Origin of the sequence: Wolbachia endosymbiont (group B) of Eupithecia inturbata, from assembly GCF_964030915.1 — a bacterium.
Lineage (GTDB): Bacteria > Pseudomonadota > Alphaproteobacteria > Rickettsiales > Anaplasmataceae > Wolbachia.
On sequence record NZ_OZ034987.1, the window covers coordinates 1,325,318 to 1,440,660 of the forward strand.

The 115,343-nt window shown below is 34.3% G+C and carries 115 protein-coding genes, 3 tRNA genes, 2 rRNA genes and 9 pseudogenes (1 of these 129 cut by a window edge); 45 read left to right on the forward strand and 84 right to left on the reverse strand.

What is annotated here, in order from left to right:
• The 3 genes in view from ACQH21_RS06345 to ACQH21_RS06355 are tightly spaced (at most 52 nt apart) and all read right to left on the reverse strand, a layout consistent with a single transcriptional unit that may run on beyond the window.
• A protein-coding gene (locus tag ACQH21_RS06345; protein ID WP_265028102.1) for an AAA family ATPase crosses the window boundary here: on the reverse strand, nucleotides 1-375 show its beginning. 432 nt of this gene lie to the left of the window's left edge; the window shows 375 of its 807 coding nt (coding positions 1-375); the start codon lies at nucleotides 373-375; its stop codon lies off the left edge, out of view.
• A gap of 23 nt (nucleotides 376-398) precedes the next feature.
• A complete protein-coding gene (locus ACQH21_RS06350; RefSeq protein ID WP_265028103.1) occupies nucleotides 399-1,208 on the reverse strand; it encodes an ATP-binding protein in 810 nt (269 codons plus the stop codon).
• 52 nt (nucleotides 1,209-1,260) lie between these two features.
• On the reverse strand, nucleotides 1,261-1,755 hold the full coding sequence (locus tag ACQH21_RS06355; RefSeq protein ID WP_265028104.1) for an RNA polymerase sigma factor: 495 nt from the start codon (nucleotides 1,753-1,755) through the stop codon (nucleotides 1,261-1,263).
• 230 nt (nucleotides 1,756-1,985) lie between these two features.
• Here ACQH21_RS06355 and ACQH21_RS06360 point away from each other — a divergent pair, with 230 nt between their 5' ends.
• On the forward strand, nucleotides 1,986-4,112 hold the full coding sequence (locus ACQH21_RS06360; RefSeq protein ID WP_265028105.1) for an AAA family ATPase: 2,127 nt from the start codon (nucleotides 1,986-1,988) through the stop codon (nucleotides 4,110-4,112).
• Between the two features lie 1,110 nt (nucleotides 4,113-5,222).
• Here ACQH21_RS06360 and rhuM (ACQH21_RS06365) read toward each other — a convergent pair.
• The 3 genes and pseudogenes from rhuM (ACQH21_RS06365) to ACQH21_RS06375 all read right to left on the reverse strand — a co-directional run bounded on the left by rhuM (ACQH21_RS06365) (nucleotide 5,223) and on the right by ACQH21_RS06375 (nucleotide 6,111).
• Nucleotides 5,223-5,558, reverse strand: coding sequence for a RhuM family protein (gene rhuM / locus ACQH21_RS06365; protein WP_319803734.1), 336 nt, complete (start codon nucleotides 5,556-5,558; stop codon nucleotides 5,223-5,225).
• Nucleotides 5,559-5,566: 8 nt separating this feature from the next.
• Nucleotides 5,567-5,888, reverse strand: a pseudogene (rhuM, locus tag ACQH21_RS06370) (RhuM family protein).
• Nucleotides 5,830-6,111, reverse strand: coding sequence for a hypothetical protein (locus tag ACQH21_RS06375; RefSeq protein ID WP_264376457.1), 282 nt, complete (start codon nucleotides 6,109-6,111; stop codon nucleotides 5,830-5,832). The pseudogene rhuM (ACQH21_RS06370) and the gene ACQH21_RS06375 overlap by 59 nt, the downstream one beginning before the upstream one ends.
• Before the next feature lie 626 nt (nucleotides 6,112-6,737).
• On the opposite strand from ACQH21_RS06375, the gene ACQH21_RS06380 reads away from it, so the two are divergent.
• The 23 genes from ACQH21_RS06380 (at nucleotide 6,738) to ACQH21_RS06490 (ending at nucleotide 25,150) form a co-directional block, all read left to right on the forward strand.
• Complete coding sequence (locus ACQH21_RS06380; RefSeq protein ID WP_264376456.1) at nucleotides 6,738-7,205, forward strand: crossover junction endodeoxyribonuclease RuvC; 468 nt, start codon at nucleotides 6,738-6,740, stop codon at nucleotides 7,203-7,205.
• Nucleotides 7,206-7,314: 109 nt separating this feature from the next.
• A complete protein-coding gene (locus tag ACQH21_RS06385) occupies nucleotides 7,315-8,535 on the forward strand; it encodes a DNA modification methylase (RefSeq protein WP_425384101.1) in 1,221 nt (406 codons plus the stop codon).
• 15 nt (nucleotides 8,536-8,550) lie between these two features.
• Nucleotides 8,551-9,030, forward strand: coding sequence for a hypothetical protein (locus tag ACQH21_RS06390; protein ID WP_019236285.1), 480 nt, complete (start codon nucleotides 8,551-8,553; stop codon nucleotides 9,028-9,030).
• 3 nt (nucleotides 9,031-9,033) lie between these two features.
• The gene (locus ACQH21_RS06395; RefSeq protein ID WP_425384102.1) at nucleotides 9,034-10,506 is read left to right on the forward strand and encodes an ankyrin repeat domain-containing protein; all 1,473 of its coding nucleotides are present in this window, start codon (nucleotides 9,034-9,036) and stop codon (nucleotides 10,504-10,506) included.
• Entirely contained in the window at nucleotides 10,503-12,329 is a 1,827-nt protein-coding gene (locus ACQH21_RS06400; RefSeq protein WP_264377321.1) for a phage terminase large subunit family protein, read from the forward strand. Before ACQH21_RS06395 ends, ACQH21_RS06400 begins: the two co-directional genes overlap by 4 nt.
• Nucleotides 12,322-12,546, forward strand: a complete 225-nt coding sequence (locus ACQH21_RS06405; RefSeq protein ID WP_007302777.1) for a gpW family head-tail joining protein — start codon at nucleotides 12,322-12,324, stop codon at nucleotides 12,544-12,546. Before ACQH21_RS06400 ends, ACQH21_RS06405 begins: the two co-directional genes overlap by 8 nt.
• Before the next feature lie 26 nt (nucleotides 12,547-12,572).
• A complete protein-coding gene (locus tag ACQH21_RS06410; protein ID WP_096097252.1) occupies nucleotides 12,573-13,604 on the forward strand; it encodes a PDDEXK nuclease domain-containing protein in 1,032 nt (343 codons plus the stop codon).
• Nucleotides 13,604-15,016: a phage portal protein gene (locus ACQH21_RS06415; RefSeq protein WP_264685591.1), complete on the forward strand. Its 1,413-nt coding sequence runs from the start codon at nucleotides 13,604-13,606 to the stop codon at nucleotides 15,014-15,016. The genes ACQH21_RS06410 and ACQH21_RS06415 overlap by 1 nt, the downstream gene beginning before the upstream one ends.
• A complete protein-coding gene (locus ACQH21_RS06420; RefSeq protein ID WP_264377323.1) occupies nucleotides 15,016-16,041 on the forward strand; it encodes a S49 family peptidase in 1,026 nt (341 codons plus the stop codon). Before ACQH21_RS06415 ends, ACQH21_RS06420 begins: the two co-directional genes overlap by 1 nt.
• Before the next feature lie 69 nt (nucleotides 16,042-16,110).
• Complete coding sequence (locus ACQH21_RS06425; RefSeq protein WP_264377324.1) at nucleotides 16,111-16,470, forward strand: head decoration protein; 360 nt, start codon at nucleotides 16,111-16,113, stop codon at nucleotides 16,468-16,470.
• 44 nt (nucleotides 16,471-16,514) lie between these two features.
• Nucleotides 16,515-17,519: a major capsid protein gene (locus tag ACQH21_RS06430; RefSeq protein ID WP_265028121.1), complete on the forward strand. Its 1,005-nt coding sequence runs from the start codon at nucleotides 16,515-16,517 to the stop codon at nucleotides 17,517-17,519.
• A 74-nt stretch (nucleotides 17,520-17,593) separates the two neighbouring features.
• Nucleotides 17,594-17,899, forward strand: coding sequence for a head-tail joining protein (locus ACQH21_RS06435; protein WP_214303342.1), 306 nt, complete (start codon nucleotides 17,594-17,596; stop codon nucleotides 17,897-17,899).
• Nucleotide 17,900: 1 nt separating this feature from the next.
• Nucleotides 17,901-18,401: a phage tail protein gene (locus ACQH21_RS06440; protein ID WP_425384103.1), complete on the forward strand. Its 501-nt coding sequence runs from the start codon at nucleotides 17,901-17,903 to the stop codon at nucleotides 18,399-18,401.
• The gene (locus tag ACQH21_RS06445) at nucleotides 18,401-18,877 is read left to right on the forward strand and encodes a hypothetical protein (protein WP_041581447.1); all 477 of its coding nucleotides are present in this window, start codon (nucleotides 18,401-18,403) and stop codon (nucleotides 18,875-18,877) included. Before ACQH21_RS06440 ends, ACQH21_RS06445 begins: the two co-directional genes overlap by 1 nt.
• Nucleotides 18,864-19,328 (forward strand): phage baseplate assembly protein V, encoded by a 465-nt coding sequence (locus ACQH21_RS06450; protein ID WP_264685667.1) that lies wholly within the window; start codon nucleotides 18,864-18,866, stop codon nucleotides 19,326-19,328. Before ACQH21_RS06445 ends, ACQH21_RS06450 begins: the two co-directional genes overlap by 14 nt.
• A gap of 3 nt (nucleotides 19,329-19,331) precedes the next feature.
• Nucleotides 19,332-19,586, forward strand: coding sequence for a PAAR domain-containing protein (locus ACQH21_RS06455; RefSeq protein ID WP_015587734.1), 255 nt, complete (start codon nucleotides 19,332-19,334; stop codon nucleotides 19,584-19,586).
• A complete protein-coding gene (locus ACQH21_RS06460; RefSeq protein WP_264377328.1) occupies nucleotides 19,583-19,918 on the forward strand; it encodes a GPW/gp25 family protein in 336 nt (111 codons plus the stop codon). The genes ACQH21_RS06455 and ACQH21_RS06460 overlap by 4 nt, the downstream gene beginning before the upstream one ends.
• 2 nt (nucleotides 19,919-19,920) lie before the next feature.
• Nucleotides 19,921-20,721: a baseplate assembly protein gene (locus ACQH21_RS06465; RefSeq protein WP_425384104.1), complete on the forward strand. Its 801-nt coding sequence runs from the start codon at nucleotides 19,921-19,923 to the stop codon at nucleotides 20,719-20,721.
• Nucleotides 20,721-21,881 carry a phage tail protein gene (locus ACQH21_RS06470; protein WP_019236496.1) on the forward strand — a complete coding sequence of 387 codons (1,161 nt, stop codon included), beginning with the start codon at nucleotides 20,721-20,723 and terminating at the stop codon, nucleotides 21,879-21,881. Before ACQH21_RS06465 ends, ACQH21_RS06470 begins: the two co-directional genes overlap by 1 nt.
• A gap of 168 nt (nucleotides 21,882-22,049) precedes the next feature.
• Nucleotides 22,050-22,745: an ankyrin repeat domain-containing protein gene (locus ACQH21_RS06475; RefSeq protein WP_265028112.1), complete on the forward strand. Its 696-nt coding sequence runs from the start codon at nucleotides 22,050-22,052 to the stop codon at nucleotides 22,743-22,745.
• Nucleotides 22,746-22,770: 25 nt separating this feature from the next.
• On the forward strand, nucleotides 22,771-23,220 hold the full coding sequence (locus tag ACQH21_RS06480; protein WP_265028113.1) for an ankyrin repeat domain-containing protein: 450 nt from the start codon (nucleotides 22,771-22,773) through the stop codon (nucleotides 23,218-23,220).
• Nucleotides 23,221-23,224: 4 nt separating this feature from the next.
• Nucleotides 23,225-23,656 carry a DUF2924 domain-containing protein gene (locus tag ACQH21_RS06485; protein WP_264687084.1) on the forward strand — a complete coding sequence of 144 codons (432 nt, stop codon included), beginning with the start codon at nucleotides 23,225-23,227 and terminating at the stop codon, nucleotides 23,654-23,656.
• A 9-nt stretch (nucleotides 23,657-23,665) separates the two neighbouring features.
• Entirely contained in the window at nucleotides 23,666-25,150 is a 1,485-nt protein-coding gene (locus tag ACQH21_RS06490) for a recombinase family protein (protein ID WP_265028114.1), read from the forward strand.
• Between the two features lie 466 nt (nucleotides 25,151-25,616).
• On the opposite strand, the gene ACQH21_RS06495 is transcribed toward ACQH21_RS06490, so the two are convergent.
• The 8 genes and pseudogenes from ACQH21_RS06495 to ACQH21_RS06530 form a co-directional block, all read right to left on the reverse strand.
• Nucleotides 25,617-27,566, reverse strand: a complete 1,950-nt coding sequence (locus tag ACQH21_RS06495) for an ankyrin repeat domain-containing protein (RefSeq protein WP_425384105.1) — start codon at nucleotides 27,564-27,566, stop codon at nucleotides 25,617-25,619.
• A gap of 650 nt (nucleotides 27,567-28,216) precedes the next feature.
• Nucleotides 28,217-29,380: a hypothetical protein gene (locus ACQH21_RS06500; protein WP_265028116.1), complete on the reverse strand. Its 1,164-nt coding sequence runs from the start codon at nucleotides 29,378-29,380 to the stop codon at nucleotides 28,217-28,219.
• A 5-nt stretch (nucleotides 29,381-29,385) separates the two neighbouring features.
• Nucleotides 29,386-30,247, reverse strand: a protein-coding gene (locus tag ACQH21_RS06505) for an IS630 family transposase (RefSeq protein ID WP_265028085.1) whose coding sequence is annotated in 2 segments (ribosomal slippage) — nucleotides 29,386-29,923 and nucleotides 29,922-30,247 — 864 coding nt in all. Because the reading frame shifts where the segments join, the coding sequence is not laid out codon by codon here.
• Nucleotides 30,248-30,304: 57 nt separating this feature from the next.
• Nucleotides 30,305-30,727, reverse strand: a complete 423-nt coding sequence (locus tag ACQH21_RS06510; protein WP_425384106.1) for a hypothetical protein — start codon at nucleotides 30,725-30,727, stop codon at nucleotides 30,305-30,307.
• The gene (locus ACQH21_RS06515; protein ID WP_425384107.1) at nucleotides 30,699-31,589 is read right to left on the reverse strand and encodes a hypothetical protein; all 891 of its coding nucleotides are present in this window, start codon (nucleotides 31,587-31,589) and stop codon (nucleotides 30,699-30,701) included. Before ACQH21_RS06515 ends, ACQH21_RS06510 begins: the two co-directional genes overlap by 29 nt.
• 8 nt (nucleotides 31,590-31,597) lie before the next feature.
• Complete coding sequence (locus tag ACQH21_RS06520; RefSeq protein ID WP_425384108.1) at nucleotides 31,598-33,070, reverse strand: hypothetical protein; 1,473 nt, start codon at nucleotides 33,068-33,070, stop codon at nucleotides 31,598-31,600.
• 350 nt (nucleotides 33,071-33,420) lie between these two features.
• Nucleotides 33,421-34,247 (reverse strand): annotated as a pseudogene (locus ACQH21_RS06525) (transposase family protein).
• Nucleotides 34,248-34,532: 285 nt separating this feature from the next.
• Nucleotides 34,533-34,679 (reverse strand): annotated as a pseudogene (locus ACQH21_RS06530) (Rpn family recombination-promoting nuclease/putative transposase); the annotation flags it as partial.
• Nucleotides 34,680-34,879: 200 nt separating this feature from the next.
• On the opposite strand from ACQH21_RS06530, the gene ACQH21_RS06535 reads away from it, so the two are divergent.
• Nucleotides 34,880-35,857 (forward strand): IS110 family transposase, encoded by a 978-nt coding sequence (locus ACQH21_RS06535; RefSeq protein WP_425384109.1) that lies wholly within the window; start codon nucleotides 34,880-34,882, stop codon nucleotides 35,855-35,857.
• Here ACQH21_RS06535 and ACQH21_RS06540 read toward each other — a convergent pair.
• The 6 genes and pseudogenes from ACQH21_RS06540 to ACQH21_RS06565 form a co-directional block, all read right to left on the reverse strand.
• Nucleotides 35,837-37,067, reverse strand: a pseudogene (locus tag ACQH21_RS06540) (IS256 family transposase). The gene ACQH21_RS06535 and the pseudogene ACQH21_RS06540 overlap by 21 nt on opposite strands.
• Before the next feature lie 444 nt (nucleotides 37,068-37,511).
• The gene (ubiA, locus tag ACQH21_RS06545; protein ID WP_425384110.1) at nucleotides 37,512-38,399 is read right to left on the reverse strand and encodes a 4-hydroxybenzoate octaprenyltransferase; all 888 of its coding nucleotides are present in this window, start codon (nucleotides 38,397-38,399) and stop codon (nucleotides 37,512-37,514) included.
• 3 nt (nucleotides 38,400-38,402) lie between these two features.
• Nucleotides 38,403-38,753, reverse strand: a complete 351-nt coding sequence (locus ACQH21_RS06550) for a ribosome-binding factor A (RefSeq protein ID WP_264374680.1) — start codon at nucleotides 38,751-38,753, stop codon at nucleotides 38,403-38,405.
• 9 nt (nucleotides 38,754-38,762) lie between these two features.
• On the reverse strand, nucleotides 38,763-41,084 hold the full coding sequence (gene infB, locus ACQH21_RS06555) for a translation initiation factor IF-2 (protein ID WP_425384111.1): 2,322 nt from the start codon (nucleotides 41,082-41,084) through the stop codon (nucleotides 38,763-38,765).
• 7 nt (nucleotides 41,085-41,091) lie between these two features.
• Nucleotides 41,092-42,645, reverse strand: coding sequence for a transcription termination factor NusA (gene nusA, locus ACQH21_RS06560; RefSeq protein ID WP_010407241.1), 1,554 nt, complete (start codon nucleotides 42,643-42,645; stop codon nucleotides 41,092-41,094).
• A gap of 87 nt (nucleotides 42,646-42,732) precedes the next feature.
• Entirely contained in the window at nucleotides 42,733-45,807 is a 3,075-nt protein-coding gene (locus ACQH21_RS06565) for an efflux RND transporter permease subunit (RefSeq protein WP_425384549.1), read from the reverse strand.
• A 161-nt stretch (nucleotides 45,808-45,968) separates the two neighbouring features.
• Between ACQH21_RS06565 and ACQH21_RS06570 the strand changes: the two genes are divergently transcribed.
• Entirely contained in the window at nucleotides 45,969-46,619 is a 651-nt protein-coding gene (locus ACQH21_RS06570; protein WP_425384112.1) for a hypothetical protein, read from the forward strand.
• Nucleotides 46,620-46,622: 3 nt separating this feature from the next.
• On the opposite strand, the gene ACQH21_RS06575 is transcribed toward ACQH21_RS06570, so the two are convergent.
• On the reverse strand, nucleotides 46,623-47,360 hold the full coding sequence (locus tag ACQH21_RS06575; RefSeq protein ID WP_007302792.1) for a glutamine synthetase: 738 nt from the start codon (nucleotides 47,358-47,360) through the stop codon (nucleotides 46,623-46,625).
• Nucleotides 47,361-47,686: 326 nt separating this feature from the next.
• Between ACQH21_RS06575 and dnaA the strand changes: the two genes are divergently transcribed.
• Nucleotides 47,687-49,069, forward strand: coding sequence for a chromosomal replication initiator protein DnaA (dnaA, locus tag ACQH21_RS06580; protein ID WP_012481713.1), 1,383 nt, complete (start codon nucleotides 47,687-47,689; stop codon nucleotides 49,067-49,069).
• A gap of 157 nt (nucleotides 49,070-49,226) precedes the next feature.
• Nucleotides 49,227-50,102 carry a protein translocase subunit SecF gene (gene secF / locus ACQH21_RS06585; protein WP_425384113.1) on the forward strand — a complete coding sequence of 292 codons (876 nt, stop codon included), beginning with the start codon at nucleotides 49,227-49,229 and terminating at the stop codon, nucleotides 50,100-50,102.
• Nucleotides 50,103-50,107: 5 nt separating this feature from the next.
• Here secF and ACQH21_RS06590 read toward each other — a convergent pair whose 3' ends face one another.
• A complete protein-coding gene (locus tag ACQH21_RS06590) occupies nucleotides 50,108-50,632 on the reverse strand; it encodes a TIGR02281 family clan AA aspartic protease (RefSeq protein ID WP_010401102.1) in 525 nt (174 codons plus the stop codon).
• A 113-nt stretch (nucleotides 50,633-50,745) separates the two neighbouring features.
• Between ACQH21_RS06590 and yidC the strand changes: the two genes are divergently transcribed.
• Genes yidC through nusB form a run of 3 tightly spaced genes read left to right on the forward strand, consistent with a single transcriptional unit; the run spans nucleotide 50,746 to nucleotide 53,343 of the window.
• A complete protein-coding gene (yidC, locus tag ACQH21_RS06595; protein ID WP_007302796.1) occupies nucleotides 50,746-52,455 on the forward strand; it encodes a membrane protein insertase YidC in 1,710 nt (569 codons plus the stop codon).
• Complete coding sequence (locus ACQH21_RS06600; protein ID WP_007302797.1) at nucleotides 52,433-52,861, forward strand: 6,7-dimethyl-8-ribityllumazine synthase; 429 nt, start codon at nucleotides 52,433-52,435, stop codon at nucleotides 52,859-52,861. The genes yidC and ACQH21_RS06600 overlap by 23 nt, the downstream gene beginning before the upstream one ends.
• Nucleotides 52,861-53,343 (forward strand): transcription antitermination factor NusB, encoded by a 483-nt coding sequence (gene nusB, locus ACQH21_RS06605; protein WP_064085381.1) that lies wholly within the window; start codon nucleotides 52,861-52,863, stop codon nucleotides 53,341-53,343. The genes ACQH21_RS06600 and nusB overlap by 1 nt, the downstream gene beginning before the upstream one ends.
• Here nusB and ACQH21_RS06610 read toward each other — a convergent pair.
• Nucleotides 53,326-53,454, reverse strand: a complete 129-nt coding sequence (locus ACQH21_RS06610; protein ID WP_425384114.1) for a hypothetical protein — start codon at nucleotides 53,452-53,454, stop codon at nucleotides 53,326-53,328. The genes nusB and ACQH21_RS06610 overlap by 18 nt on opposite strands.
• 338 nt (nucleotides 53,455-53,792) lie before the next feature.
• Here ACQH21_RS06610 and ACQH21_RS06615 point away from each other — a divergent pair.
• Nucleotides 53,793-55,023: pseudogene (locus ACQH21_RS06615) on the forward strand (IS256 family transposase).
• A gap of 160 nt (nucleotides 55,024-55,183) precedes the next feature.
• On the opposite strand, the gene ACQH21_RS06620 reads toward ACQH21_RS06615, so the two are convergent.
• The 3 genes from ACQH21_RS06620 to ppdK all read right to left on the reverse strand — a co-directional run bounded on the left by ACQH21_RS06620 (nucleotide 55,184) and on the right by ppdK (nucleotide 60,685).
• Nucleotides 55,184-56,218 carry an efflux RND transporter periplasmic adaptor subunit gene (locus tag ACQH21_RS06620; RefSeq protein WP_264375907.1) on the reverse strand — a complete coding sequence of 345 codons (1,035 nt, stop codon included), beginning with the start codon at nucleotides 56,216-56,218 and terminating at the stop codon, nucleotides 55,184-55,186.
• 257 nt (nucleotides 56,219-56,475) lie between these two features.
• Complete coding sequence (locus ACQH21_RS06625) at nucleotides 56,476-57,846, reverse strand: hypothetical protein (protein ID WP_264375908.1); 1,371 nt, start codon at nucleotides 57,844-57,846, stop codon at nucleotides 56,476-56,478.
• Between the two features lie 184 nt (nucleotides 57,847-58,030).
• Entirely contained in the window at nucleotides 58,031-60,685 is a 2,655-nt protein-coding gene (gene ppdK, locus ACQH21_RS06630; protein WP_425384115.1) for a pyruvate, phosphate dikinase, read from the reverse strand.
• A gap of 547 nt (nucleotides 60,686-61,232) precedes the next feature.
• On the opposite strand from ppdK, the gene fabG reads away from it, so the two are divergent.
• A complete protein-coding gene (gene fabG / locus ACQH21_RS06635; protein WP_264375910.1) occupies nucleotides 61,233-61,967 on the forward strand; it encodes a 3-oxoacyl-[acyl-carrier-protein] reductase in 735 nt (244 codons plus the stop codon).
• A 93-nt stretch (nucleotides 61,968-62,060) separates the two neighbouring features.
• Nucleotides 62,061-62,396 carry a TrbC/VirB2 family protein gene (locus tag ACQH21_RS06640; protein WP_265041683.1) on the forward strand — a complete coding sequence of 112 codons (336 nt, stop codon included), beginning with the start codon at nucleotides 62,061-62,063 and terminating at the stop codon, nucleotides 62,394-62,396.
• A gap of 1 nt (nucleotide 62,397) precedes the next feature.
• Here the strand turns inward: ACQH21_RS06640 and ACQH21_RS06645 are convergent, their stop codons facing one another.
• The 36 genes from ACQH21_RS06645 to carA form a co-directional block, all read right to left on the reverse strand.
• Nucleotides 62,398-63,687, reverse strand: coding sequence for a M48 family metalloprotease (locus ACQH21_RS06645; RefSeq protein ID WP_425384116.1), 1,290 nt, complete (start codon nucleotides 63,685-63,687; stop codon nucleotides 62,398-62,400).
• Between the two features lie 71 nt (nucleotides 63,688-63,758).
• Complete coding sequence (gene ribB / locus ACQH21_RS06650) at nucleotides 63,759-64,403, reverse strand: 3,4-dihydroxy-2-butanone-4-phosphate synthase (RefSeq protein WP_007302560.1); 645 nt, start codon at nucleotides 64,401-64,403, stop codon at nucleotides 63,759-63,761.
• A gap of 3 nt (nucleotides 64,404-64,406) precedes the next feature.
• On the reverse strand, nucleotides 64,407-64,901 hold the full coding sequence (greA, locus tag ACQH21_RS06655; RefSeq protein WP_007302559.1) for a transcription elongation factor GreA: 495 nt from the start codon (nucleotides 64,899-64,901) through the stop codon (nucleotides 64,407-64,409).
• A 9-nt stretch (nucleotides 64,902-64,910) separates the two neighbouring features.
• Nucleotides 64,911-66,452 carry a F0F1 ATP synthase subunit alpha gene (atpA, locus tag ACQH21_RS06660; protein WP_007302558.1) on the reverse strand — a complete coding sequence of 514 codons (1,542 nt, stop codon included), beginning with the start codon at nucleotides 66,450-66,452 and terminating at the stop codon, nucleotides 64,911-64,913.
• The gene (atpH, locus tag ACQH21_RS06665) at nucleotides 66,449-66,997 is read right to left on the reverse strand and encodes an ATP synthase F1 subunit delta (protein WP_064085599.1); all 549 of its coding nucleotides are present in this window, start codon (nucleotides 66,995-66,997) and stop codon (nucleotides 66,449-66,451) included. Before atpH ends, atpA begins: the two co-directional genes overlap by 4 nt.
• Nucleotides 66,998-67,035: 38 nt before the next feature.
• On the reverse strand, nucleotides 67,036-67,389 hold the full coding sequence (locus ACQH21_RS06670; protein ID WP_010404733.1) for a YraN family protein: 354 nt from the start codon (nucleotides 67,387-67,389) through the stop codon (nucleotides 67,036-67,038).
• A gap of 11 nt (nucleotides 67,390-67,400) precedes the next feature.
• Nucleotides 67,401-67,829, reverse strand: a complete 429-nt coding sequence (gene rplQ, locus ACQH21_RS06675) for a 50S ribosomal protein L17 (RefSeq protein WP_010404731.1) — start codon at nucleotides 67,827-67,829, stop codon at nucleotides 67,401-67,403.
• 7 nt (nucleotides 67,830-67,836) lie between these two features.
• Nucleotides 67,837-68,904: a DNA-directed RNA polymerase subunit alpha gene (locus ACQH21_RS06680; RefSeq protein WP_264375913.1), complete on the reverse strand. Its 1,068-nt coding sequence runs from the start codon at nucleotides 68,902-68,904 to the stop codon at nucleotides 67,837-67,839.
• 20 nt (nucleotides 68,905-68,924) lie between these two features.
• Nucleotides 68,925-69,311, reverse strand: coding sequence for a 30S ribosomal protein S11 (gene rpsK / locus ACQH21_RS06685; protein ID WP_425384117.1), 387 nt, complete (start codon nucleotides 69,309-69,311; stop codon nucleotides 68,925-68,927).
• A 24-nt stretch (nucleotides 69,312-69,335) separates the two neighbouring features.
• Complete coding sequence (gene rpsM / locus ACQH21_RS06690) at nucleotides 69,336-69,704, reverse strand: 30S ribosomal protein S13 (RefSeq protein WP_425384118.1); 369 nt, start codon at nucleotides 69,702-69,704, stop codon at nucleotides 69,336-69,338.
• A 59-nt stretch (nucleotides 69,705-69,763) separates the two neighbouring features.
• Nucleotides 69,764-70,405, reverse strand: coding sequence for an adenylate kinase family protein (locus ACQH21_RS06695; protein WP_052265056.1), 642 nt, complete (start codon nucleotides 70,403-70,405; stop codon nucleotides 69,764-69,766).
• On the reverse strand, nucleotides 70,402-71,730 hold the full coding sequence (gene secY / locus ACQH21_RS06700) for a preprotein translocase subunit SecY (protein WP_010404717.1): 1,329 nt from the start codon (nucleotides 71,728-71,730) through the stop codon (nucleotides 70,402-70,404). The genes ACQH21_RS06695 and secY overlap by 4 nt, the downstream gene beginning before the upstream one ends.
• A gap of 3 nt (nucleotides 71,731-71,733) precedes the next feature.
• Nucleotides 71,734-72,204: a 50S ribosomal protein L15 gene (rplO, locus tag ACQH21_RS06705; RefSeq protein ID WP_006012263.1), complete on the reverse strand. Its 471-nt coding sequence runs from the start codon at nucleotides 72,202-72,204 to the stop codon at nucleotides 71,734-71,736.
• A 3-nt stretch (nucleotides 72,205-72,207) separates the two neighbouring features.
• On the reverse strand, nucleotides 72,208-72,720 hold the full coding sequence (rpsE, locus tag ACQH21_RS06710; protein WP_010404712.1) for a 30S ribosomal protein S5: 513 nt from the start codon (nucleotides 72,718-72,720) through the stop codon (nucleotides 72,208-72,210).
• A 12-nt stretch (nucleotides 72,721-72,732) separates the two neighbouring features.
• Nucleotides 72,733-73,104 carry a 50S ribosomal protein L18 gene (gene rplR, locus ACQH21_RS06715; protein ID WP_052265059.1) on the reverse strand — a complete coding sequence of 124 codons (372 nt, stop codon included), beginning with the start codon at nucleotides 73,102-73,104 and terminating at the stop codon, nucleotides 72,733-72,735.
• A gap of 5 nt (nucleotides 73,105-73,109) precedes the next feature.
• Complete coding sequence (gene rplF, locus ACQH21_RS06720) at nucleotides 73,110-73,655, reverse strand: 50S ribosomal protein L6 (RefSeq protein WP_010404706.1); 546 nt, start codon at nucleotides 73,653-73,655, stop codon at nucleotides 73,110-73,112.
• Between the two features lie 16 nt (nucleotides 73,656-73,671).
• Nucleotides 73,672-74,067, reverse strand: a complete 396-nt coding sequence (gene rpsH / locus ACQH21_RS06725) for a 30S ribosomal protein S8 (protein WP_425384119.1) — start codon at nucleotides 74,065-74,067, stop codon at nucleotides 73,672-73,674.
• A gap of 22 nt (nucleotides 74,068-74,089) precedes the next feature.
• Nucleotides 74,090-74,398 (reverse strand): 30S ribosomal protein S14, encoded by a 309-nt coding sequence (gene rpsN / locus ACQH21_RS06730; protein WP_007302545.1) that lies wholly within the window; start codon nucleotides 74,396-74,398, stop codon nucleotides 74,090-74,092.
• Nucleotides 74,399-74,410: 12 nt separating this feature from the next.
• Nucleotides 74,411-74,947, reverse strand: a complete 537-nt coding sequence (rplE, locus tag ACQH21_RS06735; protein WP_010404703.1) for a 50S ribosomal protein L5 — start codon at nucleotides 74,945-74,947, stop codon at nucleotides 74,411-74,413.
• Nucleotides 74,948-74,953: 6 nt separating this feature from the next.
• Complete coding sequence (gene rplX / locus ACQH21_RS06740) at nucleotides 74,954-75,271, reverse strand: 50S ribosomal protein L24 (protein WP_010404700.1); 318 nt, start codon at nucleotides 75,269-75,271, stop codon at nucleotides 74,954-74,956.
• The gene (gene rplN, locus ACQH21_RS06745; RefSeq protein ID WP_007302542.1) at nucleotides 75,271-75,630 is read right to left on the reverse strand and encodes a 50S ribosomal protein L14; all 360 of its coding nucleotides are present in this window, start codon (nucleotides 75,628-75,630) and stop codon (nucleotides 75,271-75,273) included. The genes rplX and rplN overlap by 1 nt, the downstream gene beginning before the upstream one ends.
• Before the next feature lie 18 nt (nucleotides 75,631-75,648).
• Nucleotides 75,649-75,879: a 30S ribosomal protein S17 gene (gene rpsQ / locus ACQH21_RS06750; RefSeq protein ID WP_010404696.1), complete on the reverse strand. Its 231-nt coding sequence runs from the start codon at nucleotides 75,877-75,879 to the stop codon at nucleotides 75,649-75,651.
• On the reverse strand, nucleotides 75,872-76,075 hold the full coding sequence (rpmC, locus tag ACQH21_RS06755) for a 50S ribosomal protein L29 (RefSeq protein WP_007302540.1): 204 nt from the start codon (nucleotides 76,073-76,075) through the stop codon (nucleotides 75,872-75,874). The genes rpsQ and rpmC overlap by 8 nt, the downstream gene beginning before the upstream one ends.
• Before the next feature lie 11 nt (nucleotides 76,076-76,086).
• The gene (gene rplP, locus ACQH21_RS06760) at nucleotides 76,087-76,500 is read right to left on the reverse strand and encodes a 50S ribosomal protein L16 (RefSeq protein WP_006012233.1); all 414 of its coding nucleotides are present in this window, start codon (nucleotides 76,498-76,500) and stop codon (nucleotides 76,087-76,089) included.
• Nucleotides 76,501-76,511: 11 nt separating this feature from the next.
• Entirely contained in the window at nucleotides 76,512-77,132 is a 621-nt protein-coding gene (gene rpsC, locus ACQH21_RS06765) for a 30S ribosomal protein S3 (RefSeq protein ID WP_425384120.1), read from the reverse strand.
• A 39-nt stretch (nucleotides 77,133-77,171) separates the two neighbouring features.
• A complete protein-coding gene (gene rplV / locus ACQH21_RS06770) occupies nucleotides 77,172-77,522 on the reverse strand; it encodes a 50S ribosomal protein L22 (protein ID WP_007302537.1) in 351 nt (116 codons plus the stop codon).
• A 9-nt stretch (nucleotides 77,523-77,531) separates the two neighbouring features.
• Nucleotides 77,532-77,816: a 30S ribosomal protein S19 gene (rpsS, locus tag ACQH21_RS06775; RefSeq protein ID WP_010404687.1), complete on the reverse strand. Its 285-nt coding sequence runs from the start codon at nucleotides 77,814-77,816 to the stop codon at nucleotides 77,532-77,534.
• Nucleotides 77,817-77,819: 3 nt separating this feature from the next.
• Nucleotides 77,820-78,644, reverse strand: coding sequence for a 50S ribosomal protein L2 (gene rplB, locus ACQH21_RS06780; RefSeq protein WP_139686901.1), 825 nt, complete (start codon nucleotides 78,642-78,644; stop codon nucleotides 77,820-77,822).
• Between the two features lies 1 nt (nucleotide 78,645).
• Nucleotides 78,646-78,933: a 50S ribosomal protein L23 gene (locus tag ACQH21_RS06785; RefSeq protein WP_010404680.1), complete on the reverse strand. Its 288-nt coding sequence runs from the start codon at nucleotides 78,931-78,933 to the stop codon at nucleotides 78,646-78,648.
• On the reverse strand, nucleotides 78,930-79,544 hold the full coding sequence (gene rplD, locus ACQH21_RS06790) for a 50S ribosomal protein L4 (RefSeq protein WP_006012216.1): 615 nt from the start codon (nucleotides 79,542-79,544) through the stop codon (nucleotides 78,930-78,932). Before rplD ends, ACQH21_RS06785 begins: the two co-directional genes overlap by 4 nt.
• A gap of 2 nt (nucleotides 79,545-79,546) precedes the next feature.
• Nucleotides 79,547-80,269, reverse strand: coding sequence for a 50S ribosomal protein L3 (rplC, locus tag ACQH21_RS06795; protein ID WP_029237662.1), 723 nt, complete (start codon nucleotides 80,267-80,269; stop codon nucleotides 79,547-79,549).
• Between the two features lie 9 nt (nucleotides 80,270-80,278).
• Complete coding sequence (gene rpsJ, locus ACQH21_RS06800) at nucleotides 80,279-80,599, reverse strand: 30S ribosomal protein S10 (protein WP_012482004.1); 321 nt, start codon at nucleotides 80,597-80,599, stop codon at nucleotides 80,279-80,281.
• Between the two features lie 14 nt (nucleotides 80,600-80,613).
• A complete protein-coding gene (gene tuf / locus ACQH21_RS06805; protein ID WP_425384121.1) occupies nucleotides 80,614-81,786 on the reverse strand; it encodes an elongation factor Tu in 1,173 nt (390 codons plus the stop codon).
• 77 nt (nucleotides 81,787-81,863) lie between these two features.
• Nucleotides 81,864-81,934 (reverse strand) — tRNA-Gly (locus tag ACQH21_RS06810).
• Nucleotides 81,935-81,938: 4 nt separating this feature from the next.
• Nucleotides 81,939-82,020 (reverse strand) — tRNA-Tyr (locus tag ACQH21_RS06815).
• 109 nt (nucleotides 82,021-82,129) lie between these two features.
• The gene (carA, locus tag ACQH21_RS06820) at nucleotides 82,130-83,218 is read right to left on the reverse strand and encodes a glutamine-hydrolyzing carbamoyl-phosphate synthase small subunit (RefSeq protein ID WP_425384122.1); all 1,089 of its coding nucleotides are present in this window, start codon (nucleotides 83,216-83,218) and stop codon (nucleotides 82,130-82,132) included.
• A gap of 202 nt (nucleotides 83,219-83,420) precedes the next feature.
• Between carA and ACQH21_RS06825 the strand changes: the two genes are divergently transcribed.
• Complete coding sequence (locus tag ACQH21_RS06825; protein ID WP_374699762.1) at nucleotides 83,421-84,137, forward strand: SDR family NAD(P)-dependent oxidoreductase; 717 nt, start codon at nucleotides 83,421-83,423, stop codon at nucleotides 84,135-84,137.
• Between the two features lie 132 nt (nucleotides 84,138-84,269).
• The gene (locus ACQH21_RS06830; RefSeq protein ID WP_010407187.1) at nucleotides 84,270-84,737 is read left to right on the forward strand and encodes a hypothetical protein; all 468 of its coding nucleotides are present in this window, start codon (nucleotides 84,270-84,272) and stop codon (nucleotides 84,735-84,737) included.
• Between the two features lie 774 nt (nucleotides 84,738-85,511).
• Here ACQH21_RS06830 and fsa read toward each other — a convergent pair.
• Complete coding sequence (fsa, locus tag ACQH21_RS06835; protein WP_007302527.1) at nucleotides 85,512-86,156, reverse strand: fructose-6-phosphate aldolase; 645 nt, start codon at nucleotides 86,154-86,156, stop codon at nucleotides 85,512-85,514.
• A gap of 409 nt (nucleotides 86,157-86,565) precedes the next feature.
• Between fsa and ACQH21_RS06840 the strand changes: the two genes are divergently transcribed.
• Nucleotides 86,566-89,259 carry a hypothetical protein gene (locus ACQH21_RS06840; protein ID WP_425384123.1) on the forward strand — a complete coding sequence of 898 codons (2,694 nt, stop codon included), beginning with the start codon at nucleotides 86,566-86,568 and terminating at the stop codon, nucleotides 89,257-89,259.
• A gap of 369 nt (nucleotides 89,260-89,628) precedes the next feature.
• Here ACQH21_RS06840 and ACQH21_RS06845 read toward each other — a convergent pair whose 3' ends face one another.
• From ACQH21_RS06845 to pstC, 3 genes are all read right to left on the reverse strand, one after another.
• A complete protein-coding gene (locus tag ACQH21_RS06845; RefSeq protein ID WP_012482002.1) occupies nucleotides 89,629-89,970 on the reverse strand; it encodes a F0F1 ATP synthase subunit epsilon in 342 nt (113 codons plus the stop codon).
• A 5-nt stretch (nucleotides 89,971-89,975) separates the two neighbouring features.
• The gene (gene atpD, locus ACQH21_RS06850; RefSeq protein ID WP_425384550.1) at nucleotides 89,976-91,412 is read right to left on the reverse strand and encodes a F0F1 ATP synthase subunit beta; all 1,437 of its coding nucleotides are present in this window, start codon (nucleotides 91,410-91,412) and stop codon (nucleotides 89,976-89,978) included.
• Nucleotides 91,413-91,506: 94 nt separating this feature from the next.
• A complete protein-coding gene (gene pstC / locus ACQH21_RS06855) occupies nucleotides 91,507-92,595 on the reverse strand; it encodes a phosphate ABC transporter permease subunit PstC (protein ID WP_425384124.1) in 1,089 nt (362 codons plus the stop codon).
• Between the two features lie 107 nt (nucleotides 92,596-92,702).
• Between pstC and rpmH the strand changes: the two genes are divergently transcribed.
• From rpmH to ACQH21_RS06870, 3 genes are all read left to right on the forward strand, one after another.
• Complete coding sequence (gene rpmH / locus ACQH21_RS06860; RefSeq protein WP_010404613.1) at nucleotides 92,703-92,837, forward strand: 50S ribosomal protein L34; 135 nt, start codon at nucleotides 92,703-92,705, stop codon at nucleotides 92,835-92,837.
• A complete protein-coding gene (gene rnpA / locus ACQH21_RS06865) occupies nucleotides 92,821-93,198 on the forward strand; it encodes a ribonuclease P protein component (protein ID WP_080589533.1) in 378 nt (125 codons plus the stop codon). The genes rpmH and rnpA overlap by 17 nt, the downstream gene beginning before the upstream one ends.
• Nucleotides 93,199-93,271: 73 nt before the next feature.
• Nucleotides 93,272-93,481 carry a hypothetical protein gene (locus ACQH21_RS06870; protein WP_264686664.1) on the forward strand — a complete coding sequence of 70 codons (210 nt, stop codon included), beginning with the start codon at nucleotides 93,272-93,274 and terminating at the stop codon, nucleotides 93,479-93,481.
• Between the two features lie 32 nt (nucleotides 93,482-93,513).
• On the opposite strand, the pseudogene ACQH21_RS06875 reads toward ACQH21_RS06870, so the two are convergent.
• From ACQH21_RS06875 to ACQH21_RS06885, 3 genes and pseudogenes are all read right to left on the reverse strand, one after another.
• Nucleotides 93,514-94,316, reverse strand: a pseudogene (locus ACQH21_RS06875) (IS66 family transposase); the annotation flags it as partial.
• Between the two features lie 81 nt (nucleotides 94,317-94,397).
• Nucleotides 94,398-94,504: ribosomal RNA gene (gene rrf / locus ACQH21_RS06880) — 5S ribosomal RNA — on the reverse strand.
• A 67-nt stretch (nucleotides 94,505-94,571) separates the two neighbouring features.
• Nucleotides 94,572-97,336: ribosomal RNA gene (locus ACQH21_RS06885) — 23S ribosomal RNA — on the reverse strand.
• 331 nt (nucleotides 97,337-97,667) lie between these two features.
• Here ACQH21_RS06885 and ACQH21_RS06890 point away from each other — a divergent pair.
• The 3 genes from ACQH21_RS06890 to ruvX are packed head-to-tail and all read left to right on the forward strand — an operon-like array spanning nucleotide 97,668 to nucleotide 101,096.
• Complete coding sequence (locus ACQH21_RS06890) at nucleotides 97,668-98,738, forward strand: class I SAM-dependent DNA methyltransferase (RefSeq protein ID WP_264375925.1); 1,071 nt, start codon at nucleotides 97,668-97,670, stop codon at nucleotides 98,736-98,738.
• Between the two features lie 48 nt (nucleotides 98,739-98,786).
• Nucleotides 98,787-100,571 (forward strand): ribonucleoside-diphosphate reductase subunit alpha, encoded by a 1,785-nt coding sequence (locus ACQH21_RS06895; protein WP_425384125.1) that lies wholly within the window; start codon nucleotides 98,787-98,789, stop codon nucleotides 100,569-100,571.
• A gap of 57 nt (nucleotides 100,572-100,628) precedes the next feature.
• A complete protein-coding gene (gene ruvX, locus ACQH21_RS06900) occupies nucleotides 100,629-101,096 on the forward strand; it encodes a Holliday junction resolvase RuvX (protein WP_425384126.1) in 468 nt (155 codons plus the stop codon).
• A gap of 25 nt (nucleotides 101,097-101,121) precedes the next feature.
• Here ruvX and ruvC read toward each other — a convergent pair whose 3' ends face one another.
• The 11 genes and pseudogenes from ruvC to ACQH21_RS06955 form a co-directional block, all read right to left on the reverse strand.
• Complete coding sequence (gene ruvC, locus ACQH21_RS06905) at nucleotides 101,122-101,610, reverse strand: crossover junction endodeoxyribonuclease RuvC (RefSeq protein ID WP_264336920.1); 489 nt, start codon at nucleotides 101,608-101,610, stop codon at nucleotides 101,122-101,124.
• Nucleotides 101,611-102,438, reverse strand: coding sequence for a cytochrome c oxidase subunit 3 (locus ACQH21_RS06910; RefSeq protein WP_425384127.1), 828 nt, complete (start codon nucleotides 102,436-102,438; stop codon nucleotides 101,611-101,613).
• 47 nt (nucleotides 102,439-102,485) lie between these two features.
• The gene (locus ACQH21_RS06915) at nucleotides 102,486-103,145 is read right to left on the reverse strand and encodes a TenA family protein (RefSeq protein WP_425384128.1); all 660 of its coding nucleotides are present in this window, start codon (nucleotides 103,143-103,145) and stop codon (nucleotides 102,486-102,488) included.
• A 15-nt stretch (nucleotides 103,146-103,160) separates the two neighbouring features.
• Nucleotides 103,161-103,862: a TenA family protein gene (locus ACQH21_RS06920; RefSeq protein WP_265041705.1), complete on the reverse strand. Its 702-nt coding sequence runs from the start codon at nucleotides 103,860-103,862 to the stop codon at nucleotides 103,161-103,163.
• Nucleotides 103,820-105,016, reverse strand: coding sequence for a methionine adenosyltransferase (gene metK / locus ACQH21_RS06925; RefSeq protein ID WP_425384129.1), 1,197 nt, complete (start codon nucleotides 105,014-105,016; stop codon nucleotides 103,820-103,822). The genes ACQH21_RS06920 and metK overlap by 43 nt, the downstream gene beginning before the upstream one ends.
• Nucleotides 105,017-105,055: 39 nt before the next feature.
• Nucleotides 105,056-105,132: transfer RNA gene (locus tag ACQH21_RS06930), tRNA-Ile, on the reverse strand.
• A gap of 8 nt (nucleotides 105,133-105,140) precedes the next feature.
• Entirely contained in the window at nucleotides 105,141-105,410 is a 270-nt protein-coding gene (rpmA, locus tag ACQH21_RS06935; RefSeq protein ID WP_006012184.1) for a 50S ribosomal protein L27, read from the reverse strand.
• A 10-nt stretch (nucleotides 105,411-105,420) separates the two neighbouring features.
• Nucleotides 105,421-105,723 (reverse strand): 50S ribosomal protein L21, encoded by a 303-nt coding sequence (gene rplU, locus ACQH21_RS06940; RefSeq protein ID WP_007302510.1) that lies wholly within the window; start codon nucleotides 105,721-105,723, stop codon nucleotides 105,421-105,423.
• Nucleotides 105,724-106,008: 285 nt separating this feature from the next.
• Entirely contained in the window at nucleotides 106,009-106,146 is a 138-nt protein-coding gene (locus ACQH21_RS06945) for a hypothetical protein (RefSeq protein ID WP_425384559.1), read from the reverse strand.
• A 30-nt stretch (nucleotides 106,147-106,176) separates the two neighbouring features.
• A pseudogene (locus ACQH21_RS06950) lies at nucleotides 106,177-106,260 on the reverse strand (hypothetical protein); the annotation flags it as partial.
• Nucleotides 106,247-107,911: a recombinase family protein gene (locus ACQH21_RS06955; RefSeq protein WP_425384130.1), complete on the reverse strand. Its 1,665-nt coding sequence runs from the start codon at nucleotides 107,909-107,911 to the stop codon at nucleotides 106,247-106,249. The gene ACQH21_RS06955 and the pseudogene ACQH21_RS06950, both read right to left, overlap by 14 nt.
• Before the next feature lie 313 nt (nucleotides 107,912-108,224).
• Between ACQH21_RS06955 and ACQH21_RS06960 the strand changes: the two genes are divergently transcribed.
• The gene (locus tag ACQH21_RS06960; protein ID WP_425384003.1) at nucleotides 108,225-109,421 is read left to right on the forward strand and encodes a hypothetical protein; all 1,197 of its coding nucleotides are present in this window, start codon (nucleotides 108,225-108,227) and stop codon (nucleotides 109,419-109,421) included.
• On the forward strand, nucleotides 109,387-110,496 hold the full coding sequence (locus tag ACQH21_RS06965) for a hypothetical protein (RefSeq protein WP_425384131.1): 1,110 nt from the start codon (nucleotides 109,387-109,389) through the stop codon (nucleotides 110,494-110,496). Before ACQH21_RS06960 ends, ACQH21_RS06965 begins: the two co-directional genes overlap by 35 nt.
• Nucleotides 110,497-110,508: 12 nt before the next feature.
• Here the strand turns inward: ACQH21_RS06965 and ACQH21_RS06970 are convergent, their stop codons facing one another.
• From ACQH21_RS06970 to ACQH21_RS06985, 4 genes and pseudogenes are all read right to left on the reverse strand, one after another.
• Nucleotides 110,509-112,515, reverse strand: a complete 2,007-nt coding sequence (locus ACQH21_RS06970) for an AAA family ATPase (protein ID WP_425384132.1) — start codon at nucleotides 112,513-112,515, stop codon at nucleotides 110,509-110,511.
• A 15-nt stretch (nucleotides 112,516-112,530) separates the two neighbouring features.
• A complete protein-coding gene (locus ACQH21_RS06975; protein ID WP_425384133.1) occupies nucleotides 112,531-113,574 on the reverse strand; it encodes an AAA family ATPase in 1,044 nt (347 codons plus the stop codon).
• A gap of 179 nt (nucleotides 113,575-113,753) precedes the next feature.
• Nucleotides 113,754-114,134: pseudogene (locus tag ACQH21_RS06980) on the reverse strand (hypothetical protein); the annotation flags it as partial.
• A 44-nt stretch (nucleotides 114,135-114,178) separates the two neighbouring features.
• Nucleotides 114,179-115,332, reverse strand: a pseudogene (locus ACQH21_RS06985) (IS3 family transposase).
• Nucleotides 115,333-115,343 lie beyond the last annotated feature (11 nt).

Genomic DNA, 115,343 nt, shown 5'->3' on the forward strand with positions numbered 1-115,343 from the left:
ACTAAGCGATAATTGCACTCTTGGCGTGATAATTAAGTTATTGGCAGCTATATCCAAAAGTTCCTTATCAAGTTGAAGCTGTTGCAAACGTTCCTTCATATAGTCATACTCAATTTCAGTTTGCATGTAGAAGATCTTCAAAGGTCTACTTGGCATCATACCAAGAAATGATCTACCAGCAGCCATGTAGACAAGCCAAGAGATCAAAAAGTCACTTTTGCCGATTTTAGGAGGGCCACCCAGTACCAATAAGCCTCTTTTTGTTAAAATTCTTGGTGAGATTATATCTTCTGGTATAGGCGATTGATCATTCAAGTATTCTTTCACACTGAAAAAGGGAATTTTTTGACCGATATTGAAAAAGCTTTGTTCCATAATAATTATTCTCCAATTTTTAATTAAATAATAGGAGCCAAGGTTTTGGCTTTAATTTTCGCAAGTAATTTACCCAAATGAGGTTCTTCAACCATATTCAGGCAGCCACTGCGATCTTTAGCAGGGTATCCCCAAGTATTAATAGTCTGACAGACAAATGAACGTCTCTCTGTACCATCATCTTTCTTGATTCCAACCATACTGATTACTTCGTCAACTATCCCAGGAATTTCACTTGCGGTTTTAGCACCTTCACATTGAGGTAGCCAAGTTGGACGATTGCAGTCATCGAGATATTGACCTAATGTGCCAACTATGATGATGTCTTTGTCTCTGATATGTTGAAACTGATTGAGCCAGGCCATCATTTCTTGCGCAAGTAATCCATAGGCAGCTCTTTTGTCTTCTTTTCCCGATCTATCAGAAAAACACTCAGGTTGCATTCTTGCCCATAAAAGACATAAACGTGATGCAACAGTTATACTATCAATGAAAATACATCGATATTTAGAAACTTCAGAAAGAAGATCTTTGTACTTGCCAGATACATGCTCATAGTGTCTTTGACTATATGCTTGATCAGGTTTTAATGCAGGATTAGGACCACCAATTAGGCAAGCAATGTCTCTGGCCTCATTCCAAGTGCGAATCTCAGTTGAATCTCCTTTCCAGTCTTGTACAGCTAGAAGTCCTGCTTCAAAATCAAGGCAAAGTGTTGTTGATTCATCGAGAGTTTTGAGTAAGCTAGTTTTACCAATTCCATAAGGGCCAAAGATTACTATCTTCACACCTGTGACCATTTTTGCTCTTTCTTCGCTGTTTATTATTTTCATGTTTTTACCTATATGCACTCATATATAAATTCACCAAATTTCAAAAAACTGTTCAATTTTTCTTATGCTTTTTTCCGTAAACAGGTGCAAATTTAGATCGCATTTTCTTGAAAATGTTGTACAAAGTAGTCCGTGACATATTGTGCATGTCTGCAACTTCAGCAATGCTGTGGTGTTTTAGTTGTTCACATAAAACCTGCCACTTCTTTGGTAACTTTGAAATAATTTGCTCAACATCAATACGTAGTATCGATTCATCTTCAAAACAGTAACTTTCCTGTTGCACATTATTTTCAAGTTTAGGAGTAGTACGTGAGTGTTTACGGACTAGATTATTAATACGATTTTTAACAACTTGCTTAGCAAAAGTTGAAAGACTGCCCTTAGTCTTATCATACTGATTTATGCATGAAAGAAACTCACAGAAGAGGTCTTGTTCTATGTCTTCAATATCTTGATCAGTAAGCGACTTATAACATTTTGCGTAAAATTTTATTAAATTAACAACTTTAGGATCAATACCTGAATAAGAGTTTCTAGATTTCATAAGATGTATCCTTAAATGAAAGACTTAAGGATGAAACTTTCTTAGTAAATATTGTAGGACATGAAAAAAATACCTCAGACAATCGTGAGTTTTTTACCCTCTGAAAACCTGGAATCTTTTTTCAAACCTCAGACACTCAAAACTTTGATCAGACAATGCACCTACGAACTGAACAGTTTTTGTAAATCCGGTGAATATATAGAACAAGACTCCGAATTTAAAGGTTAATTATGAGTGTTTCATACAATGTTCCAGAGATTAAAGCACAACTATTGTTGAATTTAAGATCTTGTCTTTCTTACCTTTTCCCCAATGGGACCTTTCATGGTGATGAATTTCGAATAGGTGATGTGCATGGTAACAAAGGACAAAGTTTAAGAGTAGAACTAAGTGGCAGTAGAGCAGGATTATGGAATGATTTTGCAACTGGAGAAGGTGGTGACATTATCGACCTTTGGGCAGCTGTGCATAGAAAGAATGCAAGGACAGAGTTTCCTGAGGTAATGGCTTCAATAAGTGAATGGCTCGGAAATAATAAAAAATACAGAGAATATGTTGATGAAGACTTCGAGAAATTTATTACCCAAAGTTGGAATTATTATGATGAAAATGGTCAGGTGATTGTAAAAGTTTATCGTTCTGATCCTCCTGGAAAGAAAAAAGTATACAAGCCTTTTGATATCAAACAATCTAAGTTTGCATCACCAGAAATAAGGCCTCTATATAATATTCCAGAAATCTTAAAGTCTGATAAAATTGTTCTGGTGGAAGGGGAAAAATGTGCAGAAGCGCTGATAGAGAAGGGAATAACTGCAACAACAGCGATGTCTGGAGCAAATGCACCTATTGAGAAAACTGATTGGACTCCACTTAAAGGTAAACACATTATTATATGGCCAGATAATGATGAAGCAGGTAAGAAATATGCTAAAAATGCTGAAAAAAAGCTTTTAGAAATCGGAGTTGAATCACTTGTTGTTCTTAATATTCCACAAAATAAAACAAAAGGCTGGGATGCTGCAGATTGTGTAGAGGAAGGTATAGATGTCAAAGAGTTTTTAACTTCAACTCCATGTATAAATTTACCTGCTACTGATATTCCAACTACTGATACTTCAAATATGAAAAGTTTAGAAAGACCCATAAAACAGCCACTTAATATTTTAGATTGGAGTGCAGAGCGCTTTGTAGGTCCAGTACCAGAGCAAAAATTTCTTGTTGAAGGGATATTTCCTTTGGGCGTTACTTCAATAGTTGCTGCTATGGGAGACACAGGAAAAGGAATGCTGCTACTTGATTTGGCTCTCAAAGTTGTAAATGATACAGATCAAATATGTGGTTTTGGTTCGCTTGTGACTGAACATGGATCAGTGGTAGTCTTTTTAGCAGAAGATGATGCAGGTGAAGTACATCGCCGCTTAGAACGACTTGACCCTAAATGTGAAAGATTAAAATATAAAGACAAACTATTTATTGTACCACTGCCAAACGTCAGAGGATCACTTACAATACTAAAAAACGTTCGTGGTAAAGTTGTCGAAGTTTCTCCTGAATTCGAATCTATAATAAAACAGCTCGAGGAAATTAAAGATCTGAAATTGATAGTATTTGATCCACTTGCTTCATTTATCCATGCAGATATAAATGCTGACCCAGCTGTAGGGGATTATCTGATGTGTCTATTGTCTGATCTAGCAAATAGTACTGGAGCTTCAATTGTTACTGCTCACCACATGAGAAAACCAAAGGGAGAAAAACCTATACTAACTGTTGAACAAGCAAGAGATGCAATAAGAGGTACCTCTGCTCTTGTTAATGGTGTTAGATGCTCATACGCTTTTTGGCCAATAGAAAATACAGCTAGGCTAGAGATCTTTAAGGCAGTAGGAGAAACACCAAGACAGAATGCTTTATTTCATGGGGCAGTTGTGAAGGCCAATGGGTTAGCTGATCGTACTGTAAGAACTTACCTAAGAAATCAGGAAACAGGGCTACTAGAAGATATAACAATACAACTAACAGTTAAAAATGCTAGTGAAAAAGACCTTAAAATATGTCTTATCGATGCAGTTACACGATCTGCTGCTTCAGGGCATCCATTTACTCACACAGGAAGCACAGGAGTATATAAGCAACGCCATAGACTACCTGAAGTTTTTCACAGCATGGGAAGGGATAGACTAGAGCGTATGGTACAGGAACTTTTGCAGGTAAAGCAGTTAGTTAAAGTGATGTCTACAGGTTCAAGAGAGGATAAGTGGCTTGACATTCCAACTGGACCATTTGCTTGTGGTATAGGAAAATTCACTCTTGGAGCTGAAGATTTTAGCTATAGGGAAAATTTAATGTTAGGATAAGTTTTTTTTTATGGGTAAAAATATTTTAGAGTTTACCCAGTTTTCTCTATTGCCATTTCAATCTATATAGCTACTATCAATTTACATCCACTCAACTAGAACTTAGCACTTAAGAAATAGCACCATCAATGATTGTATTACATTCCTAATTCCTAGGTTCCTAAATCAGTAATTAGAAATCAGGAATCTAAATTCTGCGTGAGAGCTAGCTTTTTTGCCTACGTTCCTAAAAGCGTTCCTAGAAACCACATGTCTAAAGTCAGCCAGTGAGGCGGATTCTAGCTTCCTAAAACCCTTATATATTATATATATATAATAGTAATAAATAATAACAGTAATAATAAATATAAAATATATTGGATAAATAGAAATGAAGAAGACCTAGAGAGATTACCACAAAACATTACTTAAATTTAATGAAAAAAATACAACCTTGAGGCAATTGCATTTAGTGCGAATTTAAAGTGATTATACGACTCCAGGGTACAATTATACTACCAAGAACTAAGTTACTTATGTAAGGCAGCTTAAAACTCGATTATGAGGCATTTCTAAATTATCTTTTACCTTAAACTTTTACTTGCTACAAAAAACCTCACCTTATTTTATCATATTTCTTATTTATTGTAAAATACTTTTTCAAAAAAGTGAACAGTTTTTGTAATTTCGGTGAATATATATCACCAGAGCTGGTTATTTTGGAGGTCTTATTGAAATATAACTATTTTCATCTAAAACTCTTAAGTTGAATTTTTAGGTAATCTCTATAAATAATTTGTAGATGAATCTAAAGGAAAAAAGTTTGGAGTTGCTGCTATAAAAGAAGAAACAGAAGCTACCTTAAAATGGAGACAAAGATCAAAATTTATTTATTTACGTCTCCAGGTTTATCTAGTATAATGGAGACAAAGACTTATATTTCTACTATATTATTGGTAGATAAAAAGCAGAGATACGGGGCTTTCTAAAGGGTGGGGACAATTTTTCACCCCCCTTGAAATTAAAACAAAAGGTGATAGACAAGATATCAAACACAGATAGCTCAACTACAAGCTGGTTTTTGTTGTAGTTATTTTCTCACTTTCTTTACTTAATTCATCAAAGTCAGATTCATGTTTGTATAACTCTATACTTTTCGTATTCTCCTTCAGCTAGAGCTTTTGCAACTTCAGCACTAACTTTACCAGCATCTTTAAGTACTTCATAATCATTGAACAATAGAAATGCATCCAACTTTTCAACCCAATTCTGCATTTTTATTAGCCGATGCTTTCTTGCTTGAAGTTCCGCATAATCTAGGAAACAATATGCACTCAACTCTTTTTCAGTCAAGTAGTTTTTTGCAGTACTCACATCACTCTTATGAATTTTGTTGCCAGAACCATCTTTCCATGTAGTTAGCCCAATATTTGGTTTTTTGTGGTCAACTCGAGAGCTCTGCTGCAGTTAGGCCATCAATATAATTTATTCTGTACTTTTGCATAAAATTGTTTTGTTATTTCTGAATTTGGATCATAGTCTGCAGAGCATTCAGCATAAATGTCAGTAATCTTCTGGTAAAACCTACGTTCGGATGCTCCTGATTTTTTCAAGTAATTCATTGAAGTAGTCTTTGCCAAACTTTGGGCCGTTTTTTAGCCGTTCGCTATCTAATGCAAATCCTTTGATCTTTAAAATTTTCGTAGCCCATACTCTAAAAGATGTAGCCTTTTTAGAATTAACTCGATAACCAATAGCTATCCAAATTATAAAATTGTGTAGGGTACTGTTTACCATCTTCAGCAGTATTCCGGAAAATCCGGATAACTGAATCTTTATCTAACTCTTGACTAGCAAATATGTTCTGTAAGTGCTCACTAATTGTTCTAATGTTAACACCAAATAACTCCGCCATTCTTTTTTGTGTAAGCCAAATGTTTTCATCTCGATACAAAACATCAATTCTTACATCTCCATCTGGAGTTGTATATAATAAAATTTCGTTCCCATTTATTGTCATATCTACTCTACCTTACTTCAAGTAGCATATGGGTTATTTGTAAAAAAGACAAGCAACTGTAAAACTCTAAAAATAGAGGACTATCTGCTTTATTCTTTAGCTGATAAGCAGTTTTAAAATTATTTTAACTTTTTTTTAGAAAATCCCGGAAAAAGTAGTAAGAAATCCGGTATATATATAATAGAAGGGCTATAGTTTGTGGATGCGCTTCAAATACAAAAGCTTTAAGTGTCAATTCAAAACTCGGCAAACAAACATTGAGCATACTTGTATTTTTTTAGATGAGGTAAAAACTTCATTTTAAAGATGGATGCTAAAATATAGCACTGCGTAAAAGAACGAGTGTAGCACCCTTTAAAACTTAATTAAATGGCATTCTTAGTAACCTTACTACTATAGAACAAATCTTCATGTAAGTCTAACACGATTTTTATCCTTTGCAAAAAAAATTGAACAGTTTTCGTAATTTTGGTGAATATATATAATAAGAAAACAACTTTCTGCAGTAGCACATAATTCTCGAATTTCCGTTGTTGGCCTACAAAAACCTATGAATTGCTAGTGTATTTTGCAGAAACCAGACGATATTTTGGAGTAAGTGCTACTTGTAATTTTAATAATAGCAAATGTCAATCTTAACACTGGACCTCGGCAAACAAATGGGCTGGGCAATTCTAACAGATGGAGTAATTGAAAGTGGAAGCAAAAGTTTTCATGGTAGCCGGTTTAGCGGAGGTGGAATGCACTTCTTAAAATTTCGTAGCTGGCTAAATGAAATGAAGGAAAAGTTCTCAAACATTGAAGCAGTGTATTTTGAAGAAGTAAGAAGACATCTAGGAACTGATGCAGCTCATTGCTATGGTGGTTTTCTTGCAGTGCTGTCTGCTTGGTGTGAAGAGAACAATATTCCCTACCAAGGTGTTAATGTTAAAACTATAAAACGCTTTATCACAGGCAAAGGCAATGCAAGTAAGAGTGAAGTTATTGAAGCGATACGTGAAAAAAGTTTTTCACCTCGAGATGATAATGAGGCTGATGCTTTGGCATTAATGTTCTATATTAGTAAAGATATTAACAAGACGAAAAATCCATAAAAAGTGGGTCCTTTCAGCCATACTGGCGGGTTTGGTGGTGCTGACCCCAGGCCTTCTTTAGCGTCAGAGATATTTTGAATATTAACTTTTTAATTAGTATAGCAATTATATGAATTTAGCAATCCACTACTATCCTACTCGAAACCTAGTTGAATATGAGCGTAATCCTCGTAAAAATGATGACGTAGTAAATAGAATGTGTGCTTCAATCAGGGAATTTGGCTTTCGTATACCAATAGTTGCAAAAAGCGATGGAACTGTGGTTGATGGTCATTTAAGACTTAAAGCAGCAAGAAAACTTGGTATGGAAAGTATACCAGTGGTCTTAAGTGATAATCTAAATGAACCACAAACTAAAGCTTTTCGATTACTGGCAAATCAATCAGCTAACTGGGCAAAGTGGGATGATGAGCTTTTAAAAGTGGAAATTCAAGAGTTAGAAGATTTACAGTTTGATCTTAAAATGACTGGATTTGAATTAGAAAAAGTTCAAAACTTTCTTGATGATTTAGACAGTGAAAAAGAAGATCTTTCTGACTTAGTTGTTGATGACAAAAAAGTAGAAATAACAAAACCAGGGGATTTATGGATTTTAGGTGATCATCGAATCTATTGTGGTGATAGCTCTTTAGTTGAATCATATAAAGCGGTATTAGACAATAAAATGGCAGATATTACCGTATGTGATCCTCCATATAACGTTGATTACGGTAGCAGTCAGGAAAGAGAAGATAAAAAAATACTAAACGATAATCAAGGTGAAAAGTACGAACTTTTTCTCTACTACATCTGTTCCAATATTTTAGCATATACGAAAGGAGCAATTTACATCTGCATATCATCATCAGAGTTTTCGACGTTGCAAAAAGCATTTGAAGAAGCAGGTGGTCGTTGGTCAACATTTATCATTTGGGCAAAGAATCACTTTACGCTAGGAAGATCAGATTATCAAAGACAATACGAAGCAATGCTCTATGGATGGAAAAGCGGCAATAAACGTGAGTGGCATGGAGGAAGAAATCAAAGTGATCTGTGGTTTTATGATAAGCCAATACATAACTCACTACATCCAACGATGAAGCCAGTAGAGCTAATGGAGAGAGCAATAGTAAACAGCAGTAGATCTGGAGACATAGTACTTGATCCATTTAGCGGTTCTGGCAGCACACTGATTGCATGTGAGAGAACAGGAAGAATTTGTAGAACAATAGAGCTAGATTCAAAATTTGTAGATGTAACCATAAAACGTTGGCAAGTATACACGGGAAGAGATGCCATTTTAGCCGATACTGGTAAAACTTTTGCAGAAATTCAAGAAGGAAATTCGTAAAAAGGGGCAAAAAAAGTGGAAAAAATAACACAAACAGAGTGGGCAAGGGAGATAGGAGTATCAAAGCAATATGTCTGTTATTTAGTAAAAAAAGGAATAGTTGAGCTGGAGGATGGACTCATTGACCGAGAACAAGCAAACAGGGCTATAGAAACAATAAGAGATCCAAGTCAGCCACTGAGGAGAAAAAATCCAGAAAACGAAAATACAAGTAACCTTTCCACAATGTTGCTTAAAACTCGAATAAAAAATGAAATGGAACGAGGTAAACTACTTGAGGCGAAAGCTAAGGCTGAGATAGGAGAACTTGTAGCAGTAGAGGAAGTAAAGCGCGATGCATTTAACGTAGCAAGAGTTGTCCGTAATAATTTGCTTAATATTCCAAATAGAGTTTCAGCACTACTTGCATCACTGAGTGACACTGAAAAGATTCATATGGCGCTAACTGAAGAGATTACAAACTCATTACAAGAATTATCTAATATTAAGTTTTAAATAATGTCTGCTAACTTAAGTTTAGAATTAATAAAGTGTCTCATTAATCAGCAAGGAGTGGATGTAAATGTTAGAGGATTAAATGGAAAGACACCGCTGCATTATGCAGTAGAAATTAACGAGTTTGGTATGGTTGCACTCTTACTGAACAGGAAAAATATTAATCCACTGATCACTGATGATGATGGTAAAAGTGCGCTTTCTTGTGCAAGAGAAGAAATATTACAAGCACTAATCAATCATAAATATGGATCAGAGGGAGATAGCTTACTTCACTTAGCTGCGATGTTGAATGAAGCAAATGCTGTAAGGTTTTTACTCAACAAAGGAGTTAATGTTAATGAGCAGAATGCTCTACTACATACACCATTACACTTAGCGGCAGGAGCTGGACATGAAGAAATAGTAGAAATTTTAATTAGAGAAGGAAACGCGGATAAGGATGTTCTTGACGTGAGAAATCATGCAGCAATGCATTATGCAGTAAACAACAAGAAGCTAGAAGTAGTAAAATTACTTTCAAATCTTGGTGCGAATGTCAATATAGCTGGTAGCGGCAGAAATGCAATGAAATTATCTTCTTTGCACGTAGCTGTAAGTAGTAGTAATTATGATGAGAGAGATTTATGTTTGGATATTGTAAGGTGTTTAATAAATGCTCCGAATTCCAAGGTCAATTTACAAGATTATGAAAATAAAACGCCACTACATTATGCTGAAAGGCTGAAAACAATAGAAGTTTTACTAACGCGAGAAGATATAGATCCTTTAATTAAGGATGATAATGGCAAGACACCATTTTGTTATGCAAAAGAAGCAAATAGATTAGATATAGTAAAGATTTTAGCAAGTAATAGATACGGAGCTGATAAAAACAGTTTGCTTCATTTAGCTGCCAGAAAAGGATATGAAGACCTAATAGACGGTATTCTTGGTGAAGGAGTTGAAATAGATGCTGTAGATGAGAGTGGAAAAACGGGAATTTATGTTGCTGCAAAGCATGGTCACTTTAACGTAGTAAAGTTGTTGCTAAAGAGAGGAGCAGATGCCACGGATGTTTTTCAGTATGCAATAATAACGAACAATGCAAAATTAATAGAACTACTGAGTCAAGAGAAAGAAATAGTGTTATTTGGAAGACAGAAGAACTTTCCAACATTTCATTTATTGAGCAATAAATATTTTGAAGAAAGGAAAATAGCAGACAAAAAAATAAAGAAATATACCAATATCATCTGTGTCACTATAACAATATGCGCAATAGCGATAGTGGCTAACATTATAGCTGCGGTAATGGTGGGAATAGTTGCGCTCATAGCTGCAATAATAATGAGTAATTTAATTCAGAAGTATATAGAAGAAGCACTTGAAAAGAAAATGTTTATTGAACTCGAAAGTGAGAAAACAAGTGAGTGCAGTTCTATTTTAAGTGATGTTGAAGTATCATCTAATGATGGTGAAGAGCTAGCAATATGATATACGCCACATCTTTTTCTGAAGGTTTAAGACCAGATCCCCAGCTTAAAGTATCAGAGTGGGCAAATGAGTATCGAGTTTTAGCACCAACTGCAGCATCAGAGCCAGGAAAATGGAGAACGGAAAGAACTCCTTATTTAAAAGAAATCATGGATTCACTTTCTCCGTCCTCACCAGCAGAAAAAGTAGTATTCATGAAAGGAGCGCAGATTGGAGGAACAGAAGCTGGCAACAATTGGATTGGCTATATCATCGATCAAACACCAGGACCAATGCTAGTAGTACAGCCAACAGTTGAAATGGGAAAGCGTTGGTCAAAAGGAAGATTTGCGCCACTGATTGAAAGTACACCATGTTTAAAAAGTAAAGTAAAAGACCAAAGATCAAGAGATTCAGGCAATACTGTACAAAGTAAGGAGTTTCCAGGTGGAATAGTAGTAATAACCGGAGCAAATAGCAGTGTAGCACTGAGATCTATGCCAGTAAAATATCTCTTTCTTGATGAAATAGATGCCTACCCAGGAGATTCAGGAGGAGAAGGAGATCCAGTTTTACTCAGCATAGCCCGAACTAATACATTTGCACGGAGAAAGATTTTTTTAGTATCAACACCAACGATTCATGGAATAAGCAGAATTGAGAAGGAATTTGAAGCAACAGATAAGAGATACTTTTTTGTACCATGTCCACATTGTAATTACTATCAAGTTCTGAAATGGTCACAAATAAAATGGGAAAACAACGACTCAAGAACAGCACATTATGTCTGCACTGAATGTAGCGGCAAAATAGAAAATCATCAAAAGACAGAGATGCTAGAACGTGGAGAATGGAGAGCTACAGAGGCAAAAGAAGGGGAGAAAAAAGGATTTCATCTTTCAAGTCTTTATAGTCCAGTTGGGTGGTATAGTTGGCAACAAGCAGTAGAGGATTTTCTGCATGCAAAGGAAAGTGAACAATTACTGAAAGTTTGGATCAACACAACGCTTGGAGAAACCTGGGTAGATAAGGGAGAAGTACCAGACTGGAAGCAATTATTCAACAGAAGAGAATTTTTTCCCGTAGGCACAGTACCAAAAGGTGAAGTGGTTCTCACAGCAGGAGTAGATGTCCAAAAAGATCGGTTAGAAGTAGAAGTTGTAGCATGGGGAAAAAGCCGTGAAAATTGGTCAATAGACTACCGAGTATTTGAAGGTGATACTGGAAGAGGAGAAGTATGGGGAAAACTCTCTGAGCTCTTAAATCATCATTTTATCGGTGAAAATGGTCTTGAATACATGATAAGTATGATGGCGGTTGATGCTGGGTATGCGACACAAGAAGTATACAATTGGGTAAGAGGTCATCAAGGCTCTGGAAGAGTAATGGCAGTTAAAGGTGTAAATAAAGCCCTAGTGCCACTTAGCAGCCCAAGTAGAGTTGATATAACAGTTGGTGGTCAAAAGCTAAAAAGAGGAATAAAGCTCTGGCCAGTAGGAGTATCGATATTAAAGTCAGAGCTTTTTCAGCTACTTAATATTTTAAAAGAAGAAGAGAAAGTGCCAGCAGGATATTGTCATTTTCCCGAGTATGCACCTGAGTATTTTAAGCAGCTAACGGCAGAGCAATTAGTCAGCAAGGTAGTAAAAGGATACACCAAACAAGAGTGGCAAAAAGTAAGAGAAAGAAATGAAGTACTAGATTGCCGAATTTATGCGAGAGCAGCATCTATTGCGCTTGGAATCGATCGTTGGCCAGAGAGTAAATGGAATAGTTTGAGTGGAAAAATAGAAAGTAAAAAACCTAAGAAAGTAAGACAGAGTAAGTGGCTGGAAAATGTATAACGAAGAGTATTTAGTTCAAGTCGAAGAAGCGATAAAGAAGCTGCAAAACGGAGAGCGAGTAGTATCAATTGCATATGGTGACCATGTAGTGAGATATGCTGAAGTTCAGATAAATGATTTACTAAACTTAAGACAACGTATTAAAGCTGAGCTAAAGATTGTTGGAATGAAACCGAAGAGAAAGATTGTTTTTTCAACGAGTAAAGGGATCATATAATGATAAAAATCGTTAAAAGGAACCGTATGACAAAAATTATAGCAAAAGAATATACAGAATTTTTAGAGCAGCTCAAAGAACAGATTGCTACTAGTCGTTATAAAGCAGCACTAGCAGTAAATAGCAAACTCATTGTGCTTTATCACTATATTGGTACAGAGATCTTAAGGCGCCAAAAAGAACATGGTTGGGGTGCTAAAATCATAGATCAGCTAAGTAAGGATTTGAGAAGCGCATTTCCAGAAATGAAGGGATTTAGTGCTAGGAATCTTACTTATATGCGTCAATTTGCTGCAGAATATCAAGATACTGAATTTACGCAGCAGGTTGCTGCACAATTGCCTTGGTTTCATATTGTAGTTATTTTAGATAAAGTAAAAGATCCAAAAGAAAGACTATTTTATTTTCAAAAAGCTATAGAGCACGGTTGGTCACGTAGTATAATGGTGATGCAAATCGAACGTGAATTGCACAAACGTCAAGGAAAAGCTGTTACTAACTTCAAAGATAAGTTACCTTCTCCCCAGTCAGATTTAGCACATTATACATTAAAAGATCCATATATTTTTGATTTTTTGAGTATAGGAGATGACGCTCATGAAAGAGAAGTAGAAAAAGGTCTTGTAGGCCATGTAGAGAAGTTTTTGCTTGAGCTAGGGGAAGGATTTGCATTTGTAGGTAGGCAATTTCACTTAGATGTTGGAAATAAAGACTTCTATATTGATTTATTGTTTTACCATTTAAAGTTACGTTGCTTTGTAGTAATTGAGCTAAAAGACAAAGATTTCAAGCCAGAATATGCAGGTAAAATGAATTTTTATCTTTCAGCCGTTGATGATTTACTAAAGCACGAGACAGATCAACCATCTATAGGATTAATTTTATGCAAGTCAAAGGATAACGTGCTAGCTAAGTATACACTGAAAGACATAAATAAACCGATAGGGTTGGCAGAATATAAAATTACTGAAAATCTACCAGAGAATGTAAAGACAGCCTTGCCAACAATAGAAGAGCTAGAGGCTGAGTTATCCAAAGTTTCAGATAAGGAAAAGTAATGCTGTTAAAATCGTTCAAGCAATTATTTAGCAAACCAAAGATAAAAAGTTTAGCATGGGATGCAGCGGGCTCAGGAAGAAGGGTAATGTATTGGCAAGGAGAAGCGGGAAGCATAAATAATTTGCTTTCTCAAAGCCTTGAGCACCTGCGTAGTAGATCACGTGATATGGTGAGAAAAAATCCATATGCAGCAAATATCATTGATACAATAGTAAGTAACTCTATTGGAACAGGAATAAAACCGCAATCAAAAGCAAGAGATGGAGAATTTCGAAAGAAAGTACAAGAATTATGGCTGAAATGGACAGATGAAGCAGACAGTAATGGGATAAGTGATTTTTACGGATTACAAGCTCTAGTATGCAGAAGTATGATAGAGGGAGGAGAATGTTTTGTACGTTTAAGAACGAGAAAGCTGGAGGGATATGTACCATTACAACTGCAAGTACTGGAATCAGAGCATTTAGATAGTAAAAGTAATCAAAAACTAGCCAATGGTAATGTAATAAGAAACGGCATTGAGTTCAATAGACTTGGGCAAAGAGAGGCATATTACTTATTTAGAGAACATCCAGGCGAAGGCTCATTTGGCGAATCAGTTAGAGTACCAGCAAACGATGTTTTACATATCTATAAACCACTGAGACCTGGGCAAATTAGAGGAGAGCCATGGCTTTCGAGTATACTGCTAAAGCTCTATGAACTTGATCAATATGATGATGCAGAATTAGTGAGAAAAAAGACAGCAGCGATGTTTGCAGGGTTTATTACAAGGCTCGATCCTGAAGCAAATATTTTAGGAGAAGGTGAAAGTAATGAGCAAGGAGTAGCACTATCTGGCCTAGAACCTGGAACAATGCAACTTTTAGACCCAGGAGAGGACATAAAATTTTCAGAGCCATCAGATGTAGGAGGAAGTTATGAAGCATTCATGAGACAGCAACTGAGAGCTATTGCAATAGGCACAGGGATAACATACGAACAACTAACAGGAGATTTAACGGGTGTTAATTATTCATCAATCAGAGCAGGACTGATAGAGTTTCGTCGTAGATGCGCTATGCTGCAACATAACATTATGGTATTCCAATTTTGTAGACCAGTATGGAATAGATGGCTAGAATTAGCAGTACTGTGTGGAGAACTCTGTATAGATGAAAAAGTGGCAAAAGCAGCGAAAGAAGAAGTAAAATGGATACCACAGGGATTTGATTGGGTAGATCCACTGAAAGACCAGCAAGCACAGCAAATGGCAGTAAGGAATGGCTTCAAAAGTCGAGCAGAGGTAGTATCAGAAATGGGTTACGATGTAGAAGAAATAGACCAAGAAATAGCAGAAGATCAAAAGCGTGCTAATTCTTTTGGACTTTGTTTCGATTCTGACATTAATCATAAAAGGGAAGGAAGGTGATGTGGATAAATAAACCAATAATGGTAGAGAGAAGAAGCTTTGAACTACTATCATTATATAACAGCAAACAACCTATCTTTAAGAACTCAAAGTATTTTCATATAAACCCAAAAGGAATAGCAATAATACGTATTTATGGAGTTTTGACAAAAAAAACAGAAGCTTTTGATCATATTTTAGACATGACTTCGTATGAAAATATTCATGAAGAGATAGAGAGTGCTTTAGAAGATAAAAGCATAGAGACGATTCTACTTGACATAGACAGTCCAGGAGGAGAAGTAAATGGAGTATTTGACTTAGCTGATTTTATTTATAGTGCAAGAGGAAAAAAGATGATAATAGCGATAGCAAATGATGATGCATATTCTGCCGCGTACGCTATAGCCTCTAGCGCTGAAAAGGTATTTGTGAGTAGAACTTCAGGAGTAGGAAGTGTTGGAGTAATAGCAAGTCACATAGATCAAAGTAGGTTTGATGAAAAGCAAGGTATTAAGTATACCACAATCTTTGCTGGTAATCGAAAGAATGATTTAAATCCGCATGAGCCAATGACGTCTGAAAGTTTAGAAAGCTTACAAAAAGAAGTAGGCCGACTATATGAAATGTTTTTGCAGCTAATAGCAAGGAACAGAGGTCTTTCAATTGAAAAGATTCGATCAACAGAAGCAGGTCTATATTTTGGGGAGAAAGCAGTAGAAATAGGTCTTGCAGATGGAGTTACAACATTTTTTGAATTTATCAATAATCATAGGAGTGTTAGTATGACAACTAATGAGTTAACTGAGGAAGGCTACGAGAACTGTCGTAGAGAAATTTTAGAGATAATAAGATTATGTAATGTATCAAAGATGCCAGAAAAGATAGGAGAATTTATTGAGCAGGGCGTAAGTGTTGAGCAAGCCAGGGAAGTTTTAATGGAATTACTTGCAGAGAGAACGAAAAAGACAGAGATACTGAGTGCAATACCACAGAATTCAGGAGAAGATTTAATGATACAGGTAGCAAGAAGTCGTAGGAGTTAAAGTATTTTTATAACCGCCGTATATAGCATTGATAAAAGCGGCGGTAAGCAGTTAAGGAGAGAGAAATTTATGAGTTGTATAAGCGAACAAAATAATCTGGGTGACCTATTAAAGTATGAGGTGTCAAGTCTATATTCAAGAGATCAGATAACAGTAGCAAAGGGACAAAATCTTAAACTTGGTACAGTAGTGGCTCTCGATAAAGATAACATGATTAAGATAATAGATCCAACTGCAACAGATGGAGCAATAGGTGTAATAACAAGTGATGTAAATGCGACAGAAAATGCCAAAGCAGTAATCATTACACGTATAGCAATGCTAGCAGATCATGCAGTTGTATGGCCAGCAGGTATCACTGAAGAGCAAAAAGCTGCAGCAATAAAGCAACTTGAAGGACGAGGGATCATTATCCGTAAAGCAGTCTAAGGCTATATTAAACAATAAAAAAACACAAAGGGGGAAAAGAAAAAATGCAAAATCTATTTACAAATACAGCATTTAGCATGACGGCACTAACAAATGCGATGAATATATTGCCGATAAATTATGGACGAGTTGAAAATTTAAATTTGTTTCCAAGTAGGTCAGTAAGATTTAGACATATTACCATAGAAGAACACAACGGAGTTTTAAGTCTATTGCCAACACAAGTTCCAGGAGCACCAGCAACAGTAGGAAAAAGAGGAAAAAGAAAGGTAAGAACGTTTACGATTCCGCACATTCCGCATGATGATGTAGTGCTGCCAGAAGAAGTACAAGGAATAAGGGCATTTGGATCAGAGAGTGAACTTAAAGCGCTTGCAGATGTAATAACTGATCATTTGCAATCAATGAGAAACAAACATGCAATAACATTAGAGCATTTGCGAATGGGAGCGCTGAAGGGAATTATTCTTGATGCTGACGGGTCAGAATTATTAAATTTGTACAACGAATTTGAAATCACACCAAAAGTAGTAAATTTTGCCCTTGGAACAGCAACAACAGATGTCAAGCGTAAGTGTCTGGAGGTATTGCGACATATCGAAGACAACTTAAGTGGCGAATATATGACCGGAATTCATGCCTTGGTAAGCCCTGAGTTTTTTGATGCACTAACTTCGCATAGTAAAGTGAAAGAAGCATACGAGAGATGGCAAGAAGGAGCAGCGCTGAGAAACGATATGAGATCAGGATTTACTTTCTGTGGCATAACATTTGAGGAATATAGAGGGCAAGCAACTGATCCTGAAGGAACAGTAAGAAGATTTATAGAAAGAGATACAGGGCACTGTTTTCCACTAGGAACAGCGAGCACATTTACAACATACTTTGCACCAGCAGATTTTAATGAGACAGTAAATACTCTTGGACAGCCACTATATGCAAAACAAGAGCCAAGGAGGTTTGATAGAGGAACTGATTTACATACACAGTCAAATCCTCTGCCAGTGTGCCACAGACCAGGAACATTAGTAAAAGTCGTTGCAGCATAACAATACTGGTAGATTAACTACAAGTTGGTGAGGCACAAGAGTAGTATATACCTTATTAGCATACTTATGAAAGAATGCAAGAGAATATTAAGAGATTACTAAAAGATTGTTTTGCCCATTTAGGAGAAGTGGCTTTGTATAAATCAAAGGATAAGTCATACATGGTACAAGTATTAAAGCAACAGCCAGATAAATTATACGAGATTGGTGAAGGACAATTTGTGGAAGAAACTTTAGCGTTAGAAGTAAGTGCGTTTGATGTGTTAAGGCCAATAGTAGGAGATGTTTTTGTTATAGGTGATCGAAGATATAAAGTACACTCACCGCCACTTAGAGACAAGTCTGGAATAACGTGGAAAATAAAAGCGTCTGGGGTGTAAAATGTCTATTCATATAGAAGTTGAGGTAATAGAAAGTGTAAATGCTAAAAGAAGAAAAGTAGAATTAGCAACGGTAAAGGCATTAAACAAAACGGCACTATGGTTAAAAGCGCAAGCAGCTAAGGAAATCAGTGAGGAAAAGAAGATAAAATTAACGGTAATGAGAAAAAGGTTGCTAATCTTTAAAGCGAAAGCAGGTAGGTTAGAGGTTTTAATAAGAGCAAACTTGTATGATGTAAGGGCTTCATCTATTGGCAGTATGAGAGAAACAAAAAGAGGTACGAAAACAGGAAATCATGAGTTTATAGGAGCATTTACTGCAACAATGCCAAGAGGTTATAAAGGAGCTTTTAAACGTGAAGGAAGAGCAGCATTGCCAATAAAGGAAGTTAAATTGCCACTCGAACCTGATGCTTCAAGAATAATAGGGAATCTTGTTAATTATGAAGTTGAGAAAGTCTTTACAAAATTTTTTAAACGTGAATTGAGCTGCAGAGTATGATGAATTGGAAGGATTTGCATAATGCAATTTGTACTACATTAAAGAAAGAAATATCAGCAATTCAAACTTGTGAAATTTATCCATCGATAAGAAAAGAATTATTAGCGCCAGCGGTGTTTATAGAATTATCAAGTCTAGAGCAAGGAAAAGATCCAGGAACAGAGGAGCTGGCGCTAAGAGCAAAATTTGAAGCACGAATTGTGATTGATAGCACAATCGAAAATGCTTCTCTTATTGTCAGAACATTAGCTGCTGAGGTTGCGAAAGTAGTAAATAAAAATACTTGGAACGTGAAAAATGTTTCACCAGGAGAATTTATATCAGGAGGAGGAGATGATTTTAGGCCAGAATTAGATGCATATCTCGTGTGGATGGTTGAATGGGTGCATACAATACACGTAGGGCGATCTATTTGGAAAGAAGGAAAATTTATGCCACACAAAATAGAAATCGGTGAAATAAATGTTAGAAAATAATTTTGCAATTTCGGAACTACAGAGGAAAATGGCCAACATTGTTCGTATAGGAGTTGTAAAAGAAATAGATTATGAAAAAGCAAAAGTAAGAGTTAAAATAGGAGAATTTTTAACAGATTATTTACCATGGATAACGAGCAAAGCAGGAAAAGATAGAGATTGGTCTCCACCAGATATCGGTGAACAGGTTATGATATTTTCTCCTCTTGGCGAATTATCGTTAGGAGTGGTGTTAGGAGGGATATACCAGGAAAAATACCCTGCATCAGAGAATAAAAAAGAGGTGAGTAGCTTAACATTTCAAGATGGAACAAAGTTGTCATACGATAAAGATAAACATCATTTAGAGATTGAAGTAGTAGATAAAATAACACTGAAAGCTGGAGAATCGAGTATAGAAATGACAAAAGAAAGAATAAAACTTAAGGGAAGGAGAATAGATCTAAACTAGCATATGGGTAAAGCAATCGTTTGTGTAGGGGATAATTGTACAGGAATACCGGTTCATGTTTGTATGAGTGGAAGTGAAGACGTATTTGTAAATAGTAGATCTGTGTGTCGTAGGGGTGATATCTTGACTATAGGGGAGACACTAACGCAAGGGTCAAACAGCGTATTTGTGAACGGTATGGGAGTAACAAGAACAGGAGACTTGGTATCGTGTAGTTTTAAAGTGATAGGTGTTAGCAAAAATGTATTTGCAGAATGAGAGGCATGAATGCTAGCACGGGAAAGGAATTGGAAGGAATAGAGCACTTAAAGCAATCTGTCGTAGATATTTTAACTACCCCTATTAATAGCAGAGTAATGAGGAGAGATTATGGGTCAAGATTATTTGAATTAGTAGATAAGCCAATAAATAGAGATTTAACTTTGGAAATCTATGCAGCAACAGCAGAAGCACTGGAAAAATGGGAAAAAAGATTTAAGTTAGAAAAAGTAAAAATAACAGAAGTGAAAGAAGGAAAAGTAACGTTTGACCTAGAAGGATTGTACTTACCAAGTGGAAAAAATATTCGCTTTGATGGAGTTGTGGTATAAAGATGGAGCAGCCTAACATTATTGAGCCACTGAACTTCGAAGAAATTCTGTCTCGGATGAGGGAAGAATTGGTGAAGCGTGACGCAAGTTTTACAGCATTAGTTGAAAGTGATCCAGCGATAAAGATTCTGGAGGTAGCAGCATGGCGAGAACTTTTACTCAGACAAAGGATAAACGAAGCTGTAAAGGGTAATTTACTGAAATTTGCAACGGGAGAAGATCTTGATAATTTGGCTGAGTTTTATGGAGTGGAAAGACAAAAAGAAGAAGAGGACGAAAGATTTAGAAAGAGGGTAAAAGCAAAAATAGTGGGCTCAAGCACGTGTGGAAGCAAAGAACACTATCGATATCATGCACTGTCAGCAGATAGTAGAGTAAAAGATGCACTAGTGGAATTAACTATACCAGGGAAAGTACAAATTTCAATCTTATCAACACAATTATCCACAACTGGCATAGTGTCAGAAGAGCTACTAGAAATTGTAAAAAAGCAGGTTACTAGAGATGATATAAGGGTTTTAACAGATACGATAACAGTAATTGGTTGCAATATTACGGAAATAGATATTCACAGCAGAATGAGCATAAGTCCTGTAATATCGAAGGAGGAAATCAAGAAGCAGTTTATTGAGAAGTTTGAAGCAAATAGAAGGCTGGGATGGAATGTTACAAGATCATGGATAATAGCCAATTTATTTGTAGATGGTGTAGAAAACGTAGAATTAATCGAGCCAAAAGAGGATGTTGTAGTATTGGGGAATGAGTGTGCTGCCTTAAGAAATTTAAAGATTGAGTTGAATTAATGTTACTGCCACCAAATGCAACAAAACAAGAAAAAGCGCTAGTAGATGCAACAGATTATAGGGTTGATCCAATCAGGATAAGAGGGTTTAAATTTAGATTAGAAGAAAGAATATTACCTTGGTTAATCGAAGAATATGGCCTAGAAGAAATTCTACGCTGGGCAAAAGACAAAAGAAGAGCGATAAAAGAAGGGGTAGAATTTCGGCGTTTAAGAGGAACCCCAGAATCACTCAAAATAGCACTAAAGTGGGCAAATATAGAAGATATTACAATCATTGAGGAGCCACCTGGAAAACATTTTTTTGAACTGCAGATAGGGATAAGGGATGTTCCAAATAACTTTTTTGTGGATGCAGTAGTAGAACTTGCAAAACTATCGTTACCAGCAAGATCGCGGCTAATGAGGATTTTCAATGATCACTATAACGTTGATAGGTTTATTTTAGATGAAAGTTTATTTGGAAGTTTGTTATCAGACTACTCTGGTATAAAAGTTGAAAAAAATGGGCCAGTGTTATCGTTTGGAAGAATAAATTTTTTCAGTTCTAGAGGTCCGTTAGTAGAGATTGTAGACAACTATTTAAGAGAGCATTATGAACAAGCATTTAGTAATGACATATATCGGTTGAATGTAGCAGTGCTTGGGGAAACAGAGCCTCACACAAAGGATTACAAAGGCATTTATGAAAGAAGTCATCAGTGGTATAACTTAAAAGCCCTGTATCCTCTAACTCAAAGCTTATTACCATCGATTAAATTTGCAAAAGCGCAGATTGTACTGTCAGATAGCTGGAAATTAGGAGAAATAAATAGCTGTTTTCCAGTTGGTAGAATAGAAGAAGAAGGAAATAAATTTGTATTGGGAAACGATAAACTTTCAGGGCAACGTTGGAATTTAAAACACAAGCCAATTTTAGAAAGGTTTAGCGTTACTCACCACTACAAAATAGAAAACTATACAGATCAGAAGATTACAAAATATGGTTTGGCAGAACACAACGTTTACTATAAAAATGATTTGGATTCAGAGCAAAAAGACTCAATACACGAATTAGAAAATTACATTTTAGTATTTTACCCAGGAGTACTGAAGTGGCACGAACATAGACATTTGCACAGAAGTTGGAAAAATAGTCAAGTAATATGTCTAATAAGTTAAGTACTTATATTTAGATCCTCATATATTATATTAATAATAGGTAAAAGTGTATGAAATAAAAAGAAAAGGACTTGCTTTCTCATGCTAAAAAGGACATGACTTGAATAGCAGCAGGTAAATATAAGAAATTTGTCTGGCGCTAGAAAAGCTAATTTTGTGAGGTATGAAATGAGTTTTAGCAAGTTTTTTAAAGAAGTATCAAGTAACGATATTAATAAAAGAAATGAAGAAGGAGAGACGATCTTGCATCAAGCAGTAGAAATCTCTGATTACAAAACAGTGAGATTATTAATAAAAAAAGGGGCAGAGGTTAATGCAAGAGATAAAAATGGTTATACGCCACTACACTGTGCAGTATTTGCGAAAAGCTTAGAAAATGTAAAAGTGCTGCTAAGAGAAGGAGCAGAAGTAAATGCCACTCAATATGTTACTGGATGTACGCCACTGCACTCTGCGTGCAAAATAGGAGGAGCAGGAGTTGAAATAATAAAAGAGCTAGTAAAGGCAGGAGCTGAAGTTAATCAACTGAATAAGTATGGTGCAACACCAATGTATTACATCTGGGAAAGTGAAAAGTATTGCCTATGTGATAGCAAAGAGAGTGAAAAGGCAAGTAAATTTTTGAGAGAAAAAGGAGGAATAACAAAAAGTAGAGAACTGACGTGCTATGGAATAGAGGGGCTAGTGGGAGAAATAGCAGACATGTTGAATGGGAGTTATTTACCAGAGTTAAAAATAATAGAGATAGAAGAAATAAGGAAGAGAGACAAATCGTTAATAAAGAAAGAATGTCAAAATTTAGCAAGCAAGATAATCAGCCAAGTAAATGAGATGATAGATGAGGTGGTGAAAAGGAAGGCTTAGGTTTAAAGAAAGGTAGGGGTAGATTATGATAAAGCTTGGTAAGAAAGAGAAATCTCTATTAGAGAGCTCATTTAAAAAGAAAGAGACGAAAAGGGAACTACATTATGCAGTAGACGCAAAAACAGTGAGATTATTAGTCGAAAAAGGAGCGAATGTGAATGCTAAAGATGTAGAAGGATACACAGCACTGCACCTAGCGGTAACGGAGAAACGTCTAGAAATCGTGAGGGAATTGATAAAATCAGGAGGGAATGTAAATGCGGAAGAATATGGAAATAAATGCACATCGCTGCACCTTGCATGCATGATAGGCGAAAAAGAGATAGTGAAAGAATTAGTGAAGGCTGGAGGAGAAATAGAACAAGCGGATAAATTTGGAATGACAGCAATGGATTATGCGAAAAACAGTAAGGAGATCACTGAAATATTGAAGAAAGAAATAGACAGAATTGAAAAGCTATTTATGAAGGGCTAAAAATATGGAGAAAGAAATAGAAAAGAAAGTAATGAATTTAGAGAAAAAACCTTTGGGTGAAATGAGAAAAATATGGAAGAAGGTATATGGGGAAGAGGCGCCTAGATACTCAAAGAAATATCTGATACCAAGATTAGCTTATAGAATGCAGGAAAAAGCGTATGGAGAAATGTCAAGAAAGGGGACAAAAAGACTAGAGTATCTGGCAGATCGGCTAGAGAAAGGAAAAAGAATAAGTAGCGATAAATTACCAGTAGAAGGGACAGAATTAATATTAGAGAGAGGGGAAGAGACGCATGCGGTAATGGTAACAGATAAGGGTTTAATCTACAGAGAAGAATTTTTTACGTCATTGTCAGCAGTAGCCGGGAAAATAATGGGAATGAGCTACAACGGACCTTTATTATTCGGGATGCGTGACAAAAGTGGAAATTGAGGAGAGAGAATGCTAAAAGAAGTAAGATGTGCAATATATACGAGAAAATCAAATGAAGATGGTCTAGAACAAAAGTTTAATAGTCTTGATGCGCAACGTGTAGCATGTGAAAAATATATAAAAAGCCGAGAAGGATGGGTAGCATTGGCAAAAAGGTACGATGATGGCGGATATTCAGGAAAAAACTTAGAAAGACCAGCAATAAAGGAGTTATTTGAAGATGTTAAAGGAGGAGAAGTAGATTGTGTAGTAGTATATACGCTAGACAGGTTATCAAGGGAAACAAAAGACAGCATCGAAGTAACGTCATTTTTTAGAAGACATAGAGTAAATTTTGTAGCAGTAACGCAGATATTTGACAATAATACGCCAATGGGAAAGTTCGTACAAACGGTGTTATCAGGAGCAGCACAACTAGAAAGAGAAATGATAGTGGAAAGAGTAAAAAATAAAATAGCAACATCAAAAGAACAAGGATTATGGATGGGTGGAACTTTACCGCTTGGGTATGATGTGAAAGATAAGGAATTAATAATAAATGAAAAAGAAGCAAAGTTGGTAAAACATATATTTGAGAGGTATATAGAGCTGAAGTCAATGGTAGAACTGGCAAGAGAGTTAAACAGCCAAGGGTACCGGACGAAATCAGGTATCTTTAAAAAGGCAACGGTGAGAAGAATAATAACAAATCCAATATATATGGGAAAAATTAGGCATTATGACAAACAGTATGAGGGAAAGCATGAAGCAATAATAAAAGAGGAAAAATGGCAAAAAGCGCAAGAGTTAATAAAGAATCAGCCATATAGAAAAGCAAAATATGAGGAAGCGCTGCTAAAGGGAATAATTAAGTGCAAGAGCTGTGATGTAAATATGACACTGACATACTCGAAAAAAGAGAATAAAAGGTATCGATACTATGTATGTAACAATCATCTAGGAGGGAAAAATTGTGAATCGGTAAATCGAACTATAGTAGCTGGAGAAATAGAAAAAGAAGTGATGAAAGAAGCAGAGCAATTATATGAAAAACGGGGAGAAAAAGCGGAAGAGTGGAAAAATTTAAGCTTTGGAAAGCAGAAAGAAGTAGTGAAAAAGTTAATAAAAGCAGTATTGGTGAGAGAGGATGGAATAGAGTTATGTTCTGAATCAGAGGAAAAATTTATATCAATAAAGAAGAAAGGAAATAAATGCACAGTAATCGAGCCAGAAGGAAAAACAAATAATGCATTGCTAAAAGCAGTGGTGAGGGCTCACCTATGGAAACGTCAGCTAGAGGAAGGAAAATACGCAAATATAAAAGAGCTGAGTGCTAAAGTTAATATAGGTACAAGACGTATACAACAAATTTTAAGATTAAATTATTTAGCACCAAAAATTAAAGAAGATATAGTAAATGGGAGGCAGCCAAGGGGTTTGAGGTTAGTGGATTTAAGAGAAATACCGATGCTGTGGGGTGAGCAATTAGAGAAATTTTATGGATTAGGGGCGTAATTACACCATTTATAAAAAGAACAAAAGGAGAGAAACTGAAAACACCAAAAACTATTGAAAGGTATTGCTGAGAAATAGGAAAAATAGCCAAATTGCCGCTACTGCAGTTGATATAGAGGAATCAAGGACCATACCAAAAGATGTTGAGATTGATATAGAAAAGTAAATCAATGTTACAAAAGTTGACACCTAATTATGCGAAGATATCAATATAAATATTGAAGATTTTAACAGACTAGATACGACAATGGTAGAAAATGTATCCAATTTTAGCTGCATATTTTAATAGTAGATCTGGAGTGTAAAAGGCAGCCCAGCCATTGTATGTTCCATATCCTCATTTTGTAGCCAGCTTAAAAACAACATAAAAGAGTATTCTTAGAAGACATTGGTACGAACTCCTTAACCTATAAATTATAGTAGTTTATATTTAAATAATAATCTTCAACTTTTTTAGCAAATCAATCTACCTAGAAACTTCTCTCCTAGGATCAGAAGTCCTTCTTAACTCTTCACGTTCTGTCCATTTGTTGTTAGACTCGCTTATTACTTCAGGACGCATTAATCCACCAGATCTTTCAAAATATCCCTGTTCAATAGCATCGTAGACCCAGTAGTTACCAAGCTCGCAATCATTGCCTAACTCTTCTTCGCGACCTTTGAATTTTTCTAATATTTCTTCTCTATTACTCACTTCTACTATAATTTTGCTTTTATTCTGTACGTCAGGATACAGCCTAACGTCTACATTTCCCAAACTGGTATAGAAAGTTAATACTATATCGCTGCCTTCTGTAAGATCTGTGTAATTCCTTATGCCATCTTCAGTTTTAATTTCTACTTCACTTTTACCGATCTTTACTATATTTCTTCCACACTTTACATCCCCATCGGTTAGACCTAAATCCCTTGTCCCATCTGTTATCTTTATAATGTCTATTTTACTATCTTTAGAATATTCTAAGTAAAAAACGGAGTTGTCTACTCTTACATCTTTTAGCTCGCTATTGGTTGCATTTTTTGCGATTTCAATAAACTTATGAGAATTGCTAACATAATCTCTATAAGCTTTTTTTAGGTTAGTTTTATGCTCTTTAAATTCTGGTGTCAGTGTGTTAGCATCAACTGTATTACCAAACACTGCCCCTTTTGATACTAATTGACATATTATATTACTAGCAACTTTAGGATTTTTTTCCAACTCACTGATTTTTTTCATCACATAATCGGTAAAAGTGTATTCATTACCTGAAAAGAAATCTTGTGAAAGAGAATAGTTTAATCGTACACCAGACTTTATAGCATCGTTTACAATCTCTTCAAGTTCAGCCATGTTTTGAGCCTGAAACACCTTATCAGAAAACTCATTTAACTTTTCCTTTTGATTTGAGGTTAAATTAACGAGTAATTTACTGACCTGTCCTTTCTTTTGCTGACGATAAATAATATTTTTATCATAATCTAATGCTCCTGCTTCTAGAAATATTTTTCTTAACTCTTGAGCAAGATCTTCATTGTCCCAAGCAAAACGTTCAACATATGAGAACACTTTTGACTCACCCATTCCGTGCCGAATATTTAGCACCACTTTTAGGTCTGAGTCTCTTTTATGCTTACTTAAAAACTCCTTTAAATTTTTAGTGCAGTCTGAATCTAGTGCAAGTAAGTCATACAATTCCTTATTCATCTTTTTCTGTTTATCAGTTAAAAATAATTCTTCTATATTATAGCAGAGTTTATTAGTTGCTATTTGTTGTGGAGTTTTACCCTTTCTACTTGTTATATTAGGGTTAGCTCCTTTTGAGAGGAGAGAGTTTGTATTATCGTAATGACCTTTGGCAGCAGCAAGGCATAATGGTGTTTTTCCTTTATTATCTTGTATGTTAGGATCTGCGCCTGCTTCTAAGAGTAAATCTATAGCCTGATTTCCTATGCGACGAAATCCACCAATATTTGCTCCTGCAATTGCATGCAATACTGTTGATTGAGATTCTCCTCTTCTTAGGTTAAGAATTACTTTTAAATCTTTATTGTTTCTATTATCATATAAAAATTCTTCAAGGGGCTCAGTATTATCAAATGAACCACAGTTAGAAGCTAAACATTTTAGAGCACTAAGTAACTTTTTGTTTAAATTTTTTTGACTTGGTGTAAGGTCATGATCTAGAGCAAACCAAACACAAATTTGCTCGCTTAGTCCAAGTTTGCTATCAATTAAAGAAGGTAGTTCATTATGATTTCTAACTGATGGTAAGTCTCCTGAGTACCACATATCATTCATCAGCTCATTTAATAAATGCTCTTTAGATGATAGATGTTCTATAATGGACTCATATTCGAAATCATATAGTTCTGATTTGGATTTTGGCTTTAGTAGATTGATGATAGATTTTACTATCCCAGTAGACTCACCCATACTTATCCCTCTAAGCTAAGATATATGATACATTGTATGCGATATGTAACATTAAGTCAATAACCATAATCTTTTTACTGCTCACGTCGTTAAGCTTTTGTTAAGTTTTTATGGTGAGTAACAATGGAGTATATAGAGAGGTTAAAAGTTGCTTATGACTCCAAATTTGAGCTAATTTTACTATAAATCAACATGGTTAAGACCTATACTTGATATCACTACTATAAGAGCATGATGCTTTAAAGGAGCACGGAAACTGCTGAAGTTTATACAGTAACCTGCGGAGCCACTTCAGCAGAATAAACAAACACATGCCAGTATTAGTAGAGAATTATTTATAAGTCAACTAACTTTTTCAAAAATATTTTAGCAAGAACATCAGTGTTGTGAAAAAAAGTTCAAAACCTTCCAGCCTTGGTAACTATTTACACAATACATACTTTTAGCTCTTAGCTATCTAAGGAATTCACTGGAGATTGATTACTATAAATGTAATTCATATTATGCTTAGTAATAAATGTATCGGAAAACGAACTTTTAACAGCACTCCATGTACTCGTATCAGGATCATTTTGTTTTCCTTCTATAACTTTGTCACAAAACTTCCCGACAGCATAACCTACTTAAGATGACTATTTCTTAAGACTAGATCACTGATTAACTGCTCGAGATAGACCTGCTTGTTTAACATAAGGTTGTTGGAGACTACCTGGCTGTTGACCAAAAGCAACCACAGAGCTATGTCTTACATCTACCTCTACAAACTCATTACCAATTTTTATAAGGGAACCTTCATCTGTTGCACCTTTATTAAAAACAGCATATATCAGTTTCACTTTGCCAGCATCAGTAATTACCTTATACGCTTCACCTTCTTTATATCTTTTCAACTGGTCCTTAGCATCTTTTTCTTTTTTATCCAATTCTCCTTTCTTAGCAAATTTTAGCTCTATTCCAACTGGGGGGTATTCTTTTTTTTGATCAGTAGCATTTATAACCAACATAACATCCAACTTCTCTCCACCACCTATTTGAAATTCAGTAATAACTTTTATATTATCTTCTCCGTAGCTACTAAATAAACCATGCAATACAGCTTGAAATGTAGCCTCATTGCTTATTAATGATTTGAAAGGATGTAGTATATGAGAAATTTCTTCAAATAGTTTTTTGTAATCATCATATTTACCAGATTCTATAGCTTTGCTCAAAGCTGCTTTAAATTTTTTATTTTCCACAATTCGAGTAAAATTACCTTGTAAAATTTCTTTACCTCTTTTGTATTTGTCCAATGAGTCATACGTATTTACTGTAATTCCCTTATTCTTATTACAGTACTGATCAAATGGATTCTTATTACTAGGCGTACTGTATAAGTTACAGGTTATTTCTTGTATCTTTATGTCATTGACGTTTTGAATTCTCCTAATATTTTCAATAGGAATTCCTTTATTATCTGGCACTCTCAATGCAAATTCATTTTTTTCATTTATGTTGAGTATAAGCACCTTCTTACCTAAAGTTAGCACTATAGTTGTAACACAATCCTCAATACTTTCTTTTGCTGCTTCTGGGCGTTTCTGTGATCCAGTAACCATTTTATCATTTTGATCATAAATAAAAATATGTTTACCTAACTTTTCACGCTTAATAATATTAGAAATAAGTACTAGCTGACCTAAGATCATTCTGCTGACATAATTAATATTATCACTTCCACCATTGCTCCAAACAATTCCATAGTAAAGATACTCTAGCTGTGTTCTTATCACCTCAGCATTCGTTGCTTCAGTGCCAAGTATAGCTCTTCTCATAATAGTCAGAATAAAAAAGCAGAATCAACAGCTTGACGGAAAGACTTAAAAATAGGGATATTTTTTCTAGCTCTGTTCTTTATAGCAAACCACTGATGCTCAATTTTGTTAAAGTCTGGAGAATATGGAGGAAGATAAAGAATTTCAGCACCAACTCCTTTAGCAAGATTATCTATTTTTTTAGATTTATGAAAAGTAGCGTTATCAAGAATTACAGTTTGGCCAGACCTTAAAATTGGAGTTAAAAACTGCTCAAACCAAGCCTCGAAAACATCCTTATTGCAATATCCTTCAAAGGTCAATGGAGCAATGATTTTCTCTTTATTTAGAGCTGCAATCATACTGACCCGCTGAGCTTTTTTACCTGATTTTAGTGAATGAAACCTCTCTCCTTTTCTGCAGTATCCGTATGGGTAGTCTTCTGTATTATCTATTCCAGATTCGTCAATATATACAAGATTTTCATGACGTTTTGTTGCTATAACCTTTGAAAAGTGAGCTCGCTTCTCTTCATTTCTTTCTTTATATCCGTAGGTCTTTTTTTCTTGTAAATCCAATATTTTTAAGTGCACGGTGAATCGTTTGTCTACTGATATTGCCCCAGAGTTTAGCCATCTCTGACTGAGTTTTGCCACCATGGTTTTTTGCAAATTTGGTAAAAACATTCCAGTCAGTAATTTTATGGTTATATCCTACGCTTCCAGGCTTTTTTGACTGAAAATCTCCCGTTTCCTTACGTCTTTTCTGCCACTCATATAGAGTTGTTTTTCCAATTTTAAATCTCTCGGCAACATTTGCTCTACTTTCTCCTTCATCCAATGCTTCCATTGCTTTTTTCCTTAAGTCGTAACTATACGCTGCTGGCATACAAACCCCACTACCATAAATCCATATCTTAACTTGTTTGGATTATTATGAGAAGAGCTATAACTTTTCTATTACAGAATTACCTTCTCGACTAAGAAAATTTTCTACATCAATTTTAACATTTTCGTGATGAACCATGTCAAAATTTAATCCTACACAAATAGCTTCATTAGCTATAGTAATCATTCTTATAGAGTTAGAAAAAGAGCCCTTAACATAATCTTGTGCTTGCTTCAATGCTTTTATCACTGTACTTATCTCACCAGTACCTGCTTTAAGCTCAATAATAATAGGAATAGAGCTTAGCGACTTATCAGAACCGCGCACAAGCAAAATAATGTCTGCGTAACCTTTTCCAGCAAATAATTCGAGATAAAGTTTTAGGTGAAAACGATACTTAAAATTTATCAAAAACCCAGCTAAAAACCCATGATGACTTGATTCTTTACCGCTAAGATGACACAGAACAACTTTTAGCATAATCTTTAGCTTGTTCTAACCCTTCCTCATCACCAACCTTCAACTCAATTATAACTGGAACTGAATCATTTGCCTGATCAACACCACGAACAAGCAAAACAACATCTGCATAACCTTTTCCTATGAGTAGCTCTGGGTAGACATCAGCCACAGACCGGTATCTAAAATTTACTAAAAAACCACACAGAAAACCGTGGTAATCAGACTCTGCACCGAACACTAAGCTACCTTCATGTTCATCATGTATATCAACAATGTATTGCAAAATCCTTTTAACATTAGTACGCACTTCTCCTGCGTTATCATTTGCCAACTCATTCATCAGGTCTAACAATTCACCTGGTGCTCTGATTGGGTTAATTTCGTGAAAAACTGGTGCTTCATATTCATCACGTTGAGGGAAACTGTGTCCTTCATCAAAACGCCTACATTGCTCTCCAAATCGAAATATTTTATGCTCTTCCCAGTCCAGATCCTCACCTTCCTGTAATTCTTGTGGAAGATTTTCTTCTACCTGCTGCTTCTCTTCTGCACTAAACCTTGACCCAGGGCTGTTCTCATTATCAGCAATAGTATAACACCTTACTATTCTTCTATCTTCTTCATTAGTAAGAACTGCAACTTTCAGATTTCCACAACCGTCAAAACGAAAATAGACTCTTTCATCTTCACCTAAAATACCTGCATCATGTGCAGTAGAAAACATACCAAAAAAGAATGCAGGAAAAAAGCCAGGCTTATTAGCTGAATGCAAAAAGGATGGACAATTGTTTAAAAAACCTACAAATTGTCTACTAAACTCATCACAACCTCCACTTAATAAAGCCCTAACTAATTCACGATCTTCATTATTACCATGCATAAATACTCCTATTTGTTAACAACTGCAGCAGGCGAAATACTAACACTAGTACCCACTAACATAGATTGAGGACCTTCAGAACTAGCAGAGGATAAACTCAAGCTTTTCGCCGATTTGCACAACTCTTCTATTAAATTAGAGGAGCTAGTTGCACCTATTATCTTAGAATCCCTTGTTTTGTCTAAACTATTTGCTATCCTCTTTTTTAATGATTCAAAGCTTTTGTCTGAACAAAAATCTTTAGCAAACTTTAAAATACTCAAGACCAAATCAACTTTTTCACCATCGCCAGCACTTTGAGTATCCTTGCTGCTCTCCTGATCTACAATCAAATTTGAAATTGCATTTTCCATTGCAACAAAAGCAATCCTATCTTTAAAAGGATCGACAACATTTATTTTATTTCGGTTAAATACACTAGATTCCCAAAGACTGCTAATAGCTGACCTTGCTTCATTCCTGTTATCCAAGTCATAATCTTTAGAAACTACAACAAATGAAAGCGATGAGAGAAGATGTGCATATCCTCTAGGTGAAAGCATTTTCTCTACTTCAGATCTTGCACATCCATCGCTCAAGTACTGGATAACATACTTAGTTGTGTAAAGAAAATCGTGCTCTACTAAGCAACTAAGAGGACGATAGATCACACCCCTATCTTTCTTATTCGGTAGCCCGAGTAGTGACTTATGATCTACTTTTGCGCTTATGACTTTACCTAAAAGGGAATTTAAGGTAGCAGCAAGTTTATAGCTAGATTGCAATGGAGATAATTTTGTAATAGCAGAAACTAGCAACTTTTCTCGCCCTTCTTTCCCTATTTTTTTTTCAGAACATAGAAGATTATAGAAGTGTTCCACTCCCTTACTCCACTTGAAATCTACAGCCTTATTAAATCCATCTTCTGCTTCTATATTTTCTTTGAGGTCACCTGATTTTTCATCAATCCAGAAACTGAATACATGGTCATCCTTCTCTACAAAGCGCAACAATTCAACTCTTGCAAGTTTGTCGTTGGCAGCCAACTCCCGATTCTCCTTGCTCGCACCTTTATGACATAAATCAAGCTTAAAAGACTCCAACATCTTGTTGAATAGTTGCCTAATTTCACTCTTCACACATTCAATACATGCTATTTCATAGATAGCAAAAGGATCCAATATATCTAACCTGGCCAACTCTTTCACCAATCTAGCAGGATTTAACTCTATACCTGACCAACAAGATTCATCACGAAACGCATTACATAAGAGGTCCGATTGCTCAACGGTTAGACCCTCTACTGTTACAGGGTGAGCCTTGACCCATTCCTCAATAGCTGAAGTTCTATCACCTTTAACAACATCCTTCAGCTTACTTATTACTTTGCTAGAGATAATCTCTTTATTTTTTTTAGGATCAGAACTGAGACGAGATCTTTTGCTTGGGCCTGCATTACCCTTCAAATCTTCCGTTCCACGTTTAGTTTTACTTTTTGGCATCTAATTACCTCAAAATCAAATATTCAATGAAGGTATTATACAAGCATTAGAATAATATATAAATCGAAAAATTAGTGTGCACCTAAATTTAAGCATCAAGTATCCTGAAGTTATCGATCAATTCAGTAAAATTGAATAGTTGGACTAAGTCATCCCAAAACATACGCTTCTAACTTTCCCTGATTTTTACCACTGAAAATAGTTGTTTTGCTTAAATTACTAGTGAAATATATTATTGGATTAATATTAATTTATTTGATAACAAAAGGGAAAATGGGGATGATTTATAAGACCTGCTGCGAAAAGGTATGTACTAATTTCAGGGTGAATTAGGCTAAAATAGGAGCAGGCTAAAACCCATGCCTCAAATTCACCAAACCTGCAATAATATTAAATCTCATGTTATATTTTTTCTGAAAGTTACGGTAAACGTGCGACAAAATCTTGAATATTTTCAATTCTCGTATCTTATTTTCGACCCTCATCCTAAATGATGCCAACTCTCGGTTGTGCTCCTTTTGCTCCTCAGTTAGTGGCTTTTTACGGTATTTTTTGTATGGAATTACAACATTTTTCTGCAATTTTTGCCAACCTTGATAGCCAGAATCAGCATGCTTTATACTATCTACTGGCAGAAATTTCTCTTGTTTTCGTATCCTAAAATCATGCATTCGACCTCTGTGTGATCTTGAAATAGACATAATTCTACCATTTTCCTCAATTACAATTTCGGTTTTTATTGTGGTTGTTTTCTTTTTTCCAGAGTAACTTTTCTTTCTTTTTTTGTTGTCTTTCGGCCTCTGTATCGGTTGCTCCGTGATATCTGCCAAAATCTTCAAAATCCTTTCTGGCGTTAAGGTTCTATCTTTTTTTATAGTGATTTTTCTCGCCAACAGCGGCTCCATTTTCTTTAAAAGTAGGCAAATATTTGCATTGTGTAATTTGAATACACAGCCCAAAAATCTCTGCGTCATATAGGCGCGGTAATACAAAATTACGCAGATCTTCCAGGGTCGGTAGCTGCGACTTTCTTCCATGGCATTTTTTTTTGTTTTTCGACTTTCTCCCATTCTGGATGCACTTTTTCTACGATTTTTTCAAATTCCTCTACTTTTAGCCCTGTTATATCGCGAAAATTTCTTCGATGTTTCTTTAGATTATGGTAGTTTAACCCCATTTTACCTCATTTTTGTTTATACTTTTCTTCTTTATACCATACTTTCATCCTCTTTTCTCTTGCTTTGCAGCAGGTCTAACACTAAATTTATCAAGGACAAGAAAAATTTTATGAAAAACATTTTCTATATTTAGATATTATGCGTTTAACTGATACGTAGAATTGGTGAGAAAATCAAACAGGCCATAGCGAGAATAGCGGAAGGGTTAGATATAGGCTCTAGACTAGTGGATAAAGAAATATAATAAGTTAAAAATGGACAGAGCTTTAAGGGAGTTGCAATACTTAGGCTTTTTCCTTGAGTTGTTCAATTTCATCTATCGAAAGGCCGGTAGACTCAGCTATTAAGTTAACAGATACGCCAGCTTTCAGTAAGTTTTTTGCAACTTCAATTTCCCTTTCTTTTCTGCCTTTTTCGTGACCGATTTGGATTGTATATTAAATCAAAGCCGCAAGGCTATAATGAGCAAGGAGTGATACTGTCAATTGGATTGATTGATAGAAATCGTAGGCATCTCAGTACACTCCTTGCTTTAAAAAATGGAGTACGAACGGCAGGGGGATCAAAAAGATCGAATCACAATCCTGTACAACATTTACATTATTATTTGATTATATTTATAGGTACAAAAATGGCTAGAACAGTTTTCATTGGTATTGATGTTTCAAAAGAAACACTTGATATCTCAATTAACAATAAACATCAGCGTATAGAAAATGTAGAAAGAGCTATATCTGAGTTTATAAAGTCAAAAATAGTTAACGTATTTGTTAGGTTATGTGTAGTAGAATCAACAGGTGGTTATGAAAAACTTGTCATAAAGTTGTTACGGGAATATAACATAGCTGTTCACAGAGCTCACCCAAATCGGGTATATGCATTTGCAAAAGCCTGCAACCACTTTGCAAAAACAGATAAATTAGATGCAAAATTACTAGAAAAATATGCTGAATTTATCACAAAAAATGACGAAGTAATAGAATACATAGTTTCACAAAAGCAAGAAGAACTAAAAGAGCTAAGAGCAATTGAGCGCAATCTAAACGATGAAGTTCACGCAAATAAGTGTCGTTTGCATAAGGTTACAGGAAAAGCCAGGGAATATATAGAAAAACAGATAGAATTTGCAAAAAAACAATTAGAGCAAGTTAGGCAAGACATAGAAGATATAATAAACTCTGATCCTGATTTGAAGGAAAAAAGCAAACTGCTAACTAGCTATAAAGGTGTTGGACGGAAAACCGCAAGTATCCTACTCATAGAGGTACCTGAACTTGGCAGGTTAGATAATAAGGAAATAGCTTGTCTAGTTGGAGTTGCACCAAAAACTAGTGAAAGCGGAAGGAAAGTAAGCAAGGCCCAAGTCATAGGTGGCAGATTTTATGCTCGAAAAGCATTATACATGTCTGCTGTGGTTGCAATGCGTCATAATAAAAAAATGAAAGTATTTTACCAGCGTTTAGTTGACTCCGGCAAAGCCGCTAAAGTTGCTTTAGTTGCTGTAATGAGAAAAATCATCATTTGTTTAAATGCTATGATAAAAAACAATAATTTGGGAATGTTCAAAAAAGTGTGTCAAAGCGAATTTTTAGTTCAACTCAATTTTTAACCTATCAGGAAAAAAGATATCAAGTTGAGATATAGTTAGAGCCCAATTAGGCAAAGCCATAGCCCATTTTTGCTCTATCTTTTTTATAGCACAATATACCAATTTGTACAAGGCATTTGTACTGGTAAATGAACCTTTGGTTTTAGTAAATTTTCTGATTTGTCTGTGCAACCCCTCAATTGGATTGGTGGTATAAATTAGCCTTCTAACAGGGCCAGAATACTTAAAATAACTAGACAAATTTTCCCAATTGTTTTGCCACGATTTTATGACTAAAGGATATTTTTCACCCCATTTTTCCTCCAGTTCAAGTAAATAATTTTCGGCGATTTCTCTACTTGTAGCACGGTATATTTTTTTCAAATCATTCATAAAAACTTTTATATCTTTGCTGGATACGTATTTTAGTGAATTTCTTATTTGGTGCACAATGCATAACTGTACCTCAGCATTGGGAAATACGCTATTTATAGCTGTAGGGAAGCTTTTCAGACCGTCAACACAAGCTATCAAAATGTCTTCTACTCCTCTCTCTTTTAAGTCATTTAATACGCCTAGCCAGAAGTTAGCTCCCTCACTTTCTGCTAAGTAAAAACCCAGTACTTCTTTTCTGCCATTTTGGTCTATTCCTAATATATTGTACATGCATTTACTTATGCAATGTCCATTCTCTTTGACCTTAAAAAACATCCCATCCATAAATACTATCGGGTATACTGATTGTAGGGGACGACTCCTCCATTCATTGATTATAGGCAGTAATTTATCTGTAATTCCAGATATCTCTGCTGCAGATATTTTATGGTCATAGATTTCTTCCACATAGGATGCTATATCCCTGTATCCCACACCGCTTGCAAACATGTTCAAGACCTTTGTTTCAAGTTCTGGATGTAAGCTTGTTTGCCTTTTTTTCACTATCTGTGGTTCGAAACTTCCCTCTCTATCTCTTGGTGTCAATAGTTCAAATACTCGTCTTCAAAGTTTTGCCATTCTTTCCGTTTCTTCGATTCTTTTCTTCTCTTTCATTGGATAAATGATGCTCTATTTCACCTTCTAGACTTGCTTCCAGCAGCCTTTTTACAAATGGTGTTAATGCTCCATCTCTCCCCATCAATGGTTTACCTTCCCTTATTGATGACAGTATATTTGCTTCCAGCTCTTTGTAATCTACCAGGCCAGTCGTTCCATTTTCTATTTTGTAACTCATATATCAAACCTCTATTTTTTGTTTCTATTTTATTTTTATTTCTCGGTTTGACACACTTTTTTGAACATTCCCTCATACACTGTCTTCCATAGAGGAAAATCTTTTGCTCTACTGGCAAATACCTTTCATTATGTATTGTATAACATTAATAATTGTTCTTATTTTGTGCTTTCTTGGCCACACCTTGTGCAACTCTTGGCTCAAGAAATTTCCATTCTTTGTCACTTACATCACCTGGATATATTTTTTACTGATCCTATCATATTATCTTCCTGATTTCCTTTCAAGATATGTTCTAAAAAGTAGAATCCGTTCAGCAGGGTGACAAAATAAGGTAGAAAAGACAGCCATAGAAATAAATGGTGTCATTCCAATATGATGCTTTCTCTGTCATCCCAGTACTTGACACTGGAATGACAACATTTTTGCTTCGATATTTACACATTAGCCATGCATCTGAACGGATACAAAAGTAGAATTTACAATTCTATCTAAAAGGATACCGAAAAAGAGCAAGAGTCCTATCTGGGAATTATTTTTAAATGTGGACATGCATTGATTAGAATCGTCTGGATTGAAATTTTTGTGTTGGTGGTGAAATATGAATCCTATGGCAAGTAAAGCAATATAAAAGATGTTATTTAATGATGATAGTATACCAGCGTACAACCATGCCATTAAGGATATTAAATAAAATCTTTTCAACCAAGATTTTGTTGTATTGCCAAAATATAATGCAGTAGATTTCATTCCTAATTTCTCATCATCTTTTTTATCTTGATGAGCGTATATAGTATCATAACTAAGCGTCCAAAAGACGCATCCTATATAAAATAGCAAGGATTCTATGCTAATCTGGTTTGTTATTGCTGCTGAACCCATGAGTGATCCCATGTTGAAAGTAAACCCTAAAAATAATTGTGGCCACCAAACGTAACGCTTTAGCAAGGGATAGATAACTATCATGCACATTGAAATTATTCCAAGTATAAGAGTAGTTTTATTGGTTAATAATAAGATTATCAGGGCAATAGACAGTAACAGTGAAAGTAAAGCCAAAGCCTGCTTTATGTTTAATGCACCACTTGCAAGTGGCCTATATTTTGTTCGTTCAACGTGCGCATCTATTTCTCTATCGAAGATATCATTGATTATGCACCCTGCGGGTCTCATTAAAAATGCACCTATAGTAAACAAAACAAGGAGAAAAAGAGCCTGATACGATAGAGAAGTTGAGGCTAAAAGAATGCCGCTTAAGCTAGAAAATAGCACAAGCCATAAACCTGTTAAACTGTGTATTCTCATTAATGAGAAATAATGGTTGAAATACATTAATTAAGTGTGATTATGTAATATTTTGCTTACATTGACAAAATTATCGAATGCTAAATCAGGCTTAAAAACTAACTCAGGTATAAATCGCAAATCAACATAACACAATATAGATTTACGTATTGACCATGCAGATTGGTTCATTTCATTAACAACAGTGCTGATATCATCATTATCATTTTGGATGTTCAATGAAGATAACACAATATATACATCTGCTTTCTTCAAATCTTTGCTTAGCTTTACATCAGATACTACTACTTTTTCATTAAGAACATTACTTTCCATTAAGACTTTTGATATTGCCCTATGTAATACCGATGCTACTTTTAGGTTTCTAATTTCCTTTTTCATATCCAGCTACTATAATTTCCTTTCTTCTTGCACTAATTGATAAGCTTCCAAAATGTCTCCAACTTTAATATCGATATTACCCTCTAGCGATATTCCGCATTCAAAATTTACACCCACTTCTTTAACATCATCTTTAAATCTACGTAGTGCTTTTAACTTTCCTTCATGCACCAATTTGCTGCCACGTACTACCTTAATTAAAGAATCTTTTTTTATAACTCCATCAGTGACATAACATCCGATTATATTACCGGCTTTGGATGCATTAAATATTTGCCTTACAGATGCAGAACCAACACGAACCTCTCGTGTAACAGGCTTTAACATTTTAGTTAGATACATCCTCATGTCTTCAATAAGCTCATATATTATATTGTAAGTATGTATTTCTATACCTTTTTGTTTTGCTAATTCTCTTATTTTTGAATCCACTTTTACATTAAAAGCTAAAATTACTGCGCTTGATGCTTCTGCAAGCAGCACATCTGAATCTGTTACTCCTCCTACTGCTTTGTGTAGAATATTTAATTTCACTTGCTCTTTACCAAGCTTATCAATTGAGCTTGATATTGCTTCAATAGAACCAGTGACATCGCACTTTAAAACTACAGATAGTTCTTCTGTTTCACTATCATTACGACTGAATATATCTAAATTACTGTCGTCTAAATCTTCTTGCTTTTTCTTGATTAATTCTAACCTGTATTCAACAATTTCACGAGCCTGCCTTTCAGAGTTTACAACAACAAATTTATCTCCAGCATTTGGTACACCATTTAAACCAGTAACTTCAACTGGAGTAGAAGGTAGTGACGCTTTTTCTCTTTGACCAAGGTGATTAACCATACTGCGTACTTTGCTGTATGTTGTACCAACTACCAATATGTCACCAATCTTTAATGTCCCTTCTTCAACTATTAATGTAGCTGATATTCCTTTAGCTTTATCTATTTTGGACTCTATTACCCATCCAAGTGCTCGACAATCCTCTATTCCTTCTAGCGTCATTAATTCAGCAATTAATAAAATTGCCTCTTCTAGTTTATCTAAGTTGATTTTCTTTTTTGCTGATACTGGCACAATTATAACATCACCACCAAGTTCTTCGGGGATGAGGTCATACTGAGGCAAACTATTAATTATTCTTTCTACATCGCCAGGTTGTGATTTATCAATTTTATTAATGGCAACTATAATAGAGACATTTGCTGCTTTTGCATGGTTTATTGCTTCAACTGTTTGTTTCATGATTCCATCATCAGCTGCAACTACTATCACAACTATATTAGTAATATTGGCACCACGTGCACGCATTGCAGTAAACGCCTCATGCCCTGGTGTATCAATGAAAGTAATTTTTTGCTTATTTTTTGTCGTTAATTGATAAGCACCTATATGTTGAGTGATGCCACCTGACTCTCTTTCTGCAACATTGGATTCACGAAATGCATCAAGCAATGATGTTTTACCATGATCCACATGTCCCATAAAAGTAACGATAGGTGGTTTTGGTCTTTTAGGTAAGTTTTCTCTGTTGCTTATGAAGAGTAAATTCTTTTCTTTATCAGCATCACTTACTCGTTTAGCCGTATGATTAAATTTTTTTGCTATTTCGCATGCTATATCTGGATCTACTAGATCATCTACTCTATAGCTCTCCCCAACTTCTTCTTTGAGCATTTTTAGCACACTCTTGCTATCTTCTGCCATACGAATAGATAACTCCCTGATAGTTATTTTGTCTGGTATAATAACTTCTCTTGCTATATTTTTACCCTTAGTAAACTTTGATTGTTTACTTCTTATACCAAATTTTTGCTTAAATACAGGGAGGTGTTCATTTCTTTCATCTATTGCCTGTGTAATTACTAGCTTAGAATGCTTAGAGTATATATCTTTGCTAGCTTTAAAAGACTTTTTATCATTGTTCTCATATTCAATACTATCTTCTTTTTGTTCAACTGAGTTAGTATTACTTAAAACTTCCTTATTTATTTCTTTAGGTACAGAGTGTGATTCATTTTTATCTTCAGCTTCTTGATTGCTTTCTTCTTTTTTTATTTTCTCTTCTTGTTCTCTCTGATTCCTTTCTTTCAGCAAAGTAGCATTCTGTACAGCATTAATGCGGGAAATTTGTTCTTTTTCAGTTAAAGAGCCTAATTTACTCTCGTCAAATAAACTATATTCTTCTGCAGAATGAATTTTTCTTCTTTTTTTTACTATTGTAGTACCAGTACTTTGACTATCTAAAGAGTTTAAATTAATGTCTAATTTAAGCTTGCTTAATCCTTGTAGGGTTAATTTTTTATTACTGATATCTTCATTATTCATATTGTTTTTATATTAATCCAAGCTTTTTACGTGCTTCTATGATTATTAAATCTGCTGTATCTTTTAGATTGTCTTTATTATTAGTTGAGGAAGAGAGTATGCTACAAAACTCATAATTTGATAAATCTGCTATGTCCTCTAAAGTTTTAATATTATGTTTACTAAGAGCAATTTTATTATCTATTGATAAGGCTAAGTTGATTACATCGTCTTCCATACCTAAATTTTTTAGCTCTTCTATTTTTCTATCATTCTCTGCTTTCAGGTAATTATTTGCTCTATTATGAAGTTCATTTGCAATATCTTCATTGAAGCCCTCTATTGAAGCAAGTTCCTTAATTGAAGTGTTAGATATATCTTCTACACTTGAAAAACCTTCTGTTACCAATAATTGGCCCATAATCTCTTCTAAGTTTAAAGCTTCAGCAAATAAAACTGAACATTGACTAAATTCTTTGTTTCTTCTTTCTGATTCTTGCTGAGTGCTTAATATCTCAATTTTCCATCCAACAAGCTCTGAAGCTAATCTTACATTCTGACCCTTTTTTCCTATAGCTAAACTCAATTGATCTTCAGCAACTATTAACTCTATACAATTTTCATTTTCGTCAATAATGACCTTTGATACTTCTGCAGGAGTAATGGCTTTAATAACAAATTGACCCAAATCTGATGAGTAATGTATGACGTCGATTTTTTCACCGTTTAATTCGTGTATAATAGTTTTTATTCTATCTCCTTTAACTCCAACGCAAGCACCTACTGGATCGATATTCTTATCAGATGAAAAAACAGCAACTTTAGATCTTGAACCAGCGTCTCTAGCTATACCTTTAATTGTTATCAATCCGTCAGCAACTTCTGGTACTTCTTGATTCAACAATGCCTCTAAAAAGCCTTCATGAGTCCTAGAAAGAATGATTTGACGTCCATCGTCAGAGCGCTTAACAGCCTGTATGTAAGCTTTAACCTTATCGCCTTCACGAAATGACTCACCACCAATTAAGTTTCGTAAAGGGAGGTATGCTCCAATTCCGTTTATGTCTATAATAAGATCTGAATATTCTACTTGTTTAACGATGCCATACCTCATTTCTCCTACCTTATCTTTAAATTCCTCATATTGCTTTTTTAACTCTTCATTTTTGATTATTTCAGAAATCTTTTGCTGGGCAATTCTTGCTGAAACAAGATCAGTGTTAAGAGAAATCAACTCACTAATAGTATCTCCAACTTTTGCATCTTCTTTTATTAACTTAGCTTGTGTCAACTTAATTAAGTCACACTCATTTTCATTTGATTCATCATTAATGACTTTTAGTTGTCTATATGAGGTAACTTTGCCTGTGTTTCTATCTATATTAACTACAATTTTACTTTTGCTACCATACTTTTGTTGAGCTACTGCTTCGATAGCACTTTTAAGTGCATTTATTATAATATTAAAATCCAAACCTTTTTGAAGTGAGAGCTCTCCCGCTGTTTTTATTACATCAAGGCTCCCAACTATGTTATTCTTGTTGCTTTTCTGCTTAACACTGCTTTTACGATTAGCAATCATATAAATAAATCCAATTTAATTAGTTATAATTATAGCTTCAACAGGTAAAGAACGCTATCTTAAATGTTAAATGATTGCTAATTTAAGTCAAGTTTTTTCATGTCTTTGTATGACAAGCAACGCCGGAGTAAAGAGTAAAGTTAAGACCGTTGCAGCCAATATTCCACTTGCTATGGTTGCTGAAATATCAACCCACCACTGGCTTGATGGAGCATCATATGTGATTTGTAGCGTAAAAAAACTGATATTTAACCTAGTAATCATAGGTATTAAACCAAGAACTGTAGTTGCAACGGTAAGTAGTATTGGCCTGATGCGAGAAATTGAAGCGTTTATTATACATTGCTTAATGTTATTTTTGCGCACCTTAATTTGCTGATGAAAGGCATCAAGCAATAGTATATTATTATTCACTATAATTCCTGCTAAAGCAATTATCCCCACTCCACACATGACAACTACAAAAACTTTCTGAATAAGAAAGAAAATGAAAAATACACATGTTGTTGATAAAAACACTGCTGTCATTACGATAAATGTATAGTATATGTTGTTAAACTGTGCCACTAGCACCAATATCATCAATGTAATTGCTAATATAAAAGCCTTTAATAAAAATGCTCCTGATTTTTGTTGATCTTCCTTATCACCTTTGAAATCAATCTTTACTCCTTTACTACAGTCTTGAGTAATCGAATTTTGAATGAACTTAACTCTTTCATCAACAAGATAGCCAGTATCAACGTCAGCAGAGATTGTTACTGTGCGTGATCCATCAATCCTACTTAGTTTATTTGCCTTTTTTTCGGGAACGTATTTCACTATGCTACTCATAGAATATGGTCCATTTGCTGTATTAATAAAAAGGTTATCTATAGTTTTCATGTTGCGATTCTTTCTGGGAAAGCGTAGTACAATATCAATTTCCTCATCTGCGTTATTTGGTCTATATTTTCCAATTAATACTCCATTTGTAACCATCTTTATAAAATCACCGATGGTTGCAACACTTACTCCAGAGCTTGTAGCCTTACTCTTATCAATACTCATATTCCACTCTATTTCAGGTGCTGATCTACTATCTTGAATATTTATAAATCCAGATGAAGGTTGGTCCATAATTTTTAGGATTTTCTCTGCTACTGAATTCAAGTTGGATGCACTTCCGCTTAAGTTAATTTGTATTGGCTTGTCAGCTGATGGTCCTGACTTTTGTTCCTGTACATCAATTATTACTCCTTTTATGTTTTGTACACTACTCCTTATATCATTTAGTATTTGCGTAGCTTTGCGCCTGCAGCGCCAATCTACAAGTTCCAATTGAATTTTGGCAATAACGTTGTCTGAAAATTTTCCTGATCGAGCATAAAAAACATAAATTTCCTTTTCAACACCCAAAATACGTTCTTCTACTTTCTTAAGTATCAAATCTCGTTCTTTGGCTGATAAGCTTTCTTTTACTTTAACGCTGATTAAAATGTTATCTGAATCTACATTCGGAAAGAACTTTAATCCAGGACCAAAAGTAAAATATAATATACTAGACAAAAATAAAACAAACACAACAACACATACAAATTTTTTGGGGTGATCTAAGACTTTCTCTAACATACGTACATAAGTTCTTATTATAAGCCCAGTATTTTTTATCTCACCACTTTCTATAGCACTCATTCTTATTATTTCTTTTTTTGAAGTTATGGAAGGTTTACCAAATATTGCACCAAGTGTTGGTATAAAAACCAAAGCCATAATTAGCGATCCAGTTAAAGTTAGAATTATTGTAATTGGTATGTACTGCATAAATTTACCGACTGTATCGGGCCAGAGTAACAGAGGGAAAAACACTGCTAATTTAGTCAATGTTGATGATAAAACTGGATAGAACATATCATGAACTGAGGTGCAAAAGGCTTCTACTTTATCCATGCCACAAATCATCTTTCTATCAGCATATTCGCTGATTACAATTGCATCATCAACCAGCATGCCAACTGCCATAATTAAACTGAAGAGCACAACTATATTTAGAGTAATACCCATGAGGTAAAGAGCCATTATTCCTATTAGAAAGGAGCCAGGTATTGATAGTGCAACAAGAATAGCAGCCCTTGTTCCCATAAAGAGCATTATTATGGTTAATATTAGTAATACGGCAAATATTATACCATTTTCCAAGTCGTCAAGCACATCACGTACATTTTTTGACTGGTCATTCAAATAAACTACTTTTAAATTTTCAGGTAATTGATCTTTTGCTTTGTCTATTAAGTATTTTACTTGATTTACCGTGTCTATTATGTTTTTTCCATTACGTTTTGAAATTTCTAGTACAATGCTAGGTAGTCCATTAATACGAGCAAATCCTTGGTGATCCTCAAACCCAAGGTATACTTTTGCTATATCTTTGATTCTCAAAACTGCATCACTTTGAGATCTAATAGGAATATTCATAATATCTTCTATGTCTTTTAATAACCCTGATATTTTAATCGAATATTTACCGGTATCATTTTCTAGTGATCCGGCTCCTACCAATCTGTTGTTGTTTGATATAGCTTGAAATATCTCATTTGATTGAATGTTATATTTTGTTAGAACTGTGGGCTCAATTATAACTTCCACTGTTTCTTTACGCATACCTGCTACTTCAACTTTAAGAACATTTGGCAGAGATTCTATTTCTTTCTTTAGTTTGCGTGCTATTTCAGTTAAAGTTCTTTCCGGCAAATTACCAATCAAGCCAACGTTTAGTATCGGAAATAAGCTCAAGTTTATTTCATTGATTATTGGAGATTCTGCTTCAATAGGTAATTTTGATTTTATGTTTAAAAGCTTTGAACGGACATTATCGAGCACTTCTTTATTATCATACTCTGTTCTAAATTCGAGTATCATGTGAGCACCATCATTAGTTGCAAAAGCTCTCAATTCTTTTACACCTTCGATGGATCTTAGTTCATTTTCTATAGGAAGCACTAATAGCTTTTCACTATCCTCGACAGAAATACCAGGAAACCCGACAAATACGCTAATTATAGGAATCTGTATATCAGGATTGCTTTCTCTTGGCATTTTTATATAAGTGTATGAGCCGAAGGTAAAAATCACGATAAGCAATAATATTACTGTTCTATTCCTCTCTATAATTAAGCTTTTCATTCCGGACATTATACGTATTTACATCATATTATAGCTAAGATAAATTATATATTAATTAATCCTTATATAGCTTTATGTAAATGATTAAAATTTTTACAATTTTGCAAGCGTAAGAAAATTTCTATATAATATGACTTTAGTATGGTATTTGAGGGATTATTATGGTAGCAGTTTTAAGTGTGACAGAAGGCAAGAATAAAGTGATCGTATCTGGGTTGGTTGGTGCTTCATCAACTTTAGTATTTTTAACAGTGATTCACATTGCTGCAAAGATAGCCATTATAGTTACTGCTGCTGCAGTTACTTACGCATTACTTTCATTGCTTAATAAAGCAGGAGCTAAGTCTGTTAAAACTGATGATATGTCAGAAGATGAAGGGTATAGCAGTGTTGATGAAGGTGAAGAAAAAGATACCGTAAAAGAACCAAAAAGAACTGAAACTGAGCTAGAAGAAGAATTAAAAAATAAAAGAGCAGAAGAAGAAATGAAAAATGGACTACCTAAACATATGGATTTCAAAGGTAATTCACTTTCTAAAAGTGCTGATACTACAGATAGTCATTTTGTTTCTAGTGCTACAAATATTGTTATGGAACCTTTACCTAAACACATGGATGCACTTGGTAATCCACTTCCTGAGCAGCCACCGAGCAACCTTACCAATATAGGGCTTGGATCATCTAAAAGTACGCAGAAACTATCTGCTGCAGACTTGCTATTACAGTATGGGAATGTAAATAATGATGTGAGGAAAGTGCTAGAATGGCCAATTACCTCAAAGGAGTTTAATGGGTTAGGGTTTAACAGGTAGTTGCTATATCAAACTCTCCATCTTATATTGAGGATCAGATGCAATGCCATACACTCTATTTGGCGGAGCAATTTTGTTCTCTATACCAAAAACTATACCTTCAATTATTGCTGTGAGTACTTTTTCAAGGTTACAATCTGCTCCAGGAACACGGTGCTCTAGGCGGCATCTTTTGGAATCGTTGCCAAAATAGGGAATTCTTATCGCAGCAGTTCTGTTATTCACTCCCCAACTAATCGTAGTTGGAGTATGAATATCTGGGTACTGAAATCTTAAATATGAATCATCATTTGGAGCAAAAAACAACATATGTTTTTTCATCATTGCACATAATCCACCTATGCTGTGAATCAGGTGGTCACTATATTTTTGCTTATTGCCATAAAATAAGTTATTATTATTTGAATCCATGAGGCTAACATGTACATTTAGTGCGCTGCCTGCTCTATCCAAATAAGGTTTTGCTTTAAAAGAAACATTACCATCGAACTCTTGTGCTGTTCCAATCAGTAATTTTTTTACTAACTCAAAATGCATAATTAAATTATCAGGACTCGTATAACAATCACTTTTTATCTCGTATTGGTTTAAAGAACTCTCTTTCTCACAAAAAAATCCAAGAGAAGCTATTTTATTTTTGATGCTATTCAGAAATAAATATTCTTTTTTTATTCCCTCAGTGTAAAACTCCAGTTCAATACCGAATACAGTATTATGACTCAAATTACTTAATATAATCACAAATTTACTTCAATAAATTTATACTAAATCAGCTATATTTATACAAGTACTTTACTTATTTATCAGTAAATTTAATATCTTATTTATACATAATATATTACTATTTTTTAATAACATACTTCTAATCCTCGGTACAAGCGACATTTACAAATTGATTGTTTTTATTTCAAAAAAATGATCAATTTTAGTGCTTTTATACTCTTTACAACTCGTCAAAAAATCCTCATAATTTTAGATATGTATTAAGTAGTGTTAGCTTTTTATCTTGCAGTAAGCTATTGATTATCTTGCATCTTTCTGATTATTATTCTTTCTTGGTGTGGTATATGAACTTAACTAACCCTAAGGTTTCTACTATGTTTTTTGATCAGATTATTACAGTAACGGACCACAATGTTACTTGGGAAAAAATCCAAAATTATCTCCATAATCTCTATGGAGAAGCAACATATAACAGCTGGCTGAGTTCACTAAGATTTATCAGCAACAGAAATGGAGAAGTTTTGTTGTCTGTACCAACAAGATTTATAAAGGAGTGGATTACAGTTCACTACATGGAAAAAATATTGTCATTATGGCAAAGCGAAGATCAAAGTGTATGTTCTATTGATATTCAATTAATTGAAGAAAGAAATTCAAATTCTAATACGATACTAAAAAATAGAGAGGAAAATAATCATAATCTTGGTTCACCACTAGATACCAGATTCACTTTTGATAATTTTGTGGTAGGAAAGTCAAATGAGTTAGCATTTACAGCGGCAAAGCGTGTAGCGGAATCTATAGATCCAATATCAGGAAGCAACCCTTTATTTCTATATGGTGGAGTGGGACTTGGTAAAACACATTTAATGCATGCTATAGCTTGGGACATAGTCAATTCTCCGTCAGCAAAAAGAAAAGTGGTATATTTATCAGCAGAGAAATTTATGTATCAATATATTACGGCGCTGCGGAGCAAAGATATTATGTTATTTAAAGAGCAATTTAGATCAGTAGATGTATTGATGGTAGATGATGTGCAATTTATCAGTGGTAAAGATAGTACACAAGAAGAATTTTTTCACACTTTCAATGCATTGATAGACCAAAATAAACAATTGGTTATATCAGCTGATAGGTCTCCTAGTGATCTTGATGGAGTAGAAGAAAGAATAAAATCACGACTTGGTTGGGGATTAGTTGCAGATATTAATGAAACAACTTTTGAATTAAGACTTGGTATATTGCAGGCGAAAGTGGAACGAATGAATATGTATGTTCCCAAGGATGTCCTAGAATTTTTGGCAAGGAATATAAAATCCAATATAAGAGAACTAGAAGGAGCATTAAATAAGGTTGCTCATACCTCTTTAATTGGAAGAAGCATGACAGTAGAATCAGCTAGTGAGACCCTAATTGATCTTCTTAGGTCAAATCATAGGTCAATCACAATAGAAGAAATACAGAAAAAAATAGCTGAATTTTTCAATATAAAGATTGCAGATATGCAATCTAATAGAAGGCTCCGCAGTCTTGCGAGGCCGAGACAAATAGCTATGTATTTCGCAAAGAAGTTTACGCAAAAAAGTTTACCAGATATTGGAAGAAATTTTGGTGGTAGAGATCATGCTACTGTTATACACGCAGTCAAACAAGTGGAAAATTTCATAAGAACTGACCCAAAATTTGCTGATGAAATCAATCGATTAAAAAAGATGTTTAAGTAGCACTTTATTAATGACAACCAGGCTGTTTTCATTTTTTTGATCAAATATCTTTTTCAAGTAGATTAAGTAAATCAAAGATCATTATTAGTATAAGCTAAGAGAAAATAGCTAGTCGATTGCTTAAAAAGTATATAAAATCACAATTTAAGTAGGAAATATGGCAATTAGACTTATTCCAGATAATCTTGATATAAAATTTAGTAAATATAGAAATTTGACAGCACTTGTTAGCGTTATTCTTATCATTTTTTCAATGCTTACTTTTATGCTGCGAGGAATGAATTTGGGTATAGACTTTACAGGTGGAATTTTGATAGAGATAAAATCTTCAAGCAAGGATGATGCTATTCTCGGTATATTAAAAGAGAGTGGATTTACGATACAGAGTTCAAAAGCTGGTGATAACTTAGTTGTGCGGTTTAAAGATGAGGGAGATGAAGATAAAATTAAAAAGGTTAAAAGTATATTAGAGAGCAAATTAGGTAATTTAGTAACTTATCGCAAAATAGATTATGTTGGTCCACAAATAGGCTCAACGCAGATATTTGAAGGGATATCAGCCATGTTAATTGCAATTATTGGAATATTTTTTTATGTTTGGCTTAGATTTAACTGGCAGTGTGGACTTGGTGGAATAATGGCACTGATCCATGATGTGATTTTAACTCTTGGCTTTATCAGTTTAACGAGTATTGAGTTTAATATTTCATCAGTTGCAGCTCTCCTTACCGTAATTGGCTACTCAATCAATAACTCAGTGGTTATATATGATCGGATTCGAGAGTATCAAAAAAGTGGAAAAAATGCAAAAATAGGTGAAGTAGTTGATGCCAGCATTAATTCGACTCTATTTCGCGCTATGTTAACTTCAGGTACTACTCTTCTTGCCGCTCTTCCTTTAGTGCTGATTTGTACAGGTGTGGTCAGAGACTTCTGCTTAATCATTTCTTTTGGCATTGCAATCGGCACCTGTTCCGCAATATTTATCTCTGCTCCTATATTGACCTGCAGAGCGTTGATAAGTAGAGTATAGAACGTTTAACTACGATATAATATTAGCTTGTTATCCCTAATAGTGAAATGAAAATATCTCAAAAAGCTCATACCAAGTAATGAATGGGACATAGAGTGAGTATTAACACTAGCGTGCACATCATTAATTAAAAAATTTCCTATTTTAACTTGAGGTATTTGAACCACTCCAGCTTTTATTTGACCTTTTGCAGTTTCATATATTTTAAAGTCTTGAATGTTTTGTAAGTTAATACCAGCATGTAACGCATCTTTTTGCGATAGAACAATATCAGTTGCTCCGGTATCAAGCAAAAACGTTATATTACGATCATTGACTTGAGCTTGAATATAAAAATGTCCATCGTATGACTTTGTAAATTCGATACTTCCGCCATTTTGAACCCTTCCTTTGTACGGTAGAAAAGTGCTCAGAAACCTATTGCTTAGTTTATCCCCTTGTGAATCAATAAACATTGCAGTAATGACTATTATCAGTAGCCAAATAACTAGATTTTTTGCTGCATTCATATTATTAAAATTTGAAGCCATAAGAGTAAATTTTTAAGATTAGCGTTAAAAGCTATTATTAAAAATAAGTAAATTTTATTGTTTTAGTACAATATTTAATATATACTTTAAGGAGGTATGTTCGATTTAATTTCATGTCAGAAGCAAAAAATTTAATTTTAGCAACAATTCTTTCTATATTGATTATAGTATTATGGCATATTATTTATGATAATTTTCTTAACACGAGCCAAAGCCAACCATCGATTGAAAATATTGAACATATCGAATCTTCTAACGACCTTGCTCCTATGATATACCAAAATCGTTCTGAAATTATTAATTCTACTAGAGAACAGAGAGTTAATTTAACCAATAACATGCTTGAAGGATCAATTTCTCTGAAAGGTGCAAGGTTTGATGACTTAATCTTAACTAACTACCACTTAGAACCGAGTTCTTCTTCTCCACAAGTGGTGTTACTGTCACCTGCAGAATCAAAAGATGTATATTTCGCAGAATTTGGGTGGCTCGATCCGAATGAAAAGATTAAAGTTCCAGATTCTAAAACAGTATGGCAAGCAGATAAACTCAATCAAAAAGAGGTCAATTTATTTTGGGATAATGAAAATGGCATTTTATTTAGAATGAAAATTAGCCTTGACGATAACTACATGTTTAAAGTTGAGCAAATTATTGAAAACAATACAAAAGATAATGTAGTTTTGGTTCCCTATGGTAAAATCAATCGTAAACGTGATAATATTAACGAATCCTATTGGATATCACATGAAGGAGTACTAGGTGCATTTAACAATAAACTAGAGGAGTGGACATATAAGGATATTTCCAAGAAACGTTTAATAAAGGCCAGCACAAGTGAAAAAAGTTGGTTTGGTTTTGCTGATAAATATTGGTTTACAGCTATCATACCTGAAAAATCTGATCAAATAAATGTAAGTATTAAGCATACGAATGTTAATAACATTGATAAGTTTCAAGTAGATTTTGTTAAACCTTACAAACACATACTCCCTGGTGCAAGTGTTTCTACTCTGAACTACTTTTTTGCTGGGGCAAAGAAGTTGAATTTACTTGATTCTTATAAAGACACTCTTAATATACCTTTATTTGATAAGGCTGTAGATTTTGGTGTACTTTATTTTATAACCAAGCCAGTGTTTTTACTGCTTGAATATTTTAACTTTGTTTTGAAAAATTTTGGCTTAGCAATATTATTGCTAACTTTAGTAATCAAACTTTTGATGCTTCCCTTATCTAATAGATCATATATTTCGATGTTCAAGGTGAAAAGCCTGCAGCCTGAATTAACTCGTATAAAAGAGTTGTACAAAAATGACAGCTTAAAGCAGCACAAAGAGACAATTGCGTTGTTCAAGAGAAACAATGTAAATCCAATGTCGAGCATTTTCCCTATGCTCATACAAATACCAGTATTTTTTGCTCTGTATAAAGTATTATTTGTTACTATAGAGATGAGACACGCCCCTTTTTATTTATGGATTAAGGATCTTTCAGCTTCTGATCCAACAAACATTTTTACATTATTTGGGTTGTTTAATTATAACTTTCCTATTTCTATAGGCATTTTACCTATAATTTTCGGCGCTACCATGATAATTCAGCAGAAGCTAAGTGAGAAAGATCAAACCAGTAAAGATGATATTCAAGTAAATGTTATGAAGTTTTTACCTTACATTTCTGTCTTTATTTTTTCTTCTTTTCCTGCCGGCCTGGTAATATATTGGATATTTAGTAATATTATAACTCTGGTTCAACAATCATTAATAAAGTTGCTTTTAACAAGAAAAGTAGGAATGAATGTCGAAAATACTAATAGTTAATTCAGTTTATTATACTGAAATAGCAAACCTTTTGCTTGAGGGTGCAACTGATAAATTCAAAGGAAATAATATTGGTTACGAGATAATTAAAGCGCCTGGTACGTTTGAGATACCAGCTGCAATTCTTTTTGCGGTCAAAGGCAAGAATACTAATTATGATGGTTATTTAGCTCTTGGATGTGTAATTCGTGGTGAAACTGATCATTATAAATACGTTTGTAAAGGAGTAATCGAAGGCTTAAATGCAATTGTTATGCATCATGCAATACCTCTTGGTATGGGAATAATCACAGCAGATAGTAAAGATAAAGCACTAATTAGAGCTGACAAAAATAAAAAGAACGTTGGTGGCCATGCAGCCTCAACTGTTTTGCATATGATAGATCTACACAATAAATTAAAATAATGGAGGAAAAACCAGTAGATAAAAAGTGGCGCATAAAAAGAAGTACGGCAAGATTTTTTGTTGTACAAGTTGCTTACTCAAATATTTTCGTAGGTTACAACAAAAGCACTTTTAAATTGGAAAATTGTGAACTTAAGGACTACATAAGTACGTTGAAAGATATATTTGAATGTGAAGAATTTGAACATCAGTTCTTAGAAAACTTGTTATGTAAGGTTATAAAAAGCAGTGAAGAATATGATAAAATAATAGAGTCTTATTTACACCCAAGCTGGTCACTTTCACGATTAAATCTTATAAGCTTATCTATTTTGCGTGTTGCAGTATGTGAGTTAATTGATTTTGATACACCAGCACCAATTGTTATTAATGAATATACTAACATTGCATCTGATTTACTTGATGCTCCAAACAAAATTGGCTTTATTAATGGGTTGTTAGATAAGGTAAAGGATGCAGTCAGACTAAATAAAAACCCTTAGTAACTTCTCGTAAGGTATTCGTTCAGTAGGGTGGCAAAATAAGATAGAAAAGACAGCTATAGAAATAAATGGTGTTATCCAATATGATGGCAGTGCTCCTTTTTCTGTCATCCCAGTGCTTGACACTGGGATCGAGATTGCAAGTAATGCATTCGGTTTGGTAAGTATGGATTTTGCGTTATAGAATGAAACACTTTTGGTAAAGAAAACTGGATCCCAGTGTCAAGCACTGGGATGACACCACTTTTGCTTCGATATTTACACATTAGTCATGCATCTGAACGGATACTTTGAGACAGCTTCTATAATAAGCTTAAGTAACCTAACACTAAAAAGTGAAGGGCAGACTTATTTAGTCTACCCCTTTTATACTTAATGGGAATGTTCAAAAAAGTGTGTCAAACCGAGAAATAAAAATAAAATAGAAACAAAAAATAGAGGTTTGATATATGAGTTACAAAATAGAAAATGGAACGACTGGCCTGGTAGATTACAAAGAGCTGGAAGCAAATATACTGTCATCAATAAGGGAAGGTAAACCATTGATGGGGAGAGATGGAGCATTAACACCATTTGTAAAAAGGCTGCTGGAAGCAAGTCTAGAAGGTGAAATAGAGCATCATTTATCCAATGAAAGAGAAGAAAAGAATCGAAGAAACGGAAAGAATGGCAAAACTTTGAAGACGAGTATTTGAACTATTGACACCAAGAGATAGAGAGGGAAGTTTCGAACCACAGATAGTGAAAAAAAGGCAAACAAGCTTACATCCAGAACTTGAAACAAAGGTCTTGAACATGTTTGCAAGCGGTGTGGGATACAGGGATATAGCATCCTATGTGGAAGAAATCTATGACCATAAAATATCTGCAGCAGAGATATCTGGAATTACAGATAAATTACTGCCTATAATCAATGAATGGAGGAGTCGTCCCCTACAATCAGTATACCCGATAGTATTTATGGATGGGATGTTTTTTAAGGTCAAAGAGAATGGACATTGCATAAGTAAATGCATGTACAATATATTAGGAATAGACCAAAATGGCAGAAAAGAAGTACTGGGTTTTTACTTAGCAGAAAGTGAGGGAGCTAACTTCTGGCTAGGCGTATTAAATGACTTAAAAGAGAGAGGAGTAGAAGACATTTTGATAGCTTGTGTTGACGGTCTGAAAAGCTTCCCTACAGCTATAAATAGCGTATTTCCCAATGCTGAGGTACAGTTATGCATTGTGCACCAAATAAGAAATTCACTAAAATACGTATCCAGCAAAGATATAAAAGTTTTTATGAATGATTTGAAAAAAATATACCGTGCTACAAGTAGAGAAATCGCCGAAAATTATTTACTTGAACTGGAGGAAAAATGGGGTGAAAAATATCCTTTAGTCATAAAATCGTGGCAAAACAATTGGGAAAATTTGTCTAGTTATTTTAAGTATTCTGGCCCTGTTAGAAGGCTAATTTATACCACCAATCCAATTGAGGGGTTGCACAGACAAATCAGAAAATTTACTAAAACCAAAGGTTCATTTACCAGTACAAATGCCTTGTACAAATTGGTATATTGTGCTATAAAAAAGATAGAGCAAAAATGGGCTATGGCTTTGCCTAATTGGGCTCTAACTATATCTCAACTTGATATCTTTTTTCCTGATAGGTTAAAAATTGAGTTGAACTAAAAATTCGCTTTGACACACTTTTTTGAACATTCCCCTGTTCAACTGTATCTGTTTAGGTGCATGTGAAACCAGTGCTTCCTTTCTTGTCATCCCAGCTTTCATAATGTCATTCGAGTAGCCCCTTCGGTGTCATTCAAGTAACTGACACTGAAGTTATGTCTTAAACCTTATCACCAGGCTTAACAAATAGATGGCCCAATGTTATTAACTTTATAGGCTTATCTTCGTTATTTACCACCACCCAAACACCATCGTTTTCATGATCAACAATTTCTATTGGTGTAAATACTACATAATTATTGTCATCAACAATCTTTATTCCAAGAACACCATCGTCACTTAAGCTCAAGGCTGAAGAAGGAATTTTATATGCAAATTTTTCACCTGAAGGTAGGCTTACACTAGCAGTCAGTCCTTGCAAGGATATAATTTCATTATCAGTTACCTTGACCTCCACTCTATAAGATCCAGTTTTAGGCTCAGCAATTTTACTAATAAAACTCACTTCACCTACTAATTCCCTTCCGTCTAGCAAATTAATTTGCGCTGCACTACCCAGTTTTATTTTATTTACTTCATTTTCTGAAACATACAACACTACAAGAACCTGATCAAAATTAACTATGTCAGTTATCTTATGTCCAAGATTAACAAAATCCCCTTCATTTACGTTGATCTTATCTATATAACCATCAATAGGAGATTTAATCGCAGTGTTTTCTAAATCCAATTCTAGCCTTTTTAGGTCAGCTTTTGCACTCTGCAATGCAGTAAAAGCTGATTCCACTCTTATCTGTGCTCCATAGCCTTTTTTATTCAATTTTCGAGAGGAATCATACTCAATTTCACGCTGATTTAATAAAGCTTTGGCTTTCTCAACCTGTGCAACTCTGTCATAATCTTCTATCTTTAAAATTACATCGCCTCTTTTTACTTTTTCACCATCAGACAAATAAATAGCAATAACTTGACCACTTGTTCTTGAAACAAGGCTGACCCTATGCAAGGGATTTACCGTACCAGAAAAATTTAAATATACAGTGCGATTTTGTGGAGTATAATCCTGAGTTTTTACTGAAAAACTACTAATTGGATTATCACTATGAACCGCCTGATCTTTTTTTAAAAATGTACTGTTGATAAAAAACAGTAGAATAAGAGCAATACCAGAAACGATGATTACTTTGTTTCTCATCCTTAAACAGTAAAATTTATTGACCAATCTTGTTAGAAATAACTGCATAAGTTTTCGAATCAGAAGTGTAAGTATAACACAGCTATTGTCACTCTATAAATAGTTTTATATGAGCAAGTTTTCTTACAATAAATAAGTTTTTATTGCAAAAATGCAATTTTTAATCAAATAAAAAAGTTGTGCATAAAATTTCCATCATATTATATGATGAAAATAAGAATATTGTAACAAAACTAAATATATATTTAAACAGAGCTTTAGCCCATCACTAAACCAACACCCAATTGCTCAACACTATCAATTTTAATTTGTAAAGTGCCCTTTATAAATTTATTAGCCTGGTCTGTACTCATAAAAACTGTATGTTTATTGGGCATTAATTTTTCCATATCTGCTCTATTTTTTTTATCTTGCAAATGAGGTTCGCAAATATAGCTATACTTTTTAAAATCTAGAAGTTTAGCAAAGCCATCACGATCATTCTCATGGTGAAAAGCAACATTTATACCTACTATTTCGTCCGTTTCTTGCAGCTTTCCATCTTTATCTATTACCTGTGCCTTAGCAAGCGCAACTGTAGGCTTATGGCCATAATTTGCTCCAATAACCCTTCTTATTGAATGTTCTATTGCTATTTTTTGCACTTCAGGACTTTCATCAAACTCTTTCAAAAAATTAAGGTGTAAGTTAATATATTCAGAGTATTTCAATCTGTGTTTTTTATGTATAGTTGGTTTGTAGGACAGTTCATTTGTAGGTGACTTATAGTTTGCAAGAAGCAATTTTTGTTCATATTGCTCATTAAATTTCTTTATCTTTTCAAAATGTCTTTCATATTGAGTCAATCCATCTTTCCCTTTTTTCTCCATCCTTTTCAAGAATTCCTCTACTGGCTCTCGTTTGGCTAGATTAATTTTGCGTGTAAGCGGAATTTGTTTTTTCAAGCTAATCCAATATGGTAAGCAAACAACTTTCGCATCTTTCGAAAATAGACCTTCTAACTTTTTCACTGCATTGTATAAGTTTGCTGATTCTGGTTTATAATGCCCGCTATTATTGTCTATATAAGTTATTTTACCATTTACCACTTTCATTAAACCAGAACATAAAATCGGCTTACCGCCTGCAAGAGTTGAATGACGATAAGCCCATTCGCTTTTGTTAACATTAATATGTTCATGAGTTACTAATTTTCCATCAAGCGTGATAACATAAGCTACACAACCTTTTTTACCCTTACTAATTTTATCAGTTGTATCATATAATTTGCCCTCTAAGTTGTATAACTTAAGTTCCCCATCTTGCTCGCCAATAAATTTTCTTTGATCAAATTGTTCATCAGAGTTAAAATACTTAACCCTTGTATTAGTTCCAGGAATTTTTCTTCCTTCAACTCCAACTTCTGGAAACAAATTATATCGTGGAAAAAAATAAGTAAAATTATTCTCTATCCAATACAGAATCTTATTTATGATACCAAAAACTTTTCTATTACCTAAATCAATAGAGAGTTGCTGTTCCTTTGGTACTGCTAGATGATTGGACTTTGTACCAGACTTGCCAAATTCTTTGGCAGCATATTTAAACTTTTCTAGTAAATATTCCTTACGTTCTTTTGATATTGACATTTTTACCTCACTCACTATTATTTTATCCTATATTATTTTAGACAAAAAGTCAATCTTTCTTAAGATATTAAGAAAAGAAAAAGCAGCAGCAAAATAGCTAAACTGACTTAGATTTATCGACAATTTGAAAAATCATCATTCCGCTACTTGTTAGCGGAATCTATGTTCGCACAGTTAGTTATCGCTATTTACCCAACAAACTTATGCTAAGCTGTGCTGCCACTAATTTTGCAACCAGTACTCTATAAGGCGAGCATGACACATAATCAACCCCTGATTTGATGAAAAACTCTATGGACTGTGGATTCGCTCCATGCTCTCCACATATACCAAGTTTAATTTCTTTTCTGGTTTTTTTGCCCCTTTCGATAGCTATTCTGATTAATTCCCCTACCCCTTCGACATCTAGCACCTCAAAGGGATCGTTTTTGAATATGTTGCTTTCCTTATAAGAATCGAGGAAATTAACTGAATCATCTCGTGAAAGTCCCATAGTTGTTTGTGTTAAATCATTAGTGCCAAAACTAAAAAATTCTGCGTGTTTTGCGAGTTTGTCAGCAATAAGTGCTGCTCTTGGCAGTTCTATCATCGTTCCAATTGAATAGTTCACATCGAAATTTTCGGCTTCTTTCTTTATTAACTCGCATATCAGAACAAACTCTTTCTCGCTCATGATAAAAGGAATCATGATTTCAGGTTTCACTTCTATCTTCTTTTCTTTCCTTAATTCACTTGCAGCACTGAGTATTGCCCTAATCTGCATTTTATATATTTCAGGATGAGAAATGGCAAGTCTACAACCTCGATGGCCAAGCATTGGATTTTTTTCTGATAACTGTGCTATTTTATTTTTTACTGATTCAACTGACTTATTCAGTGATTTGGCAATTTTCTCTATAATAGATTGATTGTGGGGCAAAAACTCATGTAGAGGTGGATCAAGTAAACGTATAGTAACCTCCCTGCCCTCCATAATAGAAAATATTTCTTTGAAATCAGACTTTTGCATTTCTTCGAGTTTATTTAATGCATTTGTCCTTTCATTTTCATCATCAGCTATTATCAACTTTTGAATGAATTCGATTCTATCACTAGCAAAAAACATATGTTCTGTACGACATAATCCTATACCTTCTGAACCGAATTCTTTTGCAATTTTTGCATCTTTTGGAGTATCAGCATTCGCTCTCACCTTCACTGTTTTGATTTCATCTACCCAGTTAATTATCGTTTTGAATTCTTGAGATAATTCAGGCAAAATTGTAGGAAGAATACCAAGCATAACCTCTCCTGTTCCTCCATTGATGGTGATTGATTCACCTTTATTTACTTTTATATCCCCTATAGAAAGAAATTTTTCATCTTTATCAATATAAAGTCCATTTAGACTACAAATGCATGGTTTACCCATTCCACGAGTTACAACAGCGGCATGCGAGGTCATACCTCCTCGCGCTGTTACTATTCCACTTGCAGCATTCATTCCATTAATATCTTCAGGGCTCGTCTCTGATCTTACCAAAATTACTTTTTTACCCTGCTCTGCAGCTTTTTTAGCATCACTTGCACTGAATACTACATATCCAGAAGCAACACCTGGAGAAGCTGGCAGTCCTTTGCCTATTACTTCTTGATCGATTTTAACATCAAGAACTGGATGCAATAAATTGTCAAAAGTTTTTGGATCAATTCTCAATATTCCTTCCTCTTTTGTAATCACTCCTTCGTTTACCATATCAACTATTATGCGAATAGCAGCTTCGGCTGTGCGCTTGCCAGACCTAGTCTGCAAAATCCATAACTTACCGTCCTGTACAGTAAATTCGATATCCTGCATGTCCTTATTATGACTTTCAAGTTTTTCACATACCGCGCATAATTCTCGGTAGACACTTGGTAGCAACTTCTCCATGGTACTTTCTTGCTCCCCGTCAATTGGCATAGGAGTATAAACACCAGAAACCACATCCTCACCCTGAGCATTAACTAAAAACTCACCAAAAAGCTTTTTTTCTCCAGTTGAAGGATTACGTGTAAATATCACGCCGGTTGCAGAATTATCATTTAAATTACCAAAAACCATTGCTTGCACGTTGACCGCTGTTCCAAGGTTTTCAGGAATATTATGTATTCTTCTATAGGAAACAGCCCTATCATTTTTCCAAGAGGCAAATACTGCATTAACTGAGTTTAACAATTGCTCTTCAACGTTCTGCGGGAAATTTTTTCCTATTTTCTCACATACTATCTCTTTAAAATCATTAACAATTTTCTTTAAAACATTAACATCAAGATCAGCTAAGCTTTTTACTCCACTCTTTTGCTGCTCATTATCAATAACATCTTGAAATAGGTGATGATCAAGCTGTAGTACAACATTGGAGTACATCATGATGAAACGGCAGTAGCTATCGTAAGCAAAACGTTCGCCACTTTTTTTTGCAAGCCCAACAACGGTTTCATCATTTAGACCAACATTTAAAATAGTATCAAGCATGCCCGGCATTGAATTCACACTACCAGAGCGTATGGAAACTAATAAAGGATTATTTGAATCCCCGAATTTACAACCGATGTCACTTTCGAGCATCGCCATGTAGTTTTTTATCTCGTTACGTAGATCACAAGACAATTCATTATCTTGACAATAGGCCTGACAAACAGCAGTGGAAATTGTAAAACCAAGTGGAACAGGAATGCCAATGTTACACATCTCTGCCAGATTTGCTCCCTTCCCTCCTAGTAGATTTCTCATTGCTGCATTACCTTCACAGTTGCTTTGGCTAAAGTAATATATTAACTTTTCTTGCATTTTTTTCGGATTTTCACTAATAAACATACTATACATACTATTCTAATAAATTTGTCAGGCAGGAGTAATAAATTTTGTAAAATTCAGCACAATTAAATAGCCTCTTTTCCTTTCATTCTAGTGTCCCTATTGTCATTCAAGTATTCTTTCCTGTCATCTCAATGACCTCTATGATGTCATTCCTGTTGGAGTATGAATGTAGCCTTATCTCACACTCCTGTCATCCCAGTGCCCAGACACTGGGATCCAGAAGACTGATCAAGTAATAAGAACTAGTCACGCGCTGGCTCTCTTAAATTACTTTAGCTATAAGTGTTAAGAAATTTACCAGTCAAAAAAAGGCAAAAGAATCCACATGGTGCTGATTTTATTACTGTAATTGATAATGTGCTAACGCTTAAACGAAGCGTGTTTAGGCTGAATAGAAAAAAATAAAAAAAGGCATGCAGCCGCCATAATTTCGCCAATAAACACAAGATTTGTCAAGAATCTTCTATTAAATGAAAGTTATGAAAAAAATCTATTGCAAGTCTTTTAATATTCTGTTAAGAGCTGGGATAATATAAAAATTATCATGTTCGGATTAGAAGACAGGAAATTTCTGATTACTGGTGCATCAGGCGGAATAGGGCAGGCAATTGTAGAGGTTATGCATAAAGCCGGAGCAACTTTATGTATCTCTGGCACAAAAAAAGAAGTACTAGAAGAAGTTGCTAAAAAATATGAAAAAAACATTCATGTACTTCCTTGCGACTTATCAAATCCTGAAGAGGTAAATCAACTAATAAATAAAGCAAGTGAGTTGATGAAAGGCTTTGATGGGCTCATATGCAATGCAGGCATTACACAAGACAGTTTATTACTGAGAATGACAGATGAATCATGGCAAAAGGTGATTGATATTAATTTGAGCTCTACATTTACACTAAATAGAGAAGCATGCAGGAAATTAATTAAAAATAGCTGGGGAAGAATTATAAATGTTTCCTCAATAGTAGGTTTAACAGGCAATGCCGGTCAAGCAAATTATGCAGCTTCTAAAGCTGGGATAATAGCCATGAGTAAATCTATAGCAAAAGAAGTTGCAAGTCGCGGTGTAACAGTAAATTGCATTGCTCCTGGGTTTATAGATACTAAGATGACTGAAGTTTTAAATGAAAAACAAAAAGAAAAAATATTAGATAATATTCCAATGCAAAGAATGGGAACAGGGAAAGAAATAGCAGCAGGGGTATTGTTTTTAGCAAGCGACGAAGCAAGATATATAACGGGGCATGTGCTTAACATCAATGGTGGGCTATTTATGTAGCAACACTTATTTATGGACAAACTATGAGTTTTACCTTAAAATAAATATATATAAATTTAGATTCACACTAGTTTATTACTTGGAGGCAAAAGAATGAGCTATATAATAAAAAAATTTTTTAATGCTTTATGTATAGTGCTGTTTCTCTCTTTTTCAGATTACGCAAATGCTGCTACTGATATAGATGATACAACTGCCCAAGTAATATGCAATATTATTGGTTATATTTGGGGAATAGGTGGGCCACTTATGACTGTAGTCATAATAGGTGCAGCTTTGCTTGCAATATTTGGTAGAATGCCATGGCCAGCTCTCTTTGCCCTAGGTATGTTTTGTGGTGTATTTTTTGGTGCCAAAGCGATTATAATGAAAATTATACCCGATAGCATTAAACAAGGTAGTATGTTGAGCAAGTGTGGGGAAAAATAACTTAAAAATCAGGATATTTTTGTGTGTATTGTTCCTTCATGTCTTCAATCTGTAACAAATAATGACTGTCTTTCGGTAAAGTTTTAACAGCTACCTCAGCGTATTTCATAAATTTCTCTAAATCACCTTCAATACAAGCCTTCTTTGTCAAAGCAAAGTAATACATTGCCATATCAGCGCTACGTTTATATGCAATACTTAAATACTTCCAGACAAAAGCGTTATTTGCTTCTACGCTTGCAATCTGCTCCAGGTAAAAAATTGCCTTCTCTACGTCACCGTATAACAATAAAGTATGAGATAATGCAAGTTTCACTAAATAGTTATTCTTCTCAGATAAATATCTAAGTGATTCTTCATACATTTTTATTGCTTCACTTAAATTTCCAGCTTTGTATAACATCTCCGCTTTTAATTCATATAAATAAGGATCATTGCGTGACTCTTGAATCAATGAATTAACTTTAGTAATAGCCTCTTCTATCTTTCCTTGCCTATAGTGAATTACAGCATTTACATACTTAGAACTACCTTCATATTTATTAGATAACACATGAATAGGAGCAAAGAAAGAGTCTAGCTTTGCAACCATACGCTCAAACTTCAGCAATTTATCTGCAAGGATTGGTTTTATATTGTTTTTAATCTTATAATTCTGTACAGCAAATATACGCTTATCACTAAGTGGGTGAGTGCGGAAATACTCTTCAGTGTTTTCATGCTCAATACTCTTAAAATAGTCAAAAATCTCTTTCATACCCAAATTATCATAGCCAGATTCATCTAGGTATCTTAAAGCATAGCTATCTGCTACACTCTCTTGCTCTTGAGAATAGTTAAAAAACAACCTTGAACTAAGCGTTACACCACTAAGCAAGATTGCACTCGCAACCTGAGGGTTAATGACAATACTAGAAACTAATCCTACCATATAACTAATCATTGCTATTGATTGAAAATAACCTATAGCACTACTCATTTGTAATACATGACCAGCAGATATATGAGCAATTTCATGTGCTAATATACCAAGTAAGACATAAGGTTCAGTCGAATATTGTAAAAGCCCTAAATGAATGAAAATGCTATTATTGTTAATTACAAAAGCATTAATCGATCTATCATCAACTATAAAAACTTTTATTTTATCATTATCAATACCCGCAGCAGAAAATAAAGGTTGCGCTAGATCCTTAACTACCGCTTCCACTTCACTATCTCTAATAATACTAACAGAGTAAGCGCTATTACAGTATACGAAAAAAAATAGTAAAACAAAAAGCTTAGACATGGAAATTCCTTGTTTGTATAACTTTGAGGAATTTTATATTTTAACACTTAAACTATACGAATCTATAAACGCTAGTTTAAATTTTGAACGTAACTGATAAGTTTATCAATGGTAGTTAACTTAATATTATGTTGTTCAGCAAATTCAAGCAACTGGGGTAAGCGCATCATAGAGCCATCATCATTCACTAATTCACAAATAACTGCAGAATGATTACATCCCACTAACTTAGCTATCTCAACACTTGCTTCAGTATGACCAGCACGTTGCTCTACTCCACCCTCATGTGCAATCACAGGAAAAATATGACCGGGAGTTATAATGTCATCCTGAGTTCTATTTTTATCAATAGCAACATGTATAGTTTTTGTTCTATCCTCAGCTGAAACACCCGTAGTAATACCATAACGTGCATCAATTGATGTAGTAAAAGCAGTATGATTTTCACCAACATTTTTTTTTTCCATGAAACTAAGGCCTAACCTTTTCATGTGAACTTTAGTCATTGCTAAACAAACAATCCCTGTACCGTATCTAACCATAAAAGCCACATGTTCTGGCTCTAATTTCTCAGCTAATACAATCAGATCACCTTCATTCTCTCTGTTTTCATCGTCAACTAAAATGAATAATTTACCAGAACTAGCATCCCTTAATACATCTTCCACAGAAGAAATACCGGGTAGACTAATTGAAGGATAAGTTACTTGTACCATGATTTACTTAAACTCAATCTTAACTATTTTATACAATTTCTCTCCATTTGGCACTATCACTTCCACATACTCACCAACTTTTTTGCCAATTAAAGCACTACCGAGTGGTGAATCCGTAGAGATCAACTGCTTTGAAGCATCAGCTTCATACCCACCTACAATCTTATAAACATATTCTATTTCACTGTTATCATCACCGAGCATGCTTACCGTAACAGTTGCACCAAACATTACTGTATCACCAGACAAATTTTTTACTTCTATCACTTCTGCATGTGAAAGTTTACTCTCTACCTCAATTATGCGGCCTTCAATAAAACTTAATCTTTCCCGTGCTGCATGATATTCTGCATTTTCAGATAAATCGCCTTGATCACGAGCATCAGAAATAGCCTGTATGATAGAAGGTTTTTCTTCCTTTAATTTCTCAAGTTCGACTTGCATACTCTCAAAACCTTCCCTTGTAATAGGAAACTTGTTAACAATGGATGAAGTCATAATCACCGCCTAAACGCAATTAAATTGAGTGACAAAATCACTCACAATACCAAGAATATCATCTTTTATATCATCATTCATGTCACCTGACAACTTTTTTAAAACTCCAGGGTGAACAGTTTGAAAATAATTGATAAGATCACACTCGAACCTATTGATGTTGCTCACCTGTACCTTATTTAATTGACCATACAGATTAGAAAAGATATACATAAGCAATACTTGCTCTTCTATTTGCATAGGTGAATACTGTTTTTGCTTTAATAATTCAATAAGGTATTTACCTTTGTTTAAGGACAATTGAACAGTAGCATCAAGATCAGAACCAAATTTAGCAAAGTCTTCCAGTTCTCTATATTGGGCCAAACTCAGCTTTATAGAACCAGCAACTTTTTTCACAGATTTCAATTGTGCAGCAGAGCCAACCCGAGAAACCGATAAACCTATATTCACTGCAGGGCGAAATCCTTTGTGAAACAATTCAGACTCAAGAAAAATTTGTCCATCGGTAATTGAAATCACATTAGTTGGAACATATGCAGATACATCACCAGCCTGAGTCTCAATAATCGGCAAAGCAGTCAAAGATCCCTGTCCTTTTTCATCAGACATTTTGGCAGCTCTTTCAAGCAAGCGAGAGTGTACATAGAATATATCTCCAGGATAAGCTTCACGACCAGGAGGACGTCTGAGCAATAAGGACATCTGCCTATATGCCACAGCATGCTTAGATAAATCATCATATACCACCAAGCAATGCATTCCATTATCACGGAAAAATTCTCCAATAGTGCAACCGGTATAAGGTGCTAAAAATTGCATAGGCGCGCAGTCAGATGCGCTAGCCACAACTACGGTTGTATACTCTAATGCTCCACTTTCTTTTAGCTTATTCACCACTTTTGCTACTGTCGAAATTTTTTGTCCAATAGCAACATAAACACAGTAAATTTTTTGATTTTCGTTTACCTCATCATTAATCTTCTTCTGATTGATAATAGTATCAATCGCAATAGTGGTTTTACCAATTTGTCTATCGCCAATAATTAATTCACGTTGCCCTCTACCTATAGGAATCAACAAATCTATAATTTTAATTCCTGTCTGCAGAGGTTCATGCACAGATTTACGGTCAATAATACCTGGCGCTTTAGATTCTATATACATTTTGTTCTTGGCTCTAATTTCTCCGCCATCGTCTATAGGATCGCCTAATGCATTTACAACTCTCCCTAATAATTCATGACCTACAGGCACCTGTACAACATCACCACTACATTTTACAACGTCCCCTTCTTTTACATCACGGTCATTGCCAAGCACAACTATTCCAGCTGTATCATGATCTAAATCAAGAACTATTCCTTCTACACCGCTTGCAAAAGATACCTTTTCACCAAACTTTGCTTTTTCCAGCCCATAGACCAATGTGATACCATCCGTTACTGAAATTACTTCACCTATATTTTCTCGTTTTATAGGATTATCAAATGTCTCAACCTTCTCTTTTATTATGTTTACTACTTCAGAGGCATTTATGCTATTCTTCATATACAATTCCTTATTTTCAACATTTCCATTTTACTCAAATCAACCAATCTATCCAAATAACTCTTAAGCGAAGCATCAATCAAGTTAAAACCATACCTAACTACAAAGCCACCTAGTATAGAAGGATCAACCACATGACTGACTTTTATTATTTTACCAAGAAAGTTCAAAGATTCAGTAATTATTTTTATATCAGGTTTCTTTAAAATCTCTGCTGATTTTATAGTAATTTCCAATTCATTTTCACTTTCCCTTACAAGATTTAAGAATTTTTCTAATATAAGGATTAATAAACGGGAGCGCTTGTTTGCAAGTGTAACCATAATAAATTTGACTAAGTTTTCACTCAAGTTCTCCTTTATAGAAAGTATCGCTTCTTTTTTGTGCAAAAGAGAAACCATAGGATGAGATAGATACACAAAAACATCTTGATCTTTAAAAAAAGCTAACAAAAATTCTACTTCTTTTCTTATAATACCTAATCTGCTTCCTGAGACATGAAACAGTGCTCTAGCATAAGATGAAACTAAATTATTGTTTTTCATATTCAATTACCTGTTCTAGTAAATCTAAATTATTTTAGCTACCATTGTTCAATCCAAGCATTTTTTATATAAATAGGTCTTCTCCTTAAGGAAAGAAAACATAAATCATATCTGACTGAATAATCTAAAAAATCAAGATTTTTACTTAAGAAATATTTAGAAGAATTTATAATAGACTGACACTGAAAATGAGATATCGGTACTTCTTTTCCAAATAAACTTGTTTTAACTTCTATAAAAATCAGCTCCCTTTTTTTAGATACAATTAAGTCAATTTCACCCAACTTACAACGGAAGCGACGTTTTATAACATTATAGAATTTCAGCTTTAAATATATCGAAACTAACAATTCTCCAAAGTAACCTACAAAATAGCGTAACCTACTTACCATAAAAAGAATAATTAGCTTTGTGTAACTACTTTGCTTCCTTTTTTATTTTTACTATAAATCTCACCTTTTGCTGAAATATCTCTATCAACTAGCTCTATCACTGCCATTGGAGCGCAATCACCCTTTCGAGTACCAAATTTTATTATTCTAGAATATCCACCTTTACGGTCTTGATAACGATTAGCTAGAACGCTTAATAATTTATCAACTACTAACTTACTATTATGAAGACGTGAAAGCAAAAGCCTTCTACCATGTAAAGAATCGTTATTCTTAGCAATTGTAATAAACTTTTCCACATATGGACGAAGTGCTTTAGCCTTTGGTAAAGTAGTTACAATCTGCTCATGATTAATTAATGAGATAGATAGATTCTTTAACATTGATAACCTATGCTCGGTACAACGAGACAGTTTATTTTTCTTTATTCCATGTTTCATATACTACCTAATCCTCATCAGTATGTTGTTTAGCCAGTTCATCTATATCCTTAGGCGGCCAATTTGGTATATTCATACCCAAAGACAAACCTGAATTATTTAAAATTGCCTTGATTTCATTCAAAGACTTTCGGCCAAAATTAGCAGTTCTTAACATTTCAACTTCCGTCTTTTGCACAAGATCACCTATATAAGTGATATTTTCATTTTTCAGACAGTTATGAGATCTAACAGATAATTCCATTTCATCTACTTTACGCAATAGAACAGGATCATAGCCCAAATCTTTAGCACCACTAGACAAAGAAACCTGCGATTTTTTATAACTCATATCAGAACTAATAAAAGGCTGAAATTGCTCCTGTAATATTCTTGCAGCATAGTCAACAGCTTGACTTGGAGAGATTGTACCATCAGTTTCAATTGACAATATTAGCTTATCTTTATCAGTAACTTGACCAACACGACTATTCTCTACTCTATACGAAACCCTCTCGACAGGACTATATAAAGCATTAACTGGAATAAAACCAATTAAATCTTGTTCATTCATAAGCTTTAAAAATTCATTTTCTTTATATTTATTTACAGGAAGATAACCTTTTCCGCTAGCAACATATATAGTAATGTTAAGCTCCACATCTTGACCTAGTGTACATATCACCAAATCTTTATTAACAATAGAGCATTGGTCATCAGTTTCTATCATTCCAGCTAATACTTGACAAGGCCCTTTAGCGCTCAAATTTAAGCACTTATTAGACGTGTTATTTAACTTACATCTCAACATGCCCATATTTAATGCTATATCAGTTATGTCTTCCCTAACTCCTTGGATCGAAGTAAATTCATGATTCACGCCTTCAATTTTTATTCCATAAACAGCACTACCGCGAAGAGAAGACAACATTACACGCCTTAATGCATGACCCAACGTTAAAGCAAAACCACTTTCCAAAGGTTCTAGAACTATATCACCTTTTTTACTTGAATCACCTGATATTACCTTAATCGCATTAGGCTTAGTTAATCTATCTAAATTTCCACAGAAAGAGACATTATCACTATAATACATACAAAAACCTTCCAAATATCCTATACTCTTCTTTTTTTCCTTAGTCTACACCCATTATGAGGTATCGCCGTTTTATCTGCAATTGAAGTGACAGTCAATCCACAATTCCTAAGTGCTTTAACTGCAGCTTCTGCACCAAAACCAGGACCACGAATTATTACAGAAACAACCTTCATACCAAATCTCTCTATTACTTTCTTCGCAGCAGAATCGGCAACCTTACCTGCAGCACAAGGTGTGGATTTTCTCGAACCAGAAAAACCACATGCACCAACAGAAGTCTGGTAAAGCGTATTACCACAAACATCAGTCACATTTACAAAAGTATTATTAAAAGTTGCACGAATATGGACAATACCAGTAATAAACCTTTTTGTATTCTTACCAACCGTTTTAACTTTTTTCATAAAAACTCACGATAATAACAAATTTTATTTTTTTCCAGCAATAGGCAATTTAGATCTGCCTTTACGAGTTTTAGCATTAGTATGGGTTCTTTGTCCCCTCACAGGCAAACCTTTTCTATGCCTTAATCCTCTATAGCAACCGATTTCCATTAAAGATTTTATATCCATAGCCACTTTTTTTCTGAGCTCACCCTCTATGACATATTTTTGCCTAATAAAATTACTAATTTTCTCTATATCTTCATCTTGTAATTCTGAAACACGCTTACGCTCATCAATTTTACAGCTACGACAAATTATATTCGCAGTAGTAATACCTATACCATGTATATAAGTTAATGCAAAAGGAATACACTTCTTCACCGGAACATTTATGCCTGCAATACGTGCCACTGATACCTCGATACTTTATTAATAATAACTCTTAATTTATACCATAAAACAACTTATAGTCAAATCAAATTACAAGAAATTTTACTTTCAATCTCTTGCATTACTCTATCAACACTCAAATTAGCGTTAATTGTTAACAACTTGTCCTTATAATACTCGCGCAAACCCTCTATCTGAGAATGATATTCTCTTATCCTCTTATTAATTGCAAGCATATTAGCATCATCAATTCTCTTCTCCAATCTCGTACTTTTACATTTAGCACAAGTAGTATTCTTAAAAGAAGATATACTATATATACTTTTACAATCCAAACAAGTAAGACGATCTTTTAATCTATCAATTGCAATATTATCGTCAAGCTGCAACTCAATTACAAGATCAACATCCCTATTGCATCTTTTTTGCAAAACTTGAGTTAAAAAATGAGCTTGATTTAAATTTCTTGGAAAACCATCTAACAAAAAATCACCATCTATTAATGCAAGCTGGTCACACAATAATTTACATATAACTTCATCTTGAATTAAATTACCAGATTCAACAGTATCCTTTATTCCTTTACCTAATTTACTCCCACTAGATATAATATTCCTTAATAAATCTCCTACTGAAACTAATTTAAAATTATACTTTGCTATTAACAAACTGGACTGAGTACCCTTACCAGAGCCAGGAGGACCAAAAATTGTAATAATCACTTTAGTCTCCTTGTTTTAGACTCATATTTCTTTATCCAACTATCGTACCTATTTGAAAAAACATAAGATTGTACTTGCATAATAGTATCAGTAATAACGTTAACTATAATCAGCAAGCTCGTCCCACCAAAAATAAATGGTATATCATAATGATACCTCATAATTTCAGGTATAGTACATATTACCACCAAATACGCAGACCCAATAAATGTTAATTTAAAAACTATATCTTGAAGATAATCAGAAGTATGTTTTCCAGGCCCTCTACCAGGAATAAAACCACCATTTTTCCTAAGAAAATCAGCATTTTCCTCTGGATTAAATATAAAATTGGTATAGAAAAAATTAAAAAGTACTATGAGTATTAAGTAAGTTATAATGTACATCACTTTATTTGCCATAAAGTAGTTTAAAATAAAATCAGCAATGGCATGACCTTTATAGAAATTTGCAATTGAAATAGGCGTTAATAGAATTGCGTTAGCAAAAATAGTTGGTATTACACCAGATAAATTGATCTTCAATGGAATGTAAGTAAAATCATCATTATGTAATTTTTTAAACTGTTTTTTGGGATATTGAACAATTACCTTTCTATAAGAAGATTCTGTAAAAATGACTAAAAGGAGCAGTAAAAAAAACAATGCTATAACAAAAAGGGTAATGAAAAACGACATACTACCATTTTTATTTAATGTTAGCAGAGATGATAAAGCATTATGTAATTCAGATGTTATGCCAGTAAAAATGATTAATGAGATACCATTGCCTATACCGCTCACACTGATCCGCTCACCAAGCCATATTAAAAATATAGTTCCACCTAAAAGGCTAAAGACACCTATAGTACGAAACATAATACCAGGTTCAACTACAACTAATACCCCTTCCCTATTCATTCTTTCTAACCCTATTAAGATCGTAATTGATTGAAAGATACAAAACACTATAGTCATATAGCGTATATAAGAGTTCATCTTTCGACGTCCTAACTCTCCTTCATTTTTAATTTCATTGATTCCTTTAACGGCAGAAGATAATAATTGCATAACTATGGATGCAACTATGTATGGCATAACGTTTAACGCCAAGATCGTCATTCTAGCTAAAGCGCCACCAGAAAATAAATTAAATACTCCAAAAACACCAGAACTCTCTTTTGGAAATATATCATTGATTATATCAAGATTAACTCCAGGAATAGGAACATAAGTGCCTAAACGATAACAAACTAAAGCCATTAGCGTAAAAAATATACGCTTTAGTAAATCACTTTTATATAACAACGTAGAATCCAAACTATTAAATGCAAATTTACTGCTCATGATTTACGATAGTATTTCTACACTACCACCAACTGAAGCTACAGATCTTTTTGCAGCTTCTGATGCAAAATCAACATGAAACACAAATTTTTCGCTTAATTTACCCTTATTAAGAAGTTTGATTTTACTTTTAACAGATCTGATAAAACCTAATTTATGCAGTAGCTCCTTATCTATGATAGAATCCTTGACTATTTTTTTAGCTTCCATTAAGCACTGTACATCACCAACATTAAATATAGAGTATAAGTTTTTGCGTATAGGCTTAAAACCTCTTTTAGGTAAACGAGTATATATAGACTGCTGTCCACCTTCAAAACCATTTATAGAAACGCCACTTCTCGCTTTTTGCCCTTTATGCCCCCTACCAGATGTTTTACCTTTACCACAACCAATACCTCTACCTAATAATTTAGGCTTCTTTTTCTTAGATAATTTGGTAAACACAGAATTTAATTTTACAGCATCATTCATACTTTACCTATTTCCAACTATCTCACTAATCTTTTTACCCCTCTTACCTGCCACTTGGCGAGGAGATAACATAACATCAAAAGCCTTAAATACTGCACATATAATATTATGGGGATCATTTGATCTAGTAGACTTAGCTACCACATCCTTTATACCTAATACCTCAAAAACCGACCTCATTGCTCCACCAGCAATAATACCTGTTCCAGTTCTTGCAGCTCTTAAAACTATCTCACCAGAACAAAATTTAGCTTTAATATCATGATGTAAAGTTCTACCTTCACGTAAGTACACCCTAATCATCGACTTCTTTGCAGCATTTACAGCTTTCACTCTTGCTTCAGCAACCTCTGCGTGTTTACCTATTCCACATCCTACCCTACCCTTACCATCACCAACAACAACCAAAGTTGAAAATGAAAATCTTCTACCACCTTTAGTAACCGTTGTTACCCTTCGCACTGAAACCAAAAGTTCTGATAAATCATTATTATTTTGTAAATTCTTTACAGCCATATTTAAAACCTTCTAAAATTTAAATCCAGAGCTTCTTAAAGCCTCAGCAAATTGAGAAATCAATCCTGTATACTTATATGCTCCCCGATCAAAGACGAACCGCTGCTGCAATTTTGTACTAGGCAGACGCTCAATCAATAAAGAAGAAACCTGTTTTATAGTTTCAGCATTGACCCTACCTTTACATACATTCCTAATTTTATCATCCAAAGTAGAAGCAGAAGCTAGGGTTATTCCTTTTGCATCGTTAATCAACTGAACGTAAAAATGTTTATTAGACTTAAATACGGATATACGTAAACGTCCAGCGCTCTTATCGAGCTTCGCTCTATTACGAAGTTTCCTTTTTTCATAGCTACTTAAAAAATTATACAATCTTTTCATTTTAATTACTTCTTTTTATTTACAACCTTACGCAGCATAAATTTGCCTTTTATTACAATACCCTTACCTTTATAAGGATCATATTTTCTAATTTTGCATATATCAGAAGCCACCATATAGACTTTTTGCTTATCCATACCGCGAATCACTAAATGAGTTGGCTTTATACACTTAATCTCAACGTCTTTAGGCACTTTATACTTAATATTATGACTATAACCAAGATATAAAGTCAAATACTTATCATCACATTCTGCTTTATACCCCACACCATTAATCTCAAGATCAACAGAAAAATCATTAACCATACCGTTAATCATGTTATTAATATTACTTCTATAAGTGCCCCATATAGATTTTATTTTATCATAATCATCCCTGCCTTGATCAACAGAAAGTAACAATTGATTATCAACTATCTGACACAGAATGCCACTACACAAGTTCAGCTCTTTTTCTGCCCTAACACTTCTTATTAATACCCTACCATCATTATATTCAACTGAAAGATCAGCAGGAATATTGATAGGTGCGGCACCTATACGAGACATACATTTCTCCTATCATTTAAAATACACGACACAAAACTTCTCCACCAACTTTTAATCTACGTGCATTATAATCGGTCATCACTCCTTTCGGTGTAGATATAATAAAAATTCCAAGACCATTATATGCTTTAGAAATGTCCTTACACTTAGAATAATAACGACAACCGGGCTTTGATACCCTAGCTATATCATTAATCACAGGTGATTTATCATAATACTTCAACTGCACAACAAGCGAAGGGATACTATCACTCTCTTGCTTTTCATAATTAAGAACATACCCTTCCTCTTTTAAGATCTTCAATATAGAAGAATTCACTTTAGAGAATAGGACTCTTGTTTCCCTATGCATTGCCAATTGAGCATTACGTATTCTTGTTAAAAAATCACCAATACCATCAGATAACGACACTATTACACTCCTTATATCACATTTACCAACTAGATTTTGTAACCCCTGGAACTTGTCCAAAAGAACACAAATCACGTAAAACAATCCTACATAAACCAAATTTTCTATATACTCCTCTCGGCCTACCAGTTAAAGCGCATCTATTCCTAATTCTGATTTTAGAAGAATCTCTAGGCAATTTTTTAATCAGCTTACTTTGAGCTGCAAACCTTTTTGCAATAGATAAATCCTTATTATTCATTATAGATTTTAATTCTTCCCTTCTCTCCCTATATTGATCGCATAACTTTATTCTACGAAGATTCTTCTGTATCATGGATTTTTTTGCCATATATATTTTCTCTCAATTATCAAAAAAAGGGAATTTAAGAGCCAGTAATAATTCCTTTGCTTCCTTATCACTAACTGCACTTGTTATAATATTAATATCCATACCTCTAATTTTACTTATTTTATCATAGTCTATTTCTAAAAATGATATATGCTCCTTGATACCAAGGGAAAAATTACCATGACCATCAAATTGCTTCACACTAAACCCTCTAAAATCTTTTTCCCTTGGCAAAGCAATATATATTAATCTTTCTAAGAATTCATACATTTTATTTCTACGCAAAGTCACTTTACAACCTACAGTTGCACCTTTTCTAATTTTGAAACCAGAAATAGATTTTTTTGCAAAGGTTAACACAGGCTTTTGCCCAGCAATCAAATGTAGATTATCAAATGGCTCATTTATCGCTTTATTGTCCGTAGCAGCATCTCCAACGCCCATATTGATACACACCTTGACAAGTTTAGGCACTTGCATTACATTGCTGTAATTAAACTTATCCTTTAAGGATTTTACTATATTATCTTTATACAATTGTTTAAACATATCAACCTAATCTATCACTTCTCCAGAAACTTTTGCAAAACGCACTTTTCTACCATCTATAATCTTAAATCCTACTTTAGTTGGAGTTTTACACTTAGGATCCAATATTGCAACATTGGATACATCAATAGCTAACTCTTTATTCAATATACCACCACCACTACCAGCTCTTGGTTTAGTATGTCTCTTACACACATTTACGCCAGAAACAACTACTTTCTTTTTAGCATCACGTATTATAACTTTGATTACCTTACCAATTTTTCTCTTATCTTTACCAGTTAAAACTATAATATCATCACCACTTTTTATTTTAGCACTCATTATAAAACCTCATCAGCTAATGACATTATTTTCATAAAAGAACCAGATAACAACTTTTTTACTGGACCAAACACCCGAGTGCCAAGTGGTTCACCTTGATCATTAATTAAAACCACAGCATTGCTAGAAAAACGAATTACAGAACCATCAGATTTCTTAACACTATTTTTTACTCTAACAACAACCGCTTTATATACTTTTCCTTTTTCAACTTTACCTTTTGGGTTAATAGACTTAGTAGATATAATAATCGTATCACCTACAGATGCAGATTTCCTACCACCTAACAAGCCAATACAAAGCACTGCACGCGCACCAGAATTATCAGCTACTTCTAACAATGTATTTTTTTGAATCATATAAATACCTATTCCTTTTTAGCTATTGATAACAACCCATTTTTTAGTAACAGAAATAGGCTTATGTTCCTGTATTAAAACCCTATCTCCCTTTTTGCAACTATTATTCTCATCATGTGCTGTATACTTCTTGTATTTTTTAATAACTTTTTTATACAGCCTATCCTTATACACTTGTAACACCGAAACCTTTACAGTCTTATCAGACTCAGCATTAGTTACGACACCACAAAAAACCTTCTTAGGCATTTTTTCCCTCTCTCTTTCTTCTATTTAATACAGTTAGACTACGAGCTATGCTCTTTCTTATTAAGCTAAAACGCGAAAAATTGTTGCACTGGCCCAGCTTTTTTTGAAAAGCCAAATTAACAAATTCTTTCCTCAAATTCACAAGAAGTTCATGTAATCCTTGTGAAGATTCTGATTCAAATTTAACTATATCCATTGCAACTCCATTCAATTATGATTAGATATAAATTTACACTTCATAGGAAGCTTAGCAGTCGCTTTTTCAAGCGCCAATCTTGCTAAATGCATGGGAACATCACTACTAATTTCAAACAAAACCCTACCGGGCTTAGCTTTAAATACCCAAAATTCAACACTACCTTTCCCTTTACCCATACGTACATCTGCTGGCTTTTTACTAACCGGGGTATCAGGAAAAATTCTTATCCACACTTTACCAGAGCGTTTTAACGTTCTAGATATTACGCGCCTTGCAGTTTCAATATGCTTAGACTGAACCTTACCTACTTCCATAGCTTTTAATCCATAATCTCCAAAAGACAGCGTGCTACCACCCTTAGCATTACCCTTAATTCTCCCCTTAAATACCTTTTTATATTTACTCTTTTTGGGAACAAACATTTCAATATACCTTAACTACCAACATAAACCCAAACTTTAACTCCTATAATACCACATATAGTCTTCGCTTCACAAAAAGCATAATCTATATTAGCACGCAAAGTGTGTAAAGGCAAACGACCTTCTTTGTACCATTCAGTACGAGCTATTTCAGCTCCGCCAAGACGCCCAGAGCAACTTACTTTAATACCCTCAGCACCCATCTTCAAACAATTTTGAATAGCTTTTTTCATCGCCCTTCTACATGAAATCCTTTTTTCTAGCTGATGTGTAATACTCCTTGATATTAAAACTGCATCTATTTCAGACTTTTTAACTCCTACTACATTCACTTCGACACTACTTTCTACTTTTTTAGCTATTTTTTGCTTTATCTTCTCAACATCCAAACCTTTCTTACCTATTATAACCCCAGGTTTAGAAGAATGTATTATTACAGACACTAAAGTAACTGTACGCTCTACAGTTACTTTAGAAATACCAGCATGCTTAAAGGATGCATTTATATAACTGCGAATAAATAGATCTTGATGCAATTTCTGTTTATAATCGTCCGTAGCACACCAAACAGAATCCCAGGTATTACTATTTATTTGCAATCTAAATACTTTAGGATTAACCTTCTGTCCCATATTTTTACACTTTCCTTATTAATTTTCCATTTCTATAAATCATACAATTTCTTTCAATTTTATAGTTATATTACTATAAAATTTGCTCATTCTATTAGCCCTACCCATAGCTTTTGGATATACTCTACGCAAAGTAAGTGACTTACCTATTAAAATTTCCTTTATATATAAATTATCAACGTTCAATCCATAATTATTTTGAGCATTAGCAATTGCAGAATTCAACACCTTCATTATAAAACCGGCAGCCTTTTTTTCACAAAATCTTAATTGTACATTAGCAAAAGAAACTTTTTTATTACGCACTAAATCAGCAACCAAATTTAATTTGCGAGGAGTTGATCTTAAAACCTTAGAACCAGCCTCAACTATTATATCCCTATTTTTCATATCAATTGCCTACCTTCTTGTTGCCTTTTTATCACCACCATGCCCAGTAAATTTACGAGTAGGTGAAAATTCACCGAATTTATGACCTATCATATTCTGATTATCAACACTAACAGGAATGTAATCTTTACCATTATAAACAGCAAATTTTAAACCCAAACAATTAGGAAGAATTACAGAAGCCCTGGAATGAATTTTTATCACCTTATTAATAGAACCCTCTTTTAAAGCTCTCTGAACTAATCTTAGTACAGATGGGTGTAAAAAAGGTGGTTTCCATACAGATCTACTCATAAATTAACCTTTCAATTTTTTTATATACTTATCACTAGATTTATTTTTTTTCCTAGTTTTGTTTCCTTTTGTTGCAACACCCCAAGGAGTAACAGGATGACGACCGCCAGAAGTTTTTCCCTCTCCACCTCCATGAGGATGGTCAACCGGATTCATTGCAACTCCACGTACAGTAGGTCTAATCCCAAGCCACCTACTTCTCCCAGCTTTACCCAACTTTCTATTCTTATGGTCAGGGTTAGATACTACACCAATAGTAGCCTTGCAAGAAGATAAAATCAACCTAATTTGACCAGACCTGAGTCGTAATAAAACATATTGGCCATCACGACCAACGATTTGTGCATAACAACCAGCAGCTCTAGCAATCGCAGCACCATTACCTGGCTTCAGCTCAACATTATGAACGAAAGAACCAACAGGTATATGCTTGAGTAGTAAACAATTCCCTGGCAAAATATCAGCATCATCTCCAGCTGTCACAACATCACCAGGCTTCATACCTTGAGGAGCTAATATATAAGATTTAATATCATCTTCCTTATATGATATTAATGCTAAAAACCCACTTCTATTTGGATCATACTCTATTTTCTCAACTATACCTTGATCACTTCTGTTACGTTTAAAATCTATAACTCTATACTTCTTCTTGTGACCACCACCCCTGTGACGAGTTGTAATTCTACCATGATTATTTCTTCCACCACTGGATTTCTTACCAAATACAAGAGACTTCTCCGGCTTATCTTTTGATAAACCAATTTTACTTATTAATATAGTCCCACGAGAAGACGGAGTAACAGGATTAAAAAATTTCATACCCATATTAAACGCTCATTATATCTAATTTTTGACCATCTATCAAAGAAAAATAAACCTTTTTTCTCTGTTTTTTACAACCAACCACACCCCTGAAACGTCTATATTTAGGTTTAACTCTAATAACATTTATAGAAGAAATTCTGACATTAAATAAAGACTCTATTGCCGATTTTATTTGACGCTTATTTACATTTACAAAAACATACAAAGAGTATTTATTAAACTTCTCTCTTAAAAGAGAAGCCTTTTCTGTGATTACAGGAGATTTTATTATATTATTATATTTAATCATAACAATCTACCTTCAAGATGCTTTAAAGTGTCTTTTGTTAACATCACGCATTCATGATTCAATATATCAAAAACATTTAACCCAATAGGTTTGATTAAATCTACATAATGCAAATTTTTAGCAGCACGTAACAAATCATCTCCATAATCACCAACTATTAAAAAAGAAGAAAATTTAAAATTTTTAATATATTCACACATTTTAGATGTTTTCTTCACATCAACATTCAAACTATCAAGAACAATAACTTGATTATTTAAATATTTTAGAGATAAAGCAATTTTCAAACCAAATTTACGTACTTTTTTATTAAGAGAATAAGCATGACTCCTCACAACAGGACCAAAAATAATCCCACCACCTCTAAACTGAGGAGATCGCAAGCTCCCCTGTCTCGCCCTACCGGTACGTTTTTGACCATACGGCTTAGCTGTTGTACCAGAAACATCACTGATACCCTTTGTTTTATGAGCACCAACTCTTCTCTTTGCTAATTGCCATCTCACTATATCATGCAAAATACTCAATTTTTGCTTGGCAGAAAATATCAAGGGATTAAGCTCAACACTACCTACATTATTATTAGATAGATCAACTAATTCACATTCCATAACTAACTCACCAAATTATTAGCATCATCACTCATATTCAACAGCAGACCTGCTGGAAAAGGAACATCTTTATGTAAAGGCTTTTTAACTGCATCTCTCACAAAAACATAAGAGTTTTTAAACCCAGGAACATTATTACCCTTTACAGCAATTATGCTATTTTCATAATCAATGGATAATATTTTCATATTCTGTACAGTTACTCTGCTATTACCTAAATGACCAGCCATTTTCTTCCCCTTGAATACTCTACCAGGATCTTGACATTGACCAGTAGAACCTTGTGATCTATGAGCAATAGAAACGCCATGAGATGCCCTAAGCCCACTGAAGTTATGCCGCTTCATCACACCAGCAAACCCTTTACCTAAAGAATAACCCGTAATGTCAAGATATTGACCAACTACAAAATGATTAACCCCCACCTTTTTACCACATTCTATTCCGAATAGATCAGTTAATCTACTTTCGTATAATTTACATTTACTATTTATACCCTTTTTCTTTAAATATTCCAACTGAGGTTTTGCTATTTTTTTTAAATCTCCTGTGCCTAAAATGACTGAATTGTAGCCACATTTATCTTGTCCTTTTATATCGATAATATAAGTTTCGCTGAGATGCAATAAGGTTACAGCCATGCGACTATTATCAAAATACATAGCAGTATGGCCAACATTCGTCATTAACAAACCAATTCTCCTAAGCGAATTTATTCTCTTCATTTCCTTTTCCTAAATATTAACTTCCTTAACCTTTAAATCCACTTCTACACCAGCAGAAAAAGATAAATCTGCAAGCATCTTCATCATAGTAGAAGTAGGATTATGTACAATAATTAACCGCTTAGAAATTCTCATTTCAAATTGCTCACGAGATTTTTTATCAACATGAGGAGACCTATTAACAGTAAATTTAGAATCTTTTCTTGGCAACGCAATCGGACCAGATAAATCTGCATTAAACTGCTTTAATTGATCAATAAACTCGCGAATACACTTTTCCAACAAAGAACAATCGAAAGCTTTGATTCTAATATATATATCTTGCTTCATCTTAGTTATTATACTCATTCTAAAATTTCCGAAACAACGCCAGAACCAACAGTTCTACCACCTTCTCTTATCGCAAAACGTAATCCTTTATCCATTGCTATTGGTACTTGCAACTCCACTTCTATACTTACATTGTCCCCTGGCATTACCATCTCCTTTCCATCTAGCAATTTTATGCTCCCAGTTACATCCGTTGTCCTTAAATAAAACTGTGGCTGATAATTTCCAAAAAATGGTGTATGCCTTCCTCCTTCTTCTTTCTTCAATATATACACCTCCGCATTAAATTTCTTATGCGGGGTTATTGTCCCTGGTTTTGCCAATACTTGCCCTCTCTCCACTTCTTCTCTCTTTGTTCCTCTTAGTAGTATTCCTACATTGAGTCCTGCACTTCCCTTATCTAGCAACTTCTTAAACATCTCAACACCAGTACATATCGTCTTTTGCGTCGCTTTCAGACCTATTATCTCTATCTCATCCCCTGTCTTTATCTCCCCCTTCTCTATTCTTCCTGTTACTACCGTCCCTCGGCCCGATATTGAAAATACATCTTCTATTGGCAACAAAAACGGCAAATCTACAGGCCTTGGAGGTACTGCCACATACTCATCTAACTTCTCCATCAATTTATCTATTGATTTCTTTCCATACTCACTACTATCATCCTCTAATGCTTTTAACGCAGACCCAACTATCACAGGCACTTCATCACCTGGAAATCCATACTTACTCAGCAACTCTCTCACTTCCATTTCTACCAAATCTATCATATCAGCATCAGCAACATCAGCTTTATTTATATATACCACGATATATCCAACACCCACCTGTTTTGCCAGCAATATATGCTCTCTCGTTTGTGGCATCGGCCCATCAACCCCTGACACTACCAATATCGCTGCATCCATCTGTGCTGCACCTACTATCATATTCTTTACATAATCAGCATGTCCAGGGCAATCAACGTGTGCATAGTGTCTCTTTTCTGTTTGATATTCAACATGCGCTGTTGCTATTGTTATACCTCTCTTTCTCTCTTCTGGCGCTTTATCTATTTGATCATATGCTACAAAATTACCATAATGCTTTGTTATCGCCGCTGTTAACGTTGTCTTCCCATGATCCACATGTCCTATCGTTCCCACGTTTACATGCGGCTTTCCAAATGCTTCTACTATCGCTGTCATAATTTTAACTCTTCTACCTAAAATACAAATACATCAATAAATAATATGTTGATTTTATATAAATACAACAAAAAAAGAGCGGATAGTGGGAATCGAACCCACGTCACTAGCTTGGAAGGCTAGAGCTCTACCATTGAGCTATACCCGCACAATGGAGGAGGTAGGATTCGAACCTACGTACGCAATGCGGACAGATTTACAGTCTGTTACCTTTAACCACTCGGTCACTCCTCCACAAAAATCTGTTAAGAGAACACTACCTTAACTTAAGTTTTATTATTCCTAATATTAAACATCCAAATCCAAAAGATCAAGTAATAAAAGCTAATCTAACTGATTTCAGTTAGATTTTACTTTTATATAACAAAATATTGTCAATAAAACGCCCAAATAAGTAATGTGAATCATGTGTACCTGGCGCTTCTTCTGGATGGTATTGAGTAGAAAAGACTGGGTAATCCTTCATCATTATCCCCTCTACACTATTATCAAATAGAGAAATATGAGTAACTTCAACGTTACTTGGAAGAGAAGCTGAATCAACAACAAAACCATGATTTTGGCTAGTTATCTCAACTTTTTTACTCTCCAGATCATAAACTGGATGATTACTCCCTCGATGACCAATATCCATCTTGACAGTCTTTGCTCCCAAAGTAACTGCAAGTAATTGATGGCCCAGGCATATGCCAAAAGCTGGTATTTTAGATTTCACAATAATTTCTATTTCTGAAATTACACTCTCTCCTATCTCTTGTGGATCACCAGGGCCATTTGAAAGCACTATACCATCTGGATTCATGCTTAATATTTTGTGAGCAAAACCTGTATCTGGTTTGACTAATTCAACCGTACAATCAAGTTCTACTAAGCGTGAGATTATACTATTTTTTATACCGAAATCAACAATTACAACCCTATATTTTGCATTAAGAACGCTTTGAAAGTTATTACTTAAACTGACTTTCTTAGTTATTTCTATTCCATTTACAGATTTGTATTTCTTCAATTCATCTAATATATGTGCCTCACTTGACGGACATATCATTCCATTTTGAGATCCATGTTTTCTCAAATATCTCGTCAAAGCTCTAGTATCAATTCCCGATATCCCAACTACATTATTTTTCTCCAACCAATCATTTAAACTAATATATGAAGAAGAGTGAGACATAGGAGAAAGTTCACGCATAACCACACCACTTGCAAAAACTTTTTCTCCTTCATTATCTTTGTGATTTATTCCAACATTACCAATATGAGGAAAAGTGAACGCTATTATTTGATCAGCAAAAGAAGGATCTGTTATAGTATGCTGATAACCTGTCATACCAGTGGTAAAACAAACTTCACCTATACATTTGCCTCTTTTACCTACCGATTTTCCCAAAAAGTACTTGCCATCTTGTAAAACTAAAGCTGCATCCTGCATTTAATTCTCTCAACTCATTTAAAATATTATATAAGAATTTTAAATTACAAGTAAGCAAATACTAAATTTCCCTTTAAGTTTATATAAAATTCAAAATTATAAGTAGCTTTCTTTTTTTATTATTTAGCAAAATTATAGCAAACTTAACTTGTGTGAATAGGCAATAGTCATTACATTCATACTTCACGTTATGTAAATTCACATGGATAGAAAAACTTGTCTCATTACAGGAGCATCATCTGGCATTGGAGAAAGTCTAGCACGGTTGCTCATTAAAGATGGATGGTTTGTGGTTGGCATTGCAAGGCGCACTGAAAAACTGGAAAAATTAAAAGAAGAATTAGGTAGTAATTTTTTACCTATAACATGTGATGTAAGCAAAAGTGAAAATATTAAAAACTCGTCTGATTTTTTAAAAAAGCAAAATATTATACCAAATCTCTTTTTTCTTAATGCAGGATGTGGCGAAATAGAAGATAAGTTTCATACCAACATTCATAGAAAAACATTTGAAACCAATTATTTTGGCGTTATCAACTGGATTGAAGAATGGATTCATCATAATTCCTTGGCAACTTTTGCGGTTATATCTTCTCTTGTTGCTATGCATGCAACACCACATGCTTCTGCATACTGTGCCAGCAAAGCAGCACTAAAAAGTTGTTTTCAATCACTAAAAATCCAATATTCTAACAGTAGCACAAAGTTTATCACCATAATGCCAGGGCCAGTAAAAACAGATATGTTTAAGTCTAATAAACCACTTCCCTTCATATGGGAGCCAGAAAAAGCTGCAGCATATATTTTAAAAAGTATATTTAAAGGAAAGAAAGTTATAGCGTTTCCAATTTTCTGGCGGTTATTTTTTCATATTTTACAAATTCTTCCCACTAAAATGACTGCAAGAATCTTACGATAATCACCAAATCTACCATCTTGTAAAGCTAAAGCTCTTCAAAACTCAATCGCAAGCTTCTCCACACAAAAACATCTTGACTATCGCATGTTTCATATTATATGAATAAACTGTTAATGAAAGTGGAGGGTTGCAATGCCTAATAATACAGATCAGTCTAAAAAAATAAATGAGAAATGGTTATTTATAGGAGGTGCTTCACTGTTTCTTGTAATAATGCTACCATCAATTTTTCTCTTAGCAAAAATAGCTATGATGTTTGTTATAATCTCAACTACAGCAATAGCAATAAAAATTGCCTCAAAAGCAATATCAAACGTTTTAGAGGATAAAGAGAATCAATCAACACAAAATAAAATTATAAACCTAGCTATTGGAGCAGTGTCCATACTTGCAGGTGGGATATCATTACTTATTACAGCAAAAGTTGGTTTCATCGCAATATGTTCAACTATAGCTATTTTAGCTCTGTATGAATATATTAAAGATGAAAAAATAGGTAAGGATATAAATGATAAATTCGATGAAATAGCTAATAATACAACTGAGTTTTGCGTCAACAGCATTGAAAAACTTATTCCATCACAAAGTTGTGAAGTGTAATCTTTTGTTTATAAATTTTTAGATGCATGGCTAACGTATAAACACTGAAATCAGCACTTCCTTTCTTGTTATCCTAGTAATGGCTTCCATCATCAAAAATGTTGTATTACTTTTATACTCGCAAATCTAACTGGATTCCAATGCTGGAATGACATTACCTTGAATGGAAATCGGTGCGTGATGTACATCTGTATAGAGATTAAATATGTCATTCAGTTTGTTATCATTCTAGTACTGCCATTCTATAGGTAACAGCTGTACCTGGAGCTCCTCTCTTGTCATTCCAGCACCGGAATCCAGAAAACTTAATTTCAAACCAGTACTTTCCCTCTTTTCATCCCAATTTCCAAAATGTTACTCCAGTACTGAAATCCAGCTTTTTTATAACTATCGAAAACACTGTATTACTTTACAAATTTAACTAGATATAATTACTGGCATGGCACGTTCGTAAAATTACGATAAAAAATTACTTGACAAACTCTAATAGTTTTGTTACCATGCACAGTGAAGGTGTTCTAGAGCTCGGAATCTATCTTCGTCTGCAGACTTTTCAATTCAATTAATCTATAATCTTCAGTTAAAATATATTTTAGCTATACTTCGGTCGTAGCTGTATACATTTTTCTCAATCTTTTTTATTAGTGGAGGACTATCATGTTTAAAACACTGAATTACGCATATCATTGACCTACATGTCTTTAAAGGACAGATGGTACCTATGTCCTTTTTATATAAATTATTGTGTTTTTATGTCTTTTTTAGCAATGTCATTTATTGTTTTACGCCCCAGTCTTTTTCAAATATTGCGAGCCCTTGATCAGTAAGTGGATGATTAATTAACTGTCTAAGTATTTTTGCTGGCACAGTAATTGAATGAGCACCGAGCCGTGCAGCTTCTATTACATGTGCTGGACTTCTTACTGATGCAACAAGAACTTTTGTCTTAAAATTATAATTAGAATATATAGTGCATATATCTTCTATTAGCGATAAGCCATCATAGCTTATATCATCAAGGCGACCAACAAAGGGAGAAATAAAACAAGCACCGGCCTTAGCGGCAAACAGTGCTTGTCCAGGAGAAAAACATAATGTGATATTAGCAGGTATTTTATGTTCTGTCCACAACTTTTTACAAGAAATTAATCCTTCATGTGTAAGGGGTAACTTTACTACGATATTACTAGCGATTTTCGCTAACTTAAGGCCTTCCTTAACCATATCTTCATGGCTATCTGCAACAACTTCAACACTAACAGGTCCTTTTATAATAGAACATATTTCGCTTACTAAATCTTCGTACTTATCTTTATGTCCAGATTTTGCTATTAAAGAAGGATTAGTTGTTATACCATCAATGAACTCTTTTAGCTCCTTAATTTCATTCAAATCAACACTATCAAGAAAAATTTCCATATTATTGTCCTATTAAAAACCTATTTTTACAAAATATTGTCATCTTTGAAAAGTATTAAATAAAATCGGATTTTTAACTCAACTCAATTTTCAGTCCGTTAGGAAAGAAAATATTGCACTGAGACACAGTATAGCGCTTTCCTTAATTGGTTGCATTTTATTAACAAAATTAGCATAACCAATTTCTGAAGTTTACTAGCTTTACGTTCAATAGAAATTCTTGCATAGCCTAAAACTTAGTACTACTACTAGTATAGTAACACAAATAGGTAGTGAGGAACAATAAACAAAATGACTAAGTTCGAGTTTAACGCTCGCAATTAAATTCAACTAAAAAGGTTAATATAAAAGGAGTTAATCACTCCTAAAGTAAATATATTATCAGAACAATAGTAATAGGGGGTATACTATGTCAACAAATTTCCCGACATTGAAAAACATATTAGCAGAGCTGAAAAGAAAAAATAGCATTACTGTTTTAGAAGAACATTGTCAGGAAAAATGGGAGGTTTATGACTTGCTCATGGATTTAACAAATGATGAAAATTTTAAGCAAGCATATATAGATCTATCTTTCAACAAGAGCTTTAAAAAAAACTTTATAGAATTAGCAAATCAGGCAAAAAAAGCTGTAAGTAAGTATTTTAGAGACAAAGACATAGACCTTCGAGCTTTTTATGTAGAAACTAACAATTCTGATAAAGTGTTAAACATTAATCTTATTAATTACAATAGAAGTGAGCCAATAAGAATTAGTGATATCTTACAGCAAGAAAGGGATATTAGCACATTGAATATCTATTGCGATAAAAAGCATGACATATACGCTTACCGAAAAGGTAAGGAAAGACATTATGAATTTAAAGAGGGTGCATATTATGAAATGACAAGCACTTGGCCTGTGCAGGACAAGGATGGGAAAACTTTTACCTGTACTATGGTTATGAATGTAAGTAATTCTGGTATAACTAAAGTACTACAGTTTAATGGTAAAGATTTTGAATCGCCACCTGAGGAGTTTTTGGAATTAATAAGACAAAATGAAGAATTATATATTCAAGGTCTCTCTCTACATGACGCTGTCAAAGCATTATTGAAAAAGAACAAAAATGCTAACATTGCACCGGCTGTTAGTAATCTGCAAAATAACGAACATATCGTAATCAATCAAGACGAAAAGATGAAAGATCTTGAAAATGATGCTAAAAGCAATCCTATTCTTTCTTTCACTAGCAACAATGTATCAGAGGTTAATCCACAGCAGATTGCAACTCAGGCAATTGCAACTCAAACAGAAGTTAATTCACAACAACTAGATCAAAAGCTTACAAAAGCTGAGCAAGAAATTAGAGAATTAAATGAGCAGAGGAACAATTTACAGCATAGGCTCGAAGAGGCCAAGCAAGAATTTGAAAAGCATAATAGTGATTTACAGAATAAACTTGGAGAAGAAAAGCAAAAAAATGCAAAATTACAAACTGAACTGACACAAAAAGATGAAAAACTAGCAAATATGTCAACAGAGCTGCAAGAAAGAGCGCAAGAACTTGAAGGTGCATATGAAGAAAAGAAAGACCTGAAGAAAAAGCTGGAAGTTGCCAATGTAAAAAATAAGAAACTGGAAGATACATTGCAGATAGAGAGCGAGCAAGCAGAACGTATAATGATCGAAGAGAATGAGCGCTTAACGAATTTAAAATATAGGCTCGACAAGGCTGAGCAAGAATTTGAAAAGCATAATAGTGATTTACAGAATGAACTTGGAGAGGAAAAGCAAAAAAATGCAAAATTGCAAGCTGAACTGACACAAAAAAATGAAAAACTAGCAAATATGTCAACAGAGCTGCAAGAAAGAGCGCAAGAACTTGAAGGTGCATATGAAGAAAAGAAAGACCTGAAGAAAAAGCTGGAAGTTGCCAATGTAGAAAAAGAAGAGTTGACAAGTGAGGTAAGAAAATTGCAAGAGGAATTAGACCAGCTGTTAAGTAATTGCATAATAAAGCAAAAAAAATCAGAACAGGAACTCATGGAGGCTAAGCAAGAAATTGAAGAATTAGAGAAGTGCAATAGTGATTTACAGAATAAACTTGAAGAAGAAAAGCAAAAAAACGTAAAATTGCAAATTGGACTAACACAAAAAGATGAGAAGCTAGAAAATATATCAACAGAGCTGCAAGAGAAAATACAAGAACTTGAAAGTGCACATGAAGGAAAGAAAGATCTAGAGAAAAAGTTAACAATTGCTAATGCAAAAAATGAAAAACTGGAAGATAAATTGAAACAGTTTAAAAAAGCGGAAGAGGAAGCAGAATATATATTAAGTGAAAAGTGGAAAGATATAGAGAATTTAAAATCTAAAATTCTACGCTTAGATGATAAGCACAACACAAATCTGGAATCTTATGAACAAAAGGTAGATCAGCTAAAGCGGGAATATGAAGAGTTAAAGAACGAGCTAGAGCTTAAAGATGAGCAGATTAAGAGGCAAGAAGAACAGTTACGGCAGAAGATAAAAGATGAACGTTTAACGAATTCAAAATCTCAAATGCAAAATTTGCAAAGTGAGCACACCGCACATTTGGAACCTGATGAACAAGAGGTAAGTGAGCTAGAGTGGGATGAAAGGTGGGATTTTAAATCGTTAGAGGGAGAGCTAGAGACTAAAGATGAGCAAATTGAGAGGCAAAGAGAACAGATACGGCAGGAGGTAGAAGAAGAAATAGTGGATAAATACCGTCCATTACTGGAATCACAGTTTAAAGAGTATGAGAATGAGATTGAAATATTGAAAGAAAAGATTAAAGATCAAGCTATGGAAATTGAAAGAATAACGGGAGAAAGAGAAAAGCTAAACGGTAAAGAGAAACATCTAAATAACCAAGTAGAAATGCTAAGTACAGAGATTTCTCAACAGGAACCTTTGAACAATCGTGCAAAAATATCTGATCAGCTTGTAGGGGAAGTTGATAATGCAAAAAGAAAATCTAGATCTTCAAGCTCTGATAGTGCATTTTATAGTGATGATGATTGCTATAATTCACTTCTAGACTTAATCAGCAGTCCCTCAAAGGTGTGTAGCCAAAGTCAGCGTGGAAATGTTTAAAGATGCACATGAGACCAGCGGCTTCTTTATTCAAGTAGCCCCTCTTGTCATCCGAGTAGTGTGACACATAGCTGTACGAACATTGCAATACGGCACATAATAAATAATGTCATGCCAGTGCCTAGACACTGGGATCTAGTTTTTGGACATTGTTTTTGACATATGTCCTTAAGAACTATTGTTTACTGCATAATTTGCAAATACTTTTTATATCTGGATCCCAGTGTCACGCACTGGGATGACAAGAAGGAAGATACTGGAATGACATCTTCCCTGAACCATAATGTTCGTACAGTTGTGTGTCAGCTACTTGAACGACAAACATTGAGATGACAAGAGTAGACTTATTTCTTGAACAAAAAAGAGCCCCTAAAGAGATTTGACATCAAGATAACTTAAATATATACCAACTCTCTTATCTTTTAATGATTCCTCATCATGAGTCAAATGATCAAAAACCTGAATTTGATTCGTTATAATGCTACAATTATTATTTGCAACCTCTAATATACCATTATCAATTACAACTTTTTCCTTTGTCTGGTTACTCATTTGAGCAGTAATTATACCAGGCAATAAATAAATTAAGTAAGGAGAATGGTAAGCTAAAATCACTAGCTCTCCTTCAAGCCCATTCACTGAAAGCGAAACCACTTCATCGAATGAAATTCGATTATCAGGAGAAAAAAATTGCACCTTAAAAGTGTTCATAATCTTTAATGTCCGGCTCCAACTTCAGCTTTTATTGATTCAGCCTTTTCTATTGCTTCACTTATACTTCCCACCATATAAAAAGCAGCTTCTGGCAGGTTATCATATTTACCTTCAATAATTCCTTTAAAACTAGAAATAGTATCAGAAAGTGAAACAAATTTGCCAGACATGCCAGTAAATACCTCCGCAACATGAAAAGGTTGAGAAAGAAACTTCTGAATTTTACGAGCTCTATCAACAATAATTTTATCTTCATCAGATAGTTCATCCATACCAAGTATTGCGATAATATCTTGCAGCGACTTATAAGTTTGCAATATACGTTTCACTTCAGAAGCCACATTATAATGCTCTTCACCAATGATTTCAGCAGATAAAGACTGTGAAGTTGAGTCAAGTGGATCAACAGCAGGATATATACCCATTTCAGCTATCTGCCTTGACAACACTGTGGTTGCATCAAGATGAGAGAATGTAGTTGCTGGAGATGGATCGGTCAAATCGTCTGCAGGAACATATATAGCCTGTACAGAAGTAATAGAACCAGCAGTAGTTGAGGCTATTCTCTCTTGCATAGCGCCCATATCAGTCGCAAGAGTTGGCTGATAACCAACAGCCGACGGTATTCTTCCAAGCAAAGCAGAAATTTCAGAGCCAGCTTGAGTAAAACGGAAGATATTATCTACAAAAAATAGAACATCTTGATTTTCATGATCACGAAAATACTCCGCCATAGTTAGTGCTGTTAAAGCAACCCTAGCCCTTGCTCCAGGAGGTTCATTCATTTGACCATAAACCAAAACGGCTTGAGATTTTTCGTGCTCATTTATATCTATTACATTCGAAGTAATCATCTCGTTATAAAGATCATTACCTTCACGCGTTCTCTCTCCTACTCCAGCAAACACAGAAAATCCTTTATGAGCTTTTGCTATGTTGTTAATCAGCTCCATTATCAGAACTGTTTTACCAACACCAGCTCCACCAAATAAGCCAATTTTTCCTCCTTTAAGATAAGGAGCAAGAAGATCTATAACCTTTATTCCTGTAACTAAAACTTCTTCCTGTATCTTCTGCTCAGTAAAACTTGGAGGTGATCTATGTATAGGTTCTAAATCATACTTTCCTTTTAGCGGACCACACTCATCTATAAGCTCCCCTACAACATTAAAAATCCTTCCTAAAGTTGAGCGTCCAACCGGAACTGATATTGGTGCACCTGTATCAACAAACTCATCACCTCTTGACATACCATCTGTGCTATCCATAGCAATGCAACGAACTATATTGTCACCTATATGTTGTGAAACCTCTAAAACTAGCTCCTTGCCCTTACATTTTAGTTTGCTTTTTAAAGCATTAAATATCTTAGGTAACTCGCCTTCAAATTTTAGATCAACAACTGCTTGAGTTATCTTAACTGTTCTACCTATATTCATCTCTTTCATCACCTAACACTATAATTCTATAAAAGAACTTCTAAAAAATAAATCTTATATTATTAACAGAAATTTTGCAATATTAAAACACTTACTAGTTACGTTTCATTATAAATAGTGCAAATGCATTTAATAGCCAAGTAATAACAAATAACACTAAACTAAGCGCATAAGCAGCAAGAGTTTGCACACTATTGAAATCCTGATCTCCGGTAAGTAATGTAGCAATTTGTACAGTGATAGTAGTAACTGAATTGAGAGGATTAAAGGTCAAATTTGCATTGATTCCCACAGCCATTAGTACAATCATTGTTTCACCTATCACTCTTGAAATTGATAATAAAATTGCACTTAAAATTGTAGGCATTGCATAAGGTATTGTTATATGCCATATAGTTTCCGCTGGTGTTGCTCCAAGCGCCATAAAACCATAACGTAAACTTTTTGGAACAGATCTTATAGCATCTTCAAGCAAAGAAATAATAAAAGGAAGAATCATTATTCCAATCGATAAACCAGCAATCAAAGCACTTTCTGAGTGTATACTTAGATTAAAAAAATTCGCTACCTGCTTTATAAAAAAAGACAAAAATACAACTGAGAAGTATCCATATACAACAGTAGGAATAGCAGACAAAACCTGTAAGGCTGTATTAATAACATAACGCACTTTTTCACTCGCATACTCACTAATATATATTGCAGAAAATAAACCAAGCGGCACCGCAACTAACATTGCTACAATAGTTATAAGTAATGTCCCCACTAAAAGTGGCGCTATACCAAAACACCCCACCTCTCCTTCACCAATAATAGCTACATTATGCTTCCATTTTAAGCAAAATAAGAATTCTGAAATAGCTACTTTATTAAAAAAAGAAATGGACTGAACAAAAATAGATAGCATTATAAATAAAGTGATAAAAAGTGATATTGCTAAAGCCATAAATAACAAAAATTTTACCATCTTATTTCTTTTACCTTTAAAGATAAAAATCAGCATAAAAAAAAGTAACGCTATAGAAATAGAAGTTATAAAATAACCATCATAGAATGCTAACAAACAAGGTAGCATCCACATACAACTCAAATATATATAAGACTTAACTTTACTTACTGCTTGAAACTTACTCAAACAAAATAAAAGGATTAGTAAAACAGGTACGCCTATAATTAAATTCATTTTTCCATATATCAAATTTTATTCAATAAGAATGCCATAGAAGTTGACCATTATTTGACAATAGAGAAAAATAATTTAAAATAAATAGTTATATTAATATAAAAACAATGAAAAGAACATTTCAACCAAAAAATTTAAAAAAAAAGCACAAACATGGATTTCGTTCACGTATGTCAACAAAAGCTGGAAGAAAAATTCTTAATAAGCGTCGCTCATTAGGGTGTAATAAATTATGCGCATAGTAAGCATAAAAAAAAAGAGTTTTCCTTTGCTTTTAAAAACAGATTAGCACCTGACAGTCTTTTTTATCGAGGGGTATATATATCACTATATGCTATAAAAGAAAGAGAACCTGAAAAGTATATTCATGTTATTAGAGTAGGTCTGGCTATCAGTAAAAAAGTCGGAAAAGCAGCAAAAAGAAATAAAATAAAAAGGCAATTACGAATGCTAGCTAAAGTTAGCATTTCTAATATAAGTAATGTAGGATACTATTACATAATACTAACCCATAAAAACATTATGCAAGCAGGCTATAAAAATTTACAAAAAGACCTCAATATTTGCTTAAAGAAAGATAAAATAAGAAGAAATTTTCACTAAAGTATTTACAGCTATATTTTTTATGATAAGATAAGTAAACTTTTTAAAATAAATTAATAGATGTGGGTGCTTGATGGTAGAGAGTATAAGAAAACAAGATAAAAAGCTCGATACAAATAATGCTGAAGAGAGTTTTTATGAATATAGAAAGTCTAGCTATCGTACACAATGGGGAATGGCATTTGAACAAAGCCAATACTTAGAACAAAATAAGGATAATCCTAGAGGGAAGTTGCTAAATTTGAATATAGAAGCAACTTATTACAATAAGAGAATAGTTTGATAAAAGTAAAAGTACCCGTTCAGGGGAGTGGTTCAAGAAACGATAGGCAGGGGATTGTATAGTTCTCTTTGTTTCCATGTTAAGTATAATGAAATTATCCTTTCAAATTCCTAGCTCTGATTACGTAAAATATGAGCTTTTACAGTAAATGATATAATGCCTAATTTGCTGTTCAGCGCGATAGTGGAATACTTTCTGGTTTACTTAAAAAATTTCACATCATTCTTTCAGATTTTAAAATATTTTTCGCAACTTGAAAAGCTCCAGTTGCTTCAGATAGGTAGCTTCAAGTAATACCTTATACGTTTTGCAACTTTCTTACACTTCTGTTTCATTTTTTAATAAAGCTTTTTTTTAGCATAAATAATTCAGTGGATGCGTTTTTTAAGTAACAGCCCAGAATTTTAACTTCAATAGTCCAGCTATGTTTCAAAGTACCTGTCAGCGACTATTACGATTGCAAGATACACTGTCTTTTAAATCTTCTTTCCCTTTAAAACTTGCAGTATTGCTTCAGCACTAACCAAGTTTACCTTTATTATAACACGTTGATGCGCAAAACCTCACTTTTCTTATTCGATTTGCTCATACACCTTTTTGCATTTTGAGGGAATTCTATATTCACTATTTGATACGCTTTCAATTCACATTAAAAACATCACTTATAATTTTCACGTTTTGAATTTTTATAAAATCCACTGAGTGCTACAATTATCACCTAACTATTGGACCAAATGTATCTGCTTTTTGGTAGTTTGCTACTTCTTCTTTCTCCTCATCTCCAACAACTTAATTAATATTCAATTATATAAAGTTTGATTTTCGGAAGATCAATTATATTACCTCACAGCTACTCTATGTTTACCTTGTTTCATCGCTCTACTGAAGAGATATAAATAAAAAGAAATTTTTATAAACTTGGCAACGACCTACTTTCCCTTTTTAAGTATCATCGGCGCTAAAAAGTTTCACTTCCGAGTTCGAAATGAGATCGGGTGGTTCATTTTTGCTATAGTCACCAAGTCAATAAAAATTTCTGACTTAACAAATTTCAATTTAATATTTAACACTGCATATGCACATATAGAAAGGAAATAAATCAATCAGGCTATTAGTACTAGTTAGCTTCACATGTTACCATGCTTCCACACCTAGCCTATCAACGTGGTAGTCTTCCACGGCCTTAATTGGGAAATCTTTTTGAAGAGGGTTTCTTGCTTATATGCTTTCAGCAATTATCCCATCTATACATAGCTACCCAGCGATGCTATTGGCATAACAGCTGGTACACCAGAGGTATATCCATCTCGGTCCTCTCGTACTAGAGTCAGATCTTCTCAAATTTCCTTCACCCACGGCAGATAGAAACCGAACTGTCTCACGACGTTCTAAACCCAACTCACGTAACACTTTAATCGGCGAACAGCCGAACCCTTGGGACCTTCTCCAGCCCCAGGATGTGATGAGTCGACATCGAGGTGCCAAACGGTGTCGTCGATATGAACTCTCGAACACCATCAGCCTGTTATCCCCGGCGTACCTTTTATCCGTTGAGCGATGACCCTTCCATACAGAATCACCGGATCACTATGACCGACTTTCGTCTCTGCTTGGCTTGTCAGCCTCGCAGTCAGGCAAGCTTATGCCATTGTACTATCAAGCTGATTTCCGACCAGCTCTAGCTTACCTTCGCACGCCTCCGTTACTTTTTAGGAGGCGACCGCCCCAGTCAAACTACCCACCATACAATGTCCTAGTTCCAGATAATGAAACGTAGTTAGATATCAAAAGTGTAAAGGGTGGTATCTCAAGGTTGACTCCATTATAGCTAGCGCCATAACTTCAAAGTCTCCCACCTATCCTGCACATCACACTTTTAATAGCAATGTAAAGCTATAGTAAAGGTGCACGGGGTCTCTTCGTCTAACCGCGGGTACCCCGCATCTGCACGGGGAATTCAATTTCGCTGAAGTGATGTTGGAGACAGTGGAGAAATCGTTACGCCATTCGTGCGGGTCGGAACTTACCCGACAAGGAATTTCGCTACCTTAGGACCGTCAGTGTTACGGCCGCCGTTTACTGGGGCTTCAATTCAGAGCTTGCACCCCTCCTATTAACCTTCCAGCACCGGGCAGGCGTCAGACCCTATACTTCCACTTACGTGTTTGCAGAGTCCTGTGTTTTTAGTAAACAGTCGCTACTCCCTATTTTGTGCCACCTACTCATAGTTGCCTAAAAGCAGGTTACCCTTCTTCCGAAGTTACAGGTATAATTTGCCGAGTTCCTTCAACATCATTCTTTCAACACCTTAGTATACTCTACTCATCCACCAGTGTCGGTTTACGGTACGGCCTCATAAATATAAGTGCTATTTCCTGGAGCTTCTTTTAAGCATAGATCAATCCAATAAGACCTATACAAATACAAAACCCGTCACACTTAAGAGGTTTAGGAATATTAACCTAATTGCCATCGACTACTCCTTTACGGACTCGCCTTAGGAACCGACTAACCCTACGCAGATTAACTTAACGTAGGAACCCTTAGATTTTTGGTGAGAGTGTTTTTCACACTCTTTTACGCTACTTATGTCAGCATTCTCACTTCCGATATCTCCAGCAGTTTTCACAAACCGCCTTCACAGACTTACGGAACGCTCCGCTACCGCGCCTATTAATCGAAATTAATAAGCACCCACATCTTCGGTATACAGCTTTAGCCCCGGTACATTTTCGGTGCAGAAAAACTTATTTAGACAAGTGAGCTGTTACGCTTTCTTTAAAGGATGGCTGCTTCCAAGCCAACCTCCTAGCTGTAATGGTTTTTCCACTTCCTTCCCCACTTAGCTGTAATTTTGGGACCTTAGATAGTGATCTGGGCTGTTTCCCTTTCCACCACGGACTTAGCACCCGTAGTGTGTCTGCTGTATAATTAATTGTTGGTATTCGGAGTTTGGTTAGATTTGGTAAGATGATGAATCCCCCTAGTCTATCCAGTGCTCTACCCCCAACAACATACATACAACGCTCTACCTAAATAGATTTCGCGGAGAACCAGCTATTTCCAAGTTTGATTGGCCTTTCACCCCTAATCACAACTCATCCAATAATGTTGCAACATTAACTGGTTCGATCCTTCAGTATGTTTTACCATACCTTCAATCTGGTCATGACTAGATCACTTGGTTTCGGGTCTAATCCATAAAACTAAACGCCCTATTCAGACTTGCTTTCGCTACGCCTACACCTACCGGCTTAAGCTTGCTTCATAGATTAACTCGCTGACCCATTATGCAAAAGGTACGCTGTCACTCTAAATATCAATAAATTGATATAGAGCTCCAACTGTTTGTAAGCACTTGATTTCAGATTCTATTTCACTCCCCTCCCGGGGTTCTTTTCACCTTTCCCTCACGGTACTTGTTCACTATCGGTCGTTAAGGAGTATTTAGGCTTGGAGGATGGTCCCCCCATATTCAAACAGGATTTCACGTGCCCCGCTCTACTCAAGGATTTAAAAACTTTCTATTTATACAGGACTATCACCTTCTATGGTTACCATTTCCAGAGTATTCTAATTCTTATTTTTAAATCACTAGCCTTTTCCGCTTTCGCTCGTCACTACTAACAGAATCTCGGTTGATTTCTTTTCCTTTGGCTACTTAGATATTTCAGTTCACCAAGTTTGCTTTATATACTTAGTATATAATAACTAGCCAAGCTAGTTGGGTTTCCCCATTCGGAAATCTGCGGATCAAAATTTGTTGACAATTTCCCACAACTTATCGCAGCCTGCCACGTCCTTCATCGCCTCTTAACGCCAAGGCATCCATCAAGTGCTCTTAATAATTTATTTATCTGACTATATGTAGAATATGCAGAGTTAAATATTAACTTACAATTGAATTGAGATTAAATAATCTCTACCATAAAACTTTTCAAACATCTAAAAACTAATCTTTTATATGTTACAATCTGATAAATCATATGTCAACGCCTTTTTACACAAAACATTTACCTATTATTATCAACAACAATATACCAGCAATCTTAAACAGTACAATCTGAGAAATATTCGACAAATTGATATGTACAGAAAAATTAATGAAAAAGATATTTTGTAAGATAAAATGTGTTAAAATTAGTTACCTAAAAATGAAAATGAACATTTGGAGTATTTCTAATGTATGAAAAGTAATCTATCTTTTATAAAAAACTTTGCTTTAAATTGTATATCTAAGCTCACTGGCTTATTAAATATTAAAAAAGTAAAAAATTTCATTATGGATAAATACAATACTCTCCATAAAGAAATTGTAGTGTTTCTTGAAAAATCTAAAAACCTGTTAAATACCAACATTGAAATCGGGTTATATCACTTCTATAAAGGTAATATATCAGATGCAAAGTTAAGATTTTGGTTAATTAGCATATTCTACCCCAATTTACCTCTAGTCTGTTATAATATTGGAAGATGTCATTTTGCAGTAGGAAATACTAATAAAGCTTATAATTATTTAACAAAGACACTAAAATTAGATAGTAGTCACAAAGAAGCTTCTTACTACTTAAAAAAAATAACAAACACATCAGATATCGTAGAATTGCCTGAAAATCTCATAAAACAATATTTTGATTACACAGGTGAATATTTTGTTGAGCATTGGCTAATTGCCAAACAATACAGAGGGCATGAACTAGTACACATGATAATTACAAAAGTCTTTAACAACTCCACTTCTAAACTGAATATACTCGACCTTGGTTGCGGTACTGGAATATGTGGTCACTTCCTAAAAATAAGTAATATTAGAAGTCGCATAACAGGAGTTGACATCTCAAATAGAATGCTCAATATTGCAAGAGGATGCCTTATAAAAGGTAAACCTGTTTACGATGAGTTAATACATACAGAAATGAAAGAGTTTCTTAAACAAGAGAAGAACCAGCAGTATGATGTAATTATCTTTGCTGAAGTGCTACACTATCTACATGATTTTCTAGCAGAATTGGAACTAGCAAAAGGATTGACAAACAAAAAAGGGGTTATTGTATGTTTAGTAAGAAGAAAGGAAGGTAAAGGTATTGACTTTGTAAACAAAGGAGATTATTTTCGTCATTCAGAAGATTATATTCAGCATGTTGCAAAAGAAACAAATATGCAAATAAGTCAAATGAGTTACTGTAAAATATATGGCAGTCAGGTTGATGGTATCTTATTTGCATTACAACATCCACAAACAAATTCAACAACTTAATCGAGAAATCGCTCAAATAAATTTCTATATTATCATAAAAGGAGCCTTATGAATTACATTACTATTAATTACGCAAAAGATAGTAAATTAACCGATTTTGGAAAAGCAGTTCTATTGGATAGGTATTTAATAGAAAATGAAAGTTATCAAGATCTCTTTATACGTATTGCTAATTACTATTCTGATGATAGAAAACATTCACAACGTCTTTATGATTACATGAGCAACTTGTGGTTCATGCCTTCAACACCAATACTTAGTAACGGCGGTACCAAAAGAGGATTGCCTATTTCCTGCTTTCTTAATGAAACTGAAGATAGCTTGAAGGGAATAGTTGATCTATGGAATGAAAATGTTTGGCTCGCTGCACGTGGTGGTGGAATAGGTAGTTATTGGGGAAATTTACGTTCAATTGGTGAAAGTGTCAAAGGTAGCGGTAAAACATCAGGAATTGTGCCATTTATCGTAGTACAAAACGCTCTGACGCTTGCAATCAGCCAAGGATCCTTAAGAAGAGGAAGCTCAGCAGTTTATCTTCCTGTATGGCATCCAGAAATAGAAGAGTTTCTAGACTTACGTAAGCCAACTGGTGGTGACCCAAATCGCAAAGCATTAAATATACATCATGCTGTAATAGTAACAGATAAGTTTATGCAAGCTGTTGAAGATGATCAAGAATGGGATTTAATAAGCCCTCATAACAATAAAGTTATTTCAACAGTAAAAGCACGGGATATATGGATTAAAATATTAACAGCAAGAGTTGAAACTGGAGAACCTTACATTATTTTCCTTGATGCAACAAATAACAATAAGCCAGAACCTTACAAAAAGCTCAATTTAGATATCAAAATGTCAAACCTATGCAGTGAAATAACTTTAACTACAGGTTACGATCACCTGAACAAGTCGCGCACTGCTGTATGTTGTTTATCATCCGTAAATCTTGAATACTACGAAGAATGGAAAGATAATGAGCTTTTCATAGAAGATATAATGCGTTTTCTTGATAATGTATTAGAGGATTTCATAAACCAAGCACCAAATGAAATACAGCGAGCAAAATATTCCGCAATAAGAGAGCGTAGTATCGGTCTTGGTGTGATGGGCTTTCATTCATTTTTACAAAGTAAAATGGTTCCTTTTGAATCAGTAACAGCCCAACAATGGAATAAAAAAATATTTAAGCATTTGCGCGAGCAAGCAGATGTAGTTTCTAAAAAATTAGCAGAAGAAAAAGGGCCATGTCTTGACGCTAAAGAAATCGATCTAATGGAAAGGTTTACACATAAGCTCGCTATTGCTCCAACTGCCTCAATTTCGATTATCGCAGGCAACACTTCTCCTGGAATAGAGCCGTATGCAGCAAACGTATTTATACAGAAGACACTTACAGGTTCATTTGTAGTACGAAATAAATTCTTGCAAAAACTACTAGCAGAAAAAAATCAAGACAATGATGAAACATGGTCCTCAATTTCAACAAATGAGGGTTCTGTTCAGCATTTAGATTTTCTTAGCAAGCATGAAAAACTGACATTTAAAACAGCATACGAACTTGATCAACAATGGATCATAGAACATGCAAGTGATAGAACTCCTTATATTTGTCAATCTCAATCAGTAAATCTGTTCTTACCTGCCAATGTGCATAAACGTTACTTACACAAAATACATATGCTTGCTTGGAAAAAAGGATTAAAAAGCTTGTATTATTGCAGATCACAATCAATGCAGAGAGCTGACAAGGTCTCACATGACATATTCAAAAAAAGTGAAATATTGCAACAAAAAACAGATATTAATTATGATGAATGTCTATCATGCCAGTAGACTGTACATAACTTACTGTCACAAAAATACAATTGTACAAAAGTTATGTTTTCATAGATGCTACATAGAAATCCAGATGAATTTCTAAAGTCTATTCCAAGAGATAAACGTATAATGTGCCTTGATATGGGAGAAAAACAAATAGGCATAGCATTTAGTGATAAAACACAGCTTATAGCTACATCTCATAGTATATATTATAGAAGAAATATGAGCAAAGATTTAGGTTATCTAAATAGAGTGCTTAAAGAAAATGAAGCTGGATCAATGGTAATAGGACTACCATTCACAATAGATGAACAAGAGACCGAATGGTGCAAAGTAATAATCCAGTTTGCAAATAAAATAATAAAAAAATGCAAAGTACACATATACCTACAAGACGAAAGTCTATCAACATCTCTTGCAACTCACGCACTAAAAATTACTGGAATATCAATCACAAAATCAAAAAAAATAGATGATAAAATTGCTGCATGTATTATTCTACAACAAACATTAGATAAGATAAACGCCATCAAATAGTTTTTTAAACTGAATTCATGTAAAACTACTCAATAAAACAAAAATTTTTCGTATAAGCATGACAAATTGCTGTAGCAAGAGCATCAGCAGTATGGTGACATTTTATATTTGAGCTTTTAACTATTTGCTTGACCATAAATATAATCTGACCCTTATCAGCATGACCATTTCCAGTAATGCTCTTTTTTATATAGTTTGCATCATATTCATTCATGGGTAAATCCGTCATTCGTAATATTAAAATTGCAATTGCTCTTGCATATCCTAAAGTTAGCGAAGATTTTGGATTCTTATTAATAAAAATTTTTTCCACAGCAGCTTCATTTGGAGAGTATAGGAAAATTACTTTCTTTAATTGTTCAAAAATTATATGTAGACGTTCACCTACACCCAATTTACCATCAGTTGATATGGTACCGCCACCCAAAAATTTAATATTATTCTTTTCTTCCAGTCTAATAATGGCCCAACCAGTCTTACTCATCCCTGGATCTAGGCCTATTATTTTAATCACTTAATAAAGGCTTAACCAATAAATAAACAGAAATAAAAATATCCAGACTAGATCGACAAAGTGCCAATACCAAGAAGCAAACTCAAAGCATAAGTGATCTTGAGGTGTAAATTGACCTTTTCGAGCTCTAAATAAGCATACTGACAAAAATATTATTCCTATTATAACATGCACACAATGAAAACCAGTAATCATGTAAAAGTTGGATGTATAAATAAGTTTTTCTCCTGTTTCTCGCAAAGAAAAACTTGCTTCATGATATTCGATTGCTTGCACTATTATAAAGAATATCCCAAGCAATATAGTTATAGACAGCATTTTAATCATGCTTTTTTTATCATTTTCAAGTAAAAAATGATGTGCTGAAGTAATTGTTGTACCAGAAAGCAATAATATTAGTGTATTCATAAATGGTAACGACCACGGATCCGGTGGTAAAATCCCTTCAGGGGGCCATTCAACTTTTTTTGTAGGAGAAAACGCTTCAAATAAAAAAACCGGATCAAGCCAGGCTTTAAAGAATGAACAAAAGAACGCTATAAAAAACACAACTTCCGAGAGGATAAATAAGTACATTGCAAGCTTGAGTCCATGTTTTACAATGGCAGTATGGCATTTATCATAAATTGCTTCTCTTATTACATCTCTCCACCAATAAAACAGCACTCCTGATACCGCAGAGATTCCAAAAACTAAACCAAATATTCCAGAAATTTGTTTATGGAGTGCACCAACTAATCCAAGTGCAAGAACAAGAATTGCTGCTGATATAGCAATTGGCCAGGGACTTGGGTCTACTAAATGAAAATCATGTCCTTTACTTTTCATATCATCTTCAAAAATACGTACCAAGCATACAAATTAGCTTAAAATTGTCAATATTTCTTAAAATCTCGATCAAATTCTGAAAAATTATATGCGCTATTCCAAAAATCTAACTCAAATTGTGCGCTTATCCTAAATAACTCAAGCATTCTACTTCTTTCTTTTTCTCCTACTTTTTGGCAATACTCATCAACAATATGTTCTAAAGTAGTGCACCCATACTCCATTAAACTACCACTATAAAAATCAAACCAATCCTTATACCTGTTATTTTCCTTGAACCCACTTTTCATACTATCAGTAACAGTTTTGTATATAAACATGCAAGAATATAAAACTGTTACAGTTTCATAGATATCACTATATGAGACAGACAAAAGAAAATTGGTAAAATTAAAACATGTAGGAGATTTTTTTCCGCGTCTCACACCGTATATAGTAAAGTAGTGATCACACAAGAACTTATTAACAGCTATTGACCCTTGCGCTACTTTGGCAAGTGGAATTACATTACTACAATCTTCTATTCTGGACGCAATAATCAATATGGTACGAATGTAATCGTCTAAAAACAACGTGTCTTGCTGGATATAGAATTTAAAGTTCTCTATATTTAAAGTACCTTCCATCAACTCAACATTAAAAGGATGATTAGTTAAATCTCTTAAAAGATTTGATCCATAGCAATTCTTAATTATATTACTAAACATGCAAAACACTCAAAATCAAGGTTCTGACACGAGTAACTCTATATTAGATTCTAAGTCGCGACCTGCATTATAGTATATCTCATTCCAAAATTCCATTTCAAGCTGCATCCCACTACGAAAGAATTCTAACATATTCCTTTGCTCATTATCATTGGATTTTTTATATAGACTGTTCATAATGTTAGTTACATCATCAATCATGGTATTTGCTGCATCAGAGTTAAAAAAATCTATCCATTTTTGATATTTGTTATCAGCAACAGTTTTACCTTTCGCAATATGACGTACAACTATTTGATATATACAAAAGCACGGGTAAGAAGCTGCTAAACCTTCAGCAACAGAATTGTGATGTGCAACACGTACAAAGAAGTTAGTAAAAGCTGAGCAAGACTTCGACTTTTTGTGGCTATCAGACAAATCGCAATCTGCAAAATGTTCTCTATAGTAATCTCGTGTGGCAAAAGTACCCACAGCTACACAAACTAGTTTATTCATTATTTCAACGTCATTAAATTTAGCTGCAATAATCAATAAAGCACGAGTGCAGTCTACTACATACAAAAAATCCTGCTGAAGATAAAATTTGAACTTTTCATAATCTAGCGTATTATTCATCAATTCAACATTGAAAGGATGTTTTATTATTTTTTCAATAAGGCCAGATGACTCTCTTACAGCAATATCGTAAAATTCTTCTTTTGGTTTGTCGGACATCTTGTTTTTTCTTCTATATTAAATTCTTTACAAAAATCAGTAGATAAGTCCACACCTTCCCAAGAAAATCCACCATCACTTTCCGATTCTTTACCAAAATGCCCATAGCAGGCTGTACGTTTATATATAGGACGATTAAGTGATAAATGTCTTATTATGCCTTTAGTTGATAAATCTATGTTACCTTCAATAAACCCTTTAATCCTCTCTTCATCTATTGTATTCGTGCCAAATGTATCAATGTAAAATGAAGTAGGTTTTGAGACACCAATTGCATAAGAAAGCTGCACAAGACAACGTTCAGCTAAACCTGCAAAGACAATATTTTTAGCAAGGTATCTCGCCATACAAGCTGCGGATCTATCAACTTTTGTTGCATCTTTTCCAGAAAACGCTCCTCCACCATGTGGAATATAGCCTCCATAAGTATCAACCATAATTTTTCGTCCGGTTAATCCACAATCACCAACTGGTCCGCCAATAACAAATCTACCTGTTGGATTGACTAAGAGATTTTCTTTAGGGCACATCCACCCTTCAGGTAAAGATGAAGCTATGTAAGGATAAATTATTTCCTTCACTTTCGATTGACTCAGATCCTCAAGATGCTGTATTGAAACAACAATACTTTCAGCACGCACTGGAAGGTTATTCTCATACGCCAAAGTGATTTGCGATTTTGCATCCGGACCAAGCTTTACCTCTTTGACCATACTCATGATATTTCTCAGAATCGAGTGTGCATAAAAAATGGGTGCTGGCATGAGGCTTTCTGTCTCTATTGTTGCATAGCCATACATTATGCCCTGATCCCCAGCACCTTGATCCACACCTATTGCAATGTCATTTGATTGTTCATGTAGTAATATATTTACTTTCACTGTTTCCCAGTGGAAACCATCATGCTCATAACCAATATCTTTTATTGTATTCCGTACAATACTTTCAATCTTGCTATTTTCAATGTTCGGCCCAAATACTTCCCCAGCTATAATAACATTATCTTTAGTAACTAAAGTCTCTATTGCAGTACGAGAGGAAGAGTCATTAAAAAGGTATTCGTCAAGTATTGCATCTGAAATCTGGTCTGCTACTTTGTCTGGATGACCGGCTGCTACTGATTCACTGGTTACTGAATTCTTATGTAAAACCATCGCTTAGTTACACGATATCAAAACTATTGCAAATTTAAATGGTGGGTCTGGGAAGAGTTGAACCTCCGACCTCACGCTTATCAGGCGTGCGCTCTAACCACCTGAGCTACAGACCCGTATCTATTCAAGCCAAGGCTTGCATATCATCTGTAGGCACAACATCAATAAACGTCTTTTTATTTGCTGATTTTCTAAAACTCACCCAGCCTTTCGTTTTAGCAAAAATCGTATGATCTTTACCCATACCAACATTCTTTCCAGGATGAAATTTTGTACCTCTTTGACGTACAATTATGTTACCTGGAATAACCTCACCATTCTTCTTTATCCCGAGCCGACGCCCTGCCGAATCTCTACCATTACAGGAACTACCACCTGATTTTTTAGTTGCCATATCTTACCTCTTACTTTTGAAGACTAATTTCATTGATACGAAGAACAGTAATATACTGCCTATGACCATTTTTCCTACGGTAATTTTTTCTTCTCTTTTTCTTAAAGATTATAATTTTTTTATCTCTACACTGCTCCAGTACTTCAGCTTTAACAACAGCATTAGATGAACAAGATAAGCCATTGTTTGAAACACAAATCACTTTATTGATTTCCACTTCCTCTTTTTCTTCAGCTTGTAATCTTTCTACTTTAATTATGCTGCCTTTTTTTACTAAATACTGCTTTCCACCAGTTTCGATTACTGCAAACATGACAAATATCAATTATTGTTATTAACACTAATCGTAAATGATGTTACACATACTGTCAATATAAATAAAAACATGAAATACTTCTACCTTTATCTGCTTTTCCTCGTGGAGAGTAGTCAAGTTTTAAAACTTGACTACTCTCAAATTCTCTTAGTCTCATGAAAACTTTACGACGTTAACAAAAACTCAAGCTTTCACTAAAAACATTCAATCGGAGCTTATAAATTAAAACTCATTCCAAGTTCAAACCCATGAGAAAAATTACTGAACTTGTGAAGTTTATAGTTATCTAAGTGAAGAAGGTCGCCCTTCCTCACTCGACTGCAGAACCGTACGTGAGACTTTCACCTCATACGGCTCCTCTGCAACTTGGTGCTTGTCATACATACTTCCATGTAATTGATCATGACAATGCTTATGCAACAAGAGCAAATTTTTAATGCTATTATTATTTCTGTTGCGATCTTGATGATGTACATGTACAAAGTCATCAAATTTAAACGTGAGATTACAATAATTACATCTACCTTGCTGCAACTTTATTAACCTTATTACCCTTGGTGATTTTCCTGGTACTTTGACTGCTAGTACAACATTGCATAATTCTATTATGGCTATTTTGATCAAAATTTGCAAGATTTTTTATGCGAAATACTATATACAAGTGATTGTGATTGATTTCAATTTGATGAATTAACATTCTAATAATATTTTGCTTAGTCTGCCAATCTACTTGATCAAGCTTTGATTCAACACTTGAGGAAAAGTTTTTCAAGCTATCTGTAACAAGGCTCAATTCTTGTTGTAACTTCTTTTGATCGAGTGTTCTTTCTTTCTCTTCTTCAATTTCTTTCAAATTCTGTTTCATTGTTGTGATTCTTGGTTCAAATTCTTCTTGGCTTATAAACCCTTTAGCATAGCTATCAATAAATTTTTTGATACTTAATCTTAGCTTACTTTCTTGCTTTTCACGTGTTTGATTATGTAAAGGTTTTTTGTTCTCTGATAATCTACGTTGATATTCATTTGCAATTCTATCTGGCTCTTTCAAGATACTCTTGACTTCTTCCCATATAACTCCATCTAATATATCAGTGCGTATTGATTTATTATCGCAGATTTTATTGCCATTAAATTTGCTAGAGTTTGTACCAGAGCAACGATAGTAATAATATGTCGACTTTTTATGAACGTGGTTTGTACCACAATAAGTATATTGACAACGTTGACATACCATTAAACCTTGTAATAAATATGTTTCTCTTCTTTGCCGTACTCTTGCTCTTTGTCTATTTTCAGCTAATTGTGTTTGCACTGAATCAAATAAATTTTCATTGATTATTTTTGGTACTGGAATATAAGTCCAATTCTCTTTATCACTATTAAAGCGACCACTTTTTAGTTTACCACAAGTTCCTTTTTTTGACTTTTTTACTTGTGGTTTTGAGCATGTCTTAGTTTTACCATAAGCTGCTTGTCCTATATAAGCAGGATTTTTTAACATGTTCCAAATAGTGCTCCTTTTCCAATACCTTTTTCCTGTTCGTGTTATTACCGGTATCTTATTCAGTTCATGTACAACTTCTCCTATACTTGCTCTTTCTTGGCCAACCCGACTAAATATTTTACGCACTATATTTGCCTCTTCTTCATCAACCTCAAATTGAGCACTTCCTTCACCTACATGTTTTGCTATGTAGCGATAACCGTAAGGCGCCCTACCCATCACACTTATACACCCAGCTTTGGCCGCATGAAGTTTACCTCTACGGTTTCGTTCCATAATCTTTGCACGTTCATACTCTGCTATTGCTCCTTGAATCTGTAGAAATAAATGGGAATCAGGATTATCATCAAACTTATGATTCAAAAATACTATTTCAGATCCAGCCTTTTTAAACTCTTCGAGTAAGATCATTTGATATGAAAATTTACGTGATAGCCGATCAGGTGAATGAATATATATCTTATCAATCTTACCTTCTGCTACTCTATCACGTAAATTTTCTAAGCCAGGACGTTCTAAATTTGATCCACTGTAACCATTATCAACAAACCTATGCTCATCTAATAATTCATGTCCATCGCTACTAATGCGACGCTCCAATTCTACAATCTGACTCTCTATCGTATTCTCTTGTGCTTGTTGTCTTGATGAAACTCTTGCATACAAGCTTACTGTTGTCATTTTCTTTCACCTCCTTTATTTTATATTTCAATAATTGTTCATAAGCATCTGCCAAATATGTACTCGCCAATCTGTGAGGTTCATAACGGCAATTAATAGTTAATTCCCCTTTTTGCATGTTTTTCTTCCTGTGAGTTTTTTTATAAGGTTAGGAGACTTCTATTAAACTAAATCAACGCACACCTTATTTAAGAAAGCTATCTAGTTCACACAAATTCTCCTTAATTAAATATACAAGATTTGAAAAAATTATGTCCAAAAAATCTTTGCTTGAATTGTCATATTATGTATAATATAGCTTATTTTATGTAATATGAATGTTCATCCAAGCCATGAATTTTGGGAAAGCGATTTAGAAGTTCCTGTTAACCTTTTATTAGATCGTTTTCAGGATTCTAATATACGTCAATCTTGGTTAGATTCCCTTTCTGGTAAACAACTGAGCATCACTTTTCAGCATTGCTTTAAAAAGCATTTGAATGGGCAACTTTTTCAGGACGGAGATTATGATGATAGATCCACTCAGCAAAAACGTAAGATACTTACCAGTTACTCTGACTCTCTTTTTAACTATTATCTCATTAGCTACTTTGATCGTACAAAGCTTGAGGCTACAGTCAGTGAAGTAGCAAGATTTGCCCTCACTCAAGAGTTAATGAGATCGTACCTAATAAAAAATAATACTAAGTACGATAAAAGATCCTTGTTGTTTTTACTATTTCACATAAATTGCGAACTTCTAAAATCTGTCTATCACTTTGATAAAGTACAAAAGAAAGGCTTCGTATCATTTGCTCTACAGAAACCACCAAGACAAATAAATACTTCATTTAAGGAATTTATGTCACAAGAATCCGTAGAGCAGATACTTAAGGATGATGAGCAGTTGCAGGGTTTTTTCCATCATCAAGATCGAATATATATGTTTGTACGTCGAGGAAGTGACATGGATTTACTGCTTAACTCAAATAAAGTTGTTCATGGTCATAAACCTGAGTGGATGATTTTAGATTTTTCGCTTGATGGCACTCAGGTTAATCTCTGTGCTAAAAATACTAACAAGGCTGTGGAAATAGCAAATAGTATTGCAAGTGGTTATTTTAACTGTGAATGTACTTTTGTAAATATACAAGATAAGAACTTTCCACTACAAGTGCATAAATTTCTTCAAGCATGTATAGAGGGTTCTGATCCTAATATTTGTATATTTGAGTTAAATTTTAAGTCAGATTATTTTAAGAATAGTAATACATATCTTACTTTAAGTGTAAAGCCGTATGATTCTATTGCACCAGAGTTACATATTTTAAAGCCATCTATTGGCAATATACTACAATCTATTCAATCAGCTAAAGTAATGTTCCAAAACAAAAAGGTAACATTTTCTTTCAAATCAAGTGGGGAAATTTATTATTCAGAGCATCCGCTCAATAAAAAAGAAAGAGAGGACCTGAAGAAACATATGGAACAATCTTATGGTCTTAAAATCCTTTCACGAGCAAATTGCTGATCTTTTAAGTTCAAATAGTTCTTGGGTTAATCCAAGTCAAAATCACATTAAAGCAGCAAGATACTTATTTGATCTTGGATTGATAAAAATGCAAGAAAGGTACTATATTGTTTGCTCTCGTGAAGAAGATCATCTTGATTGGCCAAATGTAATTGATCCAAGTTGTAGCAATGAGATTTTTATCGATCCAGACTTTGATGAAGCATGTGATGACGCTATTTGTGAAAACTGTTCTCGTCATATTTTGCCTAATACTTATAAAAAACAGAGATTTCATCTCTTATCCATATACTTAAATATAGAGAAAATCATAGACTGGTTTGAAACAAAGTTGAATGATTCAAGACTTATGTGGGGAAAAATGGAAAAAGGAGTTTATTATACTTGTGATCAAGGTCATATTGTAAATCTAATAATCCTTGATTTTTGTACTGATGCGATATTTTTAACCATAGATAAACTGAGAGTCCATCCGACAGTTCTCATTACTCTAAAAAAAGATATACCTAATCTATTATTGAGCCTATATGTAGTGCGAATGGTAGAACTGTTTTGCCAGTATAAGACTGTAACTGAGATATTCCAAGAGGCAGCTAAAAAAGGAGTACCAGAGGTAGTAGAAAATACTTCTTTGCAAGTTTTACCAGCTTCATATATTTCGCTTAAACGTGTTGAACCAATTGTGCCAATAAAGCTTTTGGAGTTACAGGTAGTTAAAGGTATGGTATATGTTAATAGCGTTGAAGTTATAAATAAAAAAGCTGCATCATGCCTTAATATTTTTCGAATATTGTTCAAGCAATTTTTACATGACTGTGAGAAAGAGTTACCACCTGAAAAACATACACTTCTCAATATTAATCAGTTAGAAAAACTCTTGGGACTTAGTTTAGAAGCAGATTTAGAACATCAAATCAGAAAACCATTAAATAAAATGCAAAGAACAATCAAAGCTACACTTGCTGAGAAATTAGGATTAAGTATTGAACGTGATGATGTAATACAAACCCTTGGTTGGCAAAGATCATCATATGGTTATCGTATTAACCCTTTTACTTTGACTATAAAAAAATAGAATTTCCTGATTTTAAAAATTTTCAGCTCCATGAGTAAATTTTCCAACTCCACGTGCAAATGGTCCTGTTTTTACATCAAGCCATTTATCTTCTTTTGAACCATTAGCCATTCCTTTAACTATTTGCTTTGCTTGTAAAAGCTCTTGCACTATACGCTCTAGTCTATCCCTTCCCATACTATGAAAAACTTCAGGCAATCTATGTCGTTGTTTATGTATTCCTGCACTTCCTGTATGAGTAAATGGATGTCCTGAAATAGCAGCTCGCGCAATTGAATCAATAAGATATATTTTAAGATCTTTATCGCTAATATTTTGAGCTTTTAATTGTTCAGTAATGTCTTCCAATAGCCCTGTTTCTTCATTTCTTAGGTAAGTACGTATGGTACGATCAGCTAGGCCATTTGCTTTAACAACAGCTCCATAAAATAGTGCATTTTGTCTTGGGATTTTTCCAATTGACCTAAAAATCATTGGTTTAGTTATATCTTCAACAGGCCAAAAAGCAAAAGAACACCTGACTCCATTTACGAGAGCAGAAGTGCCTCGAATAGCATCTCGTGCTTGCTCTACTGTTGATATAGGCTTTTCTCCCTTCAGCTTTCTCATATGATGTGCAGTAATTATTGAAGCTCCAGTGCTACATGCTAAATCAGATAATAAACACATGAGATAATCCCCTACTGCTGGATCAGCATTTAAATCTGCATGAATGAAAGAAGCAAGGGGATCAAATATAATGAGCTTTAAATCCTTTATCCTGCTCAGCTGCTTCATTAACGACTCAAATTCTGGAGAGATTTCTACAACTTTACCGCGAACGTTCTTAAGTATGGTAAGAGATCCTCCGATGTTTGGTAATGGTACAATAAATAGCCTACCTTTATATTTCAATCTCTCGCATTTTGGATCAAGTCGTTCTAAGCGACGATGTATTTCATTTGTATCATCCTCCGCAGAAAATACCACCACAGATCCATGTTCAGTAACAAGTGGACCAAATCCGCATACCTGATCTATGCTACCTGCAACCTTGAGGGCTAGGTCAAGAAGTAGCATACCTTTGCCTGTATCTCCCATTGCAGCCAAAATGGAGGTTACACCCAAAGGAAATAATCCTTCAACCAAGAATCTTTGCTTTGGTACTGGGCCTACAAAACGCTCTACGCTCCAGCTAAAAATATCAAGTGGTGGTTTAATAATTATTTTTCTTGAGTTTTTTTCGATAAATTCTTCAATATTTATTCCCTCTAACACACAATCAGCAGCATCCCAACTCTTTGGTTTATTCGGTGGAATCTTAAGCGTAGCAAGTGATGCAACACCAAGTTCTAAAAGTTTCTTTTCAGCGTTTTTGGCATATTTATTACCTGCTTCATCATTGTCTGGCCAAATGATAATATGTTTACCTTTTAGCGGAGTCCAATCTGTTTTATCAAGGGTAGCATTTGCTCCAAACATTGCTGTTGTTGCAGTTATTCCTTTCTCTATAAGTGCTTCTGCGCATTTTTCTCCTTCAACCAGAATAACCTTATCGGACTTTAAAATACCTAGAATATTATAGAGAGGTCTTATCTCTGGCTCTTTGAATCTTTGTTTTTTAACATCAAATGGTTTAAACTGTTTTTTCTCTAAAGGAGGATCATAACGATAGACTATTACAATCAATTGGTTATTTTCATCGTAGTAATTCCAACTACAAGTCAGATATTGTTCTAGATTTCTGATATTGTTTTGTTTCTTAAGACCAAGCCATTCACTTATTGAAGCCATTACTTCAGGAAATTCTATTTTGGCATTTTTCCCATGTACCGTTGCCCAAAGGTCAATAATGTCACCGCCTTCTCCTGTTGCAAAATCTTTCCATAATCCAGCTCTTTCGCCTGTTAATTCTATTACAGTACTTTTGCCCTTGTTACCCTGTACATCACCTACATAAAACTTATCACCACGAAATGTTCCTCTTGGTAGTAGGTGAAAAAGACAAGATCTGATGTTTTGTAAAAGCTGAGTTTTCACGTTTTTGCAGACAGGTTAAGCCGTAGCTATAACTTTAGAGTTCTGCCAACGCCCATTTACTCTGCTAATGAATTTTGCTGGTATTGATTTACCGTTTCTTAGCTCATATACTACTTGCAAGACATTTGCACGTTTATTTGGTTGAAACATTACCATACCAGATGTATAAAAACTTCTTAAAGCATTAGCACCAATTAAAGCTTGAAAAGGACTTTTTGCGAGTGTAGCTGTGGATACTTTTCTGGTATGACGTGTAATAATGATTCCAGCCATAGGATTAATTACAGAACGTAGTTTTTCTACTCTGCTTTGCAGGCCAGAAAACATATTTTCATAGTCAAGAGAATCCAAAACGATAAGATCTATCGTTTTAAATTTTTCTCCTATTATATCTTTTATTCTCTCTATACCTTCATCATTTAAAGTTAATCTCATCTTTGTAGTAACAATCAAGTTTTCCTCTGCTAGATTTGGCAGCCTTTGATTAGTTATGATTTGTTGTATGCGTTCCCTGATATAATTGTACTCCATCTCATTTTGCAGATAGATTATTTTTAGTGGCCTTGCTGACTTCATCTTAAGAAACGACACTCCTGCTGCAAGATGTGCAAGCAAAGAGAGAAGAAAATAACTTTTGCCAACCTTTGGCGTACCACCAATGACTAAAAGACCACCTGGAGTGAGAATTCGTGGAGCTATTATATCTTCTGGTATTGGTGATTGATCACTTAAGTACTGCTTTACAGAAAATATTTTTTCTTCTCTTTTCCGCCCTTTTTTTTCTCCACTCTTTGATTTTTTATTGAGCCACTTTCTAGCAGAATATATATCACCCTTAATTAAAATCCAAAGATCAATAATATCACCACCAGTTCCTTCAGTAAAATTACGCCAATCACCAGCTTCCTTACCTACTATTTTAACTGTAATTGTATTTCCATTTAAGTCTCCAATATAAGTTTTTTCTCGGTAAAACTCACCATTTGGAAGTAGGTAAGAAACACACTCCTTGATATTATCAATCAATAACATCTTTAACTCTTTTTGCTTTTTAGACATAAAATTCCCATACATATTTTTCATACGTGTAAAGTTGAGATTAGCTAGCTCACAAACAGTTTCAAAAGATTTTGAATTCAGCCAATTAATTGCTTCTTCTCTTAGCTTTGGGTTTTTTCCTACTGCGTCCTGAATACCTCTAGTAACGACAGCAGACCAAAGCTTTTCCTCGTCGTACTTCAAAATGGTACTCTGTCAATTTCATAATTTTTGCGGTATTCTGGAGTAACTACTGAGGCAATTTTGTTCTTCTCTCCATATTCATCAGTTATAACACCTACCTTTACTGTAAACTCCAACCCATTTAATTCTGCAATTGAATTTAGCTTACGAGCAAGGATTGCACTTTCTGAGTTATCATGTGGATGAATGTCACGTGCTGATTCCAAGATACTGCGAAGCATAGAGCGACCCATTTCTCCCCAAGTATCTTCTGCTTTATTACTTTTAATACCAATTATTTGGTAAATCTTGTGCTTTTCATATAGACCTTCAATAACGGTAAATTCTGTATTTAAATAAATGCTACCGGTAGTGGGGCTTTTAGTAAACCAATGCTCTGACCTTACCCAGAAAAAGTAGACAGAAAGTTAAGACGTTTTTGCTATGAGAATGATGAATCAAAAAGCTCAGGAATGCAATAGTTAATAGTAGAATGTCTACGCTGTTTATTATAAAAAATTTCTATATATTCAAATATTGCGGTTTTAGCTTGTTGTGCAGAGTGTTGTGAAGTATCAATGAGTAACTCTCTCTTAAGTGAACTAAAAAAGCTCTCTGAAACAGCATTATCATAACAACAACCTTTGTGACTCATACTAGAAGTAATATTTTTTGTACTTAGTAAAAATTGATAATTTTTAGAGGTGTATTGCGATCCTTGATCGCTATGAAATAGTAGATTTTTAGCAGATTTGCGCCTACCAATAGCCATGAATAACGCATCTATAACTAATTGCCTATTTACTGCATTACTCATTGACCAGCCAATCACCATGCGTGAATATAAATCTATTATTGCTGCCAAATATAACCATCCTTCATTAGTTTTTATGTACGTAATATCAGTTACCCATATCTTGTTAGGTTGATCAGCGATGAAATTCTGATTTAATATGTTAGGAGTTATAACTCTATTGTCTATTTGTGGTTTTTTACTTTTAAACTTTCGTCTAAGCTTAGCTTGAATGCCATTTTTCTGCATAACATTTTGCACTGTTTTGATGTTATAATTTTTACCTAAAGCCTTTAATTCAGCGTGAATTTTAGGAGCTCCGTATCTGCATTGTGATGCTCGATATACCTTCTGAATATCTTGTATGAGCTCTTCTCTTATTGATTTTTTGTTGTTTTTTTCCTTAGTAATCCATTTATAATAACCACAAGCAGATACGTTCAAAAATCTGCATAATTCCCGTATTTTATAGCAGTTTTCATGTTCTTTTATAAAAGAATATTTTACTCTTTTTGGTTTGCAAAATATCCCAGGGCTTTTTTTAAAATGTCTCTTTCCCTCGTTACTCTTGCCAGCTCTTTCTTTAAATCAAACTTTTCTTTGTCACAATGAGCTACTTTCCCTTTTCCTGGAAACGCATCTACTCCAGACATTCTATCATTGTATGTTTTTACCCATCTGCTTAATGAATCACCGCTAATACCCAAATCTCTTGCTATTTTTGCTGATGATTGACCTGTTTCTTTTACTAGTCTTATAGCTTCAATTTTGAATTCTGCTGTATATTCTTTTCTTTTTGTCATACCACACCTCT

What these genes read in the sequence shown, in the direction of transcription:
- ACQH21_RS06350 (WP_265028103.1), bottom strand. Translation starts at nt 1,208, where the DNA reads ATGAAAATAATAAACAGCGAAGAAAGAGCAAAAATGGTCACAGGTGTG.
- ACQH21_RS06355 (WP_265028104.1), bottom strand. Translation starts at nt 1,755, where the DNA reads ATGAAATCTAGAAACTCTTATTCAGGTATTGATCCTAAAGTTGTTAAT.
- ACQH21_RS06360 (WP_265028105.1), top strand. Translation starts at nt 1,986, where the DNA reads ATGAGTGTTTCATACAATGTTCCAGAGATTAAAGCACAACTATTGTTG.
- ACQH21_RS06375 (WP_264376457.1), bottom strand. Translation starts at nt 6,111, where the DNA reads ATGACAATAAATGGGAACGAAATTTTATTATATACAACTCCAGATGGA.
- ACQH21_RS06380 (WP_264376456.1), top strand. Translation starts at nt 6,738, where the DNA reads ATGTCAATCTTAACACTGGACCTCGGCAAACAAATGGGCTGGGCAATT.
- ACQH21_RS06385 (WP_425384101.1), top strand. Translation starts at nt 7,315, where the DNA reads ATGAATTTAGCAATCCACTACTATCCTACTCGAAACCTAGTTGAATAT.
- ACQH21_RS06395 (WP_425384102.1), top strand. Translation starts at nt 9,034, where the DNA reads ATGTCTGCTAACTTAAGTTTAGAATTAATAAAGTGTCTCATTAATCAG.
- ACQH21_RS06400 (WP_264377321.1), top strand. Translation starts at nt 10,503, where the DNA reads ATGATATACGCCACATCTTTTTCTGAAGGTTTAAGACCAGATCCCCAG.
- ACQH21_RS06405 (WP_007302777.1), top strand. Translation starts at nt 12,322, where the DNA reads ATGTATAACGAAGAGTATTTAGTTCAAGTCGAAGAAGCGATAAAGAAG.
- ACQH21_RS06410 (WP_096097252.1), top strand. Translation starts at nt 12,573, where the DNA reads ATGACAAAAATTATAGCAAAAGAATATACAGAATTTTTAGAGCAGCTC.
- ACQH21_RS06415 (WP_264685591.1), top strand. Translation starts at nt 13,604, where the DNA reads ATGCTGTTAAAATCGTTCAAGCAATTATTTAGCAAACCAAAGATAAAA.
- ACQH21_RS06420 (WP_264377323.1), top strand. Translation starts at nt 15,016, where the DNA reads ATGTGGATAAATAAACCAATAATGGTAGAGAGAAGAAGCTTTGAACTA.
- ACQH21_RS06425 (WP_264377324.1), top strand. Translation starts at nt 16,111, where the DNA reads ATGAGTTGTATAAGCGAACAAAATAATCTGGGTGACCTATTAAAGTAT.
- ACQH21_RS06430 (WP_265028121.1), top strand. Translation starts at nt 16,515, where the DNA reads ATGCAAAATCTATTTACAAATACAGCATTTAGCATGACGGCACTAACA.
- ACQH21_RS06435 (WP_214303342.1), top strand. Translation starts at nt 17,594, where the DNA reads ATGCAAGAGAATATTAAGAGATTACTAAAAGATTGTTTTGCCCATTTA.
- ACQH21_RS06440 (WP_425384103.1), top strand. Translation starts at nt 17,901, where the DNA reads ATGTCTATTCATATAGAAGTTGAGGTAATAGAAAGTGTAAATGCTAAA.
- ACQH21_RS06445 (WP_041581447.1), top strand. Translation starts at nt 18,401, where the DNA reads ATGAATTGGAAGGATTTGCATAATGCAATTTGTACTACATTAAAGAAA.
- ACQH21_RS06450 (WP_264685667.1), top strand. Translation starts at nt 18,864, where the DNA reads ATGTTAGAAAATAATTTTGCAATTTCGGAACTACAGAGGAAAATGGCC.
- ACQH21_RS06455 (WP_015587734.1), top strand. Translation starts at nt 19,332, where the DNA reads ATGGGTAAAGCAATCGTTTGTGTAGGGGATAATTGTACAGGAATACCG.
- ACQH21_RS06460 (WP_264377328.1), top strand. Translation starts at nt 19,583, where the DNA reads ATGAGAGGCATGAATGCTAGCACGGGAAAGGAATTGGAAGGAATAGAG.
- ACQH21_RS06465 (WP_425384104.1), top strand. Translation starts at nt 19,921, where the DNA reads ATGGAGCAGCCTAACATTATTGAGCCACTGAACTTCGAAGAAATTCTG.
- ACQH21_RS06470 (WP_019236496.1), top strand. Translation starts at nt 20,721, where the DNA reads ATGTTACTGCCACCAAATGCAACAAAACAAGAAAAAGCGCTAGTAGAT.
- ACQH21_RS06475 (WP_265028112.1), top strand. Translation starts at nt 22,050, where the DNA reads ATGAGTTTTAGCAAGTTTTTTAAAGAAGTATCAAGTAACGATATTAAT.
- ACQH21_RS06480 (WP_265028113.1), top strand. Translation starts at nt 22,771, where the DNA reads ATGATAAAGCTTGGTAAGAAAGAGAAATCTCTATTAGAGAGCTCATTT.
- ACQH21_RS06485 (WP_264687084.1), top strand. Translation starts at nt 23,225, where the DNA reads ATGGAGAAAGAAATAGAAAAGAAAGTAATGAATTTAGAGAAAAAACCT.
- ACQH21_RS06490 (WP_265028114.1), top strand. Translation starts at nt 23,666, where the DNA reads ATGCTAAAAGAAGTAAGATGTGCAATATATACGAGAAAATCAAATGAA.
- ACQH21_RS06495 (WP_425384105.1), bottom strand. Translation starts at nt 27,566, where the DNA reads ATGGGTGAGTCTACTGGGATAGTAAAATCTATCATCAATCTACTAAAG.
- ACQH21_RS06500 (WP_265028116.1), bottom strand. Translation starts at nt 29,380, where the DNA reads ATGAGAAGAGCTATACTTGGCACTGAAGCAACGAATGCTGAGGTGATA.
- ACQH21_RS06510 (WP_425384106.1), bottom strand. Translation starts at nt 30,727, where the DNA reads ATGCTAAAAGTTGTTCTGTGTCATCTTAGCGGTAAAGAATCAAGTCAT.
- ACQH21_RS06515 (WP_425384107.1), bottom strand. Translation starts at nt 31,589, where the DNA reads ATGCATGGTAATAATGAAGATCGTGAATTAGTTAGGGCTTTATTAAGT.
- ACQH21_RS06520 (WP_425384108.1), bottom strand. Translation starts at nt 33,070, where the DNA reads ATGCCAAAAAGTAAAACTAAACGTGGAACGGAAGATTTGAAGGGTAAT.
- ACQH21_RS06535 (WP_425384109.1), top strand. Translation starts at nt 34,880, where the DNA reads ATGGCTAGAACAGTTTTCATTGGTATTGATGTTTCAAAAGAAACACTT.
- ubiA (WP_425384110.1), bottom strand. Translation starts at nt 38,399, where the DNA reads ATGTATTTCAACCATTATTTCTCATTAATGAGAATACACAGTTTAACA.
- ACQH21_RS06550 (WP_264374680.1), bottom strand. Translation starts at nt 38,753, where the DNA reads ATGAAAAAGGAAATTAGAAACCTAAAAGTAGCATCGGTATTACATAGG.
- infB (WP_425384111.1), bottom strand. Translation starts at nt 41,084, where the DNA reads ATGAATAATGAAGATATCAGTAATAAAAAATTAACCCTACAAGGATTA.
- nusA (WP_010407241.1), bottom strand. Translation starts at nt 42,645, where the DNA reads ATGATTGCTAATCGTAAAAGCAGTGTTAAGCAGAAAAGCAACAAGAAT.
- ACQH21_RS06565 (WP_425384549.1), bottom strand. Translation starts at nt 45,807, where the DNA reads ATGAAAAGCTTAATTATAGAGAGGAATAGAACAGTAATATTATTGCTT.
- ACQH21_RS06570 (WP_425384112.1), top strand. Translation starts at nt 45,969, where the DNA reads ATGGTAGCAGTTTTAAGTGTGACAGAAGGCAAGAATAAAGTGATCGTA.
- dnaA (WP_012481713.1), top strand. Translation starts at nt 47,687, where the DNA reads ATGAACTTAACTAACCCTAAGGTTTCTACTATGTTTTTTGATCAGATT.
- secF (WP_425384113.1), top strand. Translation starts at nt 49,227, where the DNA reads ATGGCAATTAGACTTATTCCAGATAATCTTGATATAAAATTTAGTAAA.
- ACQH21_RS06590 (WP_010401102.1), bottom strand. Translation starts at nt 50,632, where the DNA reads ATGGCTTCAAATTTTAATAATATGAATGCAGCAAAAAATCTAGTTATT.
- yidC (WP_007302796.1), top strand. Translation starts at nt 50,746, where the DNA reads ATGTCAGAAGCAAAAAATTTAATTTTAGCAACAATTCTTTCTATATTG.
- ACQH21_RS06600 (WP_007302797.1), top strand. Translation starts at nt 52,433, where the DNA reads ATGTCGAAAATACTAATAGTTAATTCAGTTTATTATACTGAAATAGCA.
- nusB (WP_064085381.1), top strand. Translation starts at nt 52,861, where the DNA reads ATGGAGGAAAAACCAGTAGATAAAAAGTGGCGCATAAAAAGAAGTACG.
- ACQH21_RS06610 (WP_425384114.1), bottom strand. Translation starts at nt 53,454, where the DNA reads ATGACAGAAAAAGGAGCACTGCCATCATATTGGATAACACCATTTATT.
- ACQH21_RS06620 (WP_264375907.1), bottom strand. Translation starts at nt 56,218, where the DNA reads ATGAGAAACAAAGTAATCATCGTTTCTGGTATTGCTCTTATTCTACTG.
- ACQH21_RS06625 (WP_264375908.1), bottom strand. Translation starts at nt 57,846, where the DNA reads ATGTCAATATCAAAAGAACGTAAGGAATATTTACTAGAAAAGTTTAAA.
- ppdK (WP_425384115.1), bottom strand. Translation starts at nt 60,685, where the DNA reads ATGTTTATTAGTGAAAATCCGAAAAAAATGCAAGAAAAGTTAATATAT.
- fabG (WP_264375910.1), top strand. Translation starts at nt 61,233, where the DNA reads ATGTTCGGATTAGAAGACAGGAAATTTCTGATTACTGGTGCATCAGGC.
- ACQH21_RS06640 (WP_265041683.1), top strand. Translation starts at nt 62,061, where the DNA reads ATGAGCTATATAATAAAAAAATTTTTTAATGCTTTATGTATAGTGCTG.
- ACQH21_RS06645 (WP_425384116.1), bottom strand. Translation starts at nt 63,687, where the DNA reads ATGTCTAAGCTTTTTGTTTTACTATTTTTTTTCGTATACTGTAATAGC.
- ribB (WP_007302560.1), bottom strand. Translation starts at nt 64,403, where the DNA reads ATGGTACAAGTAACTTATCCTTCAATTAGTCTACCCGGTATTTCTTCT.
- greA (WP_007302559.1), bottom strand. Translation starts at nt 64,901, where the DNA reads ATGACTTCATCCATTGTTAACAAGTTTCCTATTACAAGGGAAGGTTTT.
- atpA (WP_007302558.1), bottom strand. Translation starts at nt 66,452, where the DNA reads ATGAAGAATAGCATAAATGCCTCTGAAGTAGTAAACATAATAAAAGAG.
- atpH (WP_064085599.1), bottom strand. Translation starts at nt 66,997, where the DNA reads ATGAAAAACAATAATTTAGTTTCATCTTATGCTAGAGCACTGTTTCAT.
- ACQH21_RS06670 (WP_010404733.1), bottom strand. Translation starts at nt 67,389, where the DNA reads ATGGTAAGTAGGTTACGCTATTTTGTAGGTTACTTTGGAGAATTGTTA.
- rplQ (WP_010404731.1), bottom strand. Translation starts at nt 67,829, where the DNA reads ATGAAACATGGAATAAAGAAAAATAAACTGTCTCGTTGTACCGAGCAT.
- ACQH21_RS06680 (WP_264375913.1), bottom strand. Translation starts at nt 68,904, where the DNA reads ATGTATTATAGTGATAATGTCTCTTTCTGTGGAAATTTAGATAGATTA.
- rpsK (WP_425384117.1), bottom strand. Translation starts at nt 69,311, where the DNA reads ATGAAAAAAGTTAAAACGGTTGGTAAGAATACAAAAAGGTTTATTACT.
- secY (WP_010404717.1), bottom strand. Translation starts at nt 71,730, where the DNA reads ATGAGCAGTAAATTTGCATTTAATAGTTTGGATTCTACGTTGTTATAT.
- rplO (WP_006012263.1), bottom strand. Translation starts at nt 72,204, where the DNA reads ATGAATGATGCTGTAAAATTAAATTCTGTGTTTACCAAATTATCTAAG.
- rpsE (WP_010404712.1), bottom strand. Translation starts at nt 72,720, where the DNA reads ATGGCTGTAAAGAATTTACAAAATAATAATGATTTATCAGAACTTTTG.
- rplR (WP_052265059.1), bottom strand. Translation starts at nt 73,104, where the DNA reads ATGAAAAGATTGTATAATTTTTTAAGTAGCTATGAAAAAAGGAAACTT.
- rplF (WP_010404706.1), bottom strand. Translation starts at nt 73,655, where the DNA reads ATGTCTCGTATAGGTGCCGCACCTATCAATATTCCTGCTGATCTTTCA.
- rpsN (WP_007302545.1), bottom strand. Translation starts at nt 74,398, where the DNA reads ATGGCAAAAAAATCCATGATACAGAAGAATCTTCGTAGAATAAAGTTA.
- rplE (WP_010404703.1), bottom strand. Translation starts at nt 74,947, where the DNA reads ATGTTTAAACAATTGTATAAAGATAATATAGTAAAATCCTTAAAGGAT.
- rplX (WP_010404700.1), bottom strand. Translation starts at nt 75,271, where the DNA reads ATGAGTGCTAAAATAAAAAGTGGTGATGATATTATAGTTTTAACTGGT.
- rplN (WP_007302542.1), bottom strand. Translation starts at nt 75,630, where the DNA reads ATGATTCAAAAAAATACATTGTTAGAAGTAGCTGATAATTCTGGTGCG.
- rpsQ (WP_010404696.1), bottom strand. Translation starts at nt 75,879, where the DNA reads ATGCCTAAGAAGGTTTTTTGTGGTGTCGTAACTAATGCTGAGTCTGAT.
- rpmC (WP_007302540.1), bottom strand. Translation starts at nt 76,075, where the DNA reads ATGGATATAGTTAAATTTGAATCAGAATCTTCACAAGGATTACATGAA.
- rplP (WP_006012233.1), bottom strand. Translation starts at nt 76,500, where the DNA reads ATGTTTGTTCCCAAAAAGAGTAAATATAAAAAGGTATTTAAGGGGAGA.
- rpsC (WP_425384120.1), bottom strand. Translation starts at nt 77,132, where the DNA reads ATGGGACAGAAGGTTAATCCTAAAGTATTTAGATTGCAAATAAATAGT.
- rplV (WP_007302537.1), bottom strand. Translation starts at nt 77,522, where the DNA reads ATGAAAAATAGGGATATAATAGTTGAGGCTGGTTCTAAGGTTTTAAGA.
- rpsS (WP_010404687.1), bottom strand. Translation starts at nt 77,816, where the DNA reads ATGAGTAGATCTGTATGGAAACCACCTTTTTTACACCCATCTGTACTA.
- rplB (WP_139686901.1), bottom strand. Translation starts at nt 78,644, where the DNA reads ATGGGTATGAAATTTTTTAATCCTGTTACTCCGTCTTCTCGTGGGACT.
- ACQH21_RS06785 (WP_010404680.1), bottom strand. Translation starts at nt 78,933, where the DNA reads ATGATTAAATATAATAATATAATAAAATCTCCTGTAATCACAGAAAAG.
- rplD (WP_006012216.1), bottom strand. Translation starts at nt 79,544, where the DNA reads ATGGAATGTGAATTAGTTGATCTATCTAATAATAATGTAGGTAGTGTT.
- rplC (WP_029237662.1), bottom strand. Translation starts at nt 80,269, where the DNA reads ATGAAGAGAATAAATTCGCTTAGGAGAATTGGTTTGTTAATGACGAAT.
- rpsJ (WP_012482004.1), bottom strand. Translation starts at nt 80,599, where the DNA reads ATGAAGCAAGATATATATATTAGAATCAAAGCTTTCGATTGTTCTTTG.
- tuf (WP_425384121.1), bottom strand. Translation starts at nt 81,786, where the DNA reads ATGACAGCGATAGTAGAAGCATTTGGAAAGCCGCATGTAAACGTGGGA.
- carA (WP_425384122.1), bottom strand. Translation starts at nt 83,218, where the DNA reads ATGCAGGATGCAGCTTTAGTTTTACAAGATGGCAAGTACTTTTTGGGA.
- ACQH21_RS06825 (WP_374699762.1), top strand. Translation starts at nt 83,421, where the DNA reads ATGGATAGAAAAACTTGTCTCATTACAGGAGCATCATCTGGCATTGGA.
- ACQH21_RS06830 (WP_010407187.1), top strand. Translation starts at nt 84,270, where the DNA reads ATGCCTAATAATACAGATCAGTCTAAAAAAATAAATGAGAAATGGTTA.
- fsa (WP_007302527.1), bottom strand. Translation starts at nt 86,156, where the DNA reads ATGGAAATTTTTCTTGATAGTGTTGATTTGAATGAAATTAAGGAGCTA.
- ACQH21_RS06840 (WP_425384123.1), top strand. Translation starts at nt 86,566, where the DNA reads ATGTCAACAAATTTCCCGACATTGAAAAACATATTAGCAGAGCTGAAA.
- ACQH21_RS06845 (WP_012482002.1), bottom strand. Translation starts at nt 89,970, where the DNA reads ATGAACACTTTTAAGGTGCAATTTTTTTCTCCTGATAATCGAATTTCA.
- atpD (WP_425384550.1), bottom strand. Translation starts at nt 91,412, where the DNA reads ATGAATATAGGTAGAACAGTTAAGATAACTCAAGCAGTTGTTGATCTA.
- pstC (WP_425384124.1), bottom strand. Translation starts at nt 92,595, where the DNA reads ATGAATTTAATTATAGGCGTACCTGTTTTACTAATCCTTTTATTTTGT.
- rpmH (WP_010404613.1), top strand. Translation starts at nt 92,703, where the DNA reads ATGAAAAGAACATTTCAACCAAAAAATTTAAAAAAAAAGCACAAACAT.
- ACQH21_RS06870 (WP_264686664.1), top strand. Translation starts at nt 93,272, where the DNA reads ATGGTAGAGAGTATAAGAAAACAAGATAAAAAGCTCGATACAAATAAT.
- ACQH21_RS06890 (WP_264375925.1), top strand. Translation starts at nt 97,668, where the DNA reads ATGAAAAGTAATCTATCTTTTATAAAAAACTTTGCTTTAAATTGTATA.
- ACQH21_RS06895 (WP_425384125.1), top strand. Translation starts at nt 98,787, where the DNA reads ATGAATTACATTACTATTAATTACGCAAAAGATAGTAAATTAACCGAT.
- ruvX (WP_425384126.1), top strand. Translation starts at nt 100,629, where the DNA reads ATGCTACATAGAAATCCAGATGAATTTCTAAAGTCTATTCCAAGAGAT.
- ACQH21_RS06910 (WP_425384127.1), bottom strand. Translation starts at nt 102,438, where the DNA reads ATGAAAAGTAAAGGACATGATTTTCATTTAGTAGACCCAAGTCCCTGG.
- ACQH21_RS06915 (WP_425384128.1), bottom strand. Translation starts at nt 103,145, where the DNA reads ATGTTTAGTAATATAATTAAGAATTGCTATGGATCAAATCTTTTAAGA.
- ACQH21_RS06920 (WP_265041705.1), bottom strand. Translation starts at nt 103,862, where the DNA reads ATGTCCGACAAACCAAAAGAAGAATTTTACGATATTGCTGTAAGAGAG.
- metK (WP_425384129.1), bottom strand. Translation starts at nt 105,016, where the DNA reads ATGGTTTTACATAAGAATTCAGTAACCAGTGAATCAGTAGCAGCCGGT.
- rpmA (WP_006012184.1), bottom strand. Translation starts at nt 105,410, where the DNA reads ATGGCAACTAAAAAATCAGGTGGTAGTTCCTGTAATGGTAGAGATTCG.
- rplU (WP_007302510.1), bottom strand. Translation starts at nt 105,723, where the DNA reads ATGTTTGCAGTAATCGAAACTGGTGGAAAGCAGTATTTAGTAAAAAAA.
- ACQH21_RS06955 (WP_425384130.1), bottom strand. Translation starts at nt 107,911, where the DNA reads ATGACAACAGTAAGCTTGTATGCAAGAGTTTCATCAAGACAACAAGCA.
- ACQH21_RS06960 (WP_425384003.1), top strand. Translation starts at nt 108,225, where the DNA reads ATGAATGTTCATCCAAGCCATGAATTTTGGGAAAGCGATTTAGAAGTT.
- ACQH21_RS06965 (WP_425384131.1), top strand. Translation starts at nt 109,387, where the DNA reads ATGGTCTTAAAATCCTTTCACGAGCAAATTGCTGATCTTTTAAGTTCA.
- ACQH21_RS06975 (WP_425384133.1), bottom strand. Translation starts at nt 113,574, where the DNA reads ATGTCTAAAAAGCAAAAAGAGTTAAAGATGTTATTGATTGATAATATC.